The organism is Mycobacterium sp. NPDC050041, from assembly GCF_049541695.1.
Lineage (GTDB): Bacteria > Actinomycetota > Actinomycetes > Mycobacteriales > Mycobacteriaceae > Mycobacterium.
This window is the reverse complement of sequence record NZ_JBMVDG010000004.1, coordinates 112451-227793: the sequence shown is the minus strand read 5'-3', so window position 1 is coordinate 227793 and position 115343 is coordinate 112451. Positions and strand designations below refer to the sequence as shown.

The 115343-nt window shown below is 69.3% G+C and carries 84 protein-coding genes and 3 tRNA genes (2 of these 87 running past the window's edge); 43 read left to right on the top strand and 44 right to left on the bottom strand.

All coding sequences use genetic code 11. The annotated features are described in order from the left end of the window. Positions 1-1593, bottom strand: partial view of a TPM domain-containing protein gene (locus ACPCHZ_RS15420; RefSeq protein ID WP_423485534.1) — the 5' portion only. 420 nt of this gene lie to the left of the window's left edge; only the first 1593 of its 2013 coding nucleotides appear in the window; its start codon is at positions 1591-1593; the stop codon falls past the left edge of the window. A gap of 5 nt (positions 1594-1598) precedes the next feature. Then, positions 1599-2576 carry a GlxA family transcriptional regulator gene (locus ACPCHZ_RS15415; protein WP_423485533.1) on the bottom strand — a complete coding sequence of 326 codons (978 nt, stop codon included), beginning with the start codon at positions 2574-2576 and terminating at the stop codon, positions 1599-1601. A 59-nt stretch (positions 2577-2635) separates the two neighbouring features. On the opposite strand from ACPCHZ_RS15415, the gene ACPCHZ_RS15410 reads away from it, so the two are divergent. The 4 genes from ACPCHZ_RS15410 (at position 2636) to ACPCHZ_RS15395 (ending at position 7316) form a co-directional block, all read left to right on the top strand. Further along, positions 2636-3712 carry a hypothetical protein gene (locus ACPCHZ_RS15410; RefSeq protein ID WP_423485532.1) on the top strand — a complete coding sequence of 359 codons (1077 nt, stop codon included), beginning with the start codon at positions 2636-2638 and terminating at the stop codon, positions 3710-3712. Positions 3713-3752: 40 nt separating this feature from the next. Continuing rightward, positions 3753-5021: a deoxyguanosinetriphosphate triphosphohydrolase gene (locus ACPCHZ_RS15405; RefSeq protein WP_423485531.1), complete on the top strand. Its 1269-nt coding sequence runs from the start codon at positions 3753-3755 to the stop codon at positions 5019-5021. A gap of 20 nt (positions 5022-5041) precedes the next feature. Next, the gene (gene dnaG, locus ACPCHZ_RS15400; protein WP_364981522.1) at positions 5042-6964 is read left to right on the top strand and encodes a DNA primase; all 1923 of its coding nucleotides are present in this window, start codon (positions 5042-5044) and stop codon (positions 6962-6964) included. 73 nt (positions 6965-7037) lie between these two features. Beyond that, the gene (locus ACPCHZ_RS15395) at positions 7038-7316 is read left to right on the top strand and encodes a DUF7155 family protein (RefSeq protein WP_423485730.1); all 279 of its coding nucleotides are present in this window, start codon (positions 7038-7040) and stop codon (positions 7314-7316) included. Here ACPCHZ_RS15395 and ACPCHZ_RS15390 read toward each other — a convergent pair. Continuing rightward, entirely contained in the window at positions 7313-7570 is a 258-nt protein-coding gene (locus tag ACPCHZ_RS15390; RefSeq protein WP_364981519.1) for a hypothetical protein, read from the bottom strand. The genes ACPCHZ_RS15395 and ACPCHZ_RS15390 overlap by 4 nt on opposite strands. Positions 7571-7715: 145 nt before the next feature. On the opposite strand from ACPCHZ_RS15390, the gene ACPCHZ_RS15385 reads away from it, so the two are divergent. Continuing rightward, positions 7716-7791: transfer RNA gene (locus ACPCHZ_RS15385), tRNA-Asn, on the top strand. 231 nt (positions 7792-8022) lie between these two features. Next, a complete protein-coding gene (locus ACPCHZ_RS15380) occupies positions 8023-8268 on the top strand; it encodes a hypothetical protein (RefSeq protein WP_423485530.1) in 246 nt (81 codons plus the stop codon). 28 nt (positions 8269-8296) lie between these two features. On the opposite strand, the gene ACPCHZ_RS15375 is transcribed toward ACPCHZ_RS15380, so the two are convergent. The 4 genes from ACPCHZ_RS15375 to ACPCHZ_RS15360 form a co-directional block, all read right to left on the bottom strand. After that, positions 8297-8791 carry an SRPBCC family protein gene (locus ACPCHZ_RS15375; protein WP_423485529.1) on the bottom strand — a complete coding sequence of 165 codons (495 nt, stop codon included), beginning with the start codon at positions 8789-8791 and terminating at the stop codon, positions 8297-8299. Positions 8792-8804: 13 nt separating this feature from the next. Continuing rightward, positions 8805-9134, bottom strand: a complete 330-nt coding sequence (locus tag ACPCHZ_RS15370) for an ArsR/SmtB family transcription factor (RefSeq protein WP_364981510.1) — start codon at positions 9132-9134, stop codon at positions 8805-8807. A gap of 91 nt (positions 9135-9225) precedes the next feature. After that, a complete protein-coding gene (locus ACPCHZ_RS15365; protein ID WP_423485528.1) occupies positions 9226-9564 on the bottom strand; it encodes a hypothetical protein in 339 nt (112 codons plus the stop codon). A gap of 57 nt (positions 9565-9621) precedes the next feature. Then, entirely contained in the window at positions 9622-11562 is a 1941-nt protein-coding gene (locus ACPCHZ_RS15360) for an acyl-CoA dehydrogenase (protein WP_423485527.1), read from the bottom strand. 99 nt (positions 11563-11661) lie between these two features. Between ACPCHZ_RS15360 and ACPCHZ_RS15355 the strand changes: the two genes are divergently transcribed. After that, positions 11662-12396, top strand: coding sequence for a VIT1/CCC1 transporter family protein (locus tag ACPCHZ_RS15355; RefSeq protein WP_423485526.1), 735 nt, complete (start codon positions 11662-11664; stop codon positions 12394-12396). A 6-nt stretch (positions 12397-12402) separates the two neighbouring features. Continuing rightward, positions 12403-13518, top strand: a complete 1116-nt coding sequence (locus ACPCHZ_RS15350) for an esterase-like activity of phytase family protein (protein ID WP_423485525.1) — start codon at positions 12403-12405, stop codon at positions 13516-13518. Between the two features lie 3 nt (positions 13519-13521). On the opposite strand, the gene ACPCHZ_RS15345 is transcribed toward ACPCHZ_RS15350, so the two are convergent. Both ACPCHZ_RS15345 and ACPCHZ_RS15340 read right to left on the bottom strand, forming a co-directional pair. Further along, positions 13522-14727: an MFS transporter gene (locus ACPCHZ_RS15345; RefSeq protein ID WP_423485524.1), complete on the bottom strand. Its 1206-nt coding sequence runs from the start codon at positions 14725-14727 to the stop codon at positions 13522-13524. Between the two features lie 24 nt (positions 14728-14751). Further along, positions 14752-15264 carry a MarR family winged helix-turn-helix transcriptional regulator gene (locus ACPCHZ_RS15340; RefSeq protein ID WP_423485523.1) on the bottom strand — a complete coding sequence of 171 codons (513 nt, stop codon included), beginning with the start codon at positions 15262-15264 and terminating at the stop codon, positions 14752-14754. A gap of 94 nt (positions 15265-15358) precedes the next feature. Between ACPCHZ_RS15340 and ACPCHZ_RS15335 the strand changes: the two genes are divergently transcribed. Both ACPCHZ_RS15335 and ACPCHZ_RS15330 read left to right on the top strand, forming a co-directional pair. Beyond that, positions 15359-17428: an ABC transporter ATP-binding protein gene (locus ACPCHZ_RS15335; RefSeq protein ID WP_423485522.1), complete on the top strand. Its 2070-nt coding sequence runs from the start codon at positions 15359-15361 to the stop codon at positions 17426-17428. Beyond that, on the top strand, positions 17425-18270 hold the full coding sequence (locus tag ACPCHZ_RS15330; RefSeq protein WP_423485521.1) for a CbiQ family ECF transporter T component: 846 nt from the start codon (positions 17425-17427) through the stop codon (positions 18268-18270). Before ACPCHZ_RS15335 ends, ACPCHZ_RS15330 begins: the two co-directional genes overlap by 4 nt. 2 nt (positions 18271-18272) lie before the next feature. Here the strand turns inward: ACPCHZ_RS15330 and ACPCHZ_RS15325 are convergent, their stop codons facing one another. The 3 genes from ACPCHZ_RS15325 to ACPCHZ_RS15315 are packed head-to-tail and all read right to left on the bottom strand — an operon-like array spanning position 18273 to position 21287. Further along, on the bottom strand, positions 18273-19604 hold the full coding sequence (locus ACPCHZ_RS15325; protein ID WP_423485520.1) for an ABC transporter substrate-binding protein: 1332 nt from the start codon (positions 19602-19604) through the stop codon (positions 18273-18275). After that, entirely contained in the window at positions 19601-20428 is an 828-nt protein-coding gene (locus ACPCHZ_RS15320) for a carbohydrate ABC transporter permease (protein ID WP_423485519.1), read from the bottom strand. Before ACPCHZ_RS15320 ends, ACPCHZ_RS15325 begins: the two co-directional genes overlap by 4 nt. Then, positions 20415-21287, bottom strand: a complete 873-nt coding sequence (locus ACPCHZ_RS15315; protein ID WP_423485518.1) for a carbohydrate ABC transporter permease — start codon at positions 21285-21287, stop codon at positions 20415-20417. The genes ACPCHZ_RS15320 and ACPCHZ_RS15315 overlap by 14 nt, the downstream gene beginning before the upstream one ends. Before the next feature lie 46 nt (positions 21288-21333). Here ACPCHZ_RS15315 and ACPCHZ_RS15310 point away from each other — a divergent pair, with 46 nt between their 5' ends. From ACPCHZ_RS15310 to ACPCHZ_RS15290, 5 genes are all read left to right on the top strand, one after another. Then, on the top strand, positions 21334-22851 hold the full coding sequence (locus ACPCHZ_RS15310; RefSeq protein WP_423485517.1) for a TldD/PmbA family protein: 1518 nt from the start codon (positions 21334-21336) through the stop codon (positions 22849-22851). A 31-nt stretch (positions 22852-22882) separates the two neighbouring features. Next, the gene (locus ACPCHZ_RS15305; RefSeq protein ID WP_423485516.1) at positions 22883-24256 is read left to right on the top strand and encodes a metallopeptidase TldD-related protein; all 1374 of its coding nucleotides are present in this window, start codon (positions 22883-22885) and stop codon (positions 24254-24256) included. 7 nt (positions 24257-24263) lie between these two features. Continuing rightward, complete coding sequence (locus ACPCHZ_RS15300) at positions 24264-25106, top strand: carboxymuconolactone decarboxylase family protein (protein WP_423485515.1); 843 nt, start codon at positions 24264-24266, stop codon at positions 25104-25106. Between the two features lie 25 nt (positions 25107-25131). Continuing rightward, a complete protein-coding gene (locus tag ACPCHZ_RS15295; RefSeq protein WP_364981466.1) occupies positions 25132-25374 on the top strand; it encodes a hypothetical protein in 243 nt (80 codons plus the stop codon). A gap of 77 nt (positions 25375-25451) precedes the next feature. Beyond that, a tRNA-Ile gene (locus tag ACPCHZ_RS15290) sits at positions 25452-25525 on the top strand. A gap of 26 nt (positions 25526-25551) precedes the next feature. On the opposite strand, the gene ACPCHZ_RS15285 is transcribed toward ACPCHZ_RS15290, so the two are convergent. The 6 genes from ACPCHZ_RS15285 to ACPCHZ_RS15260 form a co-directional block, all read right to left on the bottom strand. Continuing rightward, positions 25552-25983: a PaaI family thioesterase gene (locus ACPCHZ_RS15285; RefSeq protein WP_423485514.1), complete on the bottom strand. Its 432-nt coding sequence runs from the start codon at positions 25981-25983 to the stop codon at positions 25552-25554. Positions 25984-25987: 4 nt separating this feature from the next. Further along, positions 25988-27565 carry an ABC transporter substrate-binding protein gene (locus tag ACPCHZ_RS15280; RefSeq protein ID WP_423485513.1) on the bottom strand — a complete coding sequence of 526 codons (1578 nt, stop codon included), beginning with the start codon at positions 27563-27565 and terminating at the stop codon, positions 25988-25990. A 291-nt stretch (positions 27566-27856) separates the two neighbouring features. Continuing rightward, positions 27857-29104, bottom strand: a complete 1248-nt coding sequence (locus tag ACPCHZ_RS15275; protein ID WP_423485512.1) for a cytochrome P450 — start codon at positions 29102-29104, stop codon at positions 27857-27859. A gap of 125 nt (positions 29105-29229) precedes the next feature. After that, positions 29230-29409 (bottom strand): hypothetical protein, encoded by a 180-nt coding sequence (locus ACPCHZ_RS15270; protein ID WP_364981454.1) that lies wholly within the window; start codon positions 29407-29409, stop codon positions 29230-29232. A gap of 178 nt (positions 29410-29587) precedes the next feature. Then, positions 29588-31192 (bottom strand): ABC transporter, encoded by a 1605-nt coding sequence (locus tag ACPCHZ_RS15265; RefSeq protein ID WP_423485511.1) that lies wholly within the window; start codon positions 31190-31192, stop codon positions 29588-29590. Further along, positions 31189-32100: an ATP-binding cassette domain-containing protein gene (locus ACPCHZ_RS15260; protein WP_423485510.1), complete on the bottom strand. Its 912-nt coding sequence runs from the start codon at positions 32098-32100 to the stop codon at positions 31189-31191. Before ACPCHZ_RS15260 ends, ACPCHZ_RS15265 begins: the two co-directional genes overlap by 4 nt. A 373-nt stretch (positions 32101-32473) precedes the next feature. Between ACPCHZ_RS15260 and ACPCHZ_RS15255 the strand changes: the two genes are divergently transcribed. From ACPCHZ_RS15255 to ACPCHZ_RS15245, 3 genes are read left to right on the top strand one after another with little or no spacing between them, the layout of a single operon-like run. Beyond that, the gene (locus ACPCHZ_RS15255; protein ID WP_423485509.1) at positions 32474-47815 is read left to right on the top strand and encodes an amino acid adenylation domain-containing protein; all 15342 of its coding nucleotides are present in this window, start codon (positions 32474-32476) and stop codon (positions 47813-47815) included. Between the two features lie 10 nt (positions 47816-47825). Beyond that, positions 47826-59822, top strand: a complete 11997-nt coding sequence (locus ACPCHZ_RS15250; protein WP_423485508.1) for an amino acid adenylation domain-containing protein — start codon at positions 47826-47828, stop codon at positions 59820-59822. A 37-nt stretch (positions 59823-59859) separates the two neighbouring features. Further along, complete coding sequence (locus ACPCHZ_RS15245) at positions 59860-60789, top strand: class I SAM-dependent methyltransferase (RefSeq protein WP_423485507.1); 930 nt, start codon at positions 59860-59862, stop codon at positions 60787-60789. Here ACPCHZ_RS15245 and ACPCHZ_RS15240 read toward each other — a convergent pair. Beyond that, positions 60783-62147: a bifunctional o-acetylhomoserine/o-acetylserine sulfhydrylase gene (locus ACPCHZ_RS15240; protein ID WP_423485506.1), complete on the bottom strand. Its 1365-nt coding sequence runs from the start codon at positions 62145-62147 to the stop codon at positions 60783-60785. The two genes, ACPCHZ_RS15245 and ACPCHZ_RS15240, sit on opposite strands and share 7 nt — an antisense overlap. A gap of 19 nt (positions 62148-62166) precedes the next feature. Beyond that, positions 62167-63450, bottom strand: a complete 1284-nt coding sequence (locus ACPCHZ_RS15235) for an argininosuccinate synthase-related protein (protein WP_423485505.1) — start codon at positions 63448-63450, stop codon at positions 62167-62169. A 712-nt stretch (positions 63451-64162) separates the two neighbouring features. Here ACPCHZ_RS15235 and ACPCHZ_RS15230 point away from each other — a divergent pair. Continuing rightward, the gene (locus ACPCHZ_RS15230; protein WP_423485729.1) at positions 64163-64930 is read left to right on the top strand and encodes a class I SAM-dependent methyltransferase; all 768 of its coding nucleotides are present in this window, start codon (positions 64163-64165) and stop codon (positions 64928-64930) included. 26 nt (positions 64931-64956) lie between these two features. Here the strand turns inward: ACPCHZ_RS15230 and ACPCHZ_RS15225 are convergent, their stop codons facing one another. The 3 genes from ACPCHZ_RS15225 to ACPCHZ_RS15215 form a co-directional block, all read right to left on the bottom strand. Next, complete coding sequence (locus tag ACPCHZ_RS15225) at positions 64957-65664, bottom strand: Type 1 glutamine amidotransferase-like domain-containing protein (RefSeq protein WP_423485504.1); 708 nt, start codon at positions 65662-65664, stop codon at positions 64957-64959. Positions 65665-65667: 3 nt separating this feature from the next. Continuing rightward, positions 65668-66492 (bottom strand): universal stress protein, encoded by an 825-nt coding sequence (locus tag ACPCHZ_RS15220; protein ID WP_423485503.1) that lies wholly within the window; start codon positions 66490-66492, stop codon positions 65668-65670. A 198-nt stretch (positions 66493-66690) separates the two neighbouring features. Next, positions 66691-67050: a hypothetical protein gene (locus ACPCHZ_RS15215; protein WP_423485502.1), complete on the bottom strand. Its 360-nt coding sequence runs from the start codon at positions 67048-67050 to the stop codon at positions 66691-66693. A gap of 76 nt (positions 67051-67126) precedes the next feature. Between ACPCHZ_RS15215 and ACPCHZ_RS15210 the strand changes: the two genes are divergently transcribed. Together ACPCHZ_RS15210 and ACPCHZ_RS15205 are read left to right on the top strand one after the other, a co-directional pair. Continuing rightward, the gene (locus tag ACPCHZ_RS15210; protein WP_423485501.1) at positions 67127-67768 is read left to right on the top strand and encodes a helix-turn-helix domain-containing protein; all 642 of its coding nucleotides are present in this window, start codon (positions 67127-67129) and stop codon (positions 67766-67768) included. Then, the gene (locus ACPCHZ_RS15205; RefSeq protein WP_423485500.1) at positions 67762-68460 is read left to right on the top strand and encodes an RES domain-containing protein; all 699 of its coding nucleotides are present in this window, start codon (positions 67762-67764) and stop codon (positions 68458-68460) included. The genes ACPCHZ_RS15210 and ACPCHZ_RS15205 overlap by 7 nt, the downstream gene beginning before the upstream one ends. 16 nt (positions 68461-68476) lie before the next feature. Here ACPCHZ_RS15205 and ACPCHZ_RS15200 read toward each other — a convergent pair whose 3' ends face one another. Together ACPCHZ_RS15200 and ACPCHZ_RS15195 are read right to left on the bottom strand one after the other, a co-directional pair. Continuing rightward, positions 68477-71341: an RND family transporter gene (locus ACPCHZ_RS15200; protein WP_423485499.1), complete on the bottom strand. Its 2865-nt coding sequence runs from the start codon at positions 71339-71341 to the stop codon at positions 68477-68479. Between the two features lie 159 nt (positions 71342-71500). Then, positions 71501-72262, bottom strand: a complete 762-nt coding sequence (locus ACPCHZ_RS15195; RefSeq protein WP_423485498.1) for a GAF and ANTAR domain-containing protein — start codon at positions 72260-72262, stop codon at positions 71501-71503. A 246-nt stretch (positions 72263-72508) separates the two neighbouring features. Here ACPCHZ_RS15195 and ACPCHZ_RS15190 point away from each other — a divergent pair, with 246 nt between their 5' ends. From ACPCHZ_RS15190 to ACPCHZ_RS15170, 5 genes are all read left to right on the top strand, one after another. Next, positions 72509-74071 carry a serine/threonine-protein kinase gene (locus ACPCHZ_RS15190; RefSeq protein ID WP_423485497.1) on the top strand — a complete coding sequence of 521 codons (1563 nt, stop codon included), beginning with the start codon at positions 72509-72511 and terminating at the stop codon, positions 74069-74071. Positions 74072-74225: 154 nt separating this feature from the next. Then, complete coding sequence (locus ACPCHZ_RS15185) at positions 74226-75917, top strand: hypothetical protein (protein WP_423485496.1); 1692 nt, start codon at positions 74226-74228, stop codon at positions 75915-75917. 142 nt (positions 75918-76059) lie between these two features. Beyond that, positions 76060-77670, top strand: a complete 1611-nt coding sequence (locus ACPCHZ_RS15180; protein ID WP_423485495.1) for an alkaline phosphatase D family protein — start codon at positions 76060-76062, stop codon at positions 77668-77670. Between the two features lie 112 nt (positions 77671-77782). Continuing rightward, a complete protein-coding gene (locus ACPCHZ_RS15175; RefSeq protein WP_423485494.1) occupies positions 77783-79102 on the top strand; it encodes a DUF4185 domain-containing protein in 1320 nt (439 codons plus the stop codon). A 138-nt stretch (positions 79103-79240) separates the two neighbouring features. Next, the gene (locus ACPCHZ_RS15170) at positions 79241-79579 is read left to right on the top strand and encodes a hypothetical protein (protein ID WP_423485493.1); all 339 of its coding nucleotides are present in this window, start codon (positions 79241-79243) and stop codon (positions 79577-79579) included. Here the strand turns inward: ACPCHZ_RS15170 and ACPCHZ_RS15165 are convergent. From ACPCHZ_RS15165 to ACPCHZ_RS15145, 5 genes are read right to left on the bottom strand one after another with little or no spacing between them, the layout of a single operon-like run. Continuing rightward, on the bottom strand, positions 79546-80286 hold the full coding sequence (locus ACPCHZ_RS15165; RefSeq protein WP_423485492.1) for an SDR family NAD(P)-dependent oxidoreductase: 741 nt from the start codon (positions 80284-80286) through the stop codon (positions 79546-79548). The two genes, ACPCHZ_RS15170 and ACPCHZ_RS15165, sit on opposite strands and share 34 nt — an antisense overlap. Positions 80287-80299: 13 nt before the next feature. Continuing rightward, entirely contained in the window at positions 80300-81913 is a 1614-nt protein-coding gene (locus tag ACPCHZ_RS15160) for a dipeptide ABC transporter ATP-binding protein (RefSeq protein WP_423485491.1), read from the bottom strand. Continuing rightward, positions 81910-82800 carry an ABC transporter permease gene (locus ACPCHZ_RS15155; RefSeq protein WP_423485490.1) on the bottom strand — a complete coding sequence of 297 codons (891 nt, stop codon included), beginning with the start codon at positions 82798-82800 and terminating at the stop codon, positions 81910-81912. Before ACPCHZ_RS15155 ends, ACPCHZ_RS15160 begins: the two co-directional genes overlap by 4 nt. After that, the gene (locus ACPCHZ_RS15150; protein ID WP_423485489.1) at positions 82797-83765 is read right to left on the bottom strand and encodes an ABC transporter permease; all 969 of its coding nucleotides are present in this window, start codon (positions 83763-83765) and stop codon (positions 82797-82799) included. The genes ACPCHZ_RS15155 and ACPCHZ_RS15150 overlap by 4 nt, the downstream gene beginning before the upstream one ends. Beyond that, positions 83762-85285 carry an ABC transporter substrate-binding protein gene (locus ACPCHZ_RS15145; RefSeq protein ID WP_423485728.1) on the bottom strand — a complete coding sequence of 508 codons (1524 nt, stop codon included), beginning with the start codon at positions 85283-85285 and terminating at the stop codon, positions 83762-83764. The genes ACPCHZ_RS15150 and ACPCHZ_RS15145 overlap by 4 nt, the downstream gene beginning before the upstream one ends. Before the next feature lie 152 nt (positions 85286-85437). On the opposite strand from ACPCHZ_RS15145, the gene ACPCHZ_RS15140 reads away from it, so the two are divergent. Beyond that, on the top strand, positions 85438-85974 hold the full coding sequence (locus tag ACPCHZ_RS15140) for a hypothetical protein (RefSeq protein WP_423485488.1): 537 nt from the start codon (positions 85438-85440) through the stop codon (positions 85972-85974). 7 nt (positions 85975-85981) lie between these two features. On the opposite strand, the gene ACPCHZ_RS15135 is transcribed toward ACPCHZ_RS15140, so the two are convergent. Then, positions 85982-86737 (bottom strand): 3-oxoacyl-ACP reductase family protein, encoded by a 756-nt coding sequence (locus ACPCHZ_RS15135; RefSeq protein ID WP_264010523.1) that lies wholly within the window; start codon positions 86735-86737, stop codon positions 85982-85984. A gap of 106 nt (positions 86738-86843) precedes the next feature. Between ACPCHZ_RS15135 and ACPCHZ_RS15130 the strand changes: the two genes are divergently transcribed. Further along, positions 86844-87917, top strand: a complete 1074-nt coding sequence (locus ACPCHZ_RS15130) for a dihydrodipicolinate reductase (protein ID WP_423485487.1) — start codon at positions 86844-86846, stop codon at positions 87915-87917. A 61-nt stretch (positions 87918-87978) separates the two neighbouring features. Next, the gene (locus ACPCHZ_RS15125) at positions 87979-89733 is read left to right on the top strand and encodes an Hsp70 family protein (protein ID WP_423485486.1); all 1755 of its coding nucleotides are present in this window, start codon (positions 87979-87981) and stop codon (positions 89731-89733) included. A gap of 13 nt (positions 89734-89746) precedes the next feature. Here the strand turns inward: ACPCHZ_RS15125 and ACPCHZ_RS15120 are convergent, their stop codons facing one another. Further along, a complete protein-coding gene (locus ACPCHZ_RS15120; RefSeq protein WP_423485485.1) occupies positions 89747-90826 on the bottom strand; it encodes an SAM-dependent methyltransferase in 1080 nt (359 codons plus the stop codon). A 105-nt stretch (positions 90827-90931) separates the two neighbouring features. On the opposite strand from ACPCHZ_RS15120, the gene ACPCHZ_RS15115 reads away from it, so the two are divergent. After that, the gene (locus tag ACPCHZ_RS15115) at positions 90932-91669 is read left to right on the top strand and encodes an SHOCT domain-containing protein (protein ID WP_423485484.1); all 738 of its coding nucleotides are present in this window, start codon (positions 90932-90934) and stop codon (positions 91667-91669) included. On the opposite strand, the gene ACPCHZ_RS15110 is transcribed toward ACPCHZ_RS15115, so the two are convergent. Both ACPCHZ_RS15110 and ACPCHZ_RS15105 read right to left on the bottom strand, forming a co-directional pair. Then, entirely contained in the window at positions 91666-92289 is a 624-nt protein-coding gene (locus tag ACPCHZ_RS15110; protein WP_423485483.1) for an MBL fold metallo-hydrolase, read from the bottom strand. The two genes, ACPCHZ_RS15115 and ACPCHZ_RS15110, sit on opposite strands and share 4 nt — an antisense overlap. Beyond that, positions 92289-93374, bottom strand: a complete 1086-nt coding sequence (locus ACPCHZ_RS15105) for an S-(hydroxymethyl)mycothiol dehydrogenase (protein WP_423485482.1) — start codon at positions 93372-93374, stop codon at positions 92289-92291. Before ACPCHZ_RS15105 ends, ACPCHZ_RS15110 begins: the two co-directional genes overlap by 1 nt. A 139-nt stretch (positions 93375-93513) precedes the next feature. Here ACPCHZ_RS15105 and ACPCHZ_RS15100 point away from each other — a divergent pair, with 139 nt between their 5' ends. The 5 genes from ACPCHZ_RS15100 to ACPCHZ_RS15080 all read left to right on the top strand — a co-directional run bounded on the left by ACPCHZ_RS15100 (position 93514) and on the right by ACPCHZ_RS15080 (position 97489). Further along, complete coding sequence (locus ACPCHZ_RS15100) at positions 93514-93924, top strand: VOC family protein (RefSeq protein WP_423485481.1); 411 nt, start codon at positions 93514-93516, stop codon at positions 93922-93924. Positions 93925-93988: 64 nt separating this feature from the next. Next, positions 93989-95065, top strand: coding sequence for a class I SAM-dependent methyltransferase (locus ACPCHZ_RS15095; protein WP_423485480.1), 1077 nt, complete (start codon positions 93989-93991; stop codon positions 95063-95065). A 4-nt stretch (positions 95066-95069) separates the two neighbouring features. Continuing rightward, positions 95070-96035 (top strand): homocysteine S-methyltransferase family protein, encoded by a 966-nt coding sequence (locus ACPCHZ_RS15090; protein ID WP_423485479.1) that lies wholly within the window; start codon positions 95070-95072, stop codon positions 96033-96035. A gap of 10 nt (positions 96036-96045) precedes the next feature. After that, entirely contained in the window at positions 96046-96870 is an 825-nt protein-coding gene (locus ACPCHZ_RS15085; protein ID WP_423485478.1) for a serine hydrolase domain-containing protein, read from the top strand. A gap of 106 nt (positions 96871-96976) precedes the next feature. Next, entirely contained in the window at positions 96977-97489 is a 513-nt protein-coding gene (locus ACPCHZ_RS15080) for a DUF3145 domain-containing protein (RefSeq protein WP_264010535.1), read from the top strand. On the opposite strand, the gene ACPCHZ_RS15075 is transcribed toward ACPCHZ_RS15080, so the two are convergent. Then, entirely contained in the window at positions 97486-98394 is a 909-nt protein-coding gene (locus tag ACPCHZ_RS15075; RefSeq protein WP_423485477.1) for a diacylglycerol kinase, read from the bottom strand. The genes ACPCHZ_RS15080 and ACPCHZ_RS15075 overlap by 4 nt on opposite strands. After that, positions 98391-99971 carry an FAD-binding oxidoreductase gene (locus ACPCHZ_RS15070; protein WP_423485727.1) on the bottom strand — a complete coding sequence of 527 codons (1581 nt, stop codon included), beginning with the start codon at positions 99969-99971 and terminating at the stop codon, positions 98391-98393. The genes ACPCHZ_RS15075 and ACPCHZ_RS15070 overlap by 4 nt, the downstream gene beginning before the upstream one ends. 41 nt (positions 99972-100012) lie before the next feature. Between ACPCHZ_RS15070 and ACPCHZ_RS15065 the strand changes: the two genes are divergently transcribed. Both ACPCHZ_RS15065 and ACPCHZ_RS15060 read left to right on the top strand, forming a co-directional pair. Further along, on the top strand, positions 100013-100594 hold the full coding sequence (locus tag ACPCHZ_RS15065) for a TetR/AcrR family transcriptional regulator (protein ID WP_423485476.1): 582 nt from the start codon (positions 100013-100015) through the stop codon (positions 100592-100594). After that, on the top strand, positions 100591-102132 hold the full coding sequence (locus ACPCHZ_RS15060) for a glycerol-3-phosphate dehydrogenase/oxidase (protein WP_423485475.1): 1542 nt from the start codon (positions 100591-100593) through the stop codon (positions 102130-102132). The genes ACPCHZ_RS15065 and ACPCHZ_RS15060 overlap by 4 nt, the downstream gene beginning before the upstream one ends. A gap of 83 nt (positions 102133-102215) precedes the next feature. Here the strand turns inward: ACPCHZ_RS15060 and ACPCHZ_RS15055 are convergent, their stop codons facing one another. The 7 genes from ACPCHZ_RS15055 to aceE all read right to left on the bottom strand — a co-directional run bounded on the left by ACPCHZ_RS15055 (position 102216) and on the right by aceE (position 111794). Then, positions 102216-103637 carry an acyl-CoA carboxylase subunit beta gene (locus ACPCHZ_RS15055; RefSeq protein ID WP_364981339.1) on the bottom strand — a complete coding sequence of 474 codons (1422 nt, stop codon included), beginning with the start codon at positions 103635-103637 and terminating at the stop codon, positions 102216-102218. 56 nt (positions 103638-103693) lie between these two features. Next, the gene (gene kasB, locus ACPCHZ_RS15050) at positions 103694-104947 is read right to left on the bottom strand and encodes a 3-oxoacyl-ACP synthase KasB (RefSeq protein WP_423485474.1); all 1254 of its coding nucleotides are present in this window, start codon (positions 104945-104947) and stop codon (positions 103694-103696) included. A gap of 38 nt (positions 104948-104985) precedes the next feature. Continuing rightward, on the bottom strand, positions 104986-106236 hold the full coding sequence (gene kasA, locus ACPCHZ_RS15045; RefSeq protein ID WP_423485473.1) for a 3-oxoacyl-ACP synthase KasA: 1251 nt from the start codon (positions 106234-106236) through the stop codon (positions 104986-104988). Next, positions 106233-106532, bottom strand: a complete 300-nt coding sequence (gene acpM, locus ACPCHZ_RS15040) for a meromycolate extension acyl carrier protein AcpM (protein ID WP_264010542.1) — start codon at positions 106530-106532, stop codon at positions 106233-106235. Before acpM ends, kasA begins: the two co-directional genes overlap by 4 nt. Before the next feature lie 95 nt (positions 106533-106627). Then, positions 106628-107533, bottom strand: a complete 906-nt coding sequence (locus ACPCHZ_RS15035) for an ACP S-malonyltransferase (RefSeq protein ID WP_423485726.1) — start codon at positions 107531-107533, stop codon at positions 106628-106630. A gap of 143 nt (positions 107534-107676) precedes the next feature. After that, positions 107677-108963 carry a PucR family transcriptional regulator gene (locus tag ACPCHZ_RS15030; RefSeq protein ID WP_423485472.1) on the bottom strand — a complete coding sequence of 429 codons (1287 nt, stop codon included), beginning with the start codon at positions 108961-108963 and terminating at the stop codon, positions 107677-107679. Between the two features lie 41 nt (positions 108964-109004). Next, complete coding sequence (gene aceE / locus ACPCHZ_RS15025) at positions 109005-111794, bottom strand: pyruvate dehydrogenase (acetyl-transferring), homodimeric type (RefSeq protein ID WP_423485471.1); 2790 nt, start codon at positions 111792-111794, stop codon at positions 109005-109007. 265 nt (positions 111795-112059) lie between these two features. Between aceE and ACPCHZ_RS15020 the strand changes: the two genes are divergently transcribed. From ACPCHZ_RS15020 to ACPCHZ_RS14995, 6 genes are all read left to right on the top strand, one after another. Then, on the top strand, positions 112060-112485 hold the full coding sequence (locus ACPCHZ_RS15020) for a DUF3052 domain-containing protein (protein ID WP_264010563.1): 426 nt from the start codon (positions 112060-112062) through the stop codon (positions 112483-112485). Beyond that, complete coding sequence (locus ACPCHZ_RS15015) at positions 112485-112952, top strand: peroxiredoxin (RefSeq protein ID WP_423485470.1); 468 nt, start codon at positions 112485-112487, stop codon at positions 112950-112952. The genes ACPCHZ_RS15020 and ACPCHZ_RS15015 overlap by 1 nt, the downstream gene beginning before the upstream one ends. Before the next feature lie 40 nt (positions 112953-112992). Further along, positions 112993-113064: transfer RNA gene (locus tag ACPCHZ_RS15010), tRNA-Val, on the top strand. A gap of 184 nt (positions 113065-113248) precedes the next feature. Next, the gene (locus ACPCHZ_RS15005) at positions 113249-113635 is read left to right on the top strand and encodes a nuclear transport factor 2 family protein (protein ID WP_423485725.1); all 387 of its coding nucleotides are present in this window, start codon (positions 113249-113251) and stop codon (positions 113633-113635) included. A gap of 36 nt (positions 113636-113671) precedes the next feature. Next, positions 113672-114328: a hemerythrin domain-containing protein gene (locus ACPCHZ_RS15000; RefSeq protein WP_423485469.1), complete on the top strand. Its 657-nt coding sequence runs from the start codon at positions 113672-113674 to the stop codon at positions 114326-114328. A 29-nt stretch (positions 114329-114357) separates the two neighbouring features. Beyond that, positions 114358-115323: a cobalamin biosynthesis protein gene (locus tag ACPCHZ_RS14995; RefSeq protein ID WP_423485724.1), complete on the top strand. Its 966-nt coding sequence runs from the start codon at positions 114358-114360 to the stop codon at positions 115321-115323. Here ACPCHZ_RS14995 and ACPCHZ_RS14990 read toward each other — a convergent pair. Then, positions 115277-115343, bottom strand: partial view of an SURF1 family protein gene (locus ACPCHZ_RS14990; RefSeq protein ID WP_423485468.1) — the end only. 761 nt of this gene lie beyond the right edge of the window; 67 of the gene's 828 nt are visible here — the last part of the coding sequence; its start codon lies beyond the right edge, outside the window — the gene reads right to left on this strand; the stop codon is at positions 115277-115279. The two genes, ACPCHZ_RS14995 and ACPCHZ_RS14990, sit on opposite strands and share 47 nt — an antisense overlap.

Below are 115343 nucleotides of genomic sequence, written 5' to 3'. Positions count from 1 at the left end.
CGACACCGCCCGGATCCGCGACTGCGCGGTCACCACCGCCTGGTCCAGCGCGCGGATCATCCGTTCCACGGCTTCGCGCTGCTCGTGCACGCTGGCCAGCAACTGGTCGAGTTCGGCGTCGGCCTTGGTCAGCGTCGTGAAGGTGCCCAGTGGATCCGTCGAGCCGCCGGCTTCGGCGGCCCGCACCGCGTCGTTGGCCTTCTTGAGCGCGGCGGTGAGTTCGGCGGCCTGCGGGGTGTCCGGCTTCTGCAGCAGGCTGCCGGCGTGTGCGATGCCTGCGCGAAGGTCGGTGATCGCCGCGGGCAGGCTCGCCACCGCCCGGTTGATGTCACCCGCGGCGCTGTCGAGCGCGTCGAACAGCATCCGGCCCTGGGCGAGCGCCGACTCGGCCGCACGCACGGCGTCCACCAGGCCGATCTGGTCGCCTGCGGGCCGCGCCACCAGCGCCCGCGCCGAGGTGATGTGGCGATCGGCGAACGTGAGCCGTTCCTTGGCCGCGTCGATGTTCCCGGCCACCGAAGACAGTGCCTCGGCGTCGAACTGGGCACGCAGCCCGGCCAGGGTCTGCTCGGCGGGCGCGATCCGGGCGGTCAGGTCGACCATCTGCTGGGTCAGCGTGTCGAGCCGGTCGGGCGCGTTGATCACCAGGTCACGCAGTTGCTCGAACGCCTCGCTCTGGGCGTCGAGTTCCCGATCGGCGGTGGCCGCGGACACGATCACCCGGGTCAGCAGGTCGCGACGCTGCAGTGGCGCTTCCGGAATCGCGTCGTCGAGCGTCTGTCGCACGGAGAATGACTGCGCCAGTGCTGCTTTGGCTGTCGCCACGGCACGTAGGAACGGTTCGGTGCGCTGCGGGCCGAATTCCGCGACCGCCATCTCCAGTTCGCCGTCACTGGTGCGCACCGCGTTGTCCACGTCGACCACGATTGCCTTGGACAGATCGTCGAGCGCGTCGATGGGCACGCCGGCCAGCGCTCGAGGATCGGTCGGGTCGACCCGCTTGGCGGCCTCGAATTCGGCGGCGCGGCGCTTGCGACGGCGTCGGCGCGTCGACCACCACAGCAGCAGCCCCGCGACGGCGACCACCGCCAGCGCGACCACGATCGCCAGCGGCGACACGTGCAACGGTTGCGGCGCGTCGACGTCGAGGCCTTCGGCGGCGGCGACGGCGGCGCCCGCCCAGTCCTGGCGGCGCAGCATCGGCTCGATCTCGTTGCGCTGCAGCTGATCGGCGTCGGACTGGCCGATCACGGTGGTCGGCGCGAGGAATGCGTAGGACCGTTCGACGACCGCGATGGCCAGCAGCGCGTCGTGGTCCCCGAAATCGCTGATCTTGGTTGCCGTGTCGGCCCAGCCGACCGCATCCTGGCCGAACCGGTCGACGTACACCACCCACAACCGGGTGCCGCGGGTGTCGTAGAGCCGGTCGACGGCCGCCTGTACCTCGGCGCGCTGGGCCCCGTCGAGCGCGCCGGCGTTGTCGGTGATGTAGTCCGGGACCCGGAACGGTGGTTCGGCGGCGGCGTTGGGGGCGATGAGGACGCCGACCGTGAGGACGGCGCACACCACGCTGAGCAGGCGGGCGAGACGCATGGTGGTCAATGTAGTGACTCGCCGGGCGGATCAGCGCCCGCGCCGCGGAAAGCCCGGATCGACCTACGCAATGACGATGGCGTGCGGTAGCCGACCATTCCCGCGATCTGGCTCGAACTCAGCGACGTGGTTCGACGCAAGTGCTGAGCCCGTTCGACTCGCAGCCTCTGCATCAGCGCGTACGGCGTCACGCCGAGCTGGTCGCGGACCCGTCGTTCCAGGGTGCGTCGCGACGTACCGATGGCATGCGCCGCGTCGGGGACGCTGATGTCGCGGTCGAGGTTGGTCCTGATCCAGGCCTCGAAGTCGATGACCAGCTGATCGCTCGTCTCGAGATACGTCCGGGCGGTGTCGACGCTGCGGGCCGGCCGCTGATCGATCAGCAGCAGCGCCGCCGCCGCGTCGGCGAGCTGCGGGCTGGCCGACGCGACGATGTGCATCGCGAGATCGATGTGGGCGAACGCCGCGCCCGCAGTGGTGATCACGCCGTCAGCGACCACCATGCGCGTCATGTCGAGGGTCACCCGGGGGTAGCGCCGGGTGAACTCGTCGACCAGCCACCAACTGGTGGTCGCCAGTCTGGCGTCGAGTACCCCCGCGTCGGCCAGGACGAAGGTGCCGGTGCACGCGGCGGCCAGGCGCCGGCCCGCGCGTGTCCAGTCCAGCACCGTGCGCCGGACTGCCCGCACATCCTCGCGCAGCAGGGCGTCGACGATCCCGTTGGCCGAATTCACGGCCAGGGCGGGGACCACGAGGAGGTCGACGGAATCCAGCCGTGGATCGTCGAGGGTCATGTCGATCGGCACCGTCAAACCGCCCGCCGTCCGGACCGGTTCGTCGTCCACGCCGACGGTCGACACGGCTATCCGCGGAACGTCGCGGCCCAGTTGGGCGGCGGCCGTGTTGGCGCCGCGCAGCACGTCCAGCAGCGTCACCAGTCCCGAGTCCCAACAGGCGGACACGGCCACCACCCCGACATGCATGTCGCAAATGGTATCCCTGCTGTCGCATTTGCGATCATCGGCGGGCTTAGCGTCGCCACATGACCAACGCATTGATCGGTACGCTCGACCGCCACTACGACCGACTGGGGCTGGTGCGCAACAGGATCGACCCGTGGGAGGACGGTCTGCGAACCGCCGCCGCGGACGGCACCTTCGAGTGGTGGTACTTCGATGCGCACCTCGAGGACGGGTCGACGGTGACCGTGGAGTTCCACACCAAGCCGCCGTACGTGTCGCCCAAGGCGCCGCTGACCCCGTTCGTGTTGCTCACCCTGACCGACCCGCACGGCGTCAGGACCGACTGGACGCACGTCGGCGAACCCGCGGACTTCACCGCGGCCGAGGACGACTGCAACGTCCTGATCGGGCGGAACGTATTCCGGCGCGACGCGGCGGGATACGTGATCCACGTGGAGATCGACGACTTGATGGCTGATTTCACGCTGTCGCCGGAGGTGCCGCCATGGCGGCCCGAGACCGGTCACGTCTTCTTCGGCGAGCGGGAGCAGCACTACATCGCGTGGCTTCCCATGTGCGCCCGCGGTGCGGCCGAAGCGGTCATCTCGATCGGCGGGCGGACACGTCAGGCTTCGGGGACCGGCTATCACGACCACAACTGGGGCAACGTCGCACCGCGCAAGGTGCTGGACCACTGGTACTGGGGCCGGGCCCGCGCCGGCGACTACACCATCGTCACGCTGAACTTCGTCAGCCGTGACACCTACGACCACGCCCGGCTGCCTGCGGTCATGGTCGCCAAGGGCGGTGAGATCCTGGCCTCGGCCGTGGGTGCGGATCGCGTCGCGTTCTCGGGTACCGACACGGTCGAACACGAGACCGGGGTTCCGGTGGCCAGGCGACTCGAATACCGGCTCGCCGAAGGCGACGCGCGGTTCGGTGTGACGTTCGAACACCGCCGCGACGCCTACACGCTCGATCTGGGTGCGGCCGGCGCCTACCTGCGCTTCACGGGGGACGTCACCGTCGAGCACGGCACCCCGACCCGATCGGCGACCGCACGCGGTCAAACGCTCTGGGAGCTGCTCTATTTCGGCGAGCGCCGCCGTGGTGCGCCGCTGCCGAGTGCCGGTCGGCTGATCGGGCACCAGGCGTGACGGCACGCCGCGACTGACGGCCCTGGCACACTGAGCGTCGGTGGATGCATATCGGGAGACCTATGACTCGTTCGACCGCGAGCGGTTGGTGGTCGAGGACCCCAAGGGTGCCGGGTTGCCGGGCACCGACACCGAACACCGCACCGACTTCGCCCGCGACCGCGCGCGGGTGCTGCACTGCGCGGCACTGCGCCGGCTCGCCGACAAGACCCAGGTGGTCGGACCGCGGGAGGGGGAGACGCCGCGCACCCGGCTGACCCACTCGCTGGAGGTGGCCCAGATCGGCCGCGGGATGGCCGTCGGGCTGGGTTGCGATCCCGACCTGGTCGACCTGGCAGGCCTCGCTCACGACATCGGCCATCCGCCCTACGGGCACAACGGCGAACGGGCGCTCGACGAGATCGTCACGGCGTTCGGCGGATTCGAGGGCAACGCCCAGAACTTCCGGATCCTGACCCGGCTCGAACCGAAAGTGCTTGACGCCCAGGGGCGCGGTGCAGGGCTGAACCTGACCAGGGCGGCGCTGGACGCGGTGACGAAGTACCCGTGGCAGCGCAGCGGGGATCGGCGCAAATTCGGGTTCTACGACGACGACCTCGCCGCGGCGCAGTGGGTGCGCAGCGGGGCGCCGGCCGACCGGCCGTGCCTGGAGGCACAGCTGATGGACTGGGCCGACGACGTCGCCTACTCGGTGCACGACGTCGAGGACGGCGTGATCTCCGGACGCATCGACCTGCGGGTGCTGGCCGACGCCGACGCGGCGGCGGTACTGGCCCGGCTGGGCGCCGAGTCCTTCCCCACGCTGGCGACCGACGATCTGCTGGCCGCCGCCGACCGGCTGTCGCAGGTGCCCGTGGTGGCCGGCGTCGGCAAGTACGACGGCACCCTGGCCGCCTCGGTCGCGCTCAAGCGGATGACCAGTGAACTCGTCGGCCGCTTCGCCAACGCCGCCATCACCGAGACCCGCGGTGTCGCCGGGCCGGGCCCGCTACGACGGTTCGACACCGATCTGACGGTGCCGGTCCTGGTGCGCGCCGAGGTCGCGGTGCTCAAGATGCTGGCGTTGCACTTCATCATGTCCGACCACGGGCATCTGCGGATCCAGGCCGACCAGCGGACCCGCATCAGGGAGGTGGCGCTGGCGCTGTGGGCGCAGGCCCCGGGCAGTCTCGATCCGCAGTTCGCCGCCGAGTTCGACGCGGCCTCCGACGACGGCGCCCGGCTGCGGGTGGTGGTCGACCAGATCGCGTCTTACACCGAGGGCCGGCTGGAGCGAGTGCACGAAGCGCGCTCGCCCAGGCCGTTGTGACCGACCTCTAGACTGAATCGGTGGCCGGGCGGATACCAGATCGCGACATCGCGGCCATTCGTGAACGTGTGAGCATCGAGGACGTCGTCGGGGATTACGTGCAGTTGCGCCGCGCCGGCGCCGACTCGCTCAAGGGCCTGTGCCCGTTCCACGACGAGAAGTCACCGTCGTTTCACGTCCGGCCCAATCACGGCCACTTCCACTGCTTCGGCTGCGGGGAGGGCGGCGACGTCTTCACGTTCCTGCAGAAGATCGAGCACGTCAGCTTCGTCGAGTCGGTCGAGCTGCTGGCCGACCGCGTGGGCTACACCGTCACCTACACCGGCGGGTCCACCACGAACGTGCAGCGCGACCGGGGCAGCCGCAGCCGGCTGCTGGCAGCCAACGCCGCGGCCGCCGAGTTCTACGCCGAGGCGCTGCAGTCCGACGAGGCCGCCCCGGCGCGCCAATACCTGGTCGAGCGCAACTTCGACGCCGCGGCGGCCGCACACTTCGGGTGCGGTTTCGCCCCGTCGGGCTGGGACAAGCTCACCAAACACCTGCTGCGCAAGGGATTCGAGTTCAAGGAACTCGAGGCGGCCGGGCTGTCCCGGGAGGGCAAGCGCGGGCCGATGGACCGCTTCCACCGCAGGCTGCTGTGGCCGATCCGGGCACCCGGCGGGGAGGTGATCGGGTTCGGCGCCCGTCGTATCTTCGCCGACGACCCGATGGAGGCCAAGTACGTCAACACCCCCGAGACCGTGCTGTACAAGAAGTCGGCGGTGCTGTTCGGCCTCGATCTCGCCAAGCGCGACATCGCCAAGTCGCACCGTGCGGTGGTGGTCGAGGGCTACACCGACGTGATGGCCATGCACCTGTCCCACGAGACCACCGCCGTGGCGTCATGCGGCACCGCCTTCGGTGACGGGCACCTCGCGCTGCTGCGCCGGCTGATGATGGACGACAACTGGTACCGCGGTGAACTGATCTTCGTGTTCGACGGCGACGCCGCGGGCCAGGCCGCGGCCCTCAAGGCATTCGACGGTGACCAGCAGGTGGCCGGAAAGTCGTTCGTCGCCATCGCTTCCGACGGAATGGACCCCTGCGACCTGCGGCTGAAATACGGCGAGAACGCGCTGCGCGACCTGGTGGCCCGGCGCATCCCGATGTTCGAGTTCGCGGTCCGCAGCCTCATCCCGGACGGGGAGACGCTCGACAACGACCCGCAGGCGCAGGTGGACGCGCTGCGCCGGTGTGTGCCGCTGGTGGCCCGGATCCGCGACTACGCCCTACGGGACGAGTACGCGCGCCGGCTGGCCGGCTGGACCGGGTGGAGCGACGAGGCCCAGGTGCTCAGCCGCGTCCGCGAGGAGGCGCAGAAGCGCGGCCTGCCCGACAAGGGCAGGCGACGCGCCGCGGAGTCGGCCTCGGCGAGAGCCGCACGGCCTGCTCCCGACGCGCCTGCCCGCCCCGATCCGGCCGACCCGACGCTGTGGCCGCAGCGCGAGGCGCTCAAGTCGGCCATGCAGTACCCGGCGCTGGCCGGGCCGGTGTTCGACGCGTTGACCGTCGACAGCTTCACCCATCCCGGTTACGCGGCGGTCCGTGCGGCCATCGCCGCGGCGGGCGGCACGTCGGCCGGCCTGTCCGGGGCGCAGTGGATCGAGGCGGTGCGCGAGCAGACGGCGTCGCCGGCCGCGGCCAACCTCGTCAACGAGCTCGGTGCCGACGCCTTCAAGGTGGAGGACGAGGAGAAGCTGCCCCGCTACATCGGCGGAGTGCTGGCCCGCCTGCAGGAGGTGTGGGTCGGCAGGCAGATCGCCGAGGTGAAGTCGAAGCTGCAGCGGATGTCACCGGTCGAGCACAGCGATGACTACCACGCACTGTTCGGGGATCTGGTGGCGATGGAGGCCTACCGCCGCAGCCTGCTCGAACAGGCCAGCGGCGACGACCTCACTGCGTGATCGCCGCCGGCAGGATATGGTGAACCCGCTGTTCGACCATGTCCGAGGAAGGCAAGCCGTGACCAGGATCTCCATGCAGGCCCGACGCTCGATCGCCGCCGGTGCCTTCGCCGTGGCCGCAGTCGCCGCACCGTTCGCCGCTTCGGCGCTGAGCGCCGCTCCGGCCCAGGATCTCGCCGGCCCGGCCTGCCTGGCCTGGTTCGGCAACAAGGACGACGGCAACTGCCTGTCCTACGCCAACGGCAACGGCATCACCGTCGGCACGCCCGAGGTCGCGTTCGGCGAGAACGGGCTGGGAATCTCCACCGGACCGCTGCTGCCCGGCAGGACGATCTCCCAGGGCGTCAACTAGCGCGTTCTGCGCTGCTGCTCCGGCGATTGCGGCGTGAGCACATCGGTCTCCGAGTCGATCGGGGTCAGCGTCACCATCTGTGGGTCGGGAGACACCCGGTCGGCCACCTTGCGCCGTCCGGCGTCGATCACGGCCTTGGCAGCCGGGCTTGCGGTCACCGCACGATAGGTCCCGGAAATCTGCTCGTAGCGGCGACGGCCGGCCTTCGAACCCAACACGTAACCCACCGCCAGTACGGCGACATACCCGATCACTAAGCCCCTCCCGCAAGACGGTTCGTTGGTTCCATCCTGCCTCAAGTCGCCCACTTCGCGCTGACCCGGGAGCGCATTGGCGGCGTGCTCGGTGCGTACGCTAGAGTCATCCCTCGATCCGCGGACACCGATCGCGGACGGGCAGTCCCCTGTAGCTCAATTGGCAGAGCATTCGGCTGTTAACCGAAGGGTTGCTGGTTCGAGTCCAGCCGGGGGAGCCACATCTTCCACCGTCGCGCAGCTCAGATGCGACGGCTTCAGCCCCACCAGCACATTGAAGGTCGCTGCGGCTGTGCTGGCAGACCCCTGTCATGGCGGGGCCCCCGAGCCCGGGAGTGCTTAGGCTCTTTTCACACACATCAGTCGATGGGGCGTTACCGACCAAGGTCTTGCAACGGCGCCGATCCTGCGTCCACCGATGAACTGACCGATGCTCGAGGAGAGGACGCGACATGCCGTTCAAGATCCGATTCATAGCCGCACTGGTGGGGGCGGCGGCGTTGTTGGGCGCCGTCGGTGTCGATGTCGCGCAGGCGGGCACGTACCCGAAGAACGGCTCGTACCACGTCGGCGGCGAGGGAGCCACGGTCGAACCGTCGGCCGACCCCACATCACTGGAGACCGCGTCGTTCGCACCCAATGTGGACAGCGTGCCGCAGTTCTGCACCATCCCGTGGAGCACCGGCGGCTGCGGGTGACAGCCGACGGCGCCCCGGGGGCGACACCTCAGGTGCGGGCGGCCAGGAGCTTGTCGAGCTTGCCGAGTTGGGCCTTGTAGCCCCACTTCATGCCGAAGGCCGCCATCTTGGCCTTGGGGCCGATCTGGGTGATCGTGACGTGCAGTCGCACGGTGGTGGTCCCGTCGTGCTCCTGCAGCGTGATGTCGTTGGTGTGGTGGATCGTCGAGGTGTCCTCCTCGCCCTCGGTCCACGACCTGGCGTCGTAGGACAGCGCCGACGGTTCCTCGATGTGGGTGAACGTGCCCGTCATGGGCCAGCGGGTGCCCTGGTACTTACCCATCGCCTCGTCGGCCTCCATCACGACGTGGATGCGGCCGCCGACCCGCAGATCCATCTCGCACTCGGGTACGAAGGTCTTCTCGGGGCCCCACCACTGCCGCAGCATCTCCGGACGCGTCCATGCGTCCCACACCACGCCGATGGGGGCGCGGTAGTCGCGTTCGAGGTCGAGTTCCTTTGTCTTCTTCAACAGGCCGAACATGGTGATCCTTTCGTCAGTCCCCTTGCGGGTCGTCGTCGGTGAGGGATTCGAGAAACCGGCCCAACGAGTCGAGCCGGATGTTCCACAGGCGTTCGAACGACTCGACCCAGCGGCCGATCTCGGCGAACGGCTCCGCCTCGAGGCGGTAGATGCGTTGCCGGGCAAGCGATTCTCCGGCGACGATCCCCGATTCGCCCAGCACCCGCAGGTGCTTGCTGACCTGAGGCTGGCGGATGTCGAGCGTCTCGGCGATCTGACCCACCGACAGCGGGCCGGAACGCAACAACTCGACGATCCGCAGCCTGCTGGGTTCGGCAAGGGCCCCGAAGATCGTCGCCTGCACCCGGCCAATGTAGGGCTTTGACATATTCCTGTCAAGGAATACGTCTATGCACGCCAGGGGAATCGGCGTGTGTGGCTCACAAGAGCGGGGCTTAAGGGACCCCGGGGCCCGTCGGCTTCTTGCCCTGCTGCTGGCGCGCGGCCTGGGCCAGAGCGTTCACGAGCGGATTCGCCGCGATCATCTGGCGGCGTTCCTCGTCGGACATCTCGTAGAACGCCCACACGCCCCACGCCGCGGGACGCACGTACAGCGTCACCGTCCTGCGCTGGGTCTGCTGGAACACCGCGGGCACCGGGACGACGCGATCCAGGACGGCGGCGCTGGCCATCTCCTCGGCGAGCTTGTCCCGGTCGGCCGACTCGTCGAGCTCGTAGATCAACGACTGGCCGCCGGCCTTGGGCGGACCTTGCAGCGCGAGGAACCACGCCATCGGGTACTCCTTCTCGATCGAGGAAGTTCGTCAGACGCAGCGTAGGAGATCGAACTCCTAGGCGGGCCCGGCCGTCATCAGCTCCTCGGGATCCATCATCGCCGCGTAACGCAGTTGCTCGGGGATCCCGAAGCCGTCCACCAGCGTCTCGGCGTAGGGCCGCAGCGTGCGGCACCGTTCGTTGATCCCGCGGGTGACCGCCTTGGCGCGTTCGGTCGACAGGAAGCGGTGCTCGATGAACCACGCTTTGTCGTCCTCGATGACCGACAGCGCGTAGAGGTCGCAGACCATCCCGAGGATGCGGCGCGCCTCCTCGTCCTCGCACGCGTCGATGCCGGCGACGAAGGCCTCGAGCACGATGCGGTCGATGTGGGCCTGGGCGGTGTGCAGCACATGGTCCTGCACCGAGTTGAACGCGTCGAACGCCGACATCTCCTTCGACTTCGACTGCAGCCGGCGGGCCACCGACGACAGCAGGTACTCCTCGCGGTCCTCGAACATCTGCACCTGGGTGCCGCGGTTGAAGAGGCTGCCCTCTTCCTCGTTGTCCTGGCGGGTGTCGAGAATGGTCTGCATGATCGTCTCGGCCGCTGTCCGTTTCATCACACGGGTGCCGACGGTGTTGGCGGCGAAACGCACCCATCCGACGGGGCTCATGCTCTTGACGTCGTCGGCGTAGGCGGTCAGGAGTTCCTTGGCCACCAGCTGCGTCAGCACGTGGTTGTCACCCTCGAATGTGGTGAACACGTCGATGTCACCGCGCAACCCGATGAGCCGGTTCTCCGCGAGGTATCCGGCGCCGCCGCAGGCTTCCCGGGCCTCCTGGATGGCCCGGCTGGCGTGCCAGGTGTTCGATGCCTTCAGGCCGGCGGCCCGGGCCTCGAGCTCACGCTGCTCCTCGGCGTCGGGGCTGTCCGAACTCTGCAGCTCGTGGCACTTGGCGACCAGTTCGTTCTGCGCGAACTGCAGCGCGTACGACCTCGCGATCAGCGGGAACAACCGGCGCTGGTGCACCAGGTAGTCCATGATGAGCACCTCGCTGTCGTCGCCGGGCGCCTCGAACTGCCTGCGCTGCAACGCATACCGGGTCGCGATGTCGAGTGCCACCCGCGCGGCCGCGGCGCCGCTGCCACCCACCGTCACCCGCCCGCGGATCAGCGTGCCGAGCATCGTGAAAAAGCGCCGGTTGGGGTTGTCGATCGGCGACGAATACGTGCCGTCCTCACTGACGTCGCCGTACTGGTTGAGCAGGTTCACCCGTGGCACGCGGACGTTGTCGAACACGATCCGGCCGTTGTCGACACCGGGCAGCCCGCCCTTGTAGTCGCAGTCCGACGTGGTCACCCCGGGCAGGTCGTTGCCGTCCTCGTCACGGATCGGAACCAGCACGCAGTGCACGCCGTGGTTGACCGGCTCGCCGTTCTCGTGGGTGATCAGCTGAGCGAAAACCGCTGCCATTCGCGCCGTTTGAGCCGCACCGCCGATGTAGTCCTTGCGCGCCGTCGGGGTGGGGGAGTTGACCACGAACTCACCGGTGTCGGCGTCGTAGGTGGCGGTGGTCTCGAGCGACTGGACGTCGCTGCCGTGCCCGGTCTCGGTCATCGCAAAGCAGCCGAGCAGTTCGCAGGAGATGATCTTGGGCACGTACTCCTCGTGGTGCCGTTCGGTGCCGAGGTTCTCCACGGCGCCGCCGAACAGGCCCCACTGCACACCTGCCTTCACCATGAGTGACAGATCCGACATCGCCAGCATCTCGATCTGGGTGATGGCGGCGCCCACGTCACCGTTGCCGCCGTGCTCCTTCTTGAACCCGTCCTCGGCCGCGCCCTTCGCAGCCATGATCCGCAGCTGCTCGGCCACCTTGGTGCGGGCGATCACGGTGTTGGGCGTGTAGTGCGGTTTGAAGATCTCCGTGGAGAGCTCCTCGCGCATCTGGTTCTTGACGTCGCGCCAGCGGCCGTCGAGCGAGTTGCGTAGATGATCCGCAGTGGTGGTCATACCTGACGGTAACCCGTGGTCCGCGCGGGGAAACTGTGATGTGCGAAACCCAGGCTTACCTTGCTGGATACCGGCCACGGGCCGGGGTTGAATCGTGGCATGACCCAGCCTCAGTCGGCGTCACCCGGACCCGCACCATGGCGGCCGCACGAGTTCGACCACCGGCACGGCGACGTCAGCGGCGGCTGGCTGCGGGCCGCCACGTTCGGCGCGATGGACGGCCTGGTCAGCAACACGGCTTTGATCGCGGGCGTCGGTGCTGCCGCGCATGCGCCCGCGGTGGTGCTCAGTGGGATGGCGGGCCTGGTCGCCGGCGCGTTCTCGATGGCGCTGGGCGAATACACCTCGGTGCGGACGGCCAACGAACAGATCGAGGCCGAGGTGCGGGTGGAGAAGCGGGCGTTCCGCAGGCACCCCCAGGCCGAGCGGGCCGAGCTGACCGACATGCTGGTGACCATGGGGATGACGCCGCAGACGGCCGCCGCCGCGTCGGAGGAGATCCACCGCGACGAGAACCGGGCAATCAACTTCCACCTGGTGCAGGAACTCGGCGTCGACCCGCAGGAGAAGCCGTCACCCTATGTGGCCGCCCTGTCGTCGTTCTTCATGTTCGCCATCGGCGCGGTCGTACCACTGATTCCGTTCCTGTTGGGCTTCGAATCGCTCTGGGCGGGACTGGCTCTGGGCGGAGTGGGGCTGTTCCTGGCCGGCGGCGCCGCCGCCCGGTTCACCGGCAGGCCGTTCTGGTTCGCCTCGTCGCGGCAGTTCGTGCTGGGCGCGGTGGCGATCGCGGCCACCTATGCCGTCGGCTCGCTCATCGGCACGGTGGTCTGACCGTCGATGCCGCACCGCCTCGCCGTTGCCTGCATGCTGCTGCTGCTCAGCGGGTGCAGCGCTGCCCAGGCGCCGGGCGCGCCGACTGGTTGGACCTACCTCGGCGGGTCGGAGGTGCGATCCGGCTTCTCGTTCGCAGGGACCGTCGTCGGCGGACTCTCCGGCATCACCTACGACCCCGGCCGTGGGGTCTACTACGTCATCAGCGACGACCGCTCGGCGAAGAATCCGGCCAGGTTCTACACGGTGCGGATACCATTCGCCGACAACAGGTTCGACGAAGTACAGTGGGTATCGTCCACCGTACTCAGAGATGTCGACGGAGAACCGTACGCCCCGCTCGACGCCGACGCGCGACCGCCGGTGATCCCGCCCGACCCCGAGGGCATCGCCTTCGACGCACGGCGTCAGCAGCTGTTCTGGTCCAGTGAGGGCGCCCGTGACGTCGAGAATGCCGAGCGGCCACTACTGTTGGACCCCTGGGTACGGCTGGCCGGTCTCGACGGCGGCTACCGCGGGCGCTACCCGTTGCCGCCCGGGCTGGCGATGTCGGCGCAGCCGTCGGGTGCGCGTGCCAACGCGGCGCTGGAGGGTCTGACACTCACCCCGGATGGCACGGCACTGTTCGCCGGCATGGAGGGGCCCACCTTCGCCGACGGCGAACCGCCCACCGGGTCGCACGGGGCGCTCACCCGAATCACCCGCTACGACACCGCAACCGGCGAGCCGGCCGCGCAGTACGCCTATCCGGTCGATCCGGTCACCGCGGGCGGTGACGGCGACAACGGCCTGTCCGACCTCGTCGCCCTCGATGGCGACACGTTCCTCGTGGTGGAGCGCGGCTACGGCGACAGGGTTTCCGCGCGCGTCTACCGGGCGAGCACCGCAGGCGCCGACGACGTCATCGGAAGGTCCTCGCTGGGCGCGGGCCCGCCGGTCGCGGCGATGAGGAAGGAACTCGTCGTCGACCTGACGGCGGTTCCGGGCATCGGGCACCTCGACAATGTCGAGGGAATGACGCTGGGGCCGAAGCTGTCCGACGGCCGCCAGAGCGTGGTGCTGGTCACCGACGACAACTTCTCGCCGCGTCAGGTGACGCAGTTCCACCTGTTCGCGATGTGAACTTCAGCTGTCGCTGCCGACCGTGACCGCGGTGGCCTCGGTGAGGTCGTCCCGTTCATCCTCGCTGTCGAGGTTCGGCAGATGGCGGCGCGTCGCCGCGAGCACGCCGGCCGCGACCAGCACCGCACCCGCGCCCACCCAGAACGGAAGGTGCACGCTCACCTGTTCGCCGAGGACACCGGCCAGCCAGGGCGCCACCGCCGCGCCGCCGAACCGCATGAAGCTGTAGGCCGCCGAGGCGACGCCGCGTTCGACGGGGGCTGCCTTCATCACGGTCTCGGTGATCAGCGTGTTGTTGACGCCGATGAACAGGCCCGCGACCACCACGCACGTCGCGAGCACCGCCTTGGAGTCGGTGTCGACGGCCATCACGACCAGGGTCGCCGTCATCGCCAGCAGGTTGACGATCAGCACCGGCAGGGTCCCGAACCGGTGCTGCAGCCGCGGTGCGACCACCACCGATGTGAAGGCGAGTGCCACTCCCCAGCCGAAGAAGATCAGCCCGATCCCGTGTGCGTCCATGTCGAGCGGGAACGGCGTGAACGCCAGCAGGGTGAAGAAGCCGAAGTTGTACAGCAGTGCGGTGACCGACACCCCGAGCAGGCCGCGGTGCCGCAGCGCCCGGAACGGGTCGGCCAGCGTGGTGGCGTGGGCGGCTCGCGGTGTGGCGGGCAGCAGGATCGCGGTGACCACCAGCGCCACGGTCATCAGTGCCGAGACCCCGAAGAACGGTCCGCGCCAGGAGATCGACCCCAGCACGCCGCCGACCAACGGACCGACCGCGATGCCGAGGCCAAGCGCCGCCTCGTAGAGGATGATCGCCTGCGCGACCGATCCGCGGGCCGAGTTGACGATGGTGGCCAGGGCAGTCGCGATGAACAGCGCGTTGCCCAGCCCCCACAGCGCCCGCCACCCGACGATGCCCGCCACGGTGTCGGACAGCCCTGCCAACCCGGCGCCGGCGATGATGATCACCAATCCGATCAGGAGCGTGCGCTTGGGGCCGATGCGGCTCGACACCACTCCGGTGACGAGCATCGCCACCCCCATCACCGCCATGTAGCTGGTGAACAGCAGCGACACCTGTGACGGGGAGGCATCGAGGTTGTCGGCGATCGGTTTGAGGATCGGGTCGACGAGGCCGATGCCCATGAACGCGACGACGGACGCGAAGGCGACGGCCCAGACGGGCTTGGGTTGGCGCCACATGCGGCGGCTTCCTCCTGAGGTCGGTTAGTCGGTGGTCTTCCTGGCGGGCGCCGCCGCGTCGGCGAGCAGGCGGCGCAGCACGACGACGGCGTCGGCGAGTGTCTGGCGGCCCGCCTCGTCGAGCCGTTCGAGATACGGGTCGAAGGCGGCGCCGCGATCGGCGCGCACCTGCTTGAGGGCCTGCACGCCGGCCGGGGTGATGCGGATCAGCACCGCGCGCGCATCGCCGGGGTCGACGGTCCTCGACACCAGGCCGGCGTCTTCGAGGCGGCGCACCTGCGTCGTCATCGTGGGCTGTGAGCAGTGGTCGAGCGCGGCGAGATCGGAGATGCGGGCCTCGCCCTGGTCCTCGATGGTGGACAGCAGCCGGCCCTGGGCGACGGGCAGCGGCAGCCGCACCCGCTGGGTGGCGAGCCGGTTGATCCGGGCGACGACCGACAGCAGATCGGAACCCAGCGTCGGTCCGGTCGACTCGTGCGCGGGGCCGGTCTGCTCGCGGTCGGCGCCGACATCCTCGGTGGCGGGAGGCGGGGTCATGCGGTCCATAATACATAGATTTACTATGTAGGCGCGGGATGCGCCGCGACCTGCCGGGGAAGGGCCGCGCGAGCCTGACTGGCAGAATCGTGCAATGACCGCGACCCAGCCGCCGAGGCAGCCTCGACGCGCAGGATCGCTCCAGCCCGGAGATCTCGCCCAGGCCGCCGTGATGGCGGCGCTGTGTGCGGCCACCGCCATCATCGCGGTCGTGGTGCCCTTCGCCGCGGCGCTGTCGCTGCTCGGCAGCGTGCCGATGGGCGTGCTCGCCTACCGCTACCGGCTGCGGGTGCTGGTGACGGCCACCGTCGCCGGCGGGCTGATCGCCTTCCTGATCGCCGGGATGGGCGGGATGATGACCGTCGTCGACTGCGCCTACATCGGCGGCTTGACCGGGATCATCAAACGCCGCGGCCGCGGCACCCCGACGGTGATCGTCGCCGGACTCGCCGCGGGCGCCGCATTCGGGGCGGCGTCCGTCCTGGCCCTGACCGTGCTGTCCCGCCTGCGCAACCTGATCTTCGACACGATGACCGCCAACATCAACGGTCTGGCCGCGATCATCGCGCGGATCCCCGACTTCTGGGGGCTGGTGCCCGAAACGCAGCCGGCCGCCGACGCGCTCAAGAGCGGGTTCGCGACGGCGCTGCGGTACTGGCAGTTCCTGATCGGCGGCTTCGGAGTGCTCAGCATCCTGTTCGTCACACTCGTCGGCTGGTGGGCGCTGTCCAAGGTGATCGACCGCCTGATGGGCGTCCCGGACGTGCACAAGCTCGAGGCGGGTGGTGAGGGTGGGGCGGTCGCCCCGGTGCCGGCCCGGCTGACCGACGTGCGCTTCCGTTACCCCGGCGCCGACCACGACGCGCTGGGTCCGGTGTCCCTGACGGTCGAGCCCGGCGAGCACCTGGCGATCACCGGGGCCAACGGCTCGGGCAAGACCACGTTGATGCTCGTGCTGGCCGGCCGCGATCCGACCGGCGGCACGGTCGACCGGCCGGGGGCCGTCGGGCTCGGGCGTCCTGGCGGGACCGCGGTGATCATGCAGCATCCGGAGAGTCAGATCCTCGGCACCCGGGTGGCCGACGACGTGGTGTTCGGGTTGCCGCCCGGAACGACCCCCGACGTCGAGCGGCTGCTCGCGGAGGTCGGGCTCGACGGCCTCGCCGAGCGCGACACCGGCGGCCTGTCCGGTGGCGAACTGCAGCGGTTGGCCGTGGCGGCGGCCCTGGCCCGCGAGCCGCGGCTGCTCATCGCCGACGAGGTCACCAGCATGGTGGACCAGCAGGGCCGGGAGTCGCTGCTGGCGGTGCTGTCCGGTCTCACCGGGCGCCACGAGATGTCGCTGGTGCACATCACGCACTACAACGACGAGGCCGATTCGGCCGATCGCGTCGTGAACCTGACCGGCAACGGCGGGGACGCGGACAACATGCCGATGGTGGAAACCGCAGAGGCGCCGCCGCCGTCGGCCGACACCGGCCACCGCGACGGCGCACCCGTGCTCGAGCTGATCGACGTCGGGCACGAGTACGGCAGCGGAACGCCATGGGCGTCCACGGCACTGCGCGACGTCAACGTCGTCGTGCACGAGGGTGACGGCGTGCTCATCCACGGATTGAACGGCTCAGGCAAGTCCACCCTGGCCTGGATCATGGCGGGGCTGACGGTGCCGACCACCGGCCAGGCCCTACTGGACGGCGAGCCGGTCTCCGACCACGTCGGCGCGGTGGCGTTCTCGTTCCAGGCCGCCCGGCTGCAGTTGCTGCGCAGCCGCGTCGATGCCGAAATCGCCTCGGCGGCAGGGTTTTCCCCGCGCGATCACGATCGGGTGCGCAAGGCGCTTGCCGCCGTCGGGCTCGACGCCGCGCTGGCCACCCGGCGGATCGACCAGCTCAGCGGCGGCCAGGCCCGACGGGTGGTGCTCGCCGGCCTGCTGGCCCGGTCACCGCGCGCGCTCATCCTCGACGAGCCGCTGGCCGGGCTCGACGCCGCCAGTGCCCGGGGACTGCTGAGGTTGTTGGTCGACCTGCGTCGCAACAACGGCCTGACCGTGGTGGTGATCTCGCACGACTTCTCCGGACTCGAGGAGCTGTGCCCGCGCACCCTCAACCTGCAGGGCGGCGCACTGGCGCCCGCGCCGACGACCGCAGGCGGTGTGTCGTGACCGCACCGAATCGCAAGCAGCGCCGACCGGTGGTTCTGCTCCGTCCTGTGCCCGGTACTTCGGTCATCCACGACATGTGGGCGGGCACCAAGCTGCTCGTGGTGGCCGCCATCGGACTCCTGCTGACCTTCTACCCCGGGTGGGCGCCGATCGCCGCGGTCGGCGTACTCGTCGTCACAGGCGCGAAACTCGCACGCGTTCCCCGCGGGGCGCTGCCGTCTGTGCCGTACTGGCTCTGGATCCTGTTGTTCTTCGGCGGGCTGACCGCCACCTTCGCCGGCGGCAGCCCGGTGATCGAAATCGGCGCTATGGACGTCGGACTCGGTGGGTTGTTCAACTTCCTTCGCATCACCGCGCTGTCGATCGTGCTGCTGGGACTCGGGGCGATGGTGTCGTGGACCACCAACGTCGCCGACATCGCGCCCGCGGTCGCGACGCTCGGCAGGCCGCTGCGGGCGCTGCGGGTGCCGGTCGACGACTGGGCGGTCGCGATCGCCATGTCGCTGCGGGCTTTTCCGATGCTGATCGACGAGTTCCGCATCCTGTACGCGGCGCGCCGGCTGCGGCCCCGCCAGCAGCTGCCGACCCGGCGGGCACGCAGGCGGCGGTGGCTCATCGAAGTGATCGACCTGCTGGCGGCCACCATCACCGTCGCGCTGCGGCGTGCCGACGAGATGGGCGACGCCATCACCGCCCGCGGCGGGGCGGGACAGATCTCGGCGGCGCCGTCGCGGCCCGCCCGCCGTGACGCGATCGCCTTCGCGGTGGTGTTCGTGGTGTGCGGTGCGGCGCTCGCCCTCGAGCTCACGGTGCTCGGCAGCAGCAGTTACAAGGCGTCGTAAATTCAGCGACGGGCCGCGGCGTTGGCCGCGGCCTGGGCGTCGGCCAGGCTGTGCGTGACGTCGGCGCGACCCAGGAACATCTCGTCGAAGTAGGGCTTGATCGCCTGGTAGCCGGCGGCGAAACCCTCGCCGCCGGGGGCCGGGATCCGCGGGCCGCGCAGCACCCGGAAGAACGGCGAGACGTCGACTCCGCGAGAGCGCCAGTGGTTGAAGTAGACCGGCTGGGCGGCCAGCACGGCGGGTATCGCCGCACCCCGCGCGCCGAGGAACTCGTTGCCTGCCTTGCTGCCCATCCAGGCCAGCACCTGCCGCACCGCGTCCGGGTGCTCGGTCGACGAGTTGCCCGCTGCCGCAATCCCGTTGGTCACGCTGACGCGGCCCTTCGGACCGTCGGGAAGCATCACCACGCCCCAGGGGAAGCGGGCCTGCTCGGCGATGGCCGCCAGGTTGTAGGTGCCGGACTGGAACATCGCCATCCTGCCCTGCAGGAACTGGTTGCGGGAGAAGTCTCCGTTGTCGTTGGTGTCCGACGCGGGCGGCGCGACGTGGTCGTCGTTGATCAGGCCGACCAGATACGCGAAGGCCTCCACGGCCTGCGGGTTGTAGAACGCGAAGCGGTCACCGACGGTGAAGACGCCGCCGGCCGAGCCGATGTAGTTGAGGTAGATGCCCTGCAGGTCGTTGGCGGCGTTGTAGCCCCACTGCCGGATGCGGCCCGGGTCGAAACCCGGCGTGCCCGCGCGACGGCCACGATCGTCGACGGTCAGCCTGCTCAGCAGCGCACGCAGCGTGTCGTCGGGGCCGGGGGACCAGCGCATGGTCACCAGTTCGGTCAGTTCGACGCCCGCGGCGGCGACGAGATCGGCGTTGAAGAACACGGCGATGCCGCCGTCGGTGAGTTGCGGCACCGCCCATAGCGTGTCGCCGCGGGTGAACTGGTTGACCACCGACGGCTCCCAGGCCCGAAGGGCTCCGGGGCCCAGCAGCTTCCCGATGTCGAGGAGCCGGCCGTTGTCGGCGTACTCGGCGAAGTACGCGTTGGACAGCCAGAAGACGTCGGCGGCGCCGCCGCCAGCCACGTCGGTGCGCAACGTGTCGAAGTACGTCGAATACGCCACCACGTCCACCCGCACGTCGATGTCCGGATGTTCGCGGCCGAACTCGGCGAAGGACTCCCGATAGGCCGCGGCCACCCGGTCGTCCCACACCCGCACCGTGACCACCGTGCGGCCGTCGGTGCCGGTGGTGCGGCCCAGCAGCACCGCGGCCACCATCAGCAGCGCCATCACCGCCGCCAGTCCGGCGAATGCGAGCGTGGAGGTGCGCGGCCTCATTTGATCCCCGTCACCACGAGGGAGCGGGTGATGTGCCGCGACAGCGCGACGAAGAGCACGATCAGCGGAACGATCGCGATCGTCGTCGCCGCCATCACCAGCGTCCACTGCGCGTCGTAGCGGGTCTGCAGCGCGGCGGTCGCCACGGTGATCACCCGCCACCGCTCGCCGCTGGTGATCACCAGTGGCCACAGGAAGTTGTTCCACTGCGACACCACGGTGATCAACCCGAGCGTCACCAGGATCGGCCGGCTGGCGGGCAGCACCACGTGCGTGATGATGTCGAGCGTGTGGGCGCCGTCCAGCCGTGCGGCGTTGATCAGGTCGGCCGGGATGGCGCGGAAGTGCTCGCGCAGCAGGAAGATCGCATACGGCGAGCCGAACATGAAGGGCAGCACCAACGCCCAGAAGGTGTTGCGCAGGCCGGCCTCGGCCATCATCAGGTAGAGCGGCACCACCGTGACGGTCGCCGGAACCATCAGCGTCGCGACGTACACCCAGAACAGCGCGTCACGGCCGGGGAAGTCCAACCGCGCGAAGGCGTACGCGGCCAGCACCGAGAAGGTGAGCTGACCGAGCAGGATCACCGCCGTCGTCAACGCGGTCACCACGACGGCGCGACCGAATCCCGCGTCGCTTAGACCCAGATAGTTCTGCAGCGTCGGCGGTGCGGGCAGCGACAGCGGCGAGTCGGTGTTGAACTGCTGCGCCGAGGTGAGCGACGTCATCAGACCCAGCCCGAACGGCGTCAGGGTGATCAGGGCGCCGAGGACCAGGGCGGGATAGATCACCACCGCCGAGGCGGCGCGGCTAGGCGACGTCATAGGTGATCCGCCGTCGGAAGTACTGCTGCTGGAGCAGGGTCACGCCGATCAGCACCACGAACAGCACCACGGCCATCACAGCTGCGCGGCCGACCGCCGCGGCGCCGAACGCCTCGGCATAGATACGGTGCGCCACCAGGTCGGTGCGGCCCTGCGGTCCGCCCCCGGTGAGCGCATAGACGGTGTCGAATACCTGTGCAGCGCTGATGGTCCCGGTGACCAGCACGAAGAATGTGGTCGGTCGCAGCATCGGCAGGGTAATGTGGCGGAAGCGCTGCCAGCCACCGGCGCCGTCGGTGCGGGCCGCGTTGTGCACGTCGGCCGGGATGTTCGAGATGCCGGCGAGGAAGAACAGCGTGACGTAGCCGACGTTCGTCCACACCGTCACCGCCGACACCACCGGCAGCGCCAGGCCCGGATCGGTCAGCCATTCGATGTTGCGGCCCACCGCGGTGCTCAGCGCGCCGTCGGTCGGCGCCAGGATCCAGCGCCAGAGCACGGCGATCGCCAGCGGCGAACAGATCCACGGCAGCACGTACAGCGTGCGGAAGAAACCGGTCCCGGGCAGTCCGCGGGACAGCACCGCGGCGGCGAGCAGACCCAGCAGGGTCTGCGCGGGCACCACGATCGCGATGAACAGCACGGTGACCACCAGCGACGTGGCGAACGAGGCATCGGTCAGCACCGAGGCCCAATTGCCCAGTCCGACAAACTCGATCGGACCGAGCAGATCCCACCGGTACAGGCTCAGCCACAGCACCACCAGCATGGGCAGCAGCAGGAACACGACCACGCCGAACAGGCTGGGCGCCAGCAGGGCGTAGCCCAACGCCGCCGTCCGCACCCGCCGGATCCCCATCGGGTCATTAAAGCGGTCCGGCCGGGCCGCCACTACGGTAGATGCCGTGACAGCGTCCCGACACGTCGATGCCGACTTCCTGTCGCTGCCCCGCGGTCAGCTCGCTGATGCCGCCCTGTCGGCGGCGCTGGCGGCCGGGGCCGACCATGCCGACCTGCGAATACATCGCATCACCACCGAACTGGTGCAACTGCGCGACGGCGAACTGGAGTCGGCGGTCGTGGACCGGGAGATCGGCCTGGCGGTACGGGTGATCGTCGACGGCACGTGGGGATTCGCATCGCACGCCGAACTCGACCCTGCGGTGGCGGTCGCCACGGCGCGCCGGGCCGTGGCGGTCGCGCGCACGCTGGCGCCGCTGAACGCCGACCGCGTCGAGCTGGCCGCCGAACCGGTGTACCGCGACGCCAGCTGGGTGTCGGACTACCGCATCGATCCCTTCGCGGTGCCGCTGGCCGACAAGATCGGCGTCCTCGACGAGTATTCGGGCCGGCTGCTGGCCGCCGACGGCGTGGACCACGTGTCGGCGCACCTGTACGCCGCCAAGGAGCAGACGTTCTACGCCGACACATACGGCTCCTCGATCACCCAGCAGCGGGTGCGGGTGCAGTCGGCGCTGGACGCGGTGACCGTCGACGCGTCGGCAGGCGGCTTCGACACCATGCGCACCCTGGCCCCGCCGACCGGGCGCGGCTGGGAGGCCGTCGCCGGTGACGACGTCTGGGACTGGACCGGTGAGCTCGCCCAGCTGCCCTCGCTGCTGGCCGAGAAGGCGAAGGCGCCGAGCGTCACGGCTGGGCCGACCGATCTGGTGATCGATCCGAGCAACCTGTGGCTGACCATCCACGAGTCGATCGGCCACGCCACCGAGTACGACCGGGCGATCGGGTACGAAGCGGCTTACGCGGGGACGTCGTTCGCGACGCCCGACAAGCTGGGCGTCATGCGCTACGGGTCGCCGGTGATGAACGTGACCGCCGACCGCACCGTCGTCCACGGACTGGCCACCATCGGCTACGACGACGAGGGCGTGCAGGCGCAGAGGTGGGACCTGGTGCGTGACGGCATCTTCGTCGGCTACCAGCTGGACCGGGTGTTCGCCCCGCGGCTGGGGGTGGAGCGCTCGAACGGATGCTCGTACGCGGATTCGCCGCACCATGTGCCGATCCAGCGGATGGCCAACGTCTCACTGCAGCCGGCGGCCGAGGACGTCAGCACCGCAGATCTCATCGGCCGGGTCGCCGACGGCATCTACATCGTCGGTGACAAGAGCTGGTCGATCGACATGCAGCGATACAACTTCCAGTTCACCGGGCAGCGGTTCTTCCGCATCCGCGACGGCCGCCTCGACGGCCAGCTGCGCGACGTCGCCTACCAGTCGACGACCACCGACTTCTGGGGCGCGCTCGAAGCCGTCGGCGGGCCGTCGACGTGGCGGCTCGGCGGGGCGTTCAACTGTGGCAAGGCACAGCCCGGGCAGGTCGCCGCCGTAAGTCACGGTTGCCCCGCGGCGCTGTTCCGGGGAATCACTGTGCTGAACACCCGGGACGAGGGCGGCCGATGAGCGCAGCGAAGACGCCGATCGGGGTGCGCCGATGATCAGTCCGCAGCAGGTGGTCGAGACGGTGCTGGCGGTCGCGGCGCAGCGCGGCCGGGCCGACGAGACGATGGTGCTGGTGACCGACCGGTCCGACACCGCACTGCGGTGGGCGGGCAACTCGATGACCACCAACGGGGACACCACCAGCCGCCGTATCACCGTCATTTCGATTGTCCGACAGGGCAACCGGGCCCACGTCGGATCGGTGAGCTCCAGTGAGGTGGACCCGGAGGCGATCGCAGGGCTGGTGGCGGCCTCACAGGACGCCGCGGCGTCGGCGCCCGAGGCCCGCGACAGCGCACCACTGCTGCCCGGGGGCGACCAGCCGGGGGACTGGGACACGCCGGTACCCGCAACGGGTGCCGAGGCGTTCGCCGGGGTGGCCGGCACGCTGGCGCGCGGGTTCCGGGGCGCCGACCAGCTCTACGGCTATGCCCGCCACATCGTCGAGACGACGTTCGTCGCGACGTCGTCGGGGCTGCGCAGGCGTTACACGCAGCCGACGGGTTCGGTGGAGATCAACGCCAAACGCGGCAGCGCCAGCGCCTGGGCGGGGGTGGGCACACCCGACTTCGTCAATGTCGCAACGGATTCCCTGCTCGAGGAGGTGGATCTGCGGTTGGGGTGGGCCGACCGCGCCGTCGAGCTGCCCGCCGGGCGGTACGAGACGCTCATGCCGCCGTCGACCGTCGCCGACATGATGATCTACCTGGGCTGGACGATGGACGGGCGCGGCGCGCAAGAGGGGCGCACCGCGCTGTCGGCGCCGGGCGGGGGGACCCGGTTGGGGGAGAGGCTCACCGATCTGCCGCTGACGCTGTACTCGGATCCCGCCGCGCCGGGCCTGGCGTGCACACCGTTCGTGGCGGTCGGCAGTTCCTCGGAGCGCATGTCGGTCTTCGACAACGGGATGGACATCGACCGGGTGGACTGGATCCGCGACGGCACGGTCAGCACGCTCGCCTACCCGCGAGCGGCGGCCGCCGAGTTCGGCGCTCCGGTCGCCGTGCCTGCCGGCAATCTGCTGATGACCGGTGGCGACACCGACCTCGCCGACATGATCGCGGGCACCGAACGAGGGCTGCTGCTCACCACGCTGTGGTACATGCGCGAAGTGGATCCCACGGTGCTGCTGCTGACGGGCCTCACCCGCGACGGGGTGTACCTGATCGAGGACGGCGAGGTGACCGCGGCGGTCAACAACTTCCGCTTCAACGAAAGCCCGCTGGATCTGCTGCGGCGGGCTACCCAGGCCGGCGTCAGCGAGGTGACGCTGCCGCGTGAATGGGGCGACTGGGCGACCAGGGCGGCGATGCCGACCCTGCGAATTCCCGACTTCCACATGTCGTCGGTCAGTCAGGCGCAATAATTCGACGATGCAGGACGGTGAGCTCTTCGGGCTGTTGGGTCGCCTGGTCGGTCTGTCGTCCGGAGATCTGCGTCTCGACGCGGTGATCCGGCTGACGTGCGGCCGCACGCTGAAGCTCAAACCGCTGCCCTGTCAGGTCGATCTGTTCGACGGCAAGTCCGACTGCGAATCGGTGGTGTCGGCGTTCGCGGAGCAGTTCGCGACCGACGTGTCGGGGATCGGCGACGGTCAGCGCAAGATGCTGCTGTCGGCGGCGGGGGACCGCGCCCTGCGCATCGTGGCCGCGACGTTCATCGCCGACTTCGTGCCCAGGGTGTGGGCCGGGTTCGAGGCGCTGGGCATGGGCAGGCCCGGCAACGGTCCCGAGGTGGCCTGGGACCCCGACACCGACCCGGCGCAGGTGCTGCTCGGCGAGTTCGTGCCCGCGGTGGCGCGGTTGCGCAAGCTCGACCCGGTGACGACGGAGGTGGTGCGGTTGCGCGGAGCGACGCAGCACAACTGCCGGTTGTGCCAGTCGTTGCGCGAGGAGAAGGCGCTCGACGCGGGCGGGTCGGAGGAACTGTACGGCGACATCGAGCGTTACGAGTCGTCGACTCGGCTCACCGACCGGCACAAGGCGGCGCTGCGCTACGTCGACGCGCTGCTGTGGACGCCCTCGGACATCGACGCACAGGTGTCCCGTGGGGTGCGCAAGTGCTTCTCCGAGGCGGAGGCGGCCGAGCTCACGCTCGACGTGATGCGCAACGCGGCCAACAAGATCGCCGTCGCGCTGGGTGCCGATGCAGCTCGCGTCGAATCCGGCACGGAGCGGTATCTGGTCGACGAAGATGGGCAGACGGTGTTCGCCTGAAGGCCGGAACCGGGAGAGTGGTCACATGAGTTCGGAACACGCGACAGAACAGGTGGCGCTGGAGCAGATTCAGGAGGGTGACACGATCCTGGACTCGAACTCCGGCAACTGGATCACCATCGTCAGCACGGACAGTGGCACGACGAATGTTCCCCACCCTGGTGATGCGGACACGGTCGAGGACTATCGCATCTACCACGGCGACCACGGCGAGGTGATCGATTCCCGGACGCTGGAGGGTCTGGTCAGCCGCCAGGTGAGGGAGTGATCGGGCGCTGGGAAGCGGGATACCACCGCGTCGCCCGCGATGGGTGCAGGCGCTACTGTCGAGGTCGTCGTACGACGGGGGCGGTAGCTCAGTCGGTTAGAGCCGCGGACTCATAATCCGTAGGTCGCGGGTTCGAGCCCCGCCCGCCCCACAAGATCTCTGTACAGCCGGCTGGTGTCACTTCTCGGCCGGCACGGCACGGCCCTGTTTCGAGATCCGGGTGTACGTCGCACTGGACCGGATGAGGACCCGATTCTCGGCGTCGAACACCGCGCACTCCGCACTGAGAAGGGTGCGTCCGTTGTGGACCATCTCGGCCTCCGCGCGCAGCGGGCCTCCGTGCGGCTGCCGGTAGTAACGGACGTGCATGTCCGTCGTCACGGTGAACTCGGATGAATAGTCGTAGCAACCGACGAGGCACGTCGCGCAGGCCACGTCCGCGAGCGTGGCGAGCATTCCGCCGTGCACGCTGCCTTCGAAGAATCCGCGCACGTCCTCGCTCAGCGGCATGGACACGATGGCGAGGCCCGGTTTGTGCTCGACGACGGTCATTCCCAACCGCTTGTGCACGGGAGAACGATGCAGTTGTTCGTCATCGAACGCGATCATGTGGTCACCGCCGCACTGCGAGGGTGTTCAGATCGACCTGGCCGAAGAGCGGCGAGATGCCGACGTTCGTCACGTTCTCGCCCACGACCTCCGGGTCGTTCGACAGCAGCGTCGGCAGCAGTGGCCACGCCGTCGTCTGGATCTCGTCGGCGATGTCGACGAACCTGCTCGCCGTCGCAGCCGAATCTTCGGTCGATGACTTGAGCTCCTGCAACTGACCGGACAACCGGGGATCGAAGTACTTCGCCGGATTGCTCGACCCCCACGTGGATCCGTCGTCGTTGGGGCCCATCAGTGGCAGGACCGCCGAAGCCGCCGTCGGCCAGTCAAGACACCAGCCTCCGGAAGGGTCGATGTCCCAACCCTCGGCGCCCTCGACGAGAGCGGAAAGATCCTCCTCGGGGTGTGCATCGACGACGACGTCGAGGCCGGCCGCCTCGAGGTTGGCCCGGATCTGGGCGATCTCCTTTTCATGAGCGGGGCTCGGCGAGTCACTGACGGCCATGTGCAGCGGTGCCACCGACTTGCCTTCGAGAAGCGCCTTGGCCCCGTCGGGGTCGCCGCCGGGCTTCAGTGCCAGGTTCGATGCGACATAACCGGGAACGTCCGGCGGGATCACCGAGTCGACGATCGAGCCGTAGACATCGCCGCCGTAGAAGGATTGGATGCTCTGCCGGTCGATGGCCAGTGCGATGGCGTGCCTGACTGCGGGATCCGTGACCGTCTGGGTGTTCATCACGAGGTAGTCGACACACAAACCGGGCCCGTTGATGAACCGCGGCTCGATCTCGGGTTCCTGTGCTTTCCCGAAGTTGCTCACGGCAAGTATGCCGTCCAGCGGGACCGCGAAGGCGTCGTCACCCTCGCTCTTGATGAGACGCTCGCCGGCCGCGGCTCCGTCGGCGTTCAGCTCGAATTCAAAGCGATCGGGATGCGCGGGTCGGTTGGGATCGTTGGTGGACGACCATTGCTCGTTGCGCACCAACGTGAGTGACGTGCCGCGTGTGTAGGTGTCGATCTTGTACGGCCCCGTTGCGACGGGACGGTCGCCGTATGCCTGCCTCGTGTCCTTGTCCGCGGGCACCGGTGCCGTGTAAGGCAGGGACATGATCCAGTCCGCGTCGGTCTGCGACCCCCGGAAGTGGAAGATCAGCGTCCGGTCATCCGGCGTCTCGACCGATGTGAGGTCCTTCGCCCCAGTGGCATAAGGACTTTCGAAACCCGTGTCGTTCTCCAGGAGGTCAGGCATCCACGTCGCCCCGAGAGGAAAAACGCCTCTGTCGAAGGAGCGCTTCACACCGTACTTGATGTCCCGCGCGGTGATCGGTCGGCCGTCCTCGTACACCAGGCCCGCCCGCAGCCGGTACGTCCAGGTGCGCCCGTCGTCACTCGGAGTGCCGAGCGCCTCGGCCAGATCGGGCTGAATCGACGGCTCCTCGCCCGGGGTGTCCTTGATGAACGTCAACGTCCGGTAGATGAGCCGCCCCACCTCACTGGAGTTGGTGCGGTAGTTGTTGGCCGGATCCAGCGAATCGAAATCTTGGGGCTGCAGAACGTAGACCGTTCCTCCCTCGGCGGTCACGCCGCGGTCCTTGATACGGAGTACCGAGGATCGGGCTTCGGCACCGCGGTCGTCGGATTCGCCACCGGGAGAATCGTTCGGCGAGCATCCGGCCGCCGTCAAAGCCGCGACGGCGAGGGCGACAGCCGCACCAGTCCACCGATCTCTCATGTGCGCAGACCCCCGGAATCGGTGACGCCGGCAGCAAATGACGGCGGCTACCCGGACTCAATCACACCGATGTTCCGAAAGGCCGAGAACTGCAGTTCTGTGTGCAGCGTTCTGGAAGGCGGACCCGGTCGGCGCAGTCCACTACACCGGAGTGAACTCCAGGTGCACTTCCTTGAGTCGCCGGAACAAGAAGGTGCGGTCCCACTGCAGCCGGCGGTCACCGGCCGGACCGTGGTGGGCTTCGGAGAGCCGGATGTCGGCCATCCGGTCGAGGATCCGCGCCAGACTCACCCGTACTTCGGCGCGTGCGATCGGGGCGCCGGGGCAGGTGTGCACACCGCGGCCGAACGCGATGTGGTGCAATATGTTCGGGCGGTCGAGGCGGAACTCGTCGGGCTGGTCGAACCGCTGTGGATCGCGATTCGCCGCACCGTTCATCACGAGGACGCTGGTGCCGGCAGGCACGTCGACGTCGCCGATCCTGGTGGGGCGTCGCGCCATGCGGAAATTGGACTTGATCGGGCTCTCGAAGCGAAGCATCTCCTCGATGAAGGGGGAGATCTTCGAGTGGTCCGCACGCAGCTGCTCCTGCAGGTCCGGTCGTTCCGCCAGCATCAGCACCGCGAGGCTCAACAGGTCGATCGTCGTGCCGTGACCGGCGGCGTACATGAAGGTGGCAACGCGGGCCACGTCGATCGCGTCGGGCGTCGTGCCGTCCGGATATTTCGCCAGGGCAAGCTCGGTGAGGACATCTTCGCGCGGCTCGCGCCGCCGAGCCTCGACGTACGCGACGAACCACTCCTCTTTCACGCCGACGAAACCGCTGCGTTCGCCTTCGAGTCTGCTGGCCCTCGCAGCGCGGCGGAATCGCTCACGGTCGGCCTCGGGGACACCGAGCAGGTCGGTGATCGCGTCGAGCGTGAACGGGAAGTTGTAGTCGAGGACGATCTCGCACCTGCCGTCCGCGGCGAACGTGTCGATCTGCTCGTCGGCGAGACGCCACAGGAAGTCCTCGTTGTTCTTCAGCCGCTTGGGCGTGAACAACCGGCTCAACAACGAACGGTGCGCAGTGTGCCGGGGCGGATCGAAGGTGATGAAGTAATCGCCGAACGTGATCCGCCCGCGGTGCTTCTCGATCACCTCCGAGATGTCGTCACTGTGGGGGTCGACCGGAATCCCCGACCACGGGCCGCTGACGATGTTGCAGACCGACATGACCTTCTCGGTGTCGCGCTGCACCGCGACGGCCTCGTCGTACCCTGACACCATCACCACGCCGTGCGCCGGCTCGCGCCACACCGGGCAGTGACGGATCGCGTCGTAGTACTTGTACGGGTCGTCGACGACCGATTTGTCGGTGAAGAAGTCGAGTTTCTCGGGTCCGCTCATTTCGCCTCCCACGAGTGGCAATCCAGAGACACCGCGCTGACCGGGGACATCGCTGCCGATACGCAGCTCATTCGGTATTGGCTACACGGCATGGAACTTCCCTGGTCCCCGTGCGTTTGCTCCAGTTACAGGCTGCTCGCGTTTCGCGGTTCCAGCAGGGCGGCCTCGTTCACTTCGGCGTACAGGTCATTGGTGCGCTCCTGTTCTGCCGCAAGCTTTTCGAGCGCTGTGACTGCGCGCCTTAGCAGTTCGTAGGATTCCTCGACCGAAACCTTCCAGTCGTTGATGCTCGGTATCAAACCCATCTGGATTTCCCTCCGTTGCAACGCGGGACATCGCGCTGTCATCGACCAGCGTTTGCTGACACTGTACGCCCGCATCTGGTACTTGACCCCGGCTTACGACGAGCACGCGCGCCGCTCTTCGCCAATTCAAACGATATGCCGGGGAACCCCCGGTTCCGCCCTCCACGGTGCCCTGAATTCACGTCGTCACATCGCGCCCGGCGTAGCCGTAGACGCCGCATGCGGTCAGGAGCGCTCCGGTGAGCAGCAGGAGGGCGCTGCCCTCCCATCGGGGCGGTGCCGCGGGTACAGCGCTGAGGTGGGCCCACGGCGACAGGTTGGCAACCCAGGCCGGTGCGTTCAGCGCCGGCACCACCGCGTTCACCAGGAATCCGCCCACGATGGGCAGTGCGCCGATCGCGCCGGTGGCGGTCGGCCGCCAGCCCGCTCCCACCGCGGCGGCCCCCACGGCGAGCAATGCCACGGGGAGGGGATTCATTGCACCGGCAAGTGAATCGGCGAAATACAACGGGGCGCCGGTGATCTTGGCGCCGCCCCACATGGCGACCGCGGCAGAGCCGTGCAGGGCGACGACCCCCGCCGCGGTGACCGCGATTTCAGCGGACACCAGCCGAACGCGAGAGATCGGCTGGGCGAGGAGCAGGGTCCATCGCCCCGCCTTCTCGTCGGCGATCATCGTCGCCAGGCGCAGCGCGGCGTAGAGGCCGGTGGGGACGGGGAGCAGGCTGAACAACGGAGCAACGAAGGCATTCACCGAGTCGAGGCCGGTCACTCCCGCGGCGGCGGCAAGCTCTTCGAACCGTGGATTCGCCTGAAAATACTGCAGAACCGAGGCGAGCATCGCGCCCGCCATGAGGAATGCCGCTGTGATGCCCGTCGCCCAGCCGAGCGTCGTCCGCGCGGTGCGGCGGAGCGCGAATCCGTGGACGCCGTGCAGCAACCGGGTTCGCGCAGGGCGGTCGCCCGGTGCCGGCACGATGCCTGCGCCCAGGTCGCGGCGGCGCGCCGCGACGACGGCCGCGCCCGCCAGCACGATCGGGAACGAGCCCGCCACGGCCAGCGGGACGATGCGGTTCGCGGCGAACGGCGCCGAGCGTGCCGCCAAGCCGAACGGCGTCAGCCAGGCCAACCATCCCAGTCGAGGTGAGCTGTCGGCGACCATCCGCAGCGCCAGGCCTGCTCCCAGAGCCCCGACCGTCAGCCCTGTCGCTGCGGATCGACTCGGCATCACCTGTGCGGCGAGCACACCTGTGGCCGCAGAAGTCGCAGCGGCGCAGGCGATCCCGGCGCCGTGGACCAGCGCTCCGGCTCGGTCGGTACGGCCCGCCAGGAGGCCCGCCGTGACGGCCCCGCCGATCATCGTCGAGGATCCGGCGAGGGCGATCAGGTGACGGATGACCACGTCGGCCACCCCCAGCCGTCCACCGAGAAGCAGATTCCACCGGCCCGCATCCTCTTCGCCGCGGGTGACACGGGTGGCGGCGAGCCCGCCCCAGGCGCTCGCCAGAGCCAGGGCAGCGGTGCCGGTGCGCCACACGGTGAAGCCGCCGGGGTCGTCGAGTGCGACCGGAGGGCCCAGCAGGACTCGTTCGATGGGGTTCCCGGCGAGGTCATGGAAGCCCGCGTCGTCCAGCGACCTGCGGATCGCCTCGTACTGGCCGGCGAAGAGCGCCGACACAGCTCCGCAGGTCACGGCCGCCGCTGCGGCGCTGCGGCGAAGCCGGCGCACCGCGAGCCTGCGCACAGCGCGCCCCGGTGCGGGGTCAGGCACCACCGCTGTCATCGCCGAGCCTCGCCGTAGTACTCGAGGAAGATCTCCTCGAGTGTCGGTTCGCGCACCGCGAGCGTGGTGACGTCCGCCGTGGCCAGCGCTCGAAGTGCGGCCGCCGGTGGACCGGTGAGGCTGAACCGCATCCGGTCGCCGTCGAGCGCCTCGACGCTCGACACACCGGCGATGTCCCCGAGGGACGGTGGTGCGCCGCGGTAGGACACCTCGACCACCGTCCTGCGCAACCGGCGCAGGTCCGCGATGCTGTCGATCTCGACGAGTCGCCCGGCCCGCAGGATCGCCACCCGGTCGCACAGGGTTTCCACCTCGGCGAGCTGGTGGGAGCTGAGGAACACCGTCTGGCCGCGGTCGCGTGCTGTTGCGACACAGTCGCGAAACACCCGTTCCATCAACGGATCCAAGCCGCTCGTCGGCTCGTCGAGCACCAAAAGCGGAGCCCGGGTCGCGAAGGCGGCGACGAGAGCCACCTTCTGCCGGTTACCGGTCGAGTAGGTTCTGGCCGGCTTGTCGAGGCGGAGATCGAAACGGGCGACCAACTCGTCGCGGTAGGCAACGTCGACACCTGCGCCCACATGACCGAGCAGCTCGAGGATCTCGGCTCCCGTCAACTCCGGCCACAGCGCGACATCAGCGGGCACGTACGCGAGGTGACGATGGGACCGACGGACGTCCTCGGCAGGGCAGCCGAATATCGCGGCACGTCCCCCGGTCGGGCGTATCAACCCGAGAAGCATGCGGATCGTCGTCGACTTGCCTGCCCCGTTGGGCCCCAGGAACCCGAACACCTCGCCGGGTGTGACGGTCAGATTCAGGTCCGCGACTGCCGCGACACTGCCGAACCGTTTGGTCAGGCCGTCGGCACGGATGGCGGGGCCGTCGACAGTGCGCGTCGGAGACTCCACGTCTGAAGGGTAAGTCACCACGCTGTGGCGGCCGGCGATCTTCCGATATCCGTCCGCCATTGCTGAGTGGCGGGGTCGAAGGCCGGGCAGTTGTTCGCTGGTGTAACTAACCGGGACGTCGCCTCGGCGTCGCCGAGTGGTCACCTCCACAGCGGTAACCGGCGGCACAGGCCGATATTTACTTGCTATTTCATGCAAACCACTCGTTGCGCCGCGGTCGGTGTACCAGGTACTGAACTAGGTCAGGAGTCGCACCGCAAAACTTTGCCAAAGCTGGGCCCGTCGCGTCCAACAGCAGTACGGTTTCGGGAAGCGATCCGACTCGTGTCCACGCGAGAGGCGGACCGAGTCGGGCTCCTGGCCGGTAGTCCCGATGGAGTGGGGGGGGCGCATGGAACTCGACGACCGGGCACTTCCGCTGACGCGGGGCCAGCTCGACATCTGGCTTGCGCAGAAGACGGGTGGCTTCGGTGCGAAGTGGCAGCTGGGCGAGCTCCTGCGCATCGAGGGCGACATCGATCCGGGCCTCCTCCAACGGGCCATCGTCCAGGCGGTGCGCGAGGCCGAGCCGCTTCGAGCCGCCTTCTTCGAGGTGGACGGCGAGGTCTTCCAGAGAGCGGTCGACTACCCGGACGTGCCCCTTGCCCGCTACGACCTGATCGATTCGCCGGACCCTGAGCAGGAAGTCCACCGGACGATCTCGGCGATCCAGCGCACGTTGATGCCGCTGGACGGCCCGCTGTTCAGCTGGGCCCTGTTGCAGACACGGGTGGACGAGCACTACCTCTTCGTGTGCTGCCACCACATCGTGATCGACGGGGTAGGTATCCCACTCGTGTGTCACCGGATGGCGGAGATCTATTCCGCCATCGCCGCGAACGCGCCGGTACCCGATGCCTTCTTCGGATCGCTGCGGGATCTCATCGACTGCGAACTGACCTACGAATCCTCGACCGATTACCTCGACGATTCGGCGTATTGGACGCAGAACCTCCCGCCGGAGAGCGAACCGCGCTACCGATTGGCCGATGCCGTCGTCGACGACCACGACGAGGAGTCCCGCGCACCGGTTCGGCTCGACCCCGCCGCCGTGGCGGGGCTCCGAGCGCTGTACCGGAGCCTCGGGGTGCGTCGGTCGTCGGTGATTACGGCGGCGTGCGCGCTCCTGGTGCGTGCGTACGACACCGAGAGCCCGGAGGTGGTGCTCGACTTCCCGGTGAGCAGGCGTGTGCGACCGGAGATCCAACTGGTGCCCGGCATGGTGTCGGGATTCGTGCCGCTGGTGCTCAAGGCCTCACCGGAACTGTCCGTCTCCGATTTCTGTCTGCGGGTGGACACACAGATGAAGGACGCGCTGGAACATCAGCGATTCCCCGTCCACTCGATCGACTACAAGGCGACTCTGCGTGGCTCGGGACAGGCCTCGAACCGTGTGGTCATCAACTTCATCCCGGCCACACACACCGGCTATCTCGCCGACGCCGCGGCGACCGGAACGCTCACCCACGCCGGCCCCGTCGAATTCGCGCTGGTCTTCTTCAGGGACGGCGACGATCTCTTCCTCAGCACGGCGGGTCCCGGACAGTTCTTCGCGAACAGTGATGTCCGCGATCTCGCCGCGCGCTTGGAGCGGGCGCTACTGGCGATGGCCGAGGACCCGGGCCGGTTGCTCTCGTCGGTGGATCTGCTCGACGAGCCTGCGCGTGTCCACCTGGATGAGGCCGGCCACCGCGCGGCGCTGACCCGGCCGGCGGTCCCGCCGGTCTCCATCCCGGCTTTGTTCGCCGAGTGGGTGGCCCGCACCCCGGACGCGGTGGCGGTGAGTTCCGGGGGTCGGTCGACGACCTACCGCGAGCTCGACGAGGCGTCGAATCGACTGGCGCACTTGCTCATCGGTCAGGACGTGGGACCGGGTCACTGTGTCGCGCTACTGGTCGAGCGTTCGGCGGCCGCGGTCACCGCGATCCTGGCGATACTCAAGACGGGCGCGGCATATCTTCCGATCGACCCCTCGGTGCCGAAGGCCCGTATCAAGTTCGTCATCGCCGACGCCGCGCCGACGGCCGCGGTGACCACGGCGGAGTCGGCCGGCCTGCTGAGCGGGTGCGAAGTCCCGGTGATCGATGTGGGCGATCCCCGCGTCCAGTCTCAACCCGGCACCGCATTGCCGGCGCCCGCGGGCGACGACGTCGCGTACATGATCTACACCTCGGGCACCACCGGCACCCCCAAGGGCGTCGCGGTCACTCACCGGGGTGTCACCCGGTTGCTCGCATCGCTGGACGCCGGGTTGCCCTCGGCGGGGGTGTGGTCGCTGTGCCACTCGCTGGCCTTCGACGTGTCGGTGTGGGAGATCTTCGGTGCGCTGCTGCGCGGCGGGCGGCTGGTGGTGGTGCCCGAAGCGGTGGTCATGTCGCCGCCGGACCTGCACGACGTCCTGGTCGCCGAACAGGTGACCGTGCTGACCCAGACGCCGTCGGCGGTGGCGATGCTCCCGGATCACGGCCTCGAGTCGACGGCGGTGGTGATGGCCGGTGAGGCGTGCCCGGCCGAGGTGGTGGAACGGTGGGCGCCCGGACGGGTGATGATCAATGCCTACGGTCCGACCGAGACGACGATGTGCGTCGCGATCAGCGCGCCGTTGACCGCGGGCGTCGATGTGGTGCCGATCGGTTCGCCGGTGCCCGGTGCGGCGCTGTTCGTGCTGGACGGTTGGTTGCGCCCGGTCCCGGTCGGTGTGGTCGGTGAGTTGTATGTGGCCGGTGACGGGTTGGCGTGTGGGTACGTCCGACGCGGCGGATTGACCGGGACGCGCTTCGTGGCATGCCCGTTCGGCGAGCCCGGAATGAGGATGTATCGCACCGGGGATCTGGTGCGCTGGGGCGCCGACGGGCAGCTGCAGTACCTCGGGCGTGCCGACGAGCAGGTCAAGATTCGCGGGTACCGCATCGAGCTCGGCGAGATCCAGGCCGCGTTGGCCGGGCTGGACGGGGTCGACCGGGCGGTGGTGATCGCCCGCGAGGACCGGCCAGGAGACAAGCGCCTCGTGGGCTATGTGACCGGCACGGCGCAGCCCGCCGAGATACGCACGCAGCTCGGCGAGCTGCTGCCGGCCTACCTCGTCCCCGCAGCGGTGGTCGTGTTGCCCTCGCTGCCCTTGACGTCCAACGGCAAGTTGGACACCCGCGCCCTGCCGGCGCCGGAGTCCCAGGAGGTCGACGGTTACCGGGCCCCGGGCACCGCCGTCGAGGAGATCGTGGCCGGCATCTATGCCGACGTGCTGGGCTTGGACCGCGTCGGCGTCGACGACTCGTTCTTCGACCTGGGTGGCGATTCGCTGTTGGCGATGCGCCTTTCCGCGGCGATCAACACCGCACTGGATGCCGATCTGTCGGTACCCACCGTGTTCGACGCGCCCACCGTCGCCGAGTTGGTGCGCCGTATCGGTGTGGGTTCGCGTCGGCTTGCACCCCTGGTGCCCGTGCCGCGGCCCGACGTGGTGCCGCTGTCGTACGCCCAGCAGCGGTTGTGGTTCATCGACCAGCTGCAGGGCCCTTCTCCGGTCTACAACCTCGCCGCCGCGCTGCGGTTGCGCGGGCTCCTCGACACCGAGGAGTTGCGCGGCGCGCTCGCCGATGTGGTCGACCGCCATGAGAGCCTGCGCACGCTGCTCGCCGCGCCGGGGGGAACCCCCCAGCAACTGGTGGTCCCTTCCGAACGCGCCGACTTCGGTTGGGATGTCGTCGACGCCACCGGCTGGTCGCCGGCTCGCCTCGATGAGGCCATCGGTGGCGCAGTGCGTCACAGCTTCGAACTGGCCTCTGAAATTCCGTTGCGGGCAACGCTTTTCCGGCTCGGCCTCGATGAACACGTACTGGTGGCGGTGGTTCACCACGTCGCCGCCGACGGCTGGTCGATCGCTCCGCTGATCAGGGATCTGGGCGTCGCGTACGCCGGCCGGTACTCCAGGCGCGCGCCCCGCTGGGAGCCGTTGCCGGTGCAGTACGTCGACTACACGCTGTGGCAGCGCGCGCAGCTGGGTGATCTCGACGACAGCGACAGCCCGATCGCCGCCCAGCTGACCTATTGGGAGCAGGAACTGGCCGGCCTGCCCGAACGCCTCGAGCTGCCCACCGATCGGCCCTACCCGCCGGTGGCAGGTCAGCGCGGGGCCAGCGTGGTCGTCGACTGGCCGGCCGAGTTGCAGCAGCAGGTCGCGCGGGCGGCGCGCGAGCACAAGGCGACGAGTTTCATGATGGTCCAGGCCGCGCTGGCGGTGCTGCTGTCGAAGCTCAGCGCCAGCCCCGAGGTGGCCATCGGGTTCCCGATCGCCGGGCGGCGCGATCCCGCCCTGGACGAGCTGGTGGGCTTCTTCATCAACACCCTGGTGCTGCGTGTCGACGTGTCGGGGGATCCCACCACCAGTGAACTCTTGGGCCAGGTGCGCCGACGCAGCGTGGCCGCTTACGAGCACCAGGACGTGCCCTTCGAGGTGCTCGTGGAGCGTCTCAACCCGACGAGGTCATTGGCTCATCATCCGCTGATCCAGGTGTTGGTGGGCTGGCAGTTCGCCGGAAACAGCGATCCTGCGGCGGGTCTGGAACTGGAGGGCCTGCAGGTCGCGTCGCTGCCGGTCGACACGAACACCGCACGCATGGATCTCGGCTTCTCGCTGGCCGAGCGCTTCGACGAGGTCGGCGAGCCCGCCGGAATCGGCGGAACGGTCGAGTTCCGCACCGATGTGTTCGACGAGCAGAGCATCCACACGTTGATCGAGCGCCTGCGACGCGTTCTGCTGGCGATGACCGCCGACCCGACGCGGCGGGTTTCGTCGATCGACGTGCTCGACGCGCATGAGCATGCCCGGCTCGACGACGTCGGTAACCGCGCGGTGCTGACCAGATCGGCGACCGAGGCCTCCATCCCGGTGCTGTTCACCGAGCAGGTGGTCCGCGCACCGCGCGCGGTGGCCGTGACGTTCGAGGACCGGTCGATCACCTACCTCGAATTGGATCAGGCGGCGAATCGATTGGCGCACCTGTTGGCCGATCACGGGGTGGGACCCGGACATTGTGTGGCGCTGCTCTTTCCGCGTTCGGCCGAGGCGATCGTCGCGATCCTGGCGGTCCTCAAGGCCGGCGCGGCGTACCTCCCGATCGATCCGGCGCTACCTGCCGCGCGGATCGAGTTCATGGTGGGCGACGCCGCTCCGATCGCCGCGATCACCACGTCCGGGCTGGCTGCCCGGTTGGACGGCTGCGATGTCGCGGTGATCGATGTCGACGATCCTCGCATCGACGGCCAACCCGATTCCGCTCCGCCTGCGCCGGCGCCGGATGACCTGGCGCACATCATCTACACCTCGGGCACCACCGGTGTGCCCAAGGGGGTCACGGTGACTCACCACAACGTCGCCCAGCTGTTCGACGGGCTGGACATCGGTGTGGAGCTGGCGCCCCAGCAGGTGTGGACGCAGTTCCATTCCTACGCATTCGATTTCTCGGTGTGGGAGATCTGGGGTGCGTTGTTGTTCGGCGGGCGGCTGGTGGTGGTGCCCGACTCGGTCGCGCGCTCCCCGGAGGACTTCCATGCCTTGCTGGTGACCGAGCGTGTCACCGTGCTGACACAGACGCCGTCCGCGGTGGGGGTGCTCTCGCCGCAGGGCCTGGAGTCGGCCGCGCTGGTGATCGGAGCGGAGCCCTGTCCGGCCGAGCTGGTGGACCGCTGGGCGCCCGGTCGGGTGATGGTCAACGTGTACGGCCCGACCGAGACGACGATGTGGGCATCAGCGAGCGCGCCGCTGGCGGCGGGATCCGGCGCGCCGCCCATCGGTTCGCCGATTGCGTGGGCGGCATTCTTCGTGCTGGACGAGTGGTTACGGCCGGTGCCCGAGGGCGTGGTCGGGGAGCTGTATCTGGCTGGTCGCGGGGTGGGTGTCGGATATGTGCGCCGGCCCGGGCTGACCGCGTCGCGCTTCATGGCGTGCCCGTTCGGCGAGCCCGGTAGGAGGATGTACCGCACCGGGGATCTCGTGTGCTGGGGTCCGGACGGGCAGCTGCGTTATCTGGGCCGCGCCGACGAGCAGGTCAAGATCCGCGGATACCGCATCGAGCTCGGTGAGATCCAGGCCGCGCTGATGGAGTTGGACGGCGTCGCCCAGGCGGCGGTGATCGCCCGCGAGGACCGTCCCGGCGACCGGCGTCTGGTCGGTTATGTCACCGAAACCACTGCCGGCACGCTGGATCCCGCCCAGACGCGCAGCGCACTGGCCGAGCGGCTACCGGCTTACATGGTGCCTGCGGCGGTGATGGTGCTGAGCGCCCTGCCCGTGACGGTCAACGGCAAGCTGGACACCCGCGCCCTGCCTCCGCCCGAATACGCGGCAGGCGATCAGCACCGCGCCCCGGCCAGCGCGGTCGAGGAGATCCTGGCGGGGATCTACGCCCAGGTGCTCGGGCTCGAGCGCGTCGGCGTCGACGAGTCGTTCTTCGATCTGGGCGGCGACAGCATCCTGTCGATGCAGGTGGTGTTGCTGGCACGGGCGGCCGGACTGGAGTGCAGGCCGCGCGACGTCTTCGTCGAGCAGACGGTCGCGAGGCTGGCCCGGGTGGCCGAGGTGGCAGACGGCGGCGCCGGCGTGCTCGACGACGGCGTAGGGCCGATTGCGGCGACTCCGATCATGCGGTGGCTGGCCGGCGTGGACGGCCCGGTCGACGAGTTCAACCAGGCGGTCGTGGTGCAGGCCCCGGCGGGGGCGACCGAGGCCGACGTCGTGGTGGTCTTGCAGGCGCTGCTGGATCGCCACGCGATGTTGCGGCTGCGTGTCGGCAGCGATCAGGACGTTGACGGCGCCGGTGGCTGGGTGCTGACGGTGCCCGAGGCGGGGTCGGTGGATGCCGCCTGGTGTTTGCAATCGGTGGACGTGTTGTCCGATGAAGCGCTGGTGGCCGCGCGGTCGCGGTTGAACCTCTCCGCCGGGGCGATGGTGAGCGCGCTGTGGGTCACCTCGACGCACCAGCTGGCGTTGATCATCCACCACCTGGCCGTCGACGGGGTGTCGTGGCGAATCCTGCTGCAGGACATCAACATCGCCTGGGCCCAGCACCGCAGCGGCCAGCCGATCGCCCTGCCGGCGTCGGGGACGTCGTTCGCGCGGTGGTCGTCGATGCTGGTCGACCACGCGCGTTCACCAGAGGTGGTCGAGAAGGCCGGAACGTGGAAGCAGGTGGCGGCGGCGCCGAATCCGCTGCCACCGGTGCAGCCGGCGGTGGACACCTATGCCAGTGCCGGACAGTTGTCGGCGTCACTGGACGGCGAGCTCACCAGGCTGCTGCTGGGGGAGGTGCCTGCGGCGTTCCACGCCGGGGTGCAGGACATCCTGCTGATCGCATTCGGGCTGGCGGTGGCGGAATTCCTGGGCGGCACCGACACGCCGATCGGCATCGACGTGGAGGGCCACGGGCGGCACGAGGAGCTCGCCGCCGATGTCGACTTGTCCCGCACGGTCGGCTGGTTCACCGCCAAGTACCCGGTGGCGCTCGATGTCGGTGACGTGTCCTGGGCACAGGTGATCGCCGGTGATGCGGCGCTGGGCGCGGTGATCAAGGATGCCAAGGAACAGCTGCGCGCCCTGCCCGACCCGCTGAGCTACGGGCTGCTGCGCTACGTGAACCCCGATGTGGACCTTCCCGGGTCCGACCCGTCGATCGGCTTCAACTATCTCGGGCGGTTGGGTGCCGCAGCACAGGACTCGGCCGCCGACGAGGTGTGGCGGATCGGCCCGGACGGCGTGTCTCTGACCGGAGCCGCGGCGGCGGTGCCCGTGCCGCTGATGCACTCCGTCGAGCTCAACGCGGGCACGATCGACACCGACACCGGCCCGCTCCTGCATGCCAATTGGACGTGGGCGCCCTCGGCGACCGACCGCGAGCAGATCGGCCGGCTGAGCCGGTTGTGGTTCGACGCCCTTGCCGGGATCTGCGCCCACGTGCGAAACGGTGGCGGCGGGCTGACGCCGTCGGACATCGCGCCTGCCCGGCTCGGCCAACGCCAGATCGACGAGCTCCACCAGCGCTACGACCTCGTCGACGTGCTGCCGTTGACCCCGCTGCAGGAGGGGCTGCTCTTCCACGCCAGCACCGCGCAGGTGAGCGCCGACGTCTACGCGGTGCAACTCGAGATCGCGATCAGCGGCGCACTGGACGCCCGCAGGCTCCGCGACGCGGTGGACACCGTCGTCAAGCGACATCCGAACCTGGCAGCCCGATTCCACGTGCAGTTCGAGCAGCCGGTGCAGGTCATTCCCGCCGATCCCGTAGCAGTCTGGCGGTACGACGACCTCCCATCCGGCGAGCAGGTCCGACAGGTGCCCGGCGAGGAACGCCTCGCGGTCTGTGATCTGTTCGGGCAGGCGGTGTTCCGGGCCGCGCTGGTCCGCACCGGTGACGACGAGCACCGGTTCGTGCTGACCTTCCACCACATCGTGATGGACGGCTGGTCACTGCCGATCCTGCTGAGCGAGATCTTCGCCGCCTACTACGGACAGCGCCTGCCGACGCCCGCGCCGTACCGCAGGTTCGTGACCTGGCTGGCCGGTCGAGATCGCGGCGCCGCCGAGGTGGCGTGGCGGGAGGTGCTCACCGGATTCGACACTCCCACGCTGGTCGGCCGGCCCGACCGGACCGGGCGCCAGGGCGTGGTGTCGTCGGTGTTGCCCGCGAAGACCACGCGGGCGATCGGTGAGCTCGCGCGTTCGCACCACACCACCGTCAACACGGTGCTGCAGGCCGGGTGGGCGCAGCTGCTGATGTGGCTGACCGGCCGGCATGACGTCGCCTTCGGCGCCGTGGTGTCGGGCAGGTCGGCCGAGGTGGCCGGCGTGGAGTCGATGGTGGGGCTGCTGATCAACACGGTGCCGGTGCGCGCCACCATCACGGCGGCGACCACCACCGCCGACCTGCTGGATCAGTTGCAGCGTGTCAGCAACGCCACCCTGGAGCACCAGCACCTCCCGCTCAGCGAGATCCACCGCATCACCGGTCAGGACCAACTGTTCGACACCGTGCTCGTCTACGAGAACTATCCGGTCGACACCGCCGCGGTGTCCGGCCTCGACGGGTTGACCATCACCGAGGTCGTCGGCCACGAATCGACGCACTATCCACTGACGATGGCGGCCCGCCCCGGTGACGAGGTGGAACTCCGCGTCGAGTTCGACAGCGACGTGTTCGACGTGGACGGCATCCATTCGCTGATCGGGCGATTGGAGCGGCTGTTGGTGGCGATGGCCGCCGACCCCGACCGGGCGTTGTCATCGGTGGATGTGCTCGACCCCGCCGAGCATGCCCGGCTGGACGAGATCGGCAACCGCGCGGTGCTGGATCGGCCGGCGCCTGCGCCCGTATCGATTCCGGCGGCGTTCGCCGCGCAGGTGGCCCGCATCCCGGATGCGGTGGCGGTGACCTACGAGGGCCGGTCGACGACGTATCGGGAGCTCGACGACGCGGCGAATCGGCTGGCACACCAGCTCGACGGCCAGGGCGTCGGCCAGGGCGCATGTGTGGCGCTGCTGCTGCCCCGTTCGGCCCAGGCCGTGGTGGCGATGCTCGCGGTGCTGAAGACGGGTGCGGCGTATCTGCCCGTCGACCCGGCATTGCCGAAGGACCGGATCACGTTCATGGTCGGCGACGCCGGGCCTGCGGCGGCGATCACCACCGCCGCCCTGCGCTCGCGGTTGGACGACTGCGACGTGCTGGTCGTCGACCTCGATGCCGCCGTCGTCAACGGCCGATCCGCCACAGCACCACCACCGCCCGCGCCCGATGACGTCGCCTACCTGATCTACACGTCCGGCACGTCGGGTGTGCCCAAGGGCGTGGCCATCACCCACCACAACGTGACTCAGCTGCTGGTGTCGACGGACACCGGCCCGTCGGCGGAACGGGTGTGGGCACAGTGGCATTCGTTGGCCTTCGACGCCTCGGTCGAGGAGATCTGGGGCGCGCTGCTGAACGGTGGGCGGCTGGTGGTGGTGCCCGATTCGGTGGCCGGCTCCCCGGAGGACTTCCACTCCCTGATCGTCGCCGAGCGGGTCACCTTCCTGAGTCAGACCCCGTCTGCGGTGGCGGCGCTGTCACCGGAGGGTCTGGATTCGGTGGCGTTGCTCGTTGCCGGGGAGGCGTGCCCGGGCGAGGTGGTCGACCGGTGGGCACCCGGGCGGGTGATGGTCAATGCCTACGGCCCGACCGAGACCACGGTGTGTGCGTCCAGGACTGCGCCGTTGGCGGCGGGGTCGGGGGCGCCGCCGATCGGTGCGCCGGTGCCGACCGCGGCGTTGTTCGTGCTGGACGGCTGGTTGCGCCCGGTTCCAGTGGGTGTGGTCGGCGAGTTGTACGTGGCCGGTGCCGGGGTGGGTGTCGGGTATCGGCGCCGCGCCGGGTTGACTTCGGCACGGTTCGTGGCGTGCCCGTTCGGTGGGCCGGGAACGAGGATGTACCGCACCGGTGACCTGGTGCGCTGGGGTGCCGACGGACAGCTGCGCTATGTGGGCCGCGCTGATGAGCAGGTGAAGATCCGCGGGTACCGCATCGAGCTCGGCGAGATCCAGGCGGCGCTGGCCGGGCTGGACGGCGTGGAGCAGGCGGTCGTGGTCGCCAGGGAGGACCGCCCCGGTGACAAGCGCCTGGTCGGCTACGTCACCGAAACAGCCACGGGTGCAGTCGATCCCACGCGGGCTCGCGTCGCGGTGGCCGAACGGATCCCGGCCTACATGGTGCCGTCCGCGGTGGTGGTCCTGAAGGCACTGCCACTGACACCCAACGGCAAGTTGGATTCCCGCGCTCTGCCTGCACCCGAGTACACCGCGAGTGAGTACCGCGCCCCGGCCGATGCGGTCGAGGAGATTCTGACCGAGATCTACGCGCAGGTGCTGGGGGTGACGCGGGTCGGGGTCGACGACTCGTTCTTCGACCTGGGTGGGGATTCGTTGTCGGCGATGCGGGTGGTGGCGGCGATCAACACCTCACTCGATGCCGGCCTTGCTGTGCGCGCGGTGTTCGACGCGCCCACGGTCGCCCAGCTGGCGCCGCTTATCAGTGAGGCATCGGGCCGGCGTGAACCGCTGGTGGTGGTGGATCGGCCTGCGGTGGTGCCGTTGTCGTTCGCCCAGCAGCGGTTGTGGTTCCTCGACCAGTTGCACGGGCCGTCGCCGGTGTACAACATGGTGGCGGCGCTACGGCTGAGTGGCCGTCTGGATGTCGAGGCGTTGAGGGCAGCGCTGGCCGACGTGGTGGAGCGTCAGGAGAGCCTGCGTACGCTCTTCACCGCGCCCGGCGGAGTGCCCCAGCAGCTCGTGGTGCCGCCCGAACAGGCCGACTTCGGTTGGCGCGTGGTCGATGCCACCGGCTGGCGGGCGGCGCGGCTGGACGACGCCGTCAGCGCCTCGGTGCGCCACAGTTTCGATCTGTCGTCCGAGATCCCGTTGCGGGCAACGTTGTTCCGCATCACCGACGACGAGCACGTACTCGTCACCGTGGTGCACCACATCGCCGCCGACGGTTGGTCGATGTCGCCGCTGATGACCGACCTGGGGACGGCCTATGCCGGCCGGTGCGCCGGACGTGCCCCCGATCGGACGCCGTTGGCGGTGCAGTACGTCGATTACACGCTCTGGCAGCGTGCGCAACTGGGTGATCTGGCCGACCCTGACAGCCGCATCGCCGCCCAGGTGGCCTACTGGGAGAAGGAGCTGGCCGGGCTGCCCGAGCGGCTGCAGTTGCCCACCGATCGGCCTTATCCGCCGGTGCCCGATCAGCGCGGCGCCACCGTGGCGATCGACTGGCCGGCGCAGTTGCAGCAGCAGGTGCGTGATGTCGCGCGCGAGCACAACGCCACCAGTTTCATGGTCGTCCAGGCCGCGCTGGCGGTGCTGCTGGCCAAGATCGGCTCCAGCGCCGATGTCGCCGTGGGCTTCGCGGTCGCCGGGCGCGGCGACCCGGCGCTGGACGAGGTGGTCGGATTCTTCGCCAACACCCTGGTGCTGCGCACGGATCTCACCGGGGATCCCACCGCGGCCGAGTTGCTGGCCCAGGTGCGCAAGCGCGGCCTGGCCGCCTACGAGCACGCAGACGTGCCCTTCGAGGTGCTGGTCGACCGCCTCAACCCGACCCGCAGCCTGACCCATCATCCGCTGTTCCAGGTGGCGTTGGCCTGGCAGAACAACGAGCCCACGAGCCCGGTGCTGGGTGATCTGCAGGCCACGCCTCTGCCGGTGGACACCCGTACCGCCCGAATGGATCTCACCTTCTCCCTGGCCGAACGGTTCACCGACACCGGTGAGCCCGCCGGGCTGGGTGGGGTGGTGGAGTTCCGCACCGACGTGTTCGACGAGGCCGGCATCGAGGTGTTGATCGGGCGGTTACAGCGGGTGGTGGTGGCGATGACCACCGACCCGGCCCTGCGGTTCTCGGCGTTGGACCTGCTCGACGACGGTGAGCGTGCACGACTCGCCGAGATCGGCAATCACGCGGTGCTCGCCGAGCCGGGATTCGCGCCGCTGTCGATTCCTGCGTTGTTCGCCGAACACGTCGCCCGTACGCCGGATGCGGTGGCCCTCACCTTCGATGGCCGGTCGACGACCTACCGCGATTTGGACGAGGCGTCGAACCGGATGGCGCACCTGCTGGCCGCCCATGGGGCGCGGCCGGGTGGGAATGTGGCGCTGCTGTTGGAGCGTTCGGCCGATGCGGTCGTCGCGATCATGGCGGTGCTCAAGACCGGAGCCGCCTATCTGCCGATCGACCCGATGGTCCCGGCGGCCCGGCTGCAGTTCGTGATCGCTGATGCTGGGGCGGTGGTGGTGGTGACCACCGCGGCGCTGCGTGCGCGGCTCGACGGGATCGCTGTCGTGGTGGTCGATGTGGACGGCCCCGTCGCTGAGGCCGGCCCGGGCGCGGTTCTGCGGGCGCCGCATCCCGACGATGTGGCTTATCTGATCTACACCTCGGGCACGACCGGTGTGCCCAAGGGTGTGGGGATCACTCATCACAATGTGACCCGGTTGCTGGCGTCGTTGGATGCGGGGCTGCCCGATCCGGGTGTGTGGCCGCTGTGTCATTCGTTGGCCTTCGACGTGTCGGTGTGGGAGATCTTCGGTGCGCTGCTGCGGGGCGGGCGGTTGGTGGTCATCCCCGACGCGCTGGCGGGCTCGCCGGAGGACTTCCACGAGGTGCTGGTCGGTGAGCAGGTCAGTGTGCTGACCCAGACGCCGTCGGCGGTGGCGATGCTGCCGCAGGAGGGTTTGGAGTCGGCGGCGTTGGTGGTCGTGGGTGAGGCCTGCCCGGCCGAGGTGGTCGATCAGTGGGCGCGGGGTCGGGTGATGATCAACGCCTACGGTCCCACCGAGACCACGATGTGCGTGGCCATCAGCGCCCCACTCACCACGGAATCCGATGTGGTGCCGATCGGTTCGCCGGTTCCCGGTGCGGCGTTGTTCGTGCTCGACCAGTGGCTGCATCCGGTTCCGGCCGGGGTGGTCGGCGAACTGTACGTCGCGGGTGCCGGTCTGGCCCACGGTTATGTGGGTCGCGTCGGGCTGACCGGATCGCGCTTCGTGGCATGTCCGTTCGGTCAGCCCGGAATGAGGATGTACCGCACCGGGGACCTGGTGCGATGGGGACCGGACGCGCAGCTGCAATACTTGGGCCGCGCCGACGAGCAGGTCAAGATCCGCGGCTACCGCATCGAACTCGGCGAGATCCAGGCCGCACTGACCCGGCTGGACGGCGTGGAGCAGGCGGCGGTGATCGCCCGCGAGGACCGCCCCGGCGACAAGCGACTGGTCGGCTACGTCACCGAAACACGCTTCGGAGCGGTCGATCCTGCCCGGGTACGCGGCGCGTTGGCCGACCGGTTGCCGCCGTACATGATTCCGGCGGCGGTCGTTGTCGTGGCAGCCTTGCCGCTGACGCCCAACGGCAAGCTGGACACCCGCGCGCTGCCCGCACCGGAATACACCGCGGGGGAGTACCACCCCCCGGCCACCGTGGTCGAGGAGATCCTCGCCGACATCTACGCCGAGGTGCTCGGCCTCGAGCGGGTCGGGGTGGACGACTCGTTCTTCGATCTCGGCGGGGACAGCATCTCCTCGATGCAGGTGGTGGCCCGGGCCCGCGCCGCCGGACTGGAGTGCAGACCGCGCGACATCTTCGTCGAGCAGACGGTTGCGAGGCTGGCCCGGGTGGCGTTGGTGGCCGACGCCGGCGCCGGCGTGGTCGACGAAGGCATCGGGCCGGTGGTCCCCACCCCGATCATGCGATGGCTGGCCGGCGTGGACGGCCCGGTCGACGAGTTCAATCAGACTGTGCTGCTGCAAGTCCCGGCCGAGGTGTCCGAGGCCGACGTGGTGGTGGTGCTGCAGGCCCTGCTGGATCAGCATGCGATGTTGCGGCTGCGTGCCGACAGCGATCAGGACGGGGACGGCGCCGGTGGGTGGTCGCTGACGGTGCCCGACGTCGGCACGGTCGACGCACGCACGTGCCTGCAGACCGTCGAGGTGCTCGATGACCAGGCGCTGGTGACCGCGCGGTCCCGGTTGAACCCGGCGGCCGGAGCGATGCTGAGCGCGGTGTGGGCTCCGTCGGCGCACCAGGTCGCCCTGGTCGTCCACCACCTGGCCATCGACGGGGTGTCGTGGCGAATCGTGTTGGAGGACCTCAACATCGCCTGGGCCCAGCATCGAACCGGCCAGCCGATCGCCCTTCCGGCGCCCGGGACGTCGTTCGCCCGGTGGGCGTCGCTGCTGGCCGAGCACGCCCGAGATCCGGAGGTGGTGGCGCAGGCGGAGGCGTGGCGGCAGGTCGCGGCGGCCCCGTCCGCACTTCCGTCGCCTCGACCCGAGCAGGACACGTACGCCAGTGCCGGACAACTCTCGGTGTCGATGGACGCCGAAACCACCCGGGTGCTGCTGGGGGAGGTGCCTGCGGCATTCCACGCCGGGATACACGAGGTCCTGCTGATCGCGTTCGGACTCGCGGTGGCGGAGTTCGCGGGCACCGGGGCCGCGCCCGTCGGTATCGACGTGGAGGGACACGGACGCCAGGAGGAATTCGCCTCCGGCGTGGACCTGTCCCGCACGGTGGGCTGGTTCACCGCCAAGTACCCGGTCGCGTTGACCGTGAGCGGACTTTCCTGGGCGCAGGTGGTTGCCGGTGAAGCTGCGTTGGGCGCGGCGATCAAGGACGCCAAGGAACAGCTGCGCACCCTGCCCGATCCCGTGACCTACGGACTGCTGCGTTACCTGAACGCCGATGTGGACCTGGCCGAGTCGGACCCGTCGATCGGGTTCAACTATCTCGGCCGAGTGGGCGCCATGGGGCAGGCCGACGCGTTCGGCGACGTGTGGCGGATGAGTGAAGAGGGCGTGTCGCTCGCCGCCGCCGCCACTGCGGTACCGATGCCCCTGGCGCACACCGTGGCGCTCAACGCCGGCACCGTCGACACCGACACCGGCCCACAGCTGCACGCGAATTGGACATGGGCGGCCTCAGTGCTGACCCACGAGCAGGTCAACCGGCTGAGCAAGCTGTGGTTCGACGCCCTTGCCGGCATCTGTGCGCACGTACGAAGCGGCGGGGGCGGGCTGACGCCCTCCGACATCGCCGTCGGACTCAGCCAGCAGCAGATCGACGAGCTTCAGGGGCAATATGCGGATCGCTGACATTCTGCCGTTGACCCCTCTGCAGGAGGGGCTGCTCTTCCACGCCAGCACTGCACAGGGCGGCGACGACGTCTACGCGGTGCAGCTGGCCTTCACCGTGACCGGCCCGCTCGACCCGGACAGGTTGCACGACGCGGTGCACACGGTGATCGCCCGGCACCCTCACCTGGTGGCTCGTTTTCCCGAGCAGTCCGGCCAGCCGGTGCAGATCATCCCCGCTGACCCCGCGCCCGGGTGGCGCTATGTCGAGCTGCAGGCCGGCGGCGACGATGTCGACGAGCAGATCCAGCGGGTGTGCGCCGAGGACCGTGCCGCGGTGTGCGACCTGGCGGGCGGACCGGCATTCCGGGTGGCGTTGATCCGCATCGCAGATGACCGGCACCGGGTCGTGCTGACCAATCACCACATCGTGATGGACGGCTGGTCGCTGCCGATCCTGCTGGGGGAGATCTTCGCCAGCTACTACGGTCACCGGCTGCCGGCTGCGGTGTCCTACCGCAGGTATGTCACCTGGTTCGCGAGTCGCGATCGTCCTACGGCGCAGCGGGTCTGGCGCGATGTTCTGGCCGGTTTGGACGGCCCCACACTGGTCGGGCCGGCCCAGCGGCTGGGCTTGGGCGCGCGGGGCGTCGAGTCGTTCCGGGTGCCCGAGCAGACCACGCGGGCGCTCAGCGAATTGGCGCGCTCCCGCCGCACCACCGTCAACACGGTGCTGCAGGGCGCGTGGGCACAGCTGCTGGTGTGGCTGACCGGTCAGCGGGACGTCACCTTCGGCACCACAATCTCGGCGAGGCCGGCCGACGTGGCGGGCGCGGAGTCGATGGTCGGTCTGCTGATCAACACGGTGCCGGTGCGGGCGAGCATCGCGCCGGCCACCACCACCGCAGACCTACTGGATCAGCTGCAGAACTATCACAACGACACCCTGGACCATCAGCATCTGGCGCTCAACGAGATTCATCGCGCCGCCGGCCACGATCAGCTGTTCGACACGCTGTTCGGCTATGAGAACTACCCGCTCGACACCGCCGCGCTGTCCAGCTCGAACGGTCTGGTGATCACGGAATCCACTGGGCGCGAATACAATCACTACCCGCTGACGGTGCAGGCCCAGCCGGGCCCCGAACTCGGCCTTCGCGTCGAGTACGACACCGAGGTGTTCGATGCCGCCGGCATCGAGGCGCTCGTCACGCGGTTGCAACGGGTGTTGGTGGCGATGACCGACGACCCGAGCCGGCGGGTCTCGTCGATGGATCTGCTGGGCGAGGGCGAGCGTGCCCGGATGGATCGCATCGGTAACCGCGCGGTGTTGTCCCGGGACGCGACCTCGATGTCGATTCCGGAGTTGTTCTCCACACAGGTGACCCGCACACCGGACGCGGTGGCGGTGACCTTCGAGGGCCGATCGTTGACCTACCTCGAACTGGACGAAGCGGCGAATCGATTGGCGCAGCATCTGGCCCACCGTGGGGCGGGCCCCGGTGCGTGTGTGGCATTGCTGATGGATCGATCAGCCGACGCCGTCGTGTCGATGCTGGCGGTACTGAAATCCGGGGCGGCCTATCTGGCGATCGACCCGGCATTGCCACCGGCACGGATCGACTTCATGCTCGCCGACGCCAAGCCCGTCGCCGCGGTCACCACCGCCGTTTTGACCGGCCGGCTGGCCGGTTTCGACATGGTGATCGTCGACGTCGACGATCCCGCCGTCGAAGCCCAGCCGAGCACGGCGCCACCGGCGCCGGGCCCAGAGGACATCGCCTATCTCATCTACACCTCGGGCACGACCGGTACCCCGAAGGGGGTGGCGATCTCGCACCGGAACCTGGCCCACCTGGCGGACTCGACACCCGAAGGCCTTCCGGCGGAACAGGTGTGGACGCAGTGCCACTCGTACGCCTTCGACTTCTCCGTGTGGGAGATCTGGGCCGCGTTGCTGGGTGGCGGGCGGCTGGTGGTGGTGCCCGAGTCGGTGACGGCCTCACCGGAGGACTTCCATGACCTGCTGGTCGGCGAACGGGTCAGCGTGCTCACCCAGACCCCCTCTGCGGTGGCGGCCTTGTCGCCGGAGGGTTTGGAGTCGGTGGCGCTGCTGCTCGGCGGGGAGGCCTGTCCGGGCGAGGTGGTGAATCGATGGGCACCGGGGCGGATGATCGTCAATGCCTATGGCCCGACCGAGATCACGGTGTATGCGGCGATCAGCGCGCCTCTGACGCCGGGCACGGGTGCGCCGCCGATCGGTGCGCCGGTGGCGACCGCGGCGTTGTTCGTGCTCGACGGCTGGTTGCGCCCGGTTCCGGTGGGTGTGGTCGGTGAGCTGTACGTGGCCGGTGCCGGGGTGGGTGTCGGCTACCTCGGCCGGCCCGGTCTCAGTTCGGCACGCTTCGTGGCGTGCCCGTTCGGCGGGCCCGGAACGAGGATGTACCGCACCGGAGATCTGGTGCGCTGGCGCGCCGACGGCCAACTGGACTATCTGGGCCGCGCCGACGAGCAGGTCAAGGTCCGTGGGTACCGCATCGAACTCGGCGAGATCCAGGCCGCGGTGGCCGGACTGGACGGGGTGCAGCAGGCGGTGGTGATCGCCCGCGAGGACCGCCCCGGCGACAAGCGCCTGGTGGCCTATGTGACCGGGAACGCGGAGCCGAGCGAGCTGCGGGCAGCGCTGGCCGAGAGGTTGCCGCCCTACATGGTGCCGGCCGCGGTCGTGGTCCTGGAGACACTGCCGGTGACGGTGAACGGCAAACTCGACCTCCGCGCACTCCCGGCACCCGAGTACATCGCGGGCGATCTGTACCGCGCCCCGACGAACGCGGTCGAAGAGATCCTGGCAGGCATCTACGCGCAGATGCTCGGGCTCGACCGGGTGGGGGTCGACGACTCCTTCTTCGACCTGGGCGGCGACTCGCTGTCGGCGATGCGGGTGATCGCCGCGATCAACAAGGGCCTGAACGCCGGCCTGTCGGTGCGCGCCATCTTCGAGGCGCCCACCGTGTCCCGGTTGGCGCCGCGTATCGGTGAGGAGTCGGGCCGGCGTGAGCCGTTGGTGGCGGTGGATCGGCCTGCGGTGGTGCCGTTGTCGTTCGCCCAGCAGCGGTTGTGGTTCCTCGATCAGCTGCACGGGCCGTCGCCGGTGTACAACATGGCGACCGCACTGCAGCTGAGTGGGCCTCTGGATGGCGAGGCGTTGAGGGCAGCGCTGGCCGATGTGGTGGCGCGCCAGGAGAGCCTGCGCACGCTATTCGCTGCGCCCGAGGGAATACCCCAGCAGCTCGTGGTGCCGCCCGAACAGGCCGACTTCGGTTGGCGTGTGGTCGATGCCGCCGGCTGGCCGGCAGCGCGGCTGGACGAGGCCGTCGACGCCGCCATCCGCCACAGTTTCGATCTGGCAGCCGAGATACCCCTGCGGGCAACTCTTTTCCGACTGGCCGACGATCAGCACGTATTGGCGGCCGTGGTGCATCACATCGCCGCCGACGGCTCGTCGATCACCCCGCTGATCAGGGACCTGGCTGCGGGTTACCTCAGCCGATGCGCCGGACGTGCCCCCGATTGGTCGCCGTTGGCGGTGCAGTACGTCGATTACACGCTGTGGCAGCGCGCACAGCTGGGCGATCTGGCGGACAGTGAGAGCCGGATATCCGCGCAGCTGGGCTACTGGGAGAAGGAGCTGGCCGGGCTGCCCGAGCGGCTGCAGTTGCCCACCGATCGGCCCTATCCGCCGGCGGCAGATCAGCGCGGCGCCACCGTGACGATCGACTGGTCCGCAGAACTGCAGCAGCAGATTGCGCGGCTCGCGCGCGAGCACAACGCGACGACCTTCATGGTCATCCAGGCCGCGCTGGCGGTGCTGCTGGCCAAGGTCAGCGCCAGCACCGATGTGGCCGTGGGCTTCGCGGTCGCCGGGCGCAGCGACCCGGCGCTCGACGAGGTGGTGGGATTCTTCGTCAACACCCTGGTGCTGCGCACGGATCTGGCCGGTGATCCCACCGCGGCCGAGCTGCTGGCCCAGGTGCGCAAGCGCGGCCTGGCCGCTTACGAGCACCAGGACGTGCCCTTCGAGGTGCTGGTCGACCGGCTTCACCCGACCCGGAGCATGGCCCACCATCCGCTGGTGCAGGTGGCATTGACGTGGCAGGACACCGGGGCCGCCGAGCTGGCCATGGGTGATGTGCAGGTCACCCCGCTCCCGGTGGAAACCCGCACGGCGCGCATGGATCTGATGTTCTCGCTCGGCGAGCGGTGGACCTCGGAGGGCCAGGCCGCGGGGATCGGCGGCGCGGTGGAGTTCCGTACCGACGTGTTCGACGCGGGCACCATCGAGGTGTTGATCGGGCGGCTGCAGAGGGTGTTGGTGGCGATCACCGCCGACCCGAAACGGCGGCTGTCGGCGGTGGATCTGCTCGACGACGGTGAGCACGCCCGCCTCGACGGACTCGGCAACCGCGCGATCCTGGCCCAGCCCGCAGGGCGGGTGTCGATTCCGGTGTTGTTCGCCGAACACGTGAGCCAGACACCGGATGCCGTGGCGCTGGTCTACCAGGACACGTCGATGACGTACCGGCAGCTCGACGAGGCCGCCAACCGATGGGCGCACCTGCTGGCTGCGCGTGGTGTGGGCCCGGGACAGTGCGTGGCGCTGCTGTTGGAGCGTTCGGCCGATGCGGTCGTCGCGATCATGGCGGTGCTCAAGACCGGAGCCGCCTATCTGGCGCTCGACGCGGTCATACCGGAGGAGCGCCTGCGGTTCATCGTGGCCGACGCTGCGCCGGCGGTGGTGATCACCACCGCGGCGCTGCGTGCGCGGCTCGACGGGATCGCTGTCGTGGTGGTCGATGTGGACGGCCCCGTCGCCGAGGCCGGCCCGGGCGAGGTTCTGCGGGCGCCGCATCCCGACGATGTGGCTTATCTGATCTACACCTCGGGCACGACCGGTGTGCCCAAGGGGGTGGCGATCACTCATCACAATGTGACCCGGTTGCTGGCGTCGTTGGATGCGGGGCTGCCCGATCCGGGTGTGTGGCCGCTGTGTCATTCGTTGGCCTTCGACGTGTCGGTGTGGGAGATCTTCGGTGCGCTGCTGCGGGGCGGGCGGTTGGTGGTCATCCCCGACGCGCTGGCGAGCTCGCCGGAGGACTTCCACGAGGTGCTGGTGGGTGAGCAGGTCAGTGTGCTGACCCAGACGCCGTCGGCGGTGGCGATGCTGCCGCAGGAGGGTTTGGAGTCGGCGGCGTTGGTGGTCGTGGGTGAGGCCTGCCCGGCCGAGGTGGTCGATCAGTGGGCGCCGGGTCGGGTGATGATCAACGCCTACGGTCCCACCGAGACCACGATGTGCGTGGCCATCAGCGCCCCACTCACCACGGAATCCGATGTGGTGCCGATCGGTTCGCCGGTTCCCGGTGCGGCGTTGTTCGTGCTCGACCAGTGGCTGCATCCGGTTCCCGTCGGCGTGGTCGGCGAACTCTACGTCGCAGGCCATGGCGTGGGCGTCGGCTACACGAGCCGGGCCGGATTGACCGGATCGCGGTTCGTGGCATGCCCGTTCGGAGAGTCGGGTGCGAGGATGTACCGCACCGGGGACCTGGTCTGCTGGGGCGGCGACGGGCAGCTGCGTTACCTGGGCCGCGCCGACGAGCAGGTCAAGATTCGGGGCTACCGCATCGAACTCGGCGAGATCCAGGCCGCACTGACCCGGCTGGACGGCGTGGAGCAGGCGGCGGTGATCGCCCGCGAGGACCGCCCCGGCGACAAGCGACTGGTCGGCTACGTGACCGGCGACGTGGATCCGACGACTGCGCGCAGCGCATTGGCGCAGCGGCTGCCGGGCTACATGGTTCCGGCGGCGGTGGTGGTTCTGCAGGCGCTGCCCCTGACCGCCAACGGCAAGCTCGACGCCCGCGCCCTGCCCGCGCCCGAGTACACGTCCGCCGGATATCGGGCACCGGGCAACGCGGTCGAGGAGATCCTCGCCGACATCTATGCCCAGGTGCTCGGCCTCGACCGGGTCGGGGTGGACGAGTCGTTCTTCGACCTCGGCGGGGACAGCATCCTGTCGATGCAGGTGGTGGCCCGGGCCCGCGCCGCCGGGGTGGTGTGCAAGCCGCGCGACATCTTCGTCGAGCAGACCGTGGCCGGCGTCGCTCGAGTCGCCCGGATCAGCGACGGTTCGGCCGGCATGGTCGACGAGGGCATCGGACCGGTGGTCGCCACCCCGATCATGCGATGGCTGGCCGGCGTGGACGGGCCGACCGACGAGTTCAACCAGACGATGGTGCTGCAGGCACCGGCCGGGGTCGGCGAGGCCGACGTGGTCGCGGTGCTACAGGCCCTGCTGGATCGCCATGCCGTGCTGCGCCTTCGCGTCGACAGCGATCAGGAGGGCGCCGGTGGCTGGTCGCTGACGGTGCCCGACGTCGGCACGGTGGATGCCGGCGCGTGCCTGCAATCGGTGGACGTGTTGTCCGGTGAGGCGCTGATCGCCGCGCGGTCCCGGTTGGACCCGGCCGCCGGGGCGATGCTGAGCGCGCTGTGGGTGGCCCCGACGGGTCAGTTGGCGTTGATCATCCACCACCTGGCCGTCGACGCCGTGTCGTGGCAGATCCTGGTGGAGGACCTCAACATCGCCTGGGCCCAGCGTCACAGCGGCCAGCCGGTCGCCCTGCCGGAGGGCGGAACGTCGTTCGCCCGCTGGGCGTCACTGCTGGCCGAGCACGCCCGAGATCCGGGGGCGGTGCAACACGCCGACACCTGGACGCGGGTGACGGCGGCCCCGCCCGCGTTGCCGCCGGTGCAGCCGGCGGTGGACACCTATGCCAGCGCCGGGCAGTTGTCGGTCTCGTTGGACAGCGAGCTCACCCGGCTGCTGCTGGGGGAAGTGCCTGCGGCGTTCCACGCCGGAGTGCACGAAGTCCTGTTGATCGCGTTCGGGCTGGCGTGGGCGGAGTTCCTGGACAACGGCGGTGCGCCGATCGGCATCGACGTCGAAGGCCACGGCAGGGCCGAGGACCTCGCGGCCGATGTCGACCTGTCGCGCACGGTGGGCTGGTTCACCGCCAAGTACCCGGTGGCGCTCGATGTCGGTGACGTGTCCTGGGCACAGGTGATCGCCGGTGATGCGGCGCTGGGCGCGGTGATCAAGGACGCCAAGGAACAGCTGCGCGCCCTGCCCGACCCGCTGAGCTACGGGCTGCTGCGCTACGTGAACCCCGATGTGGACCTGCCCGGGTCCGACCCCTCGATCGGATTCAACTATCTCGGCCGGCTGGGCGGCCCGGGGCAGGCTGCCGCCGCTGACGAGCTGTGGCAGATCAGTCAGGAAGGCCTGTCACACATCGCCGCCGCAACCGCGGTGCCGATGCCGCTGGCGCACGCCGTGGCGCTCAACGCCGGCACCGTGGACACCGGCACCGGCCCACAGCTGCACGCCAATTGGACGTGGGCGCCCTCGGTGACCGACCGCGATCAGATCAGTCGGCTGAGCCGACTGTTCTTCGACGCCCTTGCCGGCATCTGCGCCCATGTGCGAGGCGGCGGGGGTGGGTTGACCCCGTCGGACATCGCGCCTGCCCGCCTCGGCCAACATCAGATCGACGAGCTCCACCAGCGTTACGACCTCGTCGACGTGCTGCCGCTGACGCCCCTGCAGGAGGGACTGCTCTTCCTCGCCAGCGCCGCACAGGCGAGCGACGATGTCTACGCGGTGCAGCTCGCTTTCACCCTGACCGGCCCGCTCGACCGACACGGCCTGCGCGATGCGGTGCACACGGTGATCACCCGCCATCCCCACCTGGTGGCCCACTTCTGCCCCCAGTTCGACGAACCGGTACAGATCATCCCGGCGGATCCCGCGCCCGGGTGGCGTCATGTCGAACTGCCCGCCGGTGTCGACGTCGACGAGCAGATCGACCGGTTGTGCGCCGAAGAACGTGCTGCGGTCTGTGATCTGGCCGCAGGGCCGGCATTCCGGGTGGCGTTGATCCGCATCGCAGACGACCGGCACCGGTTCGTGCTGACCAATCACCACATCGTGATGGACGGCTGGTCACTGCCGATCCTGCTGAGTGAGATCTTCGCCGCCTACTACGGGCACCGCCTGCCCGCGGCGGTCCCGTATCGCAGGCTCGCCACATGGCTGGCCGGTCGGGACATCGATGCCGCCGAGCAGGCATGGCGTGGGGTGTTGGCCGGATTCGACACCCCCACGCTCGTCGGGCCGGCGCAACCGCGGGGGCTCAGCGCCAGGGGCGTCGAGGCGTTCCGGGTGCCCGCGGAGACCACGCGGGCGCTCGGCGAACTGGCACGCTCGTGCCACACCACCGTCAACACGGTGCTTCAAGCTGCGTGGGCGCAACTTCTGACGCGGCTGACCGGTCAGAACGACGTCGCCTTCGGCACCGCGGTCTCGGGCAGGCCGGCCGATGTGGTGGGCGCCGACGCGATGGTGGGGCTGCTGATCAACACCGTGCCGGTGCGCGCGCACATCACGCCGACGACCACCACCGCAGACCTGCTCGACCAGTTGCAGACCGCGTACAACGACACAATCGAGCACCAGCACCTGGCGCTCACCGAGATCCACCGGATCACCGGCCAGGAGCAACTCTTCGACACCCTCTTCGTGTACGAGAACTACCCGATCGACGCCGCCGCCCTGGCCGGCGACCAGGAACTGGCCGTCACGGACTTCTCGATCAGCGAGTTCAACCACTACCCGCTGACAGTGCAAGCGACGCCGGGACCCGAACTGGGCCTCCGCGTGGAATTCGACACCGACGTGTTCGACGCGGCCGGCGTCGCAGCGCTGGTGAAGCGGCTGCGGCGGGTGCTGGTGGCGATGACCGCCGACCCGACCCGGCGGCTGTCGTCGGTCGACGTGCTCGACGAAGACGAGCACGCCCGGTTGGAAGAGATCGGCCACCGCGCCGTGCTGACCCGGCCTGCGCCGCCCGCGATGTCGGTTCCGGCGTTGTTCGCCGTGCACGTGGCCCGCACGCCGGACGCGGTGGCGGTGACCTTCGAGGGCCGCTCGCTGACCTACCGGGAACTGGACGAGGCCGCCAACCGGCTCGCACACCTGCTGGCCGGGCTCGGCGCCGGCGCGGGTGAGTACGTGGCGCTGCTGCTCGAACGTTCGGCCGAGGCGGTCGTGGCGATCTTGGCGGTGCTCAAGACCGGTGCGGCGTATCTGCCGATCGACCCGGCGCTGCCGGCGGCGCGGATCGGGTTCATGCTCGCCGACGCCACGCCGATCGCCGCGATCACCACTACTGATCTGGCCGAACGGCTGGACGAGTTCGACACGGTGGTCGTCGACGTCGACGATCCTGACATCGACCGCCAGCCCAGCACCGGGCTGCCGGCGCCGGGCCCGGACGACGTCGTCTTCCTCATCTACACCTCCGGCACCACCGGTGTCCCCAAGGGTGTGGCCCTCACCCACCACAACCTGACTCAGCTGCTGGCATCGATCGACACTTGGCTGGAACCGGATCAGACTTGGGCGCAGTGGCATTCGCTGGCCTTCGACGTCTCGGTGTGGGAGATGTGGGGTGCGCTGTTGCGCGGTGGGCGGCTGGCGGTGGTGCCCGAATCAGTGGGCCGCTCACCGGAAGACCTACGCGCCCTGCTGATCCGCGAACACGTCACCATGCTCATCCAAACCCCGTCGGCGGTCGGAATGCTGTCATCGGAGGGGCTGGACGGGGTGACGCTGGTGGCGGCAAGTGAGGTGTGCCCGGCCGAGGTGGTGGATCGGTGGGCGCCCGGGCGAATGATGTGGCACGCCTACGGCCCCACCGAGACCACGGTGTACACGTCCATGAGCGGGCCGCTGACGGTGGGGTCGGGGGTGCCGCCGGTCGGCGTTCCGGCAGCGGGGAACGCCTTCTTCGTGCTGGATGGCTGGTTGCGGGCCGTGCCGGCGGGAGTGGTCGGTGAGTTGTACATCGCCGGTGCCGGGGTGGGCGTCGGGTATTGGCGCCGGGCGGGCCTGACCGGGTCGCGGTTCGTGGCATGCCCGTTCGGGGTGCCCGGAACGAGGATGTACCGCACCGGGGATCTGGTGCGCTGGCGCGCCGACGGGCAGCTGCAGTTCATGGGCCGCGCCGACGAGCAGGTCAAGATTCGCGGCTACCGCATCGAACTCGGCGAGATCCAGGCCGCCCTGATGCGGCTGGACGGTGTGGAGCAGGCGGTGGTGGTCGCCCGTGAGGACCGCCCCGGCGACAAGCGCCTGGTCGGTTACGTCACCGGCACGGCAGACCCGATCGAGCTCCGCGCCGCGTTGGCCGAGCGGCTCCCGCAGTACATGGTGCCAGCCGCGGTGGTCGTGCTGGAGCGGCTGCCGTTGGCGGTCAACGGCAAGCTCGACGCGCGCGCCCTGCCGGCACCCGACTACCAGGATGCCCACCCCTACCGCGCTCCGACCGGCCCCACCGAGGAGGTCGTGGCCGACATCTACGCCGAGGTGCTCGGTGTCGAGCGCGTCGGAGTCGACACCTCGTTCTTCGACCTGGGCGGGGATTCGCTGTCCGCGATGCGGGTGATCGGCAAGATCAACATGACCCTGGACATCGACCTTTCGGTGCGCGCCATCTTCGACGCGCCATCCGTGAGCGGACTGAGCCTGCGGGTGGACAGGCACGAGGACGAGGCGGAGGCCGGCCACGGGCCCCGCTTCTCGTCCGTGCACGGCCGCGACAGCACCGAGGTGCACGCCCGCGACCTCACACTGGACAAGTTCATCGATGCTGCGACGCTGACCGCCGCCACGACCCTGCCGCGCCCGGGCGCCGAGGTGCGGACGGTCCTGCTCACCGGGGCGACCGGCTACCTCGGGCGTTACCTCGCCCTGGAATGGCTGAAGCGGATGGACCTGGTCGACGGCATGGTGATCTGCCTGGTGCGGGCCGAGTCCGACGAGGATGCGCGGGTCCGTCTGGACAAGACCTTCGACAGCGGCGACCCGGGGCTGCTGCGGCACTTCCGGGAACTCGCCGCCGATCATCTGGAGGTCATCGCGGGCGACAAGGGCGAGGCGAATCTCGGACTGGACGAGGAACTCTGGCAGTGTCTGGCCGAGACCGTCGATCTGATCGTCGATCCCGCTGCGATGGTCAACGGCGTCTTCCCCTACAGCGAGCTGTTCGGTCCCAACGTCGTAGGCACGGCCGAGCTGCTCCGGTTCGCCCTCACCGCAAAACTCAAGCCCTTCGGCTACGTCTCGAGCGGCGACGTGCGGAACCAGATCGACCCGTCCGAGTTCACCGAGGATGCGGACATTCGGGTCATCAGCCCCACCCGCACGAACGACGGTGGCTTCGGCAACGGATACGCGAACAGCAAGTGGGCCGGCGAGGTGCTGCTGCGCGAGGCCCACGACCTGTGCGCGCTGCCCGTCGCGGTGTTCCGGTGCGACGTGATCCTGGCCGAGCCGACGTACGCGGGCCAGCTCAACGTGTCGGACATCGTGAGCCGGATGGTGCTGAGCATGGTGGCCACCGGCCTCGCGCCCGGCTCGTTCTTCGCGCGAGACGCCGCAGGCAACCGGCAGCGCGCCCATTTCGACGGGCTGCCCGTCGATTTCGTCGCCGAGTCGATCGCCACCCTGTGTGCCCGGATGGGCGATGGGTTCGCGACCTATCACGTGATGAACCCGCACGATGACGGCATCGGGCCCGACGAGTACGTCGACTGGCTGGTGGATGCCGGTCTGCCCATCAAGCGCATCGACGACTTCGGCGAGTGGTTGCACCGGTTCGAGACGGCCCTCGGCGCTCTGCCGGAGAAGCAGCGTGAGCACTCGGTGCTGCAGATGTTGCAGTTGCGTCCTTCCGGGCAGTTCCAGCTTCCCGAGCCGACGCAGGGATCATTCGCGCCGACCGACAGATTCCGTGCTGCATTCAAAGATGCGAAATTCGCCCTGGACCGTGACATCTCGGACATCCCGCACGTCACGGCGCCCGTCATCATGAAGTACGTCACCGATCTGCGACGGTTCGGACTGCTCTAGCCCGCGGCTCACACCGACAACTCCCCGGAGGAACACCATGCGCCGAATCGCCCTCTCGATCTACTGGGGGTTCCTGACCGTTGTCCGCTCGTTCACCCTGGTGCGACAGAAAGACGCCGCGGCCTACTACACCACCCTCGGAGACGACGTCATCGACTTCCTGGACGAGGGCTTCGTCGACGATGACAAGCCGTTGTGGCTCAACCTCGGTTACTGGAAAGAGGCTCGCACCTACCCCGACGCCTGCGTCGCTATGGTGGAACTGCTGGGAACGCGGGCCGGACTGCAACCGGGCGACGAAGTCCTCGACGTCGGCGTGGGTTTCGCCGAGCAGGACTTCGTTCTCCTCGACCGTTTCAAGCTGTCCCGCGTCACGGGCATCGACATCACCCCCGTTCACATCGAGAAGGGCAGGGAGCGGGTCGCCAAGCGCGGGCTGCAGGATCACATCGATCTGCGGCTCGGTTCGGCGACCGCGATGGAATTCCCCGACGCGACGTTCGACAGAGTCCTGGCCCTGGAGTGCGCCTTCCACTTCGACACACGTGAACAGTTCCTGCGCGAGGCATTTCGGGTCCTCAAACCCGGAGGGTCCGTCGCGATCGCCGACATGCTCCCGGTTCCGGGCAAGAAGACGAGCCGCGCCACCGCCTTCGCACGCAAGTACGGCCACGTCCCGGAGGCCAACCTATATGACCGCGATGAATATCCACGGCGGCTGTCCGCCGCCGGATTCGGCGATGTCCGCGTGGAATCGATTCGGCAGGATGTCTTCCCCGGCATGGCCAAGTACAGTCGCCAGCGCGTCGAGGGGAAGAAGATGGACGAGGTGGTCGTGGAGGTATCCGAAGACGACCGCGCCCAGTGCCGCGGCGTGGAGATCTGGGAACGCGGGGTCGGTTTGACCGACTATGTGATCGCCTCGGCGCGGAAGCCAACGGAGACCGGGGTTTCCGGCGCTCAGTGAGCCGGCGTCCGCACGATCACCGCTGCTTCGGCCATCGCGGCGGGTTCGTGCTTCCGCGCCGCGGCGAAGCCGATCTCGAGATCGGCCAGGATGTCGTCGATGCCCTCGATGCCGACGGACAATCGGACCAGCCCCGGGCTCACGCCACAGGCCAGCTGTTCCTCGGGGCTCAACTGGCCATGGGTGGTCGACGCCGGGTGGATCACCAGCGAACGCACGTCGCCGATGTTGGCTACATGGCTGTGCAGTTTCAGCGCGTTGACGAAGGCCTTGCCCGCCTCGATGCCGCCGGCCAGTTCGAACGCGAGAACAGCACCGGTTCCCCTGGGCGCCAACCTCTTCGCCCGCTCGTACCACGGTGAAGTCGGCAGCCCCGCGTAGTTGACGGACAGCACGCCGTCGTGGGCGGCCAGGAATTCGGCGACCCGTTGCGCGTTGGCGACGTGGCGTTCGATGCGCAGACTCAGCGTCTCCAGGCCGAGCGCCACCAGGAACGCGTTGAACGGTGACGCCGACGCCCCGATGTCGCGCACCAATTGCAGCCGGGCCTTGGTCACGAACGGTGCGGGACCCATTTCGGCGTAGACGATGCCGTGGTAGCTGGGGTCCGGTGTCGTGAAGCCGGGGAAGCGGCCCTGCGTCCAGTCGAAGGTGCCGCCGTCGACGATCACGCCCGCGATCGCGGTGCCGTGCCCGCCGAGGTATTTGGTGGCCGAGTGCACCACGATGTCGGCGCCCTGGCTGATCGGCTGGATGAGGTAGGGGGTGGCGATGGTGTTGTCCACGATCAACGGCACGCCGTTCTCATGTGCGACGCCGGCGACCCGCGGGGTGTCCAGCACGTCGCTCTTCGGGTTCGAGATGGTCTCGGCGAAGAGCGCCTTGGTGTTCGGCCGTATCGCCGCCTGCCACGAATCCGGATCGTCGGGGTCGACGAAGGTGACCTCGATGCCGAGCCGGGAAAGCGTGTAGTGAAACAGGTTGTACGTGCTGCCGAACAGGCGCGGGCTCGACACGATGTGGTCGCCGGTACCGGCGAGATTCAGGATGGCAAACGTTCCGGCGGCCTGCCCGGAGGCCAGGAACAGTGCGGCCGTGCCGCCTTCCAGCGCGGCGATGCGCTGCTCGACGACGTCGGTGGTCGGGTTGCCGATGCGGGTGTAGATGTTGCCCGGCATCTCGAGACCGAACAGCGCGGCGGCGTGTCCGGCGTCGTCGAAGGTGAAGGAGGCGGTCTGGTAGATCGGCAGCGCACGGGCGTGGGTGGCCGAGTCCGGCCGTTGTCCCGCGTGCACCTGTTTCGTCTCGAAGGACCATCGGGCGGTCGGATCGGGCTCGGTGTCGGCGACGTCGCTCATGACTGCCTTCTGCTGGACGCTAGGTCTTTTCGCCGTTGGGCAGGTGCTCCACGCCGGCGTCGACCCAATCGACAGGCCGACCGGCACCGTTGCCGTGCCCGTTGCTCATCGGGACGGCGGCCGGCACGAGCCGACTCGTCGTCACAGACCGGGCGGCGGCGGCCTTCCGGTACTCCCATTGCTCGCGGTCGCGAATGTAGAGCGGTGATACCGCCTTCAAACCCTCGAGTTCGAACGCCCCGTTCCGGAGGGTGAATCGGACGGTGCCGCTGACGCGCTGAGCACTCTCTTCGAGGAAGGATTGCAGTGCTCTGCGGAGGCCGCGGAACCACCGGCCCTCGACGGCCTCCATGATCAGCGCGTCACCGAGGGTGCGCATCCAGCGCAGCGTCTCGACGTCGACCGTCGCCGATGCGAGCTGTGTGAATCCCTCGAGGATGAGAGCCGCGGCGGGGGCCTCGCGAACTTCGAGTACCTTCTCGCCGCCTTCCAGATGCTCGAGGCTGGAGAATCGTCCGATGCCGTAACGACCGACCTTCGTGTTGATGCTCGCGATCAGATCGACGAGGTCGGTGAGGGGCTCCGCGTCCACCGAGACGAGACGTCCCCCGTCGAAGCCGAGCTCGATCACCCGGCTCGCGGTTTCCGATGCCACCGACCATTGATAGAGGTCCTGGCCGATGTCGAACGCTTCGGGATCGTCCAGGCTTCCACTTTCGAATTCTCGGCACCACAGGTTGGTGTCGGTGCTCAATAGTCGATTCGCGAAACCGGAGATGCCGAAGTTCTCCTGGAGTTCCAGGCGCTTGAAGTCGCGGGACAGGGCGTCGAACTCGTAGGGCGACCCGAAGTAACCCTCGAATCCGAGATCACTGATGGCGCCGTTGAGCCTTCGCAAACTGTTCTGCGACTGATTGGCCGTGTGGAGCAGGCACTTGGCGCCGACCGATCGCGCGAGCTCCACGCCAACGCGGGCGATCAACGGTCGCGACAGCGATGCGCTGATCGGGTGCTGTCCGAGATATCTGCCGCCGGCGAGAATCGATGCGTGCACGAACTCCTCGGCAAATTCCTTGCGGTAGTCGAGGCGGGTGATGTGGACATCGAACCTGTCCGCGATGTACGCGAACTGATCGATGTCGAAGTCGTCGCCGAGGTCGACGGACAACGCGATGACGCGCACGTCGAACTTCGCCAGCTGCGCGAGGAGATACGCGCTGTCCAAGCCGCCCCCACACAGCGTCACGATGGTGTCGTTGCGGCGGCACAGTTCTTCGATGTCCGAGAATGAGCGGATCTTCATCTGTTTCATGTGGCCGGATCCCATGTTTCAGACTCGCGCGGTCGGGTCAGGGGTCACTGGTGTCAACCTCCCGTTGCCCGTGGAGTGTCGATCGTTCGACCGGAGCGCCCGAACAGTGGCTGATCGCGCCGGCCAGGACTGGGAGGGTTCGAATGCGACCATGGATTCGCATCCTCCCAACTCGGTCAGGCTAACACCCGGTCGCGGCGGCAGCAAAGAAAACCGCAATCAATTGCCCTTTCGAGCGATAAAGGTCGCGGGGCCCGGGGGACGGTGCCGCGCAGCGCTGCACCGCCTCGGCGGGGCGCCCGTATCCGAGCCGGGGCCGAGCAGGCGGTTCTCGCCACGCGGAGGACCGGGGCCCGGCGTCCGCCCGCCCGGGCCGCGAACCGTCCGATACCGTCCTTTTCAAGTATTGCAGCGGTATTCGGGTGAATCACCAACCGCCCGCCGCAGCCGTGCGGACATCATTGTTCAACACTCAAGCATCCGCTCGTGACGACTCTGCGCCGGGCGCACGGACCGGTGCCGCGATCCCTCGTGCGGGCCGAAGCCGCCGAATTGCGCACGGGACAGCCATTCTGGTCACAGTCGATCCAGGCTAGGTCGTGGCAAATAACTCGCAAGGCGGTCGCCCACGCGTAATCCTGGCCGCGAATCGGAACTGCTATTGCCGTTGTTTTGTGTCGAAGGACGGCAGCGGCGATCCATGATGGACCACATGGATGCGACACACCACGACATCGTGAGCATGCCGAGAGGCGGGCCGGACGCCTCGTGGCTGGACCGGCGGCTGCAGACCGACCGGTTGGAGTATCTGGATCGCGACGACGTCGACGATCGCAAACGCAAGGTCATCGAGTCGCTCGACCGCACCGGACGGCGCCGGTTCAAGGGCAACTACGAGATGTGTGCCCAGGCGGTCCTGACCGAGGTGGCCGCGATCGAATCGCCGAAGATCCTCGAACTCGGGTGCGGTCTCGGTGGGCTGTCGCGCAAGCTGCTGGAGATGCACCCGTCCGTCCAGTTGACGGTCACCGATGTGGATCCTGAATTCGTCACCGCCGTCGCCGCCGGAGATCTCGGCAGTCATCCCCGCGCCACTGTGCGGGAGATGGACGCCACCGCGATCGACGCTCCCGACGGGTCCTTCGACCTCGCGGTGTTCGCGCTGTCCCTGCACCACCTACCGCCCGAACGGGCCGCCCAGGTCATCGCCGAGGGCACCCGGGCAGCGGACAAGTTGCTGATCATCGACCTCCGCAGATGGCGGGCACCGTTCCAACTGGCGCTGCTGGGATTCACCGTCCCGCTCACCGGGCTGGTCCCGCCGCTACACGATGCGGTCATCAGCTCGCTGCGTGCCTACAGCCCGTCCGCGCTGCGTGCGCTCGCCGGACATGCCGACCCGGCGATCACCGTCGAATTCCGCACCCGACCGCGGGGTGCGACGGCGATGGTCGCCGCTCGTGCCCGGTAGACCGCCGCACGGACCCGCCGGTGACGTCAGCCGTCCGCCTCGGGGAGCAGGACGGAGTGCTTGACGAGTCCGCCCTCGTAGCGGAATTCGTGTGCGGGATGGCGCAGCGGTTCGACGGTGGTATCCGGGTGCACGAGCACCCCGCCGCCGGACGGGATTCCCAGCCCAGGAGCGGCTCCCTCCAGCGACCGGACAGCGCGCGACAGTCGACGCCACCCGGTGTGCTCGTCATGTGTGTCGACGACGGCGGGAACGAGTGCGAACACATCCAGCAGGTCACCGGCGAGAGAATCGGATGTCTCGACGAGACCGTAGCGGCCCAGTTGTATCGCGCCGGCTGAGATGCCCACCAGGACGGCGCCTTTCGCATACCGGTGCAGAATGACGTCCTTCATTCCGGTTCTCTCGAAGGTGTTCCAACCGAGACGCACGTCGCCGCCGGCGAGGACGATCAACTGGGCGCGGTGCAGAAACGACCGGTCGTCCGGGGGGAACGACGCATCGATCATCCGGCGATCGGTGATCCCGATCGCGTCCACCGCCGCTTCGAAGATCTCGTAGAACTCCAGGAGATCCCCATTGGAGGCGCCGATGTATGCGGCGCTGACCGTTGTGCCACAGCCGGATACGTCGAGGGCGGTGTCGAGGAGCAGCCGGCCCCGCCGCTTCCAGAACAGCAGCTGACTGTCCGCCAGCAGGTAGAGCGGTTGCCGTCGTGGCGCCGGGTCGGCCACCTGCTAAGCGCTGGGTACCACGAGTACCGGGCGGTGCGACGCCTGCAGTGCCGCCCGCGCGACGCTGCCGAGCAGCACCTGCCGGAAACCCGATCGGCCGCGCGAGCCGACCACCAGCACCGCGGCGTGACGGCGCGCCGCGACGTCGACGAGGACCTCCGCCGTCGCTCTGGCCGAGCCACCGCCCGGCTCGATCACCACACCGTCGGCCGCCGCGGTCTCGGCGTGGCCGTCCCCGACCGCGACCGGGACGACCTCGCGGTCGGCGAAGATCCGCTGCGCGGCAACGACAGCGCTCTGCGCGCCGGTGGAGCCGTCCGTTCCGACGATCACCGGTCCGGCGGCCAGTGCCTCGTATTCGTCGGACAGCATGGGCGCCTGCGCGACCAGAGTGGGTCGCGACGCGTACTGCACCGCGATGTCCGACACCGAACCGAGGAGAGCCTGTGCGCCGCCGAGCCCACGGGAGCCGACCAGCACCACGTCGGCCGACACCTGCTCGGCGAGTTGCGCGAGTACCAGACCCTCGCCGCCCCAGGACCGTTTCACCAACGGCTCGGCGTCGAGGCCTGCGGCTCTCGCCAGCGTGGTGCCCGTGGCGGCCACCCGCTGCGCTTCACGCTCGCCCTCCTTTTCGGTGAGCTCGACGAGTTCACTGGCACTGCGTGCGCTGGCCCGCAACCGCCGCCGGAGCGCATCGCTGGTGAACGGGGGAGTCCACAGGTGCGCCACCCAGGCGTGCGCGCCCGGGAGCAGCAGCCTCCCCACGTCGATCGCCGCCGTCGCAGCGGGTGAGCCGTCGAATCCGATGATCACGCCGAGCGGCATGCCAACCCCTTCCTGTTCGTCAGTCGAATGGATCGCGAATGATGGGGCATGTCATGCAGTCTCAGGCACCGGCGGTGACGTGCTCGCGGCCTCGAGCGTCACGTCCGTGTCCGCGGCCCGTCCTTGGACCCGACCCTAATCCGCGCGGCGGTGTGTGTCGTCGAATTCACGCGATCGGCGACGCGCCGCGCGTGGGCCTTATTCGCCGAGCAGGAGCCGGCGGTGGCGGCGGCGTCCGTCGGCGTACTCCGGGCGGTCGCGGTAGATGATGGTGAGGGTGCCGGGCGTCTCCCGGTTGGGTTCCGGGTAGACGGCGAACACGTCCTCGGGTTGCAGGCCGACGATGCCGATGTAGTCGGCCACGAACCGGTCGAGATCGGCCTTCCATGCCTTCGGCGGCACCACCTCGACGTAAGGCTTGACCGCGCCCGGCGCGTAATCGCCGTGGTGGGCCTGCCGCTTCTCGCCCTCGAGCAGTTGTTGGAGCTCCTGGCGGGAAAGCTGCGGATTCTGCTGCTGAAGTTGCTTCAATCGGCGGACGTCGTCGAGGAACCCCATGATCGCGACCGTAACACCGCCGATGCGGCCACGAAGATGGTTTACTTGTTTATCTTGCTTTGGGTACACTGAGCAGATGGCCGTGAAAACCACACCGATCGACACTGCGGCGGCGAAAGCCCGTCGCAGGCGGGAGACGTCGTCATCGGTCAAGGTGCGCAAGCGTGCTGTGCCGTCCGTCGACGACGTCACCTCGGCGGTGCACACCGCGCTGGAGTCGGCGCCCGCCTCGGTGCGCACCGACTTCGTCGAGGCCGTCGCCGATCGTGACGACGCCGGCCTCGACGACGCGCTCTGGGGCGCCGCCCCGTCGACCGACGACGTGCGGGCAGCGGCCCTGCAGGGGTTGAAGAACGACTTCCTCGCCCGTCGGGAACTCCTGGGTGCGTCGCTGTCGCGGCCGGAAGTCGCCGAGCTACTGGGGGTCACACCGCAGGCCGTCCTCGACCGGTTGGCCGACGGCGATCTGGTCGGGCTGAAGGACGGTCGGGAATGGCGAATACCGATGTGGCAGATCAACGCCGGCGCCGAACGCGGCTTCCTGCCCGGCATCGCGGCGGTCCGTGCGGTGTTCCCCGGCGGGCTCGTCGCGCTGAGCAGATGGGTCACCACGCCGAACGCCGACCTCGGCGGCGCCGCTCCGGCCGACGCCCTGGCTGCCGGTCGGGTGCCGCAGGTCATCGCCGCGGCGGCAGCGACCACCGCCGCGGCGTGGTAGCCGAACTCGGCGAACCGCGACGGCCGCTGCACGGCGGCCGGATCTGGACCTGGCGCTGGCCCACCGCGCTGCCCAGGGCCGGCTGGGGCTGGTGCCGGGTGTACCACCGGTCGGCGCACACCCCGGACGGCGTCACCCACCGCGGGTACGGGCCGCTGGCGCGCCTCGACCATCACACTCCTGCGCCGGATGCGCCGACGACGTGCCCCGACGGCCGTACCGTCCTCTACGTCGCGGGCAACCTCGCCACCGCGCTGGGCGAGGTCTTCGGCGACCTCGGTGAGGCGGCGATCTGCCCGGGATACCGCGTCGCGCTCGTCCGCCCCCGCTCCGAGATCATCACACTCGACCTGCGCTCCGAGGGCGCCGCGATGCGCATCGGCGCGCTGCCGTCACTGGCCACCGGCGCCTATCCGCGCGCCCGCACGCAACGCTGGGCCCGGGCGATCTACGAGGATCAGCCGGCGCGCCGACCGGTGGACGGCGTGTACTACCACGCCGCGCACAGCAACGGCCGGTCGCTGGCCCTCTGGAACACCGACGCCGACGTGGAGGTGGTCGCCTCGGCGGACGGTGCGGCGCAGGACTTCTCGCTCGGCGACCCGCGGATGTGGCGGCGGGTCGTCGTCGCCGCGGGCGAGCTCGGCATGACCGCCGCCCGGGTGGACGCGTGCCCGCGTTGCGAGACCTGAACGGTCACAACGGGTGTCAGCGCCCCGCGGGCACCGACGGCCACTTCGCGGGCACCGGCCGGGGACGGACCATCTGCGGCCACCAGAACCAGCGACCCATCAGCGCGGCGATCGAGGGTGTCATGAACGCCCGGATCACCAGGGTGTCGAACAGCAGGCCCATGCCGATGGTCGACCCGATCTGGGCGACCACCGTCATCTCACTGACCGCCATGCCCATCATCGTGAACGCGAACACCAGGCCCGCGGCGGTGACCACCGATCCGGTACCGCCCATGGCCCGGATGATGCCCGTGTTGATCCCGGCGTGGATCTCCTCTTTCAGGCGCGCCACCAGCAGCAGGTTGTAGTCCGCGCCGACGGCCAGCAGCACGATCACCACCATGGCCATCACCATGAAATGCAGTTCGATGCCCAGGATGTGCTGCCACACCAGCACCGAGAGACCGAACGACGCCCCGAGCGAGAGCACCACCGTGCCGACGATGACGGCCGACGCGACAACGCTGCGGGTGATCAACAGCATGATCGTGAAGATCAGCGTGAGCGCCGCGATGCATGCGATCAACAGGTCCCAGTCGTTGCCCTCCTGCATGTCCTTGAAGGCGGCGGCGGTGCCGGCCACGTAGATCCGGGAGCCCTCGAGCGGCGTGCCCTTGATGGCCTCCTTGGCGGCCTGCTTGATGTCGTCGATGCGATGGATGCCTTCGGCGCTGAGCGGGTCGCCCTCGTGGTTGATCATGAACCGGACGGCCTTGCCGTTCGGCGAGATGAAGCTCTCCATGCCCCGCTTGAAGTCTTCGTTCTCGAAGATCTCCGGCGGCACATAGAAGGTGTCGTCGTTCATCGCGTCGTTGAACGCGTCACCCATGGCGGACTGATTGGCCTCCATCGCGGCCTGCTGGTCCAGCTGACCCGCCTGGGTGGCGTGCATCGTCAGCATCATCGTCTTCATGTTCTTCATCGTCTGGACGGTCTGCGGCATCAGCGTGAGCATCTGCGGCATCAGCGAATTCAGCCGCTGCAGATCCGGCACCAGGCTCTGGAACTGGTCGGTCATCGTGTTGATGCCGTCGAGGGCGTTGAACAGTGACCGCAAGGTGTGGCAGACCGGGATGTTGTAGCAGTGCGGTTCCCAGTGGAAGTAGTTGCGGATCGGCCGGAAGAAGTCGTCGAAATTCGCGATGCCGTCCCGCAGTTCGGCGAGGTGTTCGGCCGTGATGACCGTCTTGCCGACCATGCTGTCGGTGGTGGCGCTCATCTCCTCCATCAGCGCGATCATCCGGTTCATCGTGGCGATCTGCCGGTCCATCGCGTCGGCCTGCAGCAGCATGTCGTCCATGCGGGCCTCGAGATACCCGCGGTTCATCGCGTTGAACGTGCTGCTCATGCTGAGCTGGGCCGGGATCGTGCTGTTCTCGATGGGCTTTCCGTCGGGCCGGGTGATCGCCTGGACGCGCCCGATCCCGGGAACCCGGTAGATCGCCTTGGCGATCTTGTCGATCACCAGGAAGTCCGCCGGGTTGCGCAGGTCGCGGTCGGTCTCGACCAACAGCAGTTCCGGGTTCATCCGCGCGGCGTCGAAATGCCGTTCCGCGGCGGCGAATCCCTCGTTGGCGGGCAGGTCGGCCGGCAGGTAGTTGCGGTCGTTGTAGTTGCTCTTGTAGCCCGGCAGGGTGAGCAGGCCGATCAGCGACAGTGCGATCGTGGCGAGCAGCACCGGTCCGGGCCATCGCACGATCACCGCACCGAGCCGGCGCCAGCTGCGGATCCGCATGGCGCGCTTGGGTTCGAGCAACCCGAACCGACTGGCCACCGTCACCATCGCCGGCCCGAGTGTCAGCGCCACCAGAACGGCGATGGTCATACCGACCGCCAGCGGGACACCGAGGGTCTGGAAGTACGGCAGCCGGGTGAACGACAGGCAGAATGTCGCGCCCGCGATCGTCATGCCCGAGCCGAGCACCACGTGGGCGGTGCCGTGGAACATCGTGTAGTAGGCCGACTCCCGGTCCTCGCCGTTGGTGCGCGCCTCCTGATAGCGGCCGATCAGGAAGATCGCGTAGTCGGTGGCGGCGGCGATGGCCAGGGCGACGAGCAGCTGGGTCGCGAACGTCGAGAGTCCGATGATGTCGTGGTAGCCGAGGAAAGCCACCACGCCGCGGGCCGCCGTCAGGCCGAGCATCACCATCACCAGCGTCAGCAGCACCGTGGCGACCGACCGGTACACCAGCACCAGCATCGAGATGATGATCGCGAACGTGACCAGTTCGATGGTCCGGACGCTGCGGTCACCGGCGATCTGCTGATCGGCGGCGAGCGCCGAGCCGCCGGTGACGTAGACCTTCACCCCCGTCGGAGGGGACAGGTCGCCGACGATGTTCTTGACGGCCAGCACCGATTCGTTGGCCAGCGACTCACCCATGTTGCCTGCGAGATACACCTGCACGTAGGCGGCCCGGCCGTCGGTGCTCTGCGCGCCTGCCTCCGTCAGCGGGTCACCCCAGAAGTCCTGAACGTGTTCGACGTGGGTCGTGTCGGCCTCGAGCCGGTCGATCATCTCGTTGTAGAACCGGTGCGCGTCGTCGCCCAGGCGTTCGTCGCCCTCGAGCACGATCATCGCCGAGCTGTCGGACGTGAACTCCTCGAACACCTCACCGATGCGGGTGGTGGCGATCACCGAGGGCGCGTCGTCGGGGCTCATGGACACCGACCGCATCTGGCCGACGACCTCGAGCTGCGGCACGGTGGCGTTGAGCACCGCGACCAGCAGGATCCAACCGATGATGATGGGAATCGCCAGCCGGCGGATCGCCCTTGGCAGCGCGCCCCGCCGTTGCTGCTCGGGAGTGTGGATCGGCTGTGTTGTGGGTGTGCTCACCGGGACGTCATCCGGGCGGCGGAGGAACCGCAGCAGCGCCCGGCCTCAACGTGCGAGTTGGGCACCTTGGTCAAGCTCCTTCGAGACGGCGTTCTGTCCGCCCGTTCTTACCAGAAGCGGCTGCCTGGCGGGGGTGCCCCTGCTACCGCCTGAGAGCGTTCACAGCGGCGGTTGTGCACGGTCGGACAGCGAGTGGAGGAGCTGCACGGCGACGGTGTGCAACCGCACGTTGTCACGCTGCGAGCGGGCCTTCAGGACCTCGAACGCCTCCTCCGCCGAACACCCCTGCAGGGCCCGGATCACCCCTTTGGCCTGATCGATCTCGGAACGCGAGGTCAACGCCCGCTCGAGCTGGCTGACCGTCTCCCGGCAGCCCTGCCACCGGCGTGCGTTGGCGATGGCGGCGCCCGCGGCCACCGTGAACAGCTGCATGACCTTCTCGTCGAACGGGTCGAACGCCGATGCCGTGCGGCTGTAGATGTTCAGCGAGCCGACCAGCTCACCTTCGCCGCCCTCCTGGGTCGGGCCGATGATCAGCGGGACGGACAGGGTGGCCAGCACCCCTTCCTGTCGCGCTGCGTCGGCGAACTCCGGCCACGACTCCTGGTCCAGGTCCAGCGTGGTGCGGACCGCGCTGCGGGAATGCGCCGCCGCCAGACACGGCCCGCGGTCCGACCGGTACTGCGCGAGGTCGAGTTGCAGCACCCGGTCCTCGGTGCACGCCGCGGTGCGGGCCTTCGTGTCGGACAGCACAGTGATCGAGATCGCATCGGCGTCCGGGATCGCCCTGGCCGCGGTCTCGGCGACCCGCAGCAGCGCGTCGTCGAGCGGTTCCTCCGCGGCGAACAGGGAAAACAACGACTCGACCGCGTCGGTGGTCGACGCGATTCGGTCCAACTGGTCAGGACGGTCACTACCCATCGAGAATGCCCCTTGACTGCAAGCCTTTACGCTGAGACTACAAACGGTAATTCGGTGTCTGCACACATTTTGCGCGTCCCGGCGATCGGTCACCGAATTGCCACAGACTGGACTGAAGCAGCCGTTGCGGCCCATACGCGTCACGGGCGCGTTAATTCTCCGTGCAACCCGGGAACACACCTCGGGACCGCTCGTTGAGTTGGACGGTGGTGGGCTCTCGATCCAGATCAACGAAAGGACTGTGGAATGGCATCCCCGCACGGCGGCGCGCGTCTCGGTACCCGCTTCGGGCCCTACGAGCTGCGAGCGCTGATCGGGGTGGGGGGTATGGGCGAGGTGTACCGCGCCTTCGACACCCACCGCGAGCGCATGGTGGCGGTCAAGCTGCTGCGCCCCGAGGTGGCCGCCGACCCGAACTTCCAGGAGCGGTTCCGGCGGGAGTCGCGGGTGGCCGCACGCCTGCAGGAGCCGCATGTCATCCCGGTGCACGACTTCGGTGCCATCGACGGCGTGCTCTACATCGACATGCGACTGGTGGACGGCGCGAGCCTCAAGGACGTGCTGCGCGCCGAGGGACCGCTCGAGCCGGGGCGGGCCGCGTCGATCATCGCGCAGGTCGGGGCGGCGCTCGACGCGGCGCACGCCGGCGGGCTGGTGCACCGCGACATCAAACCCGAGAACGTCCTGCTCACCGCCGACGATTTCGCCTACCTCGTGGACTTCGGCATCGCCCACGCCGACGAGGACGCGAGCGTGACGAGAACCGGGATGGTGATCGGGTCGTGTGCCTACATGGCCGCCGAGCGCTTCAGCGGCGGGCCGGTCGGGCCGCCGTCGGATGTCTACGCCCTGACGTGCCTGCTCTACGAGTGCCTCACCGGCAGGCCCCCATTCGAGGCCGGTGACCTGCGACAGCTGATGAGCGCACACATGTTCGCGCCGCCGCCACGGCCCAGCGCGGCGCGCGCCGGCGTGTCGCGGGCCTTCGACGACGTCATCGCCCGTGGTATGGCCAAGCAGCCCGGCGCGCGATACCCGTCGGCGGGCGAGCTGGCCAGGGCCGCCACCGCGGCCGCCGCGTCGTCGCAGGTGGCCCCCGCCGCCGACGTACGCCCACCCACCGACACCCGCCAGTTCTCGGCGATGTACCCGAATCCGGCCGCCACCGGCTACACGCCGTATCCGCCGCCGGTGCAGCGTGCCGCGCCGCAGGCGGCCGGGCGTGCGCGATTCGGCAGGACGCAGGTGACACTGATCGCGGCGACCGTCGTGCTGCTCGGGGTCGCCGCGGTGCTGGGCGCTCTGCTGGTGTCGGGCGGCGACGCCGGCAGCCCGGCGCGCACCCCACTGGCGGTGCCGCCGGCGACGACCACCGCCGAGGCGACGGAGCCCACCAGCACCGAGACGACGTCGAGCACCACCAGCGCGACGACCACCACCTCGACGACCCCGTCCAGCACGACCAGCACCACGGCGGGCGCCGTCAGCATGGCCGGCGCCGACACGCAGGGCTTCATCGGTCATTCGGCGCGATGCGACAACGGCGACAAGGCCGCGGCGATGGTCCGGACGGCGAACTCGCTCGCGGTCGTCTGCGGTAACGGGCCGAGCGGCTACTACTACCGCGGGGAGAGGCTGAGCGACGGCGCCGACCTCGAACTCGCCAACGCGGTGCCGGCGGGCGGCGGATTCGACGCCGTCAACCCTGCCGACGGCGCCCGTTACGAGGTGCGGCCCGACCGGCTGACCATCTACGGCAGCGGTGGTGTCGATTCCACGGAGCCGGCGCTGCAGTACGCCACGCAGTAGTCACCGGGCGTGTAACGGTTCGCACCGGCGCGCGATGTACGAGGTGAGATCGATTGATCACCACGTCGTGGCGGCTGCTGGTACCAGGCCAGTGTCGGGGGAGACGGCTGCGCCCTGACGTCTGAGGAGTCGACCCGTAATGGGTGGTGCACCGGTGAACCCGAGAACTGCTGCGGCGGCGTTGGCATCGGGGGTGGTGATCTCGCTGACCGCGCTGTCCGGCGGCGCCGCCCCGGCGCTGGCCAAACCCGACAAGGACCCGGTCGGGCCGACCGAGACGGTGCTGCCGTCGCCGCCCGAAGCCGGATCCGGGCCCGAGGTCCGGCAGCGGCCGGCGGAGCGCAAAGCCGCTGCGCCGGAGTCGCTTCCGCCCGTGCAGGCGCCTCCCGTCGTCGAGGCCCCGCCGGTCGTCGAGGCGCCGGTGGAGCGCGAGCCGGTCGTCGAGGCGCCGGTGGAGCGCGAGCCGGTCGTCGAGGCGCCTCCCGTCGTCGAGGCTCCGCCGGTCGTGAAGGCCCCTCCGGTGAAAAAGGCTCCGCCGGTGGCCGAAGAGCCTGTCGTCGTCGAGCCGCCCCGCGTCGAGAAGCCGCTGCCCGCAGCAACTCCGGCGCCTGTCGAGCGGCCGGCACCCGTACGGGAACCGGTGCAGGTCGTCGAGCCCACGCGGGTCGAAGCGCCTGAGTCCGCCGCAAAGCCCGACCAGGCGCAGGAGCCTGCTGCCGGCGCGCCGAAGCCCACCCCGGCGCCGACGCCGGACGAGGCCACGCCAGAGGCTCCGGCGGACCCCGCCCAGTCGCCGAAGGCGGAACTCCCGGATACGGCGGAGTCGCGGAAGACGGCGGAGGCCCCGGACGCGAAGTCCCCCGACGCCGAGTCGCCGGCCGACGCGCCGGAGCCCGCGCAGGCGATCCGCGAGGTCCGGCCGCAGACCCTGCTCGCCCCCGCGGAGGACGTACAGGTCGCCCGCCGTGCGGAACCCGTTGTGCAGAAGGTGGTCGAGGCCCCGAGGCAGGAGCTGGACACGCTGTCGAGGGCGATCTTCTCGTCCGATCGGCGGGACCGTGACCGCGACGACTGGAACAGGGACCAGTGGGACTGGGACAGGGACCGCTGGGACAGGGACCGCTGGGACCGCGACCGGGACCGCCGCTGGGACCGCAAGGTGCGGCAGTGGAACCGCGACTGGGTGGAGTACGACCGCTACTACCGGCCCACCTTCTTCAACCCGTACCGCAACCCGGTGCGCATCCTCTACGTGTACCTCAACCGGCCGCGCATCGTGTACATCCCGCCGCTGGCGCGAATTGTGCTGGAAACGGCCGAGTTCGCCGCCTACAGCTTCACCGCGGTGGTGCTCGGGGCCGCCGACACCGCGGTCGACGTCGCGGTCGGCACGTTCTTCGGCGGCGGGTACGTACCCCGGCCCGGCCTGCCGTTGCCGCAGCCCCCGCGACTGGTGCGCTACGACAACGTGCCCGTGCAGGTGCGCTACCCGCAGGCGGTCTATCAGCCGTTCCGCGTCAACCGCATCGTCGACATGGGTGAGGACGCCCGCTTCGGCGAGCGCAGGGTGCTGCTCGACGGGGCGACGCCGGCCTGGGGGGAGTGGGTCCAGAATTCCAACGGTGAGCGGCAGTTCGAGGTGCACCGCACCCAGCAGTTCCCCGGCCTGGACGAACCGCAGGCTGTGCCGCTGCCCGGCGACTATCCGCTGCGCCTGGCCGCCGACGAGTCCGCGGCGCCCGATCGCACCCAGATGGCGCTCTACGCGGCGGCCGGGGCGGTGGCGGCGCTGGGCTTCGGCGCCCTCGGGCTCGCGGTGTTCCTGGGCCGCCGCAGACCCGAGTGACGCCGGGTGATCGGACCGGGGCCCGGACGCCTCGTCGATCTTGAAGTCGTTGACGGTCGCGACCATTCGCGGTGACGACACCGCCGCCGTCGGGCATCATGGCGGGGTGCCCGAGGTTCGAGTAGGTCCGCTCCTGCGACATGTGGGGAAGACCGATGCCACGGTGTGGGTCGAGACCGACCAGGCCTGCCGGGTGGAGGTTCTCGGCAGCACCGCCGACACGTTCGAAGTCGAGGGTCACCACTTCGCGATCGTGTGCGTCACCGGCTTGGACCCCGAAGAGGAGCATCCGTACGAGGTGCATCTCGACGGCGTGCAGGCGTGGCCGCCGTTCGGCTACGAGCTGCCGCAGCCCCGCATCAGGCTGTTGCCGCCCGACGGCAACCTGCGGCTGCTGTTCGGGTCCTGCCGGGCGTCGGCGCCGCACCACCCGCCCTACACCCACCAACACATGTGGCACTCCAAGGGCCAGGGCATCGACGTGCTGCGCGCGTACGGCATGCGGATGCTGCGGCAACCGTCGGCGCTGTGGCCTGATGCGCTGATGATGCTGGGCGACCAGCTCTATGCCGACCAGGTCAACGACACCATCAAGGACATGGTCGCCGAGCGCGAGGTGCACGCCAACGGTCCTGTCGAGGTGCTCGAGGATTTCGAGGAGTACTGCATCGGCTACTGGGACGCCTGGAGCGATCCCATCGTCCGGTGGATGCTGTCGACGATCCCGACGTCCATGATGTTCGACGATCACGAGATCAACGACAAGTGGAACACCTCGCTGGAATGGCTCCGGGAGAAGCGGCAGACCGACTGGTACGAGACACGCATCATCGGCGGACTGATGGCGTACTGGATCTTTCAGCATCTGGGCAACATGTCGCCGGACGAGCTGGCCAAGGACCACACCTTCCAGCGGGTGCTGGAGACCCGGCAGGGCGCCGAGCCGATCAAGGAACTCGCCAAGATGGCGGAGCAGGACGACGGGGTCTCGCACTTCAGCATGTGCCGCGACCTCGGGCCGGCCCGGCTGATCGTGGTGGACGCCCGCACCGGACGCCAGCTCACCCCGGGCCGGCGCCAGATCACCACCGACGAGGAGTGGGATTGGATCACGTCCAAGGTGGACGGCGACTACCGGCACCTGCTGTTCGCGAGCTCGCTGCCCATCCTGCTGCCCTACGGGATGCACCACATCGAGGCGTGGTCGGAGGCCGTCAGCGACGGCGCATGGGGCAGGCGGATGCGCGGGTTGGGGGAGAAGGTCCGCATCACCGCCAACCTCGACCACTGGGCATGCTTCCAGGACAGTTACCGCAAGTTGGAGGATCTCGTCGTCGACATCGCCGCAGGCAGGCGGGGCCGCGCACCGGACACGATGGTGATGTTCGGCGGCGACGTGCACCACTGCTGGGTCACCGAGGTCGAGGTGCCCGAGGAGGAAGCGCCGACGCCGGCCACCAAATTCTGGCAGGTGGTGTGCTCCGGGCTGCGTAAGGAGCCGTCGGCGAGCGAGCGGGTGGTGCTGCGGCTGGGACACACCAAACTGGCCGAGGTCGTGGGCAGGGCGCTGGTCAAGACGACCAAGGTGGGCATGCCGCGGCTGCGCTGGCGGCCGGTCACCATGCCGCACTTCCGCAACCAGATCGGCACCCTCGAGATAGCGGGCGGCGAGATGGGCGTACGCATCGAACGGGTGGAGGGACGGTGGCGTAAACCCCGGCTGGCCACCGTGATCGAGCACAAACTGCTCTGACCCCGACCCGAGGTTTCGGCCCGGTCACAGGACGGCTTCAGTCCGGCACGCGGGCGGCGGGCAAACCACATCAGTCACTAGAGTCTCTGTAGTAACCGATGAAAGGTGGGTCATGCCGGCCTCGCGACGACTGGCATCCCTTGCCGTCGTGTCGGCAACCGCCGCATCGCTCGTCCTCCCCGTCCTGACGAGCCCCACCGCAGCTGCGGACCCCTGCTCCGTCTTCGACTCCGGCAGCGGTTCGGCGCGCCGGGCCGCCCCGGAGTCCGCGACACCCCGGCTGCCGGTTCTGCACCTGCCCATCGGCCGCAAGCCCGCGCCGAAGACCACCCCTGCCGAAGCGGCGAAGGCGGACGCCGAAGTGGCGCCGAACACCGCGGCCCGCGCGGCGGCCGCGCCCGCCGCGGAGACGGCGACGGTGGTCGAGACGATCGTGGGGCCGGGCTCCGGTTCCTATCAGAAGTTCGGCATATCCGGCGCCGACCTCGGCATCGTCTGGGACAACGGCTATTCCGGCGCTCAGCGGCAGGTGCTCATCGCTTTCGGCGACACCTTCGGCAACTGCAACATGGCCGGCCAGGAATGGCGCAACAACACGCTTTTCCGCAGTGCGAGCCGCGATCTCGGCAACGGCCTCGACGTCCCGGCGCTGCAGTACGGCAACCAGTTCGCCGGCTCACCCGTGCTGCAGAACCGGCCGAGCTTCTCCCGGCAGGTGATCGACAGTCTGCGGCTGGCCGCCACCGAGGTGACGATCATCCCGACGGCAGGCATCTCGGTCGGCACCCGGCAGTACGTCAACTTCATGTCCGTCAGCCAGTGGGGCGCACCCGGACAGTGGTCGACGAACTTCTCGGCCGTCGCGGTGTCCGACACCAACGGCGAGACGTGGACGGTGCCTGCCACCAGCATCCGGCCCAGCTGGTTCAACACCGTCCCCGGCGTGCCGTTCACCTGGGGTGACCAGAACTTCCAGATGCAGGCGTATCTGCGGCACGGCGGCTACGTCTACGCCTACGGCACCGGCGCGGGACGCGGCGGCATGCCGTTCCTGTCCCGTGTCGCCGAGAACGCCGTCGCCGACAAGTCGGCCTACGAGTACCACACGCCGTTCGGCTGGCTGCGCGGCTTCCCGTTCCTGGCGATCCAGGTGGTGTGGGCGCCGGGCAGCGAGATGTCGGTGGCATGGAACGACCACCTGAAGAAGTTCGTCATGCTCTACACCAACACGGTGAGCAACGTCGTGATGCGCACCGCCGACAAGCCCGAGGGGCCGTGGAGTTCGGCGAAGACCCTCGTCACGTCCGCCGCGGTGCCCGGTGGGATCTACGCGCCCTACATCCATCCGTGGTCGTCCGGCAGCGACCTCTACTTCACCCTGTCGCGGTGGTCGGACTACAGCACGATGCTGATGCACACATCGCTGAGTTAGACGTGCACGTCGCGCTTCCCGACCGCGCCACGCAACCCTGAGCAGTTGTAGCAGCCCACGCAGCCAACGCAATCGGTGCACTGTACGCAGCCGAGGCAGGCCAGGCAGCGCTTGCAGAACGCGCACGCCACACAGCCGATGCAGCCGGCTATCGCGATCGACATCGCGACGACGATGCTTCCGGCGATGCCCGCGCTGGCAGCGGTGGCCGCCGATCCGGCGACGCCCGCGCTGGCCACGGTGGCCGCCGACCCGGCGACACCGGCACTGGCCGTCGTCGCCACCGAACCCGCGACGACGGCGCTGGACACGGTGGCCGCCGATCCGGCGACGATGCTGCTGCTGGAGGTGGCGGTGGAGCCGGCCACCACCGTGCTGTCCGACGTGGCCTGCGAGTCGACGGCGTCACCGGGGGAGGTCTTCACGGCGTCGATCCTGCCAGTTCAGCCCGCCGTTTTTCCGTTGTCGACGATGTAGACCGCGCCGTGCACGGCGGCCGCGTCGTCACTGGACAGGAACGCGATCGTCTTGGCGACGTCCGTGACGTCCATGAATCCGCGCGGCGAGGCGATCCGCATGATGAGGTTCCAGTCCGCGTTCTCCGGCGCCGCGAACTCGGTGACCTGGGCGGTGCGCATACCGCCGGGGCAGATGGCGTTGACCCGCAACCGGTTCGAGGTGAACTCGATCGCCAGCGACCGGGTCAGCCCGACCAGACCGTGCTTGGCCGCGCAGTAGCCCGCCGAGTAGACCTCGCCTTCCACGCCGGCGATCGAGGCCACGTTGACGATGCTGCCGCCTGCCTCCAGCAGGTGCGGCAGGGCGGCCCGGCTCAGGAAGAACGGCCCGTTGAGGTTCACCGCGAGGTCGCGTTCCCAGTCCTCGTCGGTGACGTCCAGGGTGTGGCGCATCTGGTGGAATCCAGCGACGTTGACCAGCGCGTCGAGCCGGCCGAACTCGGCGACGCACTGCGACACGGCATCCCGGCACGCCGCCGCGGTGGTGATGTCCACCGAGGCGAACCGGCCGCCGGGCACACCCGCGAACACCTCGGCCAGCCGGTCGGCGTCGCGGGCGATGCCGAAGACCGACGCACCGCGCTCGGCGAACAGCTTCGCCGTGGCCGCACCCAGACCCGCCGAGGCGCCGGTCACCAGCGCCACCTTCCCGTTCAGTTGGCTCATGGGCTAGACCTTCTCACGCCGAGGCACGCGGCCGTTCCGGCGGCACCGCGGCCAGCAGGGCGCGGGTGTATTCGTGCTCGGGCCCGGCGAACAGATCCGCGGCCGGCCGGTACTCGACCGCCTCGCCCGCACGCAGCACCAGCACCTCGTGGCTCATCTGCTGGATGACGGCGAGGTCATGGCCGATGAACAGGTACGTCAGTCCGAGTTCCCGTTGCAGTCCGCCGAGCAGATCGAGCACCAGCGCCTGAACCGACACGTCGAGCGCCGCGGTCGACTCGTCGAGGATCAGCAGGTCCGGCTCACCGGCCAGCGCCCGGGCGATGCTGATCCGCTGACGCTGACCGCCCGACAGTTCGTGCGGATATCTCGACGCGAAAGACGCTGGGAGGTCGACGAGTTCGAGTAGCTCGGCGACACGGGCACGGCGCGCCCGGCGCCCGTCGGCGAGCTTGTGCACCCGCAGCGGTTCCTCGATGGCGGTGCCCACCCGGTTGCGAGCGTTCAGCGACGAGAACGGATCCTGGAACACCAGCCCGATCCGGCGCCGCAGCGCCTTCACGGCGGCGCCCCTGACGTCGAACACATCGGTGTCGCCGAGCGTCGCGGTGCCGGCATCGGGGGTGACCAGCCCGGTCAGCGCCGCGGCGACAGTCGACTTGCCGGAACCGGATTCACCGACGAGCCCCAGTGTGGTGCCGCGCCGGACGGTGAACGACAAATTCTTGACGGCGTGCACCGTCGAGCGGCCCGTCGGCGTCGTCACGGGGAATCTCACGTCGAGTCCCTCGACGGTGAGCAGCGCAGCGGAATCCGCCGGCGCGGGTGCGGGTGCGCCGCCCCCGAGCAACGGCCGCGACGCCAGCAGTGTGCGGGTGTATTCGTGTCGTGGACTGGCGAACACGTCGGCGACCGGCGCCTGCTCCACCGCCTCGCCCAGCCGCAGCACCGTGACGTCGTCGGCGACCTGACCGATCACTCCGAGGTCGTGGCTGATCCACACCACCGCGGCGCCGAAGTCGCGCTGCAGGTCCCGGACGAGTTCGACGATCTGCGCCTGGGTGGTGACATCCAGTGAGGTGGTGGGCTCGTCGGCGATCAGCAGCTCGGGGTCACACGCCAGCGCGATCGCGATCATCACCCGCTGACGCTGCCCACCCGAGAGCTGGTGCGGATAGGACTGCAGCCGCGACTCCGGATCGGGCAGCCCGACGGCGGTCAGCAGCTCGAGCGCGCGGCCGCGGGCCTGCCTGCGCGTCATGTTGCGGTGTGTCTCCAGCGACTCGGTGATCTGCCGCTCGAGCGTCAGCAGCGGATTGAGCGAGGTCCCGGGATCCTGGAAGACGAACCCGATCCGGCCGCCGTGCACGGCACGAAGGGCCCGCGCCGACGCCCCGATCAGCTCGACGGGGTGTTGTCCGGCAAGCGAACTCGACCCGGTCACCATGGCGCCGGGGGCGTCGAGCAGGCCGGTGGCCGCAAGCACCGTCATCGACTTGCCCGACCCGGACTCGCCGACGATCCCCAGGGTCTGTTCGCGGGCCACGTCGAAGGAGATGCCGCGCACGATCTCTCGCCCGCCGATGCGCACGTGCAGGTCGCGCACATCCAGGACGGGCCCGCTCATTGCTTCCTCCTGGCCTCGATCATGGTGCGCTGCTTCGGGTCCAGCACGTCGCGCAGCCCGTCGCCGAGCAGGTTGAACGCCAGCACGATCACGAAGATCGCCGCGCCGGGGAACACCGCCATCCACCACGCGAGCGTCACGAAACCCTGCGAGTCGAAGATCATCCGGCCCAGCGAGGGCTGCGGCGGCTGGATCCCCAGCCCCAGAAAGGACAGCGCGGCCTCCGACAGGATCGCGAACGCCAGCGACAGTGATGTCTGCACGATGAGCGGTCCGGCGATGTTGGGCAGGATGTGCCGGCCGAGGATGTACACGTGGCCGGTGCCCATGGTCTTGGACACCGACACGAACGGTTCCACCCGCACGCTCAGGGTGCTCGCGCGGGCGACGCGCGCGAAGATCGGGGTGTAGACGATGCCGATCGCCAGGATCGTCGTCGTCACCCCGGGCCCCAGCACCGCGACCACGGCCAGTGCGAGCAGCAGCACCGGGAACGCGAACATCACGTCGACGATGCGCATGAACACCGTGTCGAGCCAGCCGCCGAGATAGCCGGCCAGCACACCGATCGTCACGCCGACCACGACGGCGAACACCACGCTGATCACCGCTACCCGCATCGACGCCTGCACGGCCGCCAGCACCCGTGACAGCACGTCGCGGCCGAGCTCGTCGGTGCCGAACCAGTGTGCGCCGCTGGGGGACTGCAACGCACTGGGCACGTCGATGTCGTTGACGCCGTAGGGCGCGAGCCACCCCGCGAACACCGCGACGACGACGACGGCCGCCAGCACCACCGCGGACACCAGTGTGACGGGATTGCCCAGCAGCAGCCGCCAGGACGCCACCCTGCCGCTGTCGTCTGCCGTCTGCGCGGGCTCGGTCATGACAGCCGGATCCGGGGGTCGGCCACCGCGTAGAGCGCGTCCACGATCAGGTTGATCATCAGGAACAGCGCCGCGATCAGCAGCACCGCGCCCTGGATGACGGGATAGTCGCGTGCGGCGACGGCATTGAACACCAGCCGGCCCAGGCCGGGCCACGCGAACACCACCTCGACGACGATCACGCCGCCGAGGATCGTGGCGAGCTGGATGCCGGTGATCGTCAGGATCGGTATCAGGGCGTTGCGCACGGTGTGCCGGAACGTGACGATGCGCGGCGGCAGTCCCTTGGAGCGGGCGGTACGGACATAGCCCGCCGAGGCGACCTCGAGCACCGCCGAGCGGATGTAGCGCGTCATGATCGCCGCGGCGACCAGCCCGACGGTGAGGCCGGGCAGCACGATGTGCCGCAGCCACCCCGCCGGGTCGTCGAACAGCGGGCGGTATCCCGACGTGGGCAGCCAGCCCAGCGTGGTGGCGAACAGGGCGATGAGCAGGATGCCCAGCCAGAAGTCCGGCACCGACACCCCGAACTGGCTGGTGATCCGGACGACGGTGTCGCTGATCCGGCCTTCGCGCAGCGCGGAGTAGATGCCCGCCGGCACCGCGATCATCAGCGCGATCAGGACGCCGACCACCCCGAGTGACAGCGTCGCGGGCAGCCGGTCCAGCAGCGTCACCGTCACCGGGTCACCGTTGCGGAAGCTCACCCCCAGGTCGCCGGTGAGCGCCTTGCCCAGGTAACTGAAGAACTGCACGAAGATCGGGCGGTCCAGCCCGCTGGCCGAGCGCAACGCCTCGTAGGCCTGCGGGGTGTAGCGGGTGCCCAGCGCGATGCGCACCGGGTCGCCGGGCACCAGGTGCACCAGGGCGAACACCACCACCAGCACCCCGAGCAGAACCACCAGCGAGTACAGCACGCGCCGCACGAGGAATCGCAACACGGGATGGGACAGGAAGTCGCTCATGCCGATTCGCCTCCGGCCAGCTGCGCGGCGCGGAAGCGGACGGCGCCGTCGCGGCGGGCCTCGACCCCCGACAGGTCGTTGGACCAGGCCTGGATCACCGACGGGTTGTACAGGTAGAGGTAGCTGACCTGGTCGGCGATGATGGTGGCCGCACGGGCGTAGACGTCGCGGCGGGCGGCGCGGTCGGTCTCGACGCGGCCGCGGTCGAGCAGGCGGTCCACCTCGGGGTTCGAGAACTTCTGCGCATTGCTCGTCCCGTGGGTGTGGTGCTGGGCGTAGTAGAAGTCGTCGGGGTCGATGTTGCCCAGCCAGCCCATCATCAGCATGTCGAAGTTGCCGTTGTTCTGCTCGTCGAGCCAGGTCGCGAAGTCGACGGTGCGGATGTCGACGGTGATGCCGAGCGGGGCGAGGTTGTCGGCGATGATCTGCGCGGCGGTGACGGTCTCCGGGTATTCACTGGTGACCAGCATGTCCATCCGCTCCGGTGCGGCATTCGCCTGTGCCAGAAGCTCTTTGGCCTTCTCGATGTCGTAGCGGTAGGTGTCGTAGGGCGTGTACCAGGGGTTGCCCTCGGGAATCGCGAGCTGGTTGCGCGCTGCGGTCCCGTAGCTCGTCGCCTGCACGATCGCGTCGCGGTCGATGCCGTAGGCGATGGCCTGACGCACCCGCGGGTCTCGCCACGGGTCGCGGGCCTCGTTCATGGCGAGGTACCAGTAGTCGTTGCTCGGCGTGACCGCCAGCCGCTGGGAGTCGTCGTCGCGCAGCTGGTCGACCCGCTGGGGCGGGATCGAGTCGGTCCAGTCCACCTCGCCGGCCTGCAGCGCCGCCAGCGCGGTGGACGGTTCCGAGATGAAGCGGAACGTCACGCCCGACACCTTCGGCGGTCCCGCCCAGTACGCCGGGTTGGCTTTCAGCGTGATCGAGTCGCCACTGCGCTGACCGGCGAACGAGAACGGTCCGGTGCCGACGGGATGGGTGGCGATGCGCCCGCTCTCGACGTTCGCCCGGGACACGATCGCCATCCCCTTGAAGCCGCCGATGTTGGTCAGCAGGTTCGGGGTGGGCGCCTTCACCGCGATCCGCACCGTCGCGGGGTCCAGTGCGCGCACGTCGGTCACCGCGCTGAACTTGTCGGCGTTGGTGAGCTGTTCGTCGATGATGCGCCGGTAGGAGTACACGACGTCGTCCGCGGTGAACGGGCTGCCGTCGTGGAACGTCACCCCCCGGCGCAGGTGGAACGTCCACACCCGCTGATCGGGGCTGACGTCCCACGACTCGGCCAGCGCCGGGCGCATCTCGAGGGCGGCGTCGGGTTCGACCAGGGTGTCGAAGACGTTCTCCAGCACCTCGAAGGAGAAGTAGGCGCTGGTCTTGTGCGGGTCGAGCTGGTCGGGTTCCCCGGCGATCGCCGCGATCAGGTTCCCGGACGCCTCGTCACCCAGGTCGACCCGCTCTCCCGTCGAACAGGACGTCGTGCCGAGCACCAGCGCCACGACAGCGGCGATCAGACCGCCGAGCACGATCGGTCTACGGGTCACGCCATCTCCAGGGCTCATGCGGATGATCCAAGATCACTTACCCGCTGATCGTCCGCCACGAAACGCCCGGTTCCCGGATGCGGCGACCGACAAACCGGTGACGGGCCACGGCGCTGCTGCGATACTCAACCCTCATGAGACTCCGTCGCGTGCTCGCCGCCGCCGTCATCCTCGCCGGCTCGGCGGTCGGCTGGGCTCCCATCGCGCAGGCGCAGCCGCCCGACGCTCCGCCGGAGATCCTGCAGGGCGTCTACACCTACAGCGAGGGCGGCCAGGCGGGTGCCGACTGGACCATTTTCCCGACCTGCGTGCCGACGGTCGGCGACCTCCGCGAACCGCTGTGGTTGCCGGTCGCATGCCGGCTGCACGTGACACCCGAGCGCCAGACCGGCTCGGACGCGGTGATGACCAACGGGCTGTGGACGACGACCCGCAAGGTGAGCGACGGGCTCAAGTGCCCCGACGGGTCCACCGCAGCGGTCGAGCAGATCTTCTCGTGGAGCGGGACCACGCTGGCGGGCACCCGCAAGTCCATCCACGGCGCGGTGTGCGGTCTGCAACCCGCCATGACGTCGACGCCGTTCACGCTGGCCTTCAAGGCGCCGCTGCCGATCCCGGTGGACCGCTACCCGCTGATCTGCGAGCCGGGCGGCCTGCGCCGCTGCTTCTAGTGCCTGTTCAGGCGGTGAATCCGCCGTCGACGTTCCAGTTCGCTCCGGTCACGTAGCCGGCGTCCGGTCCGGCCAGATAGGCCACCACCCCGGCGACGTCACGGGTGTGCCCGTAGTGCCCGACGGCGATCGTCTGTCGCGCGAGGTCGGCGAATTCGCCCTCCTCGGGGTTCATGTCGGTGGCGATCGGACCCGGCTGCACGTTGTTGACGGTGATCCCGCGGGGCCCGAGGTCGCGGGCCAGCCCGCGGGTGAGGCCGGCGACCGCCGCCTTCGTCATCGAGTACACCGCCAGACCCGGGCCCGGCACCCGTTCGGCGTTGATGCTGCCGATGTTGATGATGCGGCCGCCCTCGCCCAGATGGGGCACCGTCTGCTGGATGGCGGCGAACACTCCGCGGACGTTGACCGCGACGAGGCGGTCGAACTCCTCGAGCGGGAAGGTCTCGATGTCGCCGAAGGCGGCCACGCCCGCGTTGTTGACCAGGATGTCGAGCCCGCCGAGACGGGTCACGGCCTCCTGCACGGCCGAGGCGATCTGTCCGACGTCGGTGCTGTCGGCACGGATCGGCAGCACCCGGGCGCCCGCCCTGGACATCTCCACGACGACGTTGTCGGCGTCGCGGGCCGACGCGCCGTAGGTGAACGCCACCGCCGCCCCGTCGAGCGCCAGCTTGCGCACGATCTCCGCGCCGATACCGCGCGACCCGCCGGTCACCAGCGCGCGCCGTCCGCTCAGCGGACCTTCGATTGCAGCCGTCATCGGGTGAACTCCTCGCTCGGGATGTCTCATCGACAAGCGCCGACGCAGATGAATCATTCCCGCCTAGGGTGAGGACGGCTAGCCGACGAGACAGAAGAGGTGATCGATGGCCAAGCGGATCGTGGTCTGGGGCACGGGGTTCGTCGGCACGATGGTGATCGCCGAGATCGTCCGGCATCCGCTCTTCGATCTGGTGGGCGTCGGGGTGAGCAGTCCGGAGAAGGTCGGCCGCGATGTCGGCGAGCTCTGCGGGCTGGGTGAACCGGTCGGGGTGACCGCCACCGACGACGTCGACGCCCTGATCGCGCTGGCCCCCGACGCGCTGGTGCACTACGGCCCGACCGCCGCCCACGCCGGCGACAACATCGCGCTGATCACCCGCTTCCTGCGGGCCGGGATCGACGTCTGCTCCACGGCGATGACACCGTGGGTGTGGCCGACGATGCACCTCAACCCGCCGGACTGGATCGTGCCGGTGACCGAGGCCTGTGAACTGGGCGAGTCGTCTTGCCTGACGACGGGGATCGATCCCGGCTTCGCCAACGACCTCTTCCCACTGACCCTGATGGGGCTGTGTTCGGAGGTCCGCACCGTGCGTGCCTCTGAGCTGCTCGACTACACCAACTACACCGGCGACTACGAGTTCGAGATGGGCATCGGCCGCCCGCCGGAGAAGCGCGCACTGCTCGAGACGCAGGACATCCTGGTGATGGCATGGGGCGCAACGGTCCCGATGATCGCGCACGCCGCGGGCATCATGCTCGACGAGATCACCACGACCTACGACAAGTGGGTCACACCCACCGAGCGCCCGACGGCCAAGGGCGTGATCGCCGCGGGCCATGTCGCGGCCGTGCGATTCACCATCAACGGGGTGTACCGGGGTGAGACCCGGATCCAGCTGGAACACGTGAACCGCATCGGCGGCGATGCCGCCCCGGACTGGCCGACGGGCAACCAGGACGACGTCTACCGGGTGGACATCGAGGGCACTCCGAGCATCTCCCAGGAGACGGCGTTCCGCTTCACCGACGGGTCCGGGCGGGATGCCGCGGCGGCGGGTTGCCTGGCCACCGGGATGCGCGCGCTCAACGCGGTGCCCGCCGTCAACGATCTCTCGCCGGGCTGGGTGACCGCCCTGGATTTACCACTCATCCCCGGTGCAGGCACAATTCGCTGAGTAACGCCGACCCCGCCGCGCGAGATGGATAACTGAACGGGGTCCATCTCGAGGGAGTGACATGGCAGACGGGCTGGGGTTGTCGGTCGGGGCGACCAGGCTGACCGCGGTCGTCGTCGGACGGGCCGCGCTGACGCGCTCGCCGGTGTTGACGCAGTACCCGCACCGCCCATCCGAGGTCGGCGTGCCCAGCGAGAACCCCGAGCTGACCGAACGCGGGCTGATCCTCACCGACTTCGTCGACCGGGTCGGCGACCCGGTGGGCATCGTCGCCGCCGACGGCACGTCGCACCGCGGCGAGGTGGTGCTCGCCGACGCGCTGCGGGCGCTGCTGCACGCCCTGACCCGCGGACAGCCGCCCGCCGACCCGGTCGCGGTCAGCCATCCAGCGCACTGGCGGCCGGCCGCCGTCGATTCGCTGCGGGGCGCGCTGGCCGCGGTGCCGCAGTTCGGCGCGGCGCCGGTGGTGGTGTCCGACGCCGCCGCCGCGCTCACCGCCCTGCACGACGATCCCGGCCTGCCCACCAGCGGCGTCGTCGCGCTGTGCGACTTCGGCGGCACCGGCACCAGCATCACGCTGGCCGACGCGGGCAACGGTTACGCACCCATCGGCCCCACCGTGCGGCACCCCGATCTCTCCGGCGCGGCGATCGACCAGGCGCTGCTGACCCATGTCATCAACGACCTGTCGGCGGCCGGAGCCGTCGACCTGACCGGCACCTCGGCGATCGGATCACTGACCCGGCTGCGGGGGCAGTGCCGCGCCGCGAAGGAGCGGCTGTCCTCGGCGACCGTCACGTCGCTCGCGGCTGACCTGCCCGGCCGGCAGAGCGAGGTCCGGCTCACCCGCGCGGAACTCGACGACGCCGTCCGCCGGCCGCTGGCCGACTTCGTCGCCGTGGTGCACGAGACACTCGAACGGGCGGGCGTCCGCGCAGGCGACCTGTCCGCCGTGGCGACGACCGGGGGAGGCGCCAGGATCCCTGTGGTCACCGCGACCCTGTCGGAGAGCTTCCGGGTGCCGGTGGTCACCACCCCGCAACCCGAACTGGCCGCGGCGATCGGCGCCGGGCTGGCCGCCGTGCGCGGCGGCGCCGACAACACGATGACGGCGATGGCCGCCGCGCCCGCCGCGGCGGCGCTGGCCGGTGCGGCGGCCGCCGACGACATGTCGCAGTCGAGCACGTTCCGGGCGCTGGCGTGGTCGGACGCCGACGACATCCCGGACGTCGCGGCGACCGACCACTACGAGTACGACGCACCGGCCGACTCGCCGACCGACGCCGACCGGCCCGCCGGCGCGACGACCGCGCGCCCCGTCGTGGCGTTCGGCGCCCGCGACGACGACGACGACGACACCGCGGTGCCACCGGTCCCGTGGTACCGACGCCCGCCGGTGATCGTCGCAGCGGGAGCGCTGTTGGTTCTCGTCCTGGTCGCACTCGCGGCGGCCTACGCGCTGCGCGGCGACGACGAGCCGGCGTCCACGCCGACCACCACCCCGACCACCACCGCGGCGCCCGCGCCGCCACCGGCCGCGCCGGGGGAGACGCCTGCGCCGCAGACCCAGGCCCCGCCACCGGAGACCGTCTACGAGACGGCGCCGCCGCCGGCGGCCCCCGAGTCGCCCGCCCCGCCGCCACCCTCCGAGGCGCCGCCACCGCCACCGCCGACCACCACGGCTCCGCCACCGCCGCCGGAGACCACGCAACCACCGGCCTCGACGACCCGTCCGCCGATCATCCCGACGCTGCCGTACACCACGATCCCGGGGCTGCCGTTCGTCCCGGCGCCGCCGCCCATCGGCGGCAACTAGGCGTTCGGCGGAATCACTGGCTCTTGGGACGCTTGAACAACACCAGGTGCGCGAGCGGGATCTGCATCTGCTCCGGTGCGGCCGCCAGCCGTTGCGCGACCTCGCGCTCCAACCGGTCGGCGAAGGCGGTCACGTCGCGACCGGCGTCGAGCGCGGTGGCCATGGTCGGGAACACCGATGCCCGCAGGAATTCCGCCCACCGCGTGCCGAACGCGGTCGCATCCTTGTCGACGCGGTACTGATCCCAGTACCGGTCCTCGGCGTCGAACACCTCGAGATGCTCGATCTCCAAACGTTCGAACCGCCCCGACGGCGCGAACGGCGCCATGAAGTCCGCCGCCTGTCGGCCGACCGTGGGAATCACCATGCGAGACAGCTCTTCTGCGCCGATCACGCCGCCCGCGACGAGTTCGGACAGCCCGTCGGTCAGCGCCGCCAGCAGCGGCCGGTACCCGAACTCGCCGTGCTCGTCGACGGCCATCGTCATGACGACGAGCCGACCGCCGGGGCTCAGCTCCCGGCCGCGGAAGGCGATGAATTCGTGCCAGTCGTTGGCGGCCTGCCTGCCGTAGGCGGCGCGCACGGCCTCGTCGGCGCTGTAGGCGACCTGGACGTGGTCGGGGATGGCGGACGGAACCCGGCTCAGCCACTGCACCGCCCAGGCCGACCAACCCAGGTGCACGCTGTTCGACGGCAGGATCTGGGTGTAGAACGACCGGCCGACCGCCGAGGCGTACGTCGCGGCATCTTTGCTCAGGTAGGAGTCCGGATCCTCGGCCAGCGTGCGGAACATCGCGGTGAAGTCGTTGTCCGGCAGATCGGTGTGAGCCACCAGGATGGAGTGCTCGGGCCGGGTACGGCCGCGCAACGCCTTGACCGCCGCGCACACCGGCAGCAGCGAGTTGTGCCCGGTCGACGCGCCGTAGTCGGCGAGCACGATGGGATACGGGGCGGCCGGTAGTGGCACCGTCTTCGCGGCCTGCTCGAAAAGCGCCATGGCGCCGCGTAATCCGGCAGCCTGCAGGCGTGAGTTGGCGGAGTAGGACCCGCTGCCGACGGGCTCGGGCCGCACGACGACGCTCGACTCGGGCACGGCCAACTCCGACCTCCTCTCGACGCGGTTGGGTTCGGGTCCCACGGTAACCGCCGGAGCCCGATGGCACCGCCGATCAGCAGGCGCCGTGACACACTTCGGCCCATGCGCAACGGTCGGCTGGGTGCCCGCGTGGTGATCGGCGTCGCAGCGGTGACGATGGTCTCGGCGATCATCGGGTTCGTCGCGACGATCCTGATGAACGTCTTCGTGTTCGACGATTTCGACGCCTACGGCGAGGTGCCGGTTCCCGGCCGGGGCAGCATCGATCTGCCTGCGGGTGAGGTGACGGTCAGCTTCCACACCTTCACCGGCGGAACCGAGGGCGGGTTCGAGGTGCCGCCGCTGCGGCTGCGGATCGATCCGCCCGAAGGCGTCGCCGAGCCGGACATCACCGAGACCGCAGCAGGCGTCACCACCGTCAACGGCGACACCCGGGTGCGCGTCTGGGCGGTGCAGATCCCTGCCGACGGCGCGTACGACATCGAGACCGACGGTGAGGTGAACGGTTACATCAACCCGCAGTTGTCCTTCGGTCACGGCGGCGGGTACGACTGGCTGCCGTGGGTGTTCGCCGGGCTGTTCGTGATGAGTCTCGTCGAACTGACGGCGGGGATACTGTGGTCAGTCCGGGCGGGCAAGCGGGCCAGGCCGGTCACGCCGTTGTACGACTTCGGCGCGACGGCGTCGGACACCGACGGGTCGACGGCGGCTCACGGCTACTCCCCGACTGACCAGGGCATCCGGCTGGAACAGCTCAACACGCTTGCGGCGCTGCGAGATTCGGGTGCTCTCACTCAGGCCGAGTTCGAGGCGGAGAAGCGCCGCATCCTCGACGGCTAGTGCCCGCGGGCGACCCACTCGTCGTAGTTCACGATCTCGTCGCCCACGGTGGTGGTGTCGCCGTGCCCGGTGTAGACCACGGTGTCGGCGGGCAGGTCGCCGAGCCGGCCGGAGATGGACGCCAGGATGGTCGGGAAGTCGGAGAACGACCGGCCCGTCGCCCCGGGACCGCCCTGGAACAGCGTGTCGCCGGAGAACACCGCGCCGAGTTCGGGCGCGTACCAGCACACCGAGCCGGGGGAGTGCCCCGGGGTGTGCAGCGCCTGCAGCTCCACGCCGCCCGCGCGCAGCGTGTCGCCGTCGGAGACGGTGCGGAACTCTCTGTCCGGGTGCGTCATCCGCCACAGCATGTCGTCCGCCGGGTGCAGCAGCACCGGTGCGTCGAGCGCCTCGCCGAGCTCGGGGGCGACGGTGATGTGGTCGTTGTGGCCGTGGGTGCAGACCACGGCGACCACGTTGCGGCCGCCGACGGCCATCACGATCGGCGCTGCGTCGTGTGCCGCGTCGAACACCACCACGTCGGAGTCGTCGCCGACCACCCAGATGTTGTTGTCGACATCCCAGCTGCCGCCGTCGAGTTCGAATTTTCCGCTGGTGACGATCCGCTCGATGTTGCCCATCAGAGCATCACCACCGAACGCAGGACCTCGCCGGCGTGCATCTTGTGGAAGGCGTCCTCGATGCCGTCCAGGCCGATGCGTTCGGACACGAACTTCTCCAGCGGTAACCGGCCCTGCAGGTAGAGGCTGATCAGGGTGGGGAAGTCCCGCTCGGGCAGGCAGTCGCCGTACCAGGAGGACTTCAAGGACCCACCGCGGGAGAAGAAGTCGACCAGCGGCATCTCCAGGGTCATGTCGGGTGTCGGCACACCGACCAGCACCACCGTGCCGGCGAGGTCGCGGGCGTAGAAGGCCTGCTTCCAGGTCTCCGGCCGGCCGACCGCGTCGATGACGACGTCGGCGCCGAAGCCACCGGTGAGGTCCTGGATCGTCTCGACGACGTCGAGGTCGCGGGCGTTGATGGTGTGGGTGGCGCCGAACTCGCGCGCCCAGTGCAGTTTCTTGTCATCGGTGTCGACGGCGATGATCCGCTTGGCGCCCACCAGGGCCGCGCCGGCGATCGCCGCGTCGCCCACGCCGCCGCATCCGATCACGGCGACGGTGTCGTCCCGGTTGACGGCGCCGGTGTTGATCGCCGCCCCGATGCCTGCCATCACGCCGCAGCCCAGCAGTCCCGCGACGGCGGGGTCAGCGTCGGGATCGACCTTGGTGCACTGACCTTCGTGCACCAGGGTCTTGTCGGCGAACGCGCCGATGCCCAGCGCCGGGGTGAGTTCGGTGCCGTCGGTGAGCGTCATCTTCTGGGCGGCGTTGTGGGTGTCGAAGCACAGGTGCGGCCGGCCCCGCTTGCAGGCGCGGCACTGACCGCACACCGCGCGCCAGTTCAGGATGACGAAGTCACCGGGCACGACGTTGGTGACGCCCTCGCCGACCGCCTCCACCGTGCCCGAGGCCTCGTGGCCGAGCAGGAACGGGTATTCGTCGTTGATGCCACCCTCGCGATAGGTCAGGTCGGTGTGGCAGACGCCGCAGGCCACGATGTCGACCACCACCTCGCCGGGACCCGGGTCGGGGACCACGATGTCCACCACCTCGACCGGCTCACCCTTCCGTCGGGACACCACACCGCGCACCGTCTGGCTCATGGCATACAACCTAACAACTGCTTGGTTCCGCCCGCAGGCTCGATCGGCCTCGAGCGGGACGTTTCCACAGAAGTGTCCGATGCGGCCTCAACGGTGATCGTCAGGGCTACCGTTCATCCTGGCGCCGAGAGGAGATCTCATGACGGACTTCGCCCCACTGGCCCACGTCGCCCTGACCGTGCGTGACCTGTCGGTCAGCGTGCCCTGGTACCGGGCGCTGATCGGCGCCGAACCGGTCCTCGACGAGGACACCGACGGCGGCTTCCGCCACGTGGTGTTCCCGATCGGCGGCGGCATGTTGCTGGGACTGCACCAGCACACCCGGCCGGCGCCCGAGGAACCGTTCACCGAGTACCGGATCGGACTCGACCACGTGGGGTTCGGCTGCGCAGGCCGCGGCGACCTGGAGGAGTGGGTCCGCCGGCTGGACGCGGCGGGTGTGGCGCACGGCGGAATCGTCGACGCCGCTTACGGATCCGGCGTGAGCTTCCGGGATCCCGACGGCATCGCGCTCGAGTTCTTCGCGCCGCCCGGCCAGCCGGCGAAGTGAACCCGGCGGCGGCTTCGGCCGTCGTCCTGAGAAGACCCACCAACGGATCGCGCGGAGGAGACCCATGACCACTGTCGACCACGAGAAACCCACCGAGGCCACCGAGGACTTCGCCGCGCGCATGGCGGGTGCGATCGACGCGGCCAGCCTGGCACTTCTGTTGAGCATCGGACACCAGACCCGATTGTTCGACACGATGGCCGGTCTGCCGTCGGCGACCAGTGCGCAGATCGCCGATGCCGCCGGGCTCGACGAGAGGTACGTCCGCGAATGGCTGGGCGGCGTGGTCACCGGCCGCGTCGTGGACTTCGACGCCGCAGCAGGCACGTATTCGCTTCCGGAGGAACGCGCCGCGGTGCTCACCCGCGCCGCCGGACCGGACAACCTCTCGCGGGTGGCGCAGTTCATCCCGCTGCTCGGCGAGGTCGAGCAGAAGATCCTCGGCTGCTTCCGCACCGGTGGTGGCCTGTCGTACGGCGACTACCCGCGCTTCCACACGCTGATGGCCGAGCAGAGCGGCGAGGTGTTCGACGCCGCGCTGGTCGATTCGGTGCTGCCCTTGGTGACCGGGCTGCCCGAGCGGCTCGCCGCAGGCATCGACGTCGCCGACATCGGTTGCGGCAGCGGGCATGCGATCACCGTGATGGCCAACGCGTTCCCCGCCAGCCGGTTCACCGGCATCGACTTCTCCGACGAGGGCCTCGGCGTCGGCCGGGCCGAGGCGACCCGGTCCGGACTGACGAACGCCCAGTTCGTCGCCGCGGACGTGGCCGAGCTCGACATGGCTCAGACCTTCGACCTGATCACCGTTTTCGACGCGATCCACGACCAGGCCCGGCCGTCGCGGGTGCTGGAGAACATCCACCGTGCGCTGCGGCCCGGCGGGGTGCTGCTGATGGTCGACATCAAGGCGTCGAGCCGGCTCGAGGAGAACGTCGGCGCGCCGTTGGCGATCTACCTGTACACCGTGTCGACGATGCACTGCATGAGCGTGTCGCTGGGACTCGACGGCGCGGGCCTCGGCACCTGCTGGGGTCATCAGCTGGCCACGTCGATGCTCGCGGATGCCGGCTTCGACGACGTCGAGGTCAGGGAGATCGAGTCGGACGTGCTGAACAACTACTACATCGCCTGGAGATGACCTGATGACGACCATCGATACGCAGCCGTCAGGCACCAGGCAGCCGCTCCCGCAGCTCAGGGGCACCGGATTGTTCGTCACCGACGGCGGTCTGGAGACGGAGCTGGTCTTCCACGACGGGATGGATCTGCCGAGCTTCGCCGCGTTCCCGCTGCTCGACGTCCCCGAGCAGCGGGCCCGGCTCCGGCGGTACTACGACGGCTATGTCGACATCGCCCGCCGACTGGGCGCCGGGTTCGTGATGGAGACGCCCACCTGGCGCGCGAACCCGGACTGGGCCTCGCTGCTGGGCTATTCACCCGAGCAACTCGACGCGGGCAACCGCTCGGCCGTCGCGCTGGCGGAGGAGATCAGGACAGCGGCCGCCGCGGAAGGCATCACCGTGGTGGTCAGTGGATGTGTGGGCCCGCGCGGCGACGGCTATGACCCGGGGACCGCCATGACGCCCGAGGACGCCGAGCGCTACCACGCGGTGCAGATCGGGACGTTCGCCGACACCTCGGCCGATCAGGTGACCGCAATCACGATGACCAACGCCGAAGAGGCGATCGGCATCGTGCGCGCCGCGGCGGCGGCAGGCATCCCCGCGGCGATCTCGTTCACCGTCGAGACCGACGGGCGGCTTCCGACCGGCCAGCCGCTGGCCGAGGCGATCGAACAGGTGGACGCGGCGACCGCCGCCGGGGCCGCCTACTTCATGGTGAACTGCGCACACCCCACCCATTTCGCCGGCGCGCTGCAGCAGGACGGCCCGTGGGGCCGACTGCTCGGTCTGCGGGCGAACGCATCCACCAAGAGTCACGCCGAGCTGGACGAGGCCACCGAACTCGACGACGGTGATCCCGCCGACCTCGCAGCCCAGCACCTGTTGCTGCGCGACCGGTTGCCCGCAGTGGCCGTGCTCGGCGGGTGCTGCGGCACGGACGCCCGCCACGTGTCGGCGATCTGTACCGCGTGGAGCACCACTTAGGCTGCAGTACGTGGCAGCACTCGATGCGATCGCCGACTGGCCGGTCGACAACGTCGCCGCGGCGGTCGTCGGGCCCGCGGGTCCGCTGGCCTCCCACGGCGACCAGCAGCGCCGGTTCGCGCTGGCATCGGTGACGAAACTGCTCGTCGCGCGGGCCGCCCACATCGCCGTCGAAGAGGGCGCCGTCGAGCTGGACACGCCCGCCGGACCACCGGGGTCGACGGTGCGCCACCTGCTGGCGCACACCGCCGGCTACAACATGCGGTCCGACGAGGTGATGGCCGAGCCCGGAGCGCGGCGGATCTACTCGAACCACGGGTTCGCGGTGCTGGCGCAGACGCTCGAGTCGGCCACCGAGATCGATTTCACGCGCTATCTGTCCGAGGCGGTGTTCGAGCCGCTCGGCATGTCCGACTCGTCGCTCGAGGGCGGCGCGGAGGCCGCGGGCTACGGCGTGACGTCGACGGTGTCCGATCTGGTGGCCTTCGCACAAGACCTGCTGCGGCCCGCCACGGTGTCGGCGCACATGCACGAGGAGGCCGTCACCGTGCAGTTCCCCGGGCTCGACGGCGTGTTGCCCGGCTACGGTCGGCAGCGTCCCAACGACTGGGGGCTGGGCTTCGAGATCCGCGACGGCAAGTCGCCGCACTGGACGGGCTCGGCGAACAGCGGGTCGACGTACGGGCATTTCGGCCAGACCGGCACGTTTCTATGGGTCGACCCGGACGCCGACCTTGCCCTGGTTGTGCTGGGTGACCGGGATTTCGGCGACTGGGCGTACGAGCCGTGGCCGGCGATCTCTGACGGTGTCCTGAGAGAATTCGGCGCAGACTAGCGCAACAGGTGCCTCACGAGGCACAATAGACACGCACGACACAGCTACAACTCGGAATCACCAGGTCGTTGGGGAAGACGTCCCTCGTGGAGCCGAAGGAGCAGCTATGCGTGCGTTGAACCAGTTCGCCGACGCGTCGACTGGCGTGGTGTACGTCCATGCCTCTCCCGCGGCGGTATGCCCGCATGTCGAGTGGGCGTTGTCGTCGACCCTCCAGGCGAGGGCGAATCTGAAGTGGACGCCACAGCCGGCCATGCCCGGACAGCTGCGCGCGGTCACCAACTGGGTCGGACCGGTGGGCACCGGCGGCCAGTTGGCCAACGCTCTGCGCTCCTGGTCGGTGCTGCGCTTCGAGGTCACCGAGGATCCGAGCCCCGGCGTCGACGGTCACCGCTGGTGCCACACCCCGCAGCTGGGGCTGTGGAGCGGGGCGATGAGCGCCAACGGCGACGTGATGGTCGGCGAGATGCGGTTGCGGACGCTGATGGCGTCGGGCGCCGACATGCTGGCCGCCGAACTGGACTCCGTGCTCGGCACCGCCTGGGACGAGGCGCTGGAACCCTACCGGGACGGCGGCGCAGGCGCCGAGGTCAGCTGGCTGAGCCGGGGAGTCGGCTAACCGCCGGTCCGCAGTACGCGCAGCGCCCGCGGCACCGCTGACACGGTGACCGGCAGTGCGCACGCGTAGTCGCCGTCGGCGTAGGCGTTTATCCCCGGCGAGTCGACGTGCACCCGTTGCGCACGTGCCGTGGTCACCTCGTCGAGGCCGACATGGGTGCCCTTGAAGACCGTGGGGAACAGCCGGATCAGCCTGCTGCGTGACGCCGAGTGCACCATCGTGACGTCGAGCAGGCCGTCGGTGTGATCGGCGTCCGGACAGATCAGCATGCCGCCGCCGTAACTTCGGGTGTTGCCGAACGCGGCGAGCGTCAGGTCGGTGACCGTCTCCTCGCCGTCGTCGAAGGTCAGGCGGAACGGCAGCAGCCGCAGCCGGGACAGTTCGGCCACCATCGCGACGTTGTAGCGCATCCGGCCGTGCGGCCAGCGCATGCGGTTGGTGCGGTCACTGACCAGTGAGTCGAAGCCGGCGGCCATCACGGTGCCGAACCACGTGACGGCGCCGCCGGCGTCCTCGATCCGGCCGAGGTCGATGGTCTGGGTACGGCCGTCGACGACGATGTCCGCCGCGGCCTCGGGGTTTCCGGTGGGCACGCCGAAGGCGCGGGCGTGGTCGTTGCCGGTGCCCGCGGGCACGATGCCCAGCGGCACGTCGCCGAGCGCGAGCGCCTGCAGCGCCAGCGAGATCACCCCGTCGCCGCCGGCCACCACCAGCGCGTCGGTCCCCGCGGCGAGGGCCTCGTCGACGAGTCGGCGGGCATGTGCGGCGTCGGTGCCGACGATCTCGCACACGTCGACCCCGCGCTGCTGGAAGCGCGCGACGGCCCGCTGCGCGGCATGGGGCGCGTTACCGTGGCCCGACAGCGGGTTGGTCAGCAGCGTGATGCGGCCGAGCTGCCCTGTCACGGAATCAGCTTGCCCGGGTTCAGGATTCCGGTGGGGTCGAGGGTGGCCTTGACGGCGCGCAGCACCGCGACACCGAGGTCGCCGATCTCGTCGGCCATCCACGGCCGGTGGTCGGCGCCGACGGCGTGGTGATGGGTGATGGTGCCACCGGTGCGGACCATCGCCTCCGACGCCGCCGCCTTGGCCGTGCGCCACTGTTCGATCGGGTTTCCGCGCTGTCCGGCCACCACGGTGAAGTACAGCGATGCGCCGGTCGGATACACGTGCGAAATGTGGCACAGCACCAGCGCCGGCGTACCGGAATCGGCCAACGCAGCCGTCAGTGCCTGCGTCACCGCGTCCTTGAGTGCCGGCACATTCGACCAGTTCGTCGCAGTCTCCAGCGTCTCGCACAGCGCCCCGGCCGAGAGCAGCGCGTCACGCAGGTACGGCGCATTGAACCGCCCGTGCTCCCACGCCCGGGCGGGCTCCTCGCCCAGCGACGTCCCGCCGTGCGCCTCGAGCACCGCCCGCGTCTCGTCGTGGCGGCTCTGCGCGTGGGCTGCGGTGCCCTCGAACGTGGTGATCGCCAGGCACCCGCCGGTGATCGACTGCTCGCCGATGCTCTCCGACGTCGCCAGATTGACGCCCGTCTCGGCCTCGTCGGACAGCCGCAGCACGGTGGGCCCGGCGCCGGTCTGCACGACGGCGCGCAATGCCGCTGCGCCGGTGGTGAAGTCGGGGAAGGACCAGGCCTCGTAGCGGGTCGCCTCGGGCACCGGGTGCACGCGCACGCGCACCCGGGTGATCACGCCGAACACCCCCTCGGAGCCGACCAGGAGCTGGCGGAGGTCAGGTCCGGCCGCCGATGCCGGCGCGCGGCCCAGGTCGAGCACACCGGCCGGGGTGACCGCGCGCACGCCGCGCACCATGTCGTCGAACCGGCCGTAGCCGGCCGAGCCCTGGCCCGACGAGCGGGTGGCCGCGAAGCCGCCGATGGTGGCGAATTGGAAGCTCTGCGGGAAGTGACCGAGTGAGAAGCCCTGAGCCGCAAGCAATGTCTCGGCCTGCGGGCCGGTGACGCCCGCGCCGAGTTCGGCCTCGCCGGAGATCGGATCGAGGTGGTGCAGCTCGTCGAGCCGGCGTAGGTCCAGGGACACGACGGCGGTGAAGTCGGCGCGGACCGGGTCGACGCCGCCCACGACACTCGTGCCGCCGCCGAACGGCACCACCGCGATGCGCTGCCGGGCGCAGTGCGCCAGCACGTCGGCCACCTCGGTCTCGTCGCCGGGCAGCACCACCGCGTCGGGGGCATCCTGCTCGCCGTGGTCCCGCCGGCGGAGCAGGTCCAGCGTCGACTTGCCGCCCGCGCGCAGCAGCCGGCCCCGGTCGTCGGTGATGACGTGGGGGTCGCCGACGATGGCGCACAACGCATCACGCTCGCCCGCCGGCAGCGTCGACGGACGCAGCCGCACCTCGTTGATGTCCAGCTCGGGCCGCGGCTGGGCGTCCACCCCGAGCGCCTGCTCGAGCAGCCGGCGAATCCCGTCCGACAGCGGCTTCGCCGCGTCCGGGTCGCCCCAGGCATTCCACTTCATCGGCGGTGCATCGGCTCGACTCATGCGTTACAGTGTTACACATGCTGTCAAGCAGTAAAGTCATGGAGGAGTCGGTCGAGGCGCGCATCCTCGACGCGGCGGCCGGATGCGTGCTCGCGTTCGGTGTGGCCAGGGTGACGCTGGCCGAGATCGCCCGGCGCGCCGGCGTGAGCCGGCCGACCGTGTACCGGCGCTTCCCCGACACCCGGTCGATCCTCGCGGCGGTGCTGACGCAGCGGATCACCCACGCCCTCGACGACGCGCCCAGCGGCGGCGTCGGCCGCAGGTGGGTGGTCGAGCGCATCGTCGCAGTGGCCGGGCGGCTCCGCCGCGACGACGTCATCATGGCGGTCCTGCACGAGGCCCCGGACCTCGCGATGCTGTACCTCTCGGAGCGCCTCGGAACGAGTCAGCAGATCCTGCTCGACACCGTCACCGGGGAATTGAAGGCGGCCCAGGACGAGGGCAGCGTCCGGGCGGGCGACGCGCGTCAGCTCGCGGCGATGTGCCTGCTGATCACCCAGTCGACCATCCTCTCGGCCCAGACCATCGCGCCAATCCTCGACACCGCCGCGCTGGCAACCGAACTCGAACACTCGCTGAACGGATACCTCGCGCCATGACCGGCACCACGACCGCACTGAACGCCGTCCGCCGCACGGCCGAACTCACCGCGCTGGGTGACGGCGAAGCAGTCGACGTCGTCGTCATCGGTGGCGGGATCACCGGTGCGGGAATCGCGCTCGACGCGGTCACCCGCGGACTGTCCGTGGTGCTCGTCGAGAAGCGCGACCTGGCGTTCGGCACCAGCCGGTGGAGCTCAAAGCTGGTGCACGGCGGGCTGCGCTACCTCGCGTCGGGCCATGTGGGCATCGCCCGGCGCAGTGCCGTCGAGCGCGGAATCCTGATGTCGCGCAACGCACCTCATCTCGTGACCGCGATGCCGCAGCTGGTGCCGCTGCTGCCGTCGATGAACCGGGCGTCCCGGGCGCTGGTGCGGACCGGATTCCTGGCCGGCGACGGGTTGCGCAGGCTGGCGGGCACGCCTGCCTCGACGCTGCCGCGGTCACGCCGCGTCGATCCCGCCCGCGCCGTCGCGTTGGCGCCGACGGTCCGCCGCGCCGGCCTGGACGGCGGGTTCCTCGCCTACGACGGCCAGCTCGTCGACGACGCGCGGCTCGTCACCGCGGTCGCCCGCACCGCCGCCCAGCACGGCGCACGGATCCTGACCAGGGTGGCGGCCTCGCGGGCCACCGGGACGTCGGTGACACTCACCGACCAGCTGACGGGGGAGTCCACCACAGTGGACGCCCGTGTGGTGATCAACGCCGCGGGCGTCTGGGCGGGCGATATCGACACGTCGATCCGGCTGCGGCCCAGTCGCGGCACCCACCTGGTGTTCGACGCCGCCGCCCTCGGCAATCCCACTGCGGCGCTGACCATCCCGATCCCCGGGGAACTGAACCGGTTCGTGTTCGCGATGCCCGAACAGCTGGGCCGAGTCTATCTCGGACTCACCGACGAGGACGCGCCCGGTCCGGTGCCCGACGTCCCGCAGCCCACCACGCAGGAGATCGATTTTTTGCTGGACACCGTGAACACCGCACTCGACGTGACGCTCGGGCATCGCGACGTCGTCGGTGCCTACGCCGGGCTGCGGCCACTGATCGACAGGGGCGACGGCGACACCGCGGACCTCTCCCGCGAACACGCGGTCGTCGAATCCGGCGACGGCGTGCTCAGTGTCGTCGGAGGAAAGCTCACCGAGTACCGGTACATGGCCGAGGACGTGCTCGATCGCGCCGTGGCGCTGCGCGGGCTGGCTGCGACGCCCTGCCGCACCCGCAATCTGCCGCTGGTCGGGGCGCCGTCGAATCCGGTGGCGACACTGCGCTCGCCGGTCGAGCTGCCGTCCTCGCTCGTCGCGCGCTACGGCGCCGAGGCGCCCAACGTCGTCGCCCGCGCCGCCTGTGACCGGCCCACCGATCCGGTCGCCGACGGAATCGACGTCACTCGAGCGGAATTCGAGTATGCGGTGACCCACGAGGGAGCACTGACCGTCGACGACATCCTGGACCGGCGCACCCGGATCGGCCTGGTCGAGGCCGATCGGGCACGGGCGATGTCGGCCGCGGAGGAGTTCATCGCACTGCGCCGCTGAGCGGAAAACGGCGAATGGCCACTCATGGCACGGATTCGAAGTGAACGCGCGTCACAAGTGGCCACTCGGCCGGAGTTGAAGCCTTACAGCGGGATGTTCTTGTGCCGGCCACGGCGCGCAGGCGCCTCGGCCAGCGCCTGGGTCACCTTGCTGCGGGTGTGCGACGGGTCGATCTTCTCGTCGACCACGCCGATCTCGATGGCGGAGTCGACGCCACCGGCGATCCGCTCGTGCTCGGCGGCCAGCTCCTCGTGCAGCGCCTCGCGGTCCTCGGGAGCGGCGGCGGCCAGCTTCTTCTTGTGCAGGATGCCGACCGCGGCCTTGGCGCCCATCACGGCGACCTCGGCGTCGGGCCACGCGAACACCTTGGTGGCGCCCAGCGAGCGGGAGTTCATCGCGATGTACGCGCCGCCGTAGATCTTGCGGGTGACCAGGGTGACCCGGGGAACGGAGGCCTCGCCGAAGGCGTGCAGCAGCTTGGCGCCGCGGCGGACCACGCCACCCCACTCCTGGTCGACGCCCGGCAGGTAGCCGGGCACGTCGACGACGACCACGATCGGGACACCGAACGCGTCGCACAGCCGCACGAACCGCGCTGCCTTCTCGGCACTCTCGGAGTTCAGGCAGCCGCCGAGGCGCAGCGGGTTGTTGGCCAGCACGCCGACGGTGCGCCCGGCCAGCCGGCCGAGGCCCACCACCATCGACGGCGCCCACTTGCCCTGGAACTCCTCGAACGGGGTGCCCTCGTCGAGCAGTGCGTTCACCAGCGGGTGCACGTCGTAGGCGCGGCGCGCGGAATCGGGGAGCAGCGCGGTCAGGTCGGTGTCGCCGGCCTCGGCCTTGCTGCGGTCGAAATGCCCCTGCTGGCAGAACAATCCGACCAGCCGGCGGCCGCGTTCGTAGGCGTCGAGTTCGTCGTCCGCGACGATGTGGCACACGCCGGACTTCTTGTGGTGGGCCTCGGGACCACCGAGGGACACCATGTCGACGTCCTCACCGGTCACGCTGCGCACCACGTCGGGCCCGGTGACGAAGACCTTGCTGTCGGGCGCCATCACGATCACGTCGGTCAGCGCGGGACCGTATGCGGCGCCACCGGCCGCGAATCCGACGACCACCGAGATCTGCGGGACGTACCCCGACGCCCGGATCATGGCCTCGAAGACCAGCCCGACGGCGTGCAGCGCCTTGACGCCCTCGGCCAGTCGCGCACCGCCCGAGTGCCAGATGCCGACGATCGGGCTCTGCTCCTCGATCGCGGTGTCGTAGGCGTTGACGATGTGCCTGCAGCCCTCCACGCCCATCGCGCCGCCCATGACGGTGCCGTCGGTGCAGAACGCGATGGTGCGCACGCCGTTCACGCTGCCGCCGGCGGCCAGCACACCCGAGCGGTCCCGCTCGTGCAGCAGTTCGACCGTGCCGTCATCGAAGAACGAGCTCAGACGCAGCAGCGGGTCGCGCGGGTCGAGTGATTCGCCGACAGTCTCCGGTGCCATGATCGTCATGTTTCCTCCTGTGCCCGTTCCGATGTCGGCTTTCGCCTCCGGAAGGTCGTTTTGTGTCAGTACTTTCCGAAGGCGACCGCGACGTTGTGCCCGCCGAATCCGAACGAATTGTTGATCGCGTAGTGGAAATTGCCTGGTCGTGGGGAGCCGGCGACGACGTCGAGGTCGATGTCCGGATCCAGGTTCTTCAGGTTCAGGGTCGGCGGGATGACACCGTTGCGCAGCGCGAGCACCGTCAGGATCGACTCGACGGCCCCCACGGCGCCGACAGAGTGCCCCAGCGCCGCCTTGGGCGCGTAGACCGCCGGCTTGTGGCCGCCCATCGCGTTGTTGATGGCCTTGCCCTCGGCGACGTCGCCGACGCTGGTGCCGGTGGCGTGCGCGTTGACGTGGTCGATGTCGGTGGGCTTCAGTCCGGCGAGCTGGATCGCCCGCGTCATCGCGTGCCCCGCCTGCTCACCGTTCGGGTCGGGCGCCACGATGTGGTACCCGTCCGACGTCACACTCGCACCCATGATCCGCGCCAGGATGGTGGCGCCCCGGGCCTTCGCGTGCTCCTCGGTCTCGATCACCATCAGCGCGCCGCCCTCGCCGAAGACGAACCCGTTGCGGTCCTTGTCGAACGGGCGGCAGGCGCCCGCGGGATCGTCGTTGGTGGTCGACAGCACGATCCGCATCTGGGCGAAGCCGGCGATCGGCACCGCCTCGATCTTGGTCTCGACGCCGCCGCAGATGGCGACGTCCGCCTCGCCGAGCACGATGTTGCGCCATGCCTGGGCGATGCCTTCCGATCCGGAGGCGCAGGCCGAGACCGGGGTGATCACCCCGGCCCTGGCCTTGCGCTCCAGACCGACCGCCGCGGCGGCCGCATTCGGCATGTACATCTGCACGGCCAACGGGGACACCGCACGAAGGCCCTTGGCCCGCATGCCGTCGTAGGCGAACAACAGCTCCTCGGTAGAGCCCATGCCGGTGCCGATGGAGACCATCAGCCGCTTGGGATCCACCTCGGGCGATCCTGCGTTCTCCCACACCCGCCGGCTCAGCACCGTCGACATCTTCTGCAGATACGACAACCTGCGCAGCTCCACACGCGTGAGCTCGCTGTCGAAGTCCTCCAGTAGATGCCCGCCGATGCGGACCGGCAGGTCGTACTCCTCGACGAACGGATCCTCGAGCTTGCGGATACCGCTCTGTCCGTCCAGCAGTCGCTGCCAGGTGGTTTCGGCGTCCGTCGCCAGCGCGGTCGTCATCGCCATGCCGGTGACGACCACATTGGGGAAGCCGTTACCCGTTGCTAACCCTGCCATTACTGCTCCGTTGATCCCTTCCTACGCGCAGGCGCTACTCAGTAGCGGCCGAACGCCAGAGCCACATTGTGGCCACCGAACCCGAACGAGTTGTTGATGGCGTACTTGTATTCGCCATAACGAGGCTCACCTGCAACGACATCGAGATCGATCTCGGGGTCGGGGGTTTCGTAGTTCAGTGTGGGAGGGATGACGCCGTCGCGCAGTGCGAGCACCGTGAGGATCGACTCCAGGGCGCCCACCGCACCGATCGAGTGGCCCAGCGCCGACTTCGGCGCGTAGACCGCGGCGTGCTCCACACCGGCGACCCGGATGGCGCTTGCCTCGGCCGTGTCACCGATCGGCGTGGCGGTGGCGTGTGCGTTGACGTGCTCGATGTCCTTGGGCGACAGACCCGCGGTCTCCATCGCACGCTTCATCGCCTGCCCGGCCCGAAGGCCGTTCGGATCCGGCGCAACCATGTGGTACGCGTCCGACGTGATGCCGGCACCCATCAACCTGGCCAACGGCTTGGCGCCGCGGGCCTTGGCATGCTCCTCGGTCTCGATGATCATCATCGCGCCGGCCTCACCGAAGACGAAGCCGTCGCGGTTCTTGTCGAACGGCCGTGAGGCGCCCGCCGGGTTGTCGTTGTTCGTCGACATCGCGCGCATCATCGAGAACGCCGCGATCGGCAGCGCCTCGATTCCGCCTTCGACGCCGCCGACGACGGCGAAGTCCGCATCTCCCATGACGATCTGACGCCAGCCGTGGGCGATGGCCTCCGACCCGGATGAGCACGCCGACACCGGGGTGATGACCCCGGCGCGGGCGCCCAACTCCAGGCCGGCGACGGCCGCCGCGCCGTTCGGCATGATCATCTGAACGGCGAGCGGGGACACCTTGCGGGGCCCGCCCTCGTTCATCGCGTCGTAGGTCTCGACGATCTTCTCGCCGCCACCCAGTCCGGTGCCGATGATCACCGCGAACCGGTCAGGGTCGACCTCGGGCACGCCCGCGTTCTCCCACAGACGACGGCTCAGCAGCTTCGACATGCGCTGCACGTAGGACATGCGACGCATGTCGATCCGGGTCATGTGGTCGTCGACGTTGTCGACCAGGTGACCGCCGATGCGAACCTGGAGGTCCCACTTGTCGACGAACTCGTCTTCGAGGATGCGGATGCCGCTCTCGCCGGCCAGCAGGCCCTTCCACGTGCTCTCGACGTCTGCCGCGAGCGACGTGGTGGCCTCGACTGCGGTCACGACGACGTTCGGGAAACCGCCGTTAGCAGTGGAAGGCCTGGTCACGATTCCGCCGAGAACTTCTCGCGCAGCGCTGCGGCGGCTTCGGGGTTTTCTTCCTCGAGCTTCTGGATGTAGGCGACGACGTCACCGACGGTGCGCAGGCCCGCGAGGTCCTCGTCGGGGATCTTCACGCCGTACTTGTCCTCGGTCTGCACCGCGATCTCCACCATCGACAGCGAGTCGATGTCGAGGTCGTCGACGAAGCTCTTCTCCGGGGTGACCTCGGAGGGCTCGATACCGGTGACCTCTTCGATGATCTCGGCGAGACCGGCGATGATTTCTGTCTGGCTGGCAGCCACTGTGGCTCCTTCTATCTGTTGTTACTTGGTGGACGTTCTCTTTGGTTTGGACGTTTCAGGTGTCTGTCCCGGACGGCGCTGGCCGGGTCAGACGGTCAGAGCTCGTTCAGCCCGTCCAGATCGGCCGGAGTTTTGACGGCACGCGTCGGTACCCCCTTGAGCTCACGTTTTGCGATGCCGGCCAGCGCGCCGGCGGGCGGGAACTCGATGATCGCGACGGGTGCGAGCTCGCGGATCGTCGCGGTGCACAGGTCCCAGCGCACCGGCCGGGTCAGCTGTGCGACCAGCTTGCCCATGGCATCGGCGGCCGAGACTACCGGCTGCCCGTCGGCATTGGACAGCAGCCGGGTGGTCGGCTCGGCGGGGCTGACGGCGTCAGCGGCGGCCGAGTAGCCGTCGGTGGCGGGCGCCATGAAGTGCGTGTGGAAGGCGCCCGCGGTGGCCAGGGGCCGGACACGGGCCTTCTCCGGCGGATCCTCGGCGAGCTTGTCCAGCGCCGAGCGTGCACCGGCGGCGACGATCTGGCCTGCGGCGTTGCGGTTGGCGGGGATCAGGTCGAGTGCCTCGAGGCGGGCCAGCACGACGGCCTCGTCGCCACCGAGCACCGCCGACATGCCGGTGGGCTCCAGTGCGCACGCCTTGGCCATCTCGGCGCCACGGGTGGCGGCCAGCCGGACGGCGTCGTCGGCGGAGATGACCCCGGCGATCGCATAGGCCGCGATCTCACCGACCGAATGGCCCGCGACGACCGTCTCGGCGCCGGCGAGCAGCCCGCGTCGGGTCAACTCCTCGTAGGCGAGCAGCGTGGCGGCGACCACCAGCGGTTGCGTCACCGCGGTGTCGGTGATCTCCTCGGCGGTGGCGGTGGTGCCCAGCCGGGCCAGATCCAGGCCGGCGATCTCGGACCACGCGGCGATGCGCTCACCGGCACCGGGCAGTTCCAGCCACGGCGTCAGCATCCCGGGGGTCTGCGAGCCCTGTCCGGGAGCGAGCAGCGCGATAGGTCCTTGAGGCACGTCTCTAAGAGAACACTGTGAAGACGACTTCGCGCCGTGTAAGAGATTATGAACCTTGTCTTATGTTTTTGTGGACAGTCCACAAAACTGCATGTGAAGCGACGTCATCGACACCTCGCCGCAATGTGTTACCTGCGCCGCTGTGGCCCAGTGGCGGCCGGCCGCGCCGCCGAGACCTGCACATTTCCCTGGTCGGCCGCAGTCGGCTGGTATGCCTTGTTGTTCAGCCGACCCACCGTCACCGCCACCCGCAGCACGTAGGCGTCGCGGGGCAGTGTGGGATCCCGACCGGTGAAGTCGGCGATCCGTTTGAGGCGGTATCGGACGGTGTTTGGATGAACGAACAATTTGCGCGCGCAGGCTTCGATCGCACCGCCCGAGTCCAGGTATGCGTCCAGCGTCTCGGTCAGCGCCGGCCCGGCGTCGGCCAGCGGCCTCATCACCTCGGACGCGAGTGCGGTGATCGCGGTCGCGTCCCCGAGCAGTGCCCGCTCGGGGAGCAGCTCCCTGGCCGACACCGGCCGCGGCGCCAGCGTCCAGCCCGCCACCGCGTTCATCCCGGAGATCGCCTCGGTGGCACTGCGGTGCGCACCCGCCAGCGTCGGCGCCGTCGGACCGACCACCACCGGACCGTCGGCGAACGCCTTCATCAGGTCGGTGACGAACCGGTCGGTCACCGAGAGCGGTCCGGACACGATCGCGACCAGCCAGTTGCCGTGCACATCGGTCAGGGCCGCCCGGTTGTTCCGGCTGACCACGTCGCGGACGTCGTCGGAGGCGAGATCCTTGCGGTCGGGATGCGGCAGTCCGACGATGACGGTCGCCGGCGCGGTGGCGTCCCAGTTCAGTGCCGCGGCCTGGGACTGCAGATCCGATCCGATGTCGCCGCGCACCACCGCGTCGACCAGGTTGGCTTCCATCCTGGTGTCCCAGGCGCCGCGGGCCTCGGCCTGGTCGGCGTATGCCGTCGCCGCGGCGAACGCCAGGTCGCGGGAGTACCGCAGGATGCCCGCGGTGAGCGCCGTGAGCTGCTCTTCGTTGCGTGCCAGCAGCGGCACCACCTCTTCGAAGAACTCCATCGTGATCCGCACCATCTCGACCGACTGGCGCAGCGCGATGCGACGCCGCAGATCCTGGGGCACCACCTCGAAGGCCTGCGCGGTGTAGCTCACGTCGCTCTGCGGGTCACGCATCCATTCGACGAAGTTCACCACCGCGGCCTGCACGACGAGTTGCACGCTCGCCCGCTGTGAGGCCTCCAGGCCGGCGAAGAACGGCAGCCGCTCCTCCATGACGTGCACGGCCTGGGTGGCCAGCTGCCCGGAGAACTGCTTCAACCGGCGCAGCACCGGGTCCGGCACCGTCTGCAGCACCTCGAGAGTGGACGCAGGCGGAACGTACCGATTGTCGGCCATCCCTAAAATCTACGCCAGTATTTGGCGGCTTCCTCCAACCGTCAGGCCACGCCGGGATCGGAGGTCTGCTCGGGGGCGGCCATCACGTCGTCGATCTCGTAACGCCGGGCCGCCTCGACGGCCACCGAGGCGTCGATGTTGCCGTCGCGGGCGAGCCCCTCGAGCACCGCGACCGCGACCGATTCGCCGTCGGTGTTGAAGTAGCGCCGCGCCGCGGGCCGGGTGTCGGAGAAGCCGAAGCCATCGGTGCCCAGCGTGATGTACGTGCCGGGCACCCACGGCCGGATCAGTTCGGGCACGCCGCGCATCCAGTCCGACACCGCCACGACCGGTCCGGCCGCGTCCTCGAGCACCTTGGTGATGTACGGGGTGCCTGCGGACCGCTCCGGATGGCGCAGCAGCTCCTTCTCGACCTGCACGCCGTCGCGGTTCAGCTCGCCCCAGCTGGTGACCGACCAGACGTCGGCCGAGACATCCCAGTCCTCGGCCAGCAGCTCGGCCGCCCGCAACGCCGAGGGCATGCCGACGCCCGACACCAGGATCTGGGCGGTGTTCGCCTTGCCCTGCGGCCCGCGCCGGTACCGGTAGATGCCGCGCAGCAGGCCCTCGACGTCGAGGTCCTCGGGCTCTGCGGGCTGCTGATAGGGCTCGTTGTAGATGGTGATGTGGAAGAACACGTTCTCCGGATTCTCGCCGTACATCCGTTCCAGACCGCTCTCCACGATGTAGGCGATCTCGTATGCGAAGGCCGGGTCATAAGCCACCACAGCGGGATTCGTCGAGGCCAGCAGCAGCGAGTGGCCGTCGGCGTGCTGCAGGCCCTCACCGACCAGCGTGGTGCGCCCGGCCGTGGCGCCCAGCACGAAGCCGCGCGCCATCTGGTCGGCCGCGGCCCAGAAGCTGTCGCCCGTGCGCTGGAAACCGAACATCGAGTAGAAGATGTAGAGCGGGATCATCGGCTCGTTGTGCGTGGCGTAGGCGCTGCCCGCGGCGATGAACGTGCCCACCGAGCCGGCCTCGTTGATCCCCTCGTGCAGGATCTGGCCGACTTCGCTCTCCTTGTACGCCAGCATCAATTCGGCGTCCACGGACGTGTACAGCTGGCCGTTGCGGTTGTAGATCTTGAGGTTCGGGAACCACGAGTCCATTCCGAAGGTGCGGGCCTCGTCGGGGATGATCGGCACGATGCGGTGCCCGATGTTCTTGTCCCGCAACAGTTCTTTGAACGTGCGCACCGTCGCCATGGTGGTGGCGACCTCCTGCTTGCCCGAGCCCTTCTTCAGCGCCTTGTAGGCGTCGCGGCCGGGCAGCGTCAGCACCTTGGACTTCGTCCGCCGCTCGGGCACGAACCCGCCGAGTGCGCGACGCCGGTCGAGCAGGTAGCGGATCTCCGAGGACTCCGGACCAGGGTGGTAGTACGGCGGCAGGTACGGGTTGTCCTCGAGCTGCTCGTCGCTGATCGGGATGCGCTGCGCGTCGCGGAAGTCCTTGAGGTCTTGCAGCGCAAGCTTCTTCATCTGGTGGGTGGCGTTGCGGCCCTCGAAGTGCTTGCCCAGCGTGTAGCCCTTGATGGTCTTGGCCAGGATCACCGTCGGCTGACCCTTGTGCTCCGTCGCCGCGCGGTAGGCGGCGTAGACCTTGCGGTAGTCGTGCCCACCGCGCTTGAGATTCCAGATGTCGGTGTCGGACAGGTTCTCCACCAACTGCTTGGTGCGCGGGTCGCGGCCGAAGAAGTGGTCGCGGACGTATCCGCCGTCATTGGCCTTGTAGGTCTGGTAGTCGCCGTCGGGGGTGGTGTTCATCAGGTTCACCAGCGCACCGTCGCGGTCGGCATGCAGTAGCGCGTCCCATTCGCGGCCCCACACCACCTTGATGACGTTCCAGCCGGCGCCGCGGAAGAACGACTCGAGCTCCTGGATGATCTTGCCGTTGCCGCGCACCGGTCCGTCGAGACGCTGCAGGTTGCAGTTGATGACGAACGTCAGGTTGTCGAGTGCCTCCAGTGCGGCGACGTGGGCAAGGCCGCGGCTCTCCGGCTCGTCCATCTCGCCGTCGCCGAGGAACGCCCACACGTGCTGATCGGAGGTGTCCTTGATGCCACGGTCGTTCAGGTAGTGGTTGAACCGCGCCTGGTAGATCGCGTTCATCGGGCCCAGGCCCATCGACACCGTGGGGAACTCCCAGAAGTCCGGCATCAGCCGCGGGTGCGGGTAGGACGGCAACCCGCCACCGGGGTGGCTGTGCTCCTGCCGGAACCCGTCGAGCTGGTCGGCGGTCAGCCGGCCCTCGAGGAACGCGCGGGCGTAGATGCCGGGGGATGCGTGACCCTGGATGAACACCTGGTCGCCACCGCCGGGATGGCTCTTGCCGCGGAAGAAGTGGTTGAACCCGACCTCGTAGAGCGCCGCCGAGGACGCATACGTCGAAATATGGCCGCCCACACCGACTCCCGGTCGCTGCGCGCGGTGCACCATGATGGCGGCGTTCCACCGGATCCACGCCCGGTACCGGCGCTCGACGTCCTCGTCGCCGGGGAACCAGGGTTCCAGTTCGGTGGGAATGGTGTTGACGTAGTCGGTGGAGGTCAGCGCCGGGATGGCGACGCGCTGCTCACCGGAACGCTCGAGCAGACGCAGCATCAGGTAGCGCGCCCGCGCGGGGCCGGAGCGCTCCAGGAGTGCGTCGAACGATTCCAGCCATTCGGAGGTCTCTTCGGGGTCGATGTCGGGCAGGTACGACGCGACACCGTCACGGATCACCCGGACCCGGTCGGGCTCGGGTGAATTCGATGAGTTTTGGGCCAGGTCCTGGCGCGCGAACTCGGTGGTCAACTTCCGCTCCTTGGTAGTGCGGTTTCGGGGTGCGGGCGCGATCGGCGCCAACGACCTCCATCGTCCCCCCATCGTGCCCGAACCGCACCGGTGGGGGTGAGGAGCTGAAGTATCCGACGGTGGGCGTTGGCACGCGGTAACGTCTGCAGACCTGCCGACCGGTGTGGCGCCTCATATTGACAAACCGGGCTGCCAGTCATCCGGATCAGCAGGGCGGCGTGCGACGATAGGCCCGGTGCACTCACAGACACAAGGAGGACCGACGGTGGTCGCGGCGGCGGACGCCCCGAACTTCGCCCAGGGGCTGGGCATTGAAAAAGGTCAGGTTGTCCAGGAGTTGGGCTGGGACGAGGACGTCGACGACGACATCCGGGCCGACATCGAGGACGCGTGCGGCGGCGAGCTGCTCGACGAGGATGCGGACGAGGTCGTCGACGTGGTGCTGCTCTGGTGGCGCAACGACGACGGTGACCTCGTCGACCGGTTGATGGACGCCATCACCCCGTTGGCCGAGGACGGCGTCATCTGGGTGGTCACCCCGAAGACCGGCAAGCCGGGGCACGTGCAGCCGGCGGAGATCGCCGAGTCGGCGCCGACCGCCGGGCTGATGCCCACGTCGTCGGCCAATCTCGGAGATTGGATCGCCAGCCGGCTGGTGCAGCCGAAGTCCAAGGCCGCGGGAAGGCGTTAGTGCTGGGGCCGGGGGCGCAGGCACCCGACTTCACGCTGAAGAACCAGCACGGCAGGCCGGTGGCCCTCGCCGACTTCCGTGGTGCGCGCAACGTCGTCCTGGTCTTCTTCCCGTTGGCGTTCACCCCGACCTGTCAGCGCGAGCTCGACGAGATCCGCGACAACCTGTCCCGCTATGACAACGCCGACACCGCGACGCTGACCATCTCGGTCGGACCGCCGCCCACGCACAAGGCGTGGGCCGGCCGCCACGGCTACTCCTTCCCGGTGCTGGCCGACTTCTGGCCGCACGGCGCCGTCGCCAAGGCCTACGGGGTGTTCAACGACGACACCGGATTCGCCAACCGCGGGACGTTCGTGGTGGACCGCTCGGGGGTCATCCGGTTCGCCGAGATGAAGCAGCCCGGCGAGCCGCGGGATCAGGCCGTGTGGACCGCCGCGCTGGCCTCGCTGGCGTCCGCCGACTGATTTCCGGTCGCAGGTCAACGCCGTGTAGCCTGCCCGGCACGGGCGTGTAGCTCAGTGGTAGAGCTCTGGTTTTACACACCAGCGGTCGGGGGTTCGAAACCCTCCGCGCCCACCGAAAGCAGTGCATGTCGACGCTGTGATCCGAGGCGGGCATCGATGCCAGATGCCGCTGGATGGCCCGTGTCCCAGGAGTGACCCAAGCGGTGAGCGATCGCCCACGGCGCACAGCCTCGGGCGACTAGCGTGCGAGGCAGCGATGACGGGAGACGAACGCGGTGGCTACCTCGGACGATCCAATGGGCGCAGTGCGCCAGTACGTCGATGCATTCAACAGCGGTGACGCGGAAGCAATGGGAGCGGCCTGCGCGGACCCGATGCAGATCCTCGACGGAATGTCGCCGCATGTGTGGCAAGGTCCAAGGGCCGCCTACGACTGGTATCAGGACGCTCTCGCCGAGGGGGAGCACCTTGGGGTTACGGACTACCACATCGAATTGGGCGAGCCACGACATGCTGACGTGACCGGGGACCACGGGTACGTGGTGGTTCCAGTGACCTTTTCGTACAACGTTCGCGGAACGCCGGTCAATCAAACCGGTGCGACATTCACGGCGGCGCTTCGCAAAGTCGGGACTCATTGGCGACTCACGGCCTGGGCGTGGGCAAAAGGTGTGAACAGCTAGATCGTTGCCGTCGATCACCCACAGAGGGGTTCTGTCATGGCTAGCGAACCGTTTCAGATGGCGATGATCCACCGGACGTTTCGCATCGAGTTCGGCAACATCCCCGCTCTCATCAATGACGTCGCACCGGGTGACGTGAAGCGCTCGCGCACAGTCGGCGTCTATCTGGGCAACATGCTGTCGGTGTTGCACCATCATCACGCCGCGGAGGACGACTTCTTGTGGCCGACGCTGCACAGCCGGAGTGGGCTGAGCGACGACGTTGCCGGCCGGGCCCGCACCGAGCACCTGGCGATCGCCGATGTGATGAAAGACATCGAGTCGATCCGGCCGTCGTGGCAGCGCACCGCGGACTCCCGACGCGGGACCGTGCTCGCCGACAGAGTCCACGCCTTGTCGGGCCTCGCCGCCAGCCACTTCCGGGACGAGGAGCGTGATCTCGTCCCCCTCGTCGGCGAGCATCTCTCCGCCGCCGAGTGGCAGACCTTCATCGATCGGGGCGCGGCCTACGTCAAGCCGGCCAACCTGTGGTTCGCCCTTGCGTACGGGGGCATTCTGCTGAGCCAGGCCACCCCGGAGGAGGGACGCCGCTTCATGGCGGCGGTGCCGGTGCCGTTGCGGATCGTGCTGAAACTGGCGGGCAGTCGCGCGTACAGATCTCACCGCACGGCGTTGTACGGCGCGGGAGCCTGACCGTCCACTCCGGCCGAGGCCGTGAGACGCTGACCGTCGTGTCGAGATCCGCGGGTGTCGCGGCCGGGTGTGCGGCCGATCTCGCATTCGGCGACCCGCGGCGGGGCCACCCGGTGGCGCTGTTCGGCAACGCCGCCGCCGCCCTGGAACGGGCGACCTACGCCGACAGCCGCACCGCAGGCGTCGCGCACACCGGCGTCCTGCTGGGTGTGCTCACCGTGCTCGGCGTTACGGCGCAGCGGATGTCCGGGCGCGGTGGCGGTGTCGCGACCGCCTCGATGACGGGGCTGGCGACGTTCGTCGCGCTCGGCGGCACGTCACTTGCACGGGTGGGAGCAGACATGTCCGCGCTGCTCGACGCCGGCGACCTCGACGGCGCCCGCCGCCTGCTGCCGTCGCTGTGCGGCCGCGACCCGTCGGTGCTCGACGCCGCGGGCCTGACCCGCGCGACGGTCGAGTCGATCGCCGAGAACACCTCCGACGCGCAGGTGGCGCCGCTGTGGTGGGCGTCGGTGGCCGGTGTGCCCGGCGTGCTGGTCTACCGCGGCGCGAACACCCTCGACGCGATGATCGGGCACCGCTCGCCGCGCTACGCGAACTTCGGCTGGGCCGCGGCCCGTCTGGACGACGTGCTGAACTACCTGCCGGCCCGGGTGGCCGGTGTCCTGGTGGCGCTGTGCGCCCCGGTGGTCGGCGGCTCGCCCATGGCAGCGGTCCGGGCCTGGCGGCGCGACGCCGCGCGCCACCCCAGCCCGAACGCGGGTGTGGTGGAGGCGGCGTTCGCCGGTGCGCTCGGGGTCCGGCTGGGTGGGCCGACGCAGTACGCCCACGAGCTGGAGATCCGCCCGACTCTCGGCCACGGCCGCGTCCCCGAGGTCGCGGACGTCAGCAGGGCGGTGCGCCTGTCGCGGGCGGTGCAATTGGCCGCCGCGGTGCTTGCGGTCCTGGTCAGCGCCGCCTGCCGTAGCGGTCGGCGATCTTCTGCTCGGCGGTGAGCGGCGCGGGCGGCGCCGCT

Excerpts from the sequence above, each read along its gene's own strand:
- ACPCHZ_RS15345 (WP_423485524.1), bottom strand. The coding sequence starts at position 14,727 with ATGTGGCGCCAACCCAAGCCCGTCTGGGCCGTCGCCTTCGCGTCCGTC.
- ACPCHZ_RS15150 (WP_423485489.1), bottom strand. The coding sequence starts at position 83,765 with ATGAGCGACTTCCTGTCCCATCCCGTGTTGCGATTCCTCGTGCGGCGC.
- ACPCHZ_RS15415 (WP_423485533.1), bottom strand. The coding sequence starts at position 2,576 with ATGCATGTCGGGGTGGTGGCCGTGTCCGCCTGTTGGGACTCGGGACTG.
- kasB (WP_423485474.1), bottom strand. The coding sequence starts at position 104,947 with ATGGCAGGGTTAGCAACGGGTAACGGCTTCCCCAATGTGGTCGTCACC.
- ACPCHZ_RS15340 (WP_423485523.1), bottom strand. The coding sequence starts at position 15,264 with ATGACCCCGCCTCCCGCCACCGAGGATGTCGGCGCCGACCGCGAGCAG.
- ACPCHZ_RS15315 (WP_423485518.1), bottom strand. The coding sequence starts at position 21,287 with ATGGGGATCCGGCGGGTGCGGACGGCGGCGTTGGGCTACGCCCTGCTG.
- ACPCHZ_RS15305 (WP_423485516.1), top strand. The coding sequence starts at position 22,883 with ATGATCAGTCCGCAGCAGGTGGTCGAGACGGTGCTGGCGGTCGCGGCG.
- ACPCHZ_RS15210 (WP_423485501.1), top strand. The coding sequence starts at position 67,127 with ATGGCCGTGAAAACCACACCGATCGACACTGCGGCGGCGAAAGCCCGT.
- ACPCHZ_RS15125 (WP_423485486.1), top strand. The coding sequence starts at position 87,979 with ATGGCAGACGGGCTGGGGTTGTCGGTCGGGGCGACCAGGCTGACCGCG.
- ACPCHZ_RS15060 (WP_423485475.1), top strand. The coding sequence starts at position 100,591 with ATGACCGGCACCACGACCGCACTGAACGCCGTCCGCCGCACGGCCGAA.
- ACPCHZ_RS15220 (WP_423485503.1), bottom strand. The coding sequence starts at position 66,492 with ATGCCGCTCGGCGTGATCATCGGATTCGACGGCTCACCCGCTGCGACG.
- ACPCHZ_RS15240 (WP_423485506.1), bottom strand. The coding sequence starts at position 62,147 with ATGAGCGACGTCGCCGACACCGAGCCCGATCCGACCGCCCGATGGTCC.
- ACPCHZ_RS15380 (WP_423485530.1), top strand. The coding sequence starts at position 8,023 with ATGCCGTTCAAGATCCGATTCATAGCCGCACTGGTGGGGGCGGCGGCG.
- ACPCHZ_RS15300 (WP_423485515.1), top strand. The coding sequence starts at position 24,264 with ATGCAGGACGGTGAGCTCTTCGGGCTGTTGGGTCGCCTGGTCGGTCTG.
- ACPCHZ_RS15255 (WP_423485509.1), top strand. The coding sequence starts at position 32,474 with ATGGAGTGGGGGGGGCGCATGGAACTCGACGACCGGGCACTTCCGCTG.
- ACPCHZ_RS15065 (WP_423485476.1), top strand. The coding sequence starts at position 100,013 with ATGCTGTCAAGCAGTAAAGTCATGGAGGAGTCGGTCGAGGCGCGCATC.
- ACPCHZ_RS15070 (WP_423485727.1), bottom strand. The coding sequence starts at position 99,971 with ATGAAGTGGAATGCCTGGGGCGACCCGGACGCGGCGAAGCCGCTGTCG.
- ACPCHZ_RS15375 (WP_423485529.1), bottom strand. The coding sequence starts at position 8,791 with ATGTTCGGCCTGTTGAAGAAGACAAAGGAACTCGACCTCGAACGCGAC.
- ACPCHZ_RS15080 (WP_264010535.1), top strand. The coding sequence starts at position 96,977 with ATGCGTGCGTTGAACCAGTTCGCCGACGCGTCGACTGGCGTGGTGTAC.
- ACPCHZ_RS15155 (WP_423485490.1), bottom strand. The coding sequence starts at position 82,800 with ATGACCGAGCCCGCGCAGACGGCAGACGACAGCGGCAGGGTGGCGTCC.
- ACPCHZ_RS15355 (WP_423485526.1), top strand. The coding sequence starts at position 11,662 with ATGACCCAGCCTCAGTCGGCGTCACCCGGACCCGCACCATGGCGGCCG.
- ACPCHZ_RS15285 (WP_423485514.1), bottom strand. The coding sequence starts at position 25,983 with ATGATCGCGTTCGATGACGAACAACTGCATCGTTCTCCCGTGCACAAG.
- ACPCHZ_RS15135 (WP_264010523.1), bottom strand. The coding sequence starts at position 86,737 with ATGACGGCTGCAATCGAAGGTCCGCTGAGCGGACGGCGCGCGCTGGTG.
- ACPCHZ_RS15095 (WP_423485480.1), top strand. The coding sequence starts at position 93,989 with ATGACCACTGTCGACCACGAGAAACCCACCGAGGCCACCGAGGACTTC.
- ACPCHZ_RS15265 (WP_423485511.1), bottom strand. The coding sequence starts at position 31,192 with ATGACAGCGGTGGTGCCTGACCCCGCACCGGGGCGCGCTGTGCGCAGG.
- ACPCHZ_RS15090 (WP_423485479.1), top strand. The coding sequence starts at position 95,070 with ATGACGACCATCGATACGCAGCCGTCAGGCACCAGGCAGCCGCTCCCG.
- ACPCHZ_RS15365 (WP_423485528.1), bottom strand. The coding sequence starts at position 9,564 with ATGGCGTGGTTCCTCGCGCTGCAAGGTCCGCCCAAGGCCGGCGGCCAG.
- ACPCHZ_RS15055 (WP_364981339.1), bottom strand. The coding sequence starts at position 103,637 with ATGACGATCATGGCACCGGAGACTGTCGGCGAATCACTCGACCCGCGC.
- ACPCHZ_RS15175 (WP_423485494.1), top strand. The coding sequence starts at position 77,783 with ATGCCGGCCTCGCGACGACTGGCATCCCTTGCCGTCGTGTCGGCAACC.
- ACPCHZ_RS15165 (WP_423485492.1), bottom strand. The coding sequence starts at position 80,286 with ATGAGCCAACTGAACGGGAAGGTGGCGCTGGTGACCGGCGCCTCGGCG.
- ACPCHZ_RS15030 (WP_423485472.1), bottom strand. The coding sequence starts at position 108,963 with ATGGCCGACAATCGGTACGTTCCGCCTGCGTCCACTCTCGAGGTGCTG.
- ACPCHZ_RS15295 (WP_364981466.1), top strand. The coding sequence starts at position 25,132 with ATGAGTTCGGAACACGCGACAGAACAGGTGGCGCTGGAGCAGATTCAG.
- ACPCHZ_RS15115 (WP_423485484.1), top strand. The coding sequence starts at position 90,932 with ATGCGCAACGGTCGGCTGGGTGCCCGCGTGGTGATCGGCGTCGCAGCG.
- ACPCHZ_RS15320 (WP_423485519.1), bottom strand. The coding sequence starts at position 20,428 with ATGACGTCGCCTAGCCGCGCCGCCTCGGCGGTGGTGATCTATCCCGCC.
- ACPCHZ_RS15160 (WP_423485491.1), bottom strand. The coding sequence starts at position 81,913 with ATGAGCGGGCCCGTCCTGGATGTGCGCGACCTGCACGTGCGCATCGGC.
- ACPCHZ_RS15325 (WP_423485520.1), bottom strand. The coding sequence starts at position 19,604 with ATGAGGCCGCGCACCTCCACGCTCGCATTCGCCGGACTGGCGGCGGTG.
- ACPCHZ_RS15110 (WP_423485483.1), bottom strand. The coding sequence starts at position 92,289 with ATGGGCAACATCGAGCGGATCGTCACCAGCGGAAAATTCGAACTCGAC.
- ACPCHZ_RS15100 (WP_423485481.1), top strand. The coding sequence starts at position 93,514 with ATGACGGACTTCGCCCCACTGGCCCACGTCGCCCTGACCGTGCGTGAC.
- ACPCHZ_RS15000 (WP_423485469.1), top strand. The coding sequence starts at position 113,672 with ATGGCTAGCGAACCGTTTCAGATGGCGATGATCCACCGGACGTTTCGC.
- ACPCHZ_RS15360 (WP_423485527.1), bottom strand. The coding sequence starts at position 11,562 with ATGACCACCACTGCGGATCATCTACGCAACTCGCTCGACGGCCGCTGG.
- ACPCHZ_RS15140 (WP_423485488.1), top strand. The coding sequence starts at position 85,438 with ATGAGACTCCGTCGCGTGCTCGCCGCCGCCGTCATCCTCGCCGGCTCG.
- ACPCHZ_RS15235 (WP_423485505.1), bottom strand. The coding sequence starts at position 63,450 with ATGAAGATCCGCTCATTCTCGGACATCGAAGAACTGTGCCGCCGCAAC.
- ACPCHZ_RS15190 (WP_423485497.1), top strand. The coding sequence starts at position 72,509 with ATGGCATCCCCGCACGGCGGCGCGCGTCTCGGTACCCGCTTCGGGCCC.
- ACPCHZ_RS15350 (WP_423485525.1), top strand. The coding sequence starts at position 12,403 with ATGCCGCACCGCCTCGCCGTTGCCTGCATGCTGCTGCTGCTCAGCGGG.
- ACPCHZ_RS15245 (WP_423485507.1), top strand. The coding sequence starts at position 59,860 with ATGCGCCGAATCGCCCTCTCGATCTACTGGGGGTTCCTGACCGTTGTC.
- ACPCHZ_RS15270 (WP_364981454.1), bottom strand. The coding sequence starts at position 29,409 with ATGGGTTTGATACCGAGCATCAACGACTGGAAGGTTTCGGTCGAGGAA.
- ACPCHZ_RS15215 (WP_423485502.1), bottom strand. The coding sequence starts at position 67,050 with ATGGGGTTCCTCGACGACGTCCGCCGATTGAAGCAACTTCAGCAGCAG.
- ACPCHZ_RS15195 (WP_423485498.1), bottom strand. The coding sequence starts at position 72,262 with ATGGGTAGTGACCGTCCTGACCAGTTGGACCGAATCGCGTCGACCACC.
- ACPCHZ_RS15005 (WP_423485725.1), top strand. The coding sequence starts at position 113,249 with ATGGGCGCAGTGCGCCAGTACGTCGATGCATTCAACAGCGGTGACGCG.
- ACPCHZ_RS15170 (WP_423485493.1), top strand. The coding sequence starts at position 79,241 with ATGCAGCCGGCTATCGCGATCGACATCGCGACGACGATGCTTCCGGCG.
- ACPCHZ_RS15410 (WP_423485532.1), top strand. The coding sequence starts at position 2,636 with ATGACCAACGCATTGATCGGTACGCTCGACCGCCACTACGACCGACTG.
- ACPCHZ_RS15275 (WP_423485512.1), bottom strand. The coding sequence starts at position 29,104 with ATGAGCGGACCCGAGAAACTCGACTTCTTCACCGACAAATCGGTCGTC.
- ACPCHZ_RS15230 (WP_423485729.1), top strand. The coding sequence starts at position 64,163 with ATGGACCACATGGATGCGACACACCACGACATCGTGAGCATGCCGAGA.
- ACPCHZ_RS15130 (WP_423485487.1), top strand. The coding sequence starts at position 86,844 with ATGGCCAAGCGGATCGTGGTCTGGGGCACGGGGTTCGTCGGCACGATG.
- ACPCHZ_RS15395 (WP_423485730.1), top strand. The coding sequence starts at position 7,038 with ATGCAGGCCCGACGCTCGATCGCCGCCGGTGCCTTCGCCGTGGCCGCA.
- ACPCHZ_RS15335 (WP_423485522.1), top strand. The coding sequence starts at position 15,359 with ATGACCGCGACCCAGCCGCCGAGGCAGCCTCGACGCGCAGGATCGCTC.
- ACPCHZ_RS15105 (WP_423485482.1), bottom strand. The coding sequence starts at position 93,374 with ATGAGCCAGACGGTGCGCGGTGTGGTGTCCCGACGGAAGGGTGAGCCG.